We start from the raw sequence: 114953 nt of genomic DNA, 5'->3' as shown, positions 1-114953 counted from the left end.
AGGAATCCGGTCGAGGCGAACAGCGTGAAGACCGCGAAGTTCAGCCCGCTGGCGGTGGCCATGTCGGCGAAGCTCCGCCCGCCGCGCGAGTCGTCCTCGCCGAGCTCGAACGCGGCGAGCAGCAGCAGCGGCAGCATCACCAGGAACGCCAGGGTCAGCCGGGTGCGCGCCCGCCGCAGCTGGCGCGCCAGCTCCACCCGCAACGGCAGGGTGCGCTTGGCCGAGTAGCCCTCCGCGGCGCCGTCGCCCTGCGGGACTCCCAGCATCGGCGCGCGCACCAGCGCGGTCTCCGTCTCCGGTACCGCGACCTCGGTGGGGGTTTCGTCGTCGCTCACCGCTGTTCCTCTCCGACGAGCTGCAGGAAGGCGTCCTCCAGGCGGCGTCTCGGACCCACCTGATGCACCGAGACACCCGATGCGACCAGCACGTTCACCGCGACCGCCGCCTTGTGCCCGGCGAGGTCGGCGTGCACCAGGTCGTCTTCGATCTCGACCAGGCCCAGCCCCTCGATGGTGCGCAGCGCCGCGGCGGCCTCCTCCGGATCGTCGACCCGGAAGGTCGCCTCCCCGTTGACGGCCATGATGTCGGCGACGCTGCCCTCGGCGAGGAGGGACCCGTTCTGCATGACGATCACGTGCGTGCAGGTTTGCTCGACCTCGGCGAGCAGGTGGCTGGAGACCAGCACCGCGCGGCCGGTGGCGGCGTAGCGGCGCAGGATCTCGCGCATCTGGTGGATCTGCGGCGGGTCGAGCCCGTTGGTCGGTTCGTCGAGCACCAGCAGCTCCGGCAGGCCGAGCATCGCCTGGGCGATCGCCAGCCGCTGCTTCATGCCCTGGCTGTAGGTGCGCACCTTGCGCTTGGCGGAGTTCTCCAGACCCGAGATCTGCAGCACCTCGTCCAGGTGCGCGCGCAGCATCGGACGACCGGTCGCCGCCCAGTAGTGCCGCAGGTTGTCCAGGCCGGACAGGTGCGGCAGGAAGCCGGGTGACTCCACCAGCGCACCCACCCGCGACAGCACCGGAGCACCGGCCTGCAGCCGGTGGCCGAAGATCCGGACCTCGCCGTGAGTCGGCCGCAGCAGCCCCAGGAGCATCCGCAGCGTCGTGGTCTTGCCCGCCCCGTTGGGTCCCAGCAGACCGACGATCTGACCGCGCTCCACCTGGAAGCTCAGGTCGTCCACCGCGGCCTTCTTGCCCGGGTAGGACTTCGTCAGCCCGGAGATCACCAGCGGAGTCTCCGCCAGCCGCGAGTCCGGGTCGCCGTTGAACTTGCGGCGGATCGCCGAGATCACCCACAGCAGCAGGGCCAGCACGAACACCAGCCCGATGCCCACCAGCGGGCCGACCGGGACCGAACCGGCGCTGGAGGACGCCGCGCGCACCGACGGGATCGACACCGCCCGGTCGCCGGCCAGCGCCACCAGGTGCGCCGACGGTTCCCTCGGCAGCGCGTACGCCTGGTCGGTGGTGGCGACCGCGAGCTCGATGCGGTGACCGGTCTCGATCGGGTGCACGACCCCGGGCAACGCGACGTCGAACTCGACCGGGCTGCCGTCCGCAGGCACGTTGCTGATGTGCAGCGGGGACACGGCGTTGCCGAGCAGTTGCCGCTGCCCGTCGGGGCCGATGTCGTAGAGCTTGGCGAACAGCACCGCGTCGTCGGGCTGCGGTTGGCCCGGCACGGCGGCGATCGCCAGCCGCGTGCGCGGCGTGCCGGAGATGAGCGTCTGCTCCTCCAGCGGCTGGGTGCGGAACACGGCCACCTGGCCGGGCAGCTCCCGGGCCAGGGACTGGCCGAGGCTGCCCGCCGCGTCGAGCACCTGGCCGGCGCCGGGCAGCGCGCTCGTGGCCGCCGGGGACCCGCCGGGCGGGTTGATCACCGGTGTGACCGGGCCGTCCAGCGGAAGGGAGTAGCGCGGCGTCCGGGAGTCTTGCAGCCCCGGGTAGGACGGCGCGGTCATGGTGCGCACCGGGATGTCGCCGTCGCGCTGCGGCCGCCCGGCGATGTCGAACTGGAAACCGGAGCCGGGATCGGGAACCGGTGGCACGCCGCCCAGGTGGAAGGCGAACCAGTCGGCGATGCGCCCGCGCACGTCGGGGCCGGGCGGGGTGCCGTCGTGGCCGCCGGCGAACCAGATGGTCTTGACCTCGCCGCCGGCGGCGGAGATCTGCCGCGCGTTGGCGTCGGAGTGGTCGAGCCCGAACAGGGTGTCGCGCTCGCCCTGCACCAGCAGCGTCGGCTGGGTGACCCGCGAGTTGTAGGTCTTGGGGGACGACTTCGCCAGCAGGTCCAGCGTCGGTTGGCTCGCGCGTCCGTACTGGGCGACCTCGGAGTAGGCCGCGCACACCGCGGGGATGAAGTTACCGCAGGTCAGCGGCGTCCCCGGGGTGGGTCGGGGTGCGCCCCCGGCGGAGAACAGCAGCCCGGTCCACGCCTGCTTGAACACGCCCTCGGGGTTGAACGAGCCGTCTGCCGGGGTGGCTCCGCCGATGCGCACCTGGCTGGCGTTGTTGGGCAGCAGCGCCTGCCCGAGATCGTTGTAGGTCATCACCGGCGAGATGGCGTCCACGCGCGGATCGGTGCCCGCCAGCATCAGCGCCAGCGCGCCGCCGTAGGAGCCGCCGGTGACACCGACGCGGGGATCACCGTCGCGGTCGCGCTGCACCTCCGGCTGGCGGGCCATCCAGTCCAGCAGCTGCCGGGCGTCGGAGACCTCGTAGTCCGGGGAGTTCAGCGCGATCTGCCCGGTGCTGCGGCCGAACCCGCGCGCCGAGTAGGTCAGCACCGTGAAGCCGCGTCCGACGAGTTCCCGCGCCTGCTCGGCGGTGTCGGCCTTGCTGCCGCCGAAGCCGTGGGCGAGCAGGATCGCCGGCGCCGGGGTGTCCACGGGGGAGTGGAGCGTGACGTCGATCTGCACTCTCTCGGTGCCGCCGGGGCCGTCGAGCACGTCGACCATGGCCTCGCGGGGAGCCGGGGGCTGCGCCGCCGTCTGCAGCGGTTGCGCCTGGCCGGACCACAGGAACGCCCCCAACACCACTAAGAGGACGCAGGGCAGGGCGAGCAGGGCCAGGCCGGTTCGGCGACGGGGGGAGGCGGACACGCCATTGACAGTAGGTGAACGGAGCGGCACCGGTTTCATCCAGACGCGGAGGGAAGGCAAGACGCTATGAACCAGAGACCAAAGCGCAATCGGACACCTCGTCGTGCCCGTCGTCGTGTGGTCTTGGCCGCATCCCCGCGTGCGGTGCCCGAGTGATCAGGCCGACGCGATACTAGCGATCATCCGTGTGAACGCAATGCCCTCGAATCGGCGAGTGCGCGCAGCCCGCATTGCCACGTTCAGCGGTCCCACTTAGGTTCGATCCGTGACTTGCGTTGCAACTGGTCACCCCACCTGGTGCGGGGACCCCGGCATAAGTGACAATCTTGACGAGTGGTGGAGGGGAGTATTCCTTCGCGACGGTGTCGTCATCACGGAACTTGCCTGGTCAAGCCCGGTGCCGTCGACCGATAACGCAGATCGGTGGAAGAGACCTCCGGTCCCGGACGTGTACGCCCTGAACCGGAGGTGATTGATGGGTGCCGACCTGATGTTGCGCGCGGCCCCTGCGCAGCAGCCCGCAGTCGACACTATGCACGTGCACTGGTGGGTGTGGGCAGCCACGCTGGGTGGTCTCGCCCTGCTGCTGCTGCTCGACCTGGTGATCGTCGACCGCAAGCCGCACGAGGTGACCACCGCCGAGGCGGCGAAGTGGGTCACCTTCTACATCGGCTGCGCGATCCTGTTCGGCATCGGTGTGTGGATCTTCGGTGATCAGCACTTCGCCATCGAGTTCTTCACCGGTTACATCACCGAGTACTCGCTGAGCGTGGACAACCTGTTCATCTTCATGGTGATCATGTCCAGCTTCGCGGTTCCGTCGATCCACCAGCACAAGGTGCTGCTGATCGGCATCCTGCTCGCGCTGCTCATGCGCGGCATCTTCATCGCCGTCGGCGCTGCGCTGATCGCGCAGTTCGTCTGGGTGTTCTTCATCTTCGGCGCCTTCCTCATCTGGACCGCGGTCAGCATGGTCCGCAAGAAGGACGAGGAGGAGGAGTACAACGAGAACGCGGTCGTCCGCTGGGTTCGCAAGATGTTCCCGGTGACCGACGACTACCACGAGGCCAAGTCGACGGTGAAGATCGACGGCAAGCGGTACCTGACGCCGATGTTCGTGGTCATCGTGGCCATCGGCAGTGCCGACCTGCTGTTCGCGGTCGACTCGATCCCGGCGATCTTCGGCATCACCCAGGACCCGTTCCTGGTGTTCACCGCCAACGCCTTCGCGCTGATGGGCCTGCGGCAGCTGTACTTCCTGCTCGGCGGCCTGGTGGACAAGCTGGTCTACCTGTCGGTCGGTCTGGCGATCATCCTCGGCTTCATCGGCCTGAAGCTGATCCTGCACGCCTTCCACGAGTACCACCTGGTGCCGGAGTGGGCGGAGATCAACAACTGGATGTCGCTGAGCTTCATCGTGCTGACCCTCGCGATCACCACGTGGGCGAGCCTGGCCAAGTCCAAGCGGGACGCGTCGACGGCCGAGGCCAACCAGAGCTGACGCTCCGCTGCAGAACCAGGAGATCCCCTTCGGACACCGTCCGGAGGGGATCTTCTCGTGCGCGTCTTCAGTCCAGGAGGGTGTAGCTGAGCTCCTGGCAGACGCGTCCCAGCGGGACGTCGAGGCCGGGATGGCTCAGCGGGAGCAGGACGTCCGGGCTGTCCGGGAGCGCGGTGTCCGCAGGCGGGTCCCAGAGGCAGACCGAGGGCTTGCCGGAGTCCATCGCGGACCGGTACCAGAGGCCGTCGAGCTCCGGGTAGGACGCGCGGATCGCGCGGGCCCACGCCTGGGTGCGCGATTTCGGCCCGCTGCTGATGGCCTGCGAAGCTCCCGCCCTGGTGGGCCAGAGCCCGGTGAGGTCGAGCAGCCGCAGCGTCCGGCGTGGGCGGAACAGCACCAGGTGCGGGCTGCGGGTGCGTCGGTCCACGGTGGACGTCGCCTGGTACACCTCCGCGATGCAGGTCTGCACCGACAGCGAGAAGTACAGGACGCCGTGCTCGCGGGTGATCGTCGGCCCGCCTTGGGAGTTCGGCAGGTGCGGGTCGAACCGCGCGTGCGGCAGCGGTCCGGCGTAGCGGAAGCTGTTCCACTGCTGCGGGTGGTTGCCGCCGGAGGTGAACACGCGCGCGAGCCTGGTGCCCGGGGGCACCGCGATCACGTCCTCTGTTCGGCGGAGGATCGCCTGCAGCGCTGCAGGAGCAGGCGGCTGTGGTAGCCGTGCCAATGTGTGGTCCCAGGTGGTGGTCGCGGTGGGGCTGGTCAGGCGGGGGTGCCGATGGCGGCGGCGAGCTCGGCGACCCGGTGCGGATCACCGCCGGCCAGCAGCCACTCTCGCGGACTCACCGGTCTGTCGTGGATCTCCAGATCCTCCTGGGGCGTGGTCATGAAGTTCGCCAGCACGAGCGCGGGCTGGTCCGCCGGCATCCACGCGAGCACGACGTCCAGGCCGGGCAGCACGTCGGAGTCGGTGAACTGCCACGCGGGCAGGCGCCAACCGCCGCGGTCCTTCCAGCCGATCAGGCGGCGTTCGCCGATGCGGTGGCGGACCCGGCTGGTGTCGACCCCGATCCGCGCAGCGGCCTGACCGACCGACAGCGCGGTGTCGCGCAGCACCGTCTGCTCGGCGACGGTGCGGGCCCGCGGGTCGGCCTCGGTGTCGCTCAGCGGCGACAGGTCCAGCCCGGTGGCCGCGAGGGCGGTGCGCTCCGAGTCGGTGAAGTGCGCGGCTGGGTCGACCTGCGGCGAGGTGAGCTTTCTGGCTGCGTCCTCGACGAGGGTGAGGAATTCGTTGGCGGTGACCTTCAAACCGGCCCTCGCCAACACGGTCTCCAGCGCGGCTGACATATGCCGAGGATACCGCAGAGCGCACGAAATGCGTGCGCGAACGTGCGCTGCTCCACCTGAACGTCACTGCCGGTGACACCGATGTTGCGGATGGTGATGACGTGGTTGCTCTGACCGGATTTTCCGTGCTGCGGCGTCCGTGCGCTCGATCGCCGCCGGGAGGGCGTCGGCGACTGCGAACTGTCGGCGGATCGCCTCTTGACGCGAGCGCCGAAGGATCGTTGACTGGCCGTACCGACTGGTCGGTCTCACAGTGGAGGTGGCGCGTTGGGCAGCGTGTACGACGAACGACCGTGGTTGGATCTCTTCGACGATGATCTCCCCGCGGAGATCGAGCCCGAGCACGCCACGATGCTCGACCTGCTCGCCGGCACGGTCCGGGACCACCCCGACGACGTCGCGCTCACCTACTTCGACGGGCGGCTGACCTTCGCCGAGCTCGACGGGCTCAGCGACGGACTCGCCTGCCACCTCGTCGAACGCGGAGTCGCCCAGGGCGACCGGGTCGCCGTCTACCTGCAGAACGTCCCGCAGTTCGCCATCGCCGTGCTCGCCGGGTGGAAGGCCGGGGCCATCGTCGTCCCGCTCAACCCGATGTACCGGATGCACGAGCTGACCAAGATCCTCGGCGACGCCCGGCCGACGGCCGTGATCTCCTCCGAGCAGGGCTGGCACGACGTCGTCGGCGGAGTCGCGACCGCGCTGGAGATCGGCATCGCGGTCACCACCAGCGAACTGGACCTGCAGACCCGCGGCGACCAGCGGCTGTTCGCCAAGTCGCGGCGCAACCCCGCCGAGGGCTGCGCCGACCTGCTGGCCGTCGCCCGCTCCTACGCCGGGAAGCGCCCGCCGCCGGCCTCGCCGTCCGCATCGGACATCGCGCTGCTGGTCTACACCTCGGGTACCAGCGGAGTCCCCAAGGGAGCCACCAACACCCACGGCAACGTCGTGTTCAACGCCGAGGGCACGGCGATGCGGCTGGACGAGGACACCCCGGGCGGGATCTTCGCGCTCGCCCCGCTGTTCCACATCACCGGCCTGGTCGTGCAGTTCGCCGCCGCGCTGGCGGCCGGGCGGCAGCTCGACCTGGCCTACCGGTTCGAACCCGGTGTCGTGCTCGACGCGCTCGCCGAGCACGAACCCGCGTTCATGGTCGGCCCGTCCACGGCCTACATGGCGCTGATGAACCACCCCGAGGTCTCACCGGAGCACTTCGCCTCGCTGAAGATGGTGCACTCCGGCGGAGCCCCGCTCCCCTCGGCGGTCGTCGAGGCGTTCCGCGAGCGCTTCGGGCTCTACATCCGCAACGGCTACGGCCTCACCGAGACCACCGCCACCGCCACCTCCGTCCCGCTCGGCAAGGAAGCGCCGGTCGACGCCGCGTCCGGGACGCTCGCGGTCGGCGTGCCCACCTACAACACCGTGCTGCGGGTGGTCGACGAGGACGGAGCCGACCTGCCCGTCGGCGAGGTCGGTGAGATCGTCATCGAGGGCCCGATGGTGGTTCCGGCCTACTGGAACAAGCCCGAGGAGACCGCGGCGAGCATCCGGGACGGCCGGCTGCACACCGGCGACGTCGGGTTCATGGACGAGCAGGGCTGGTTCTACGTCGTGGACCGGAAGAAGGACATGATCAACGCCTCCGGCTTCAAGGTGTGGCCGCGCGAGGTCGAGGACGTCCTCTACGGACACCCGGCCGTGCGGGAAGCCGCCGTCGTCGGCGTGCCCGACGCCTACCGCGGCGAGACCGTCAAGGCGTTCATCAGCCTCTCCCACGGCAGCACCGCCACCGGCGAGGAGCTCGTCGAGCACTGCAAGCGGCAGCTGGCCGCCTACAAGTACCCCCGGAGCGTCGAAATCCTCGACGAACTCCCGAAAACCGCAACCGGGAAGATCCTGCGCCGACAACTGCGCGACACGGCGCGCGCGGGCGAGCAACACGGAAGGAACGAACAGTGAGCAAGCGTTTCGACGGTCGAGTGGCGATCGTGACCGGAGCCAGCCGCGGAATCGGGCTGGCCATCGCCGAACGCCTGGTCGCCGAGGGTGCCAAGGTCACCATCACCGCGCGCAAGCCCGAACCGCTGTCCGAAGCCGTCGAGAGCCTCGGCAAGGACAACGCGCTGGGCGTCGCGGGCAAGGCCGACGACGTGGAGCACCAGGCCGAGACCGTGGCCAAGACGGTGGAGGCCTTCGGCCGGGTGGATCTGCTGGTCAACAACACCGGCATCAACCCCGCCTTTGGCCCGATGCTCGACCTAGACCACGGCGTCGCGCAGAAGACCTTCCAGGTCAACGTGCTCGCCGCGCTGTCGTGGACCCAGCAGGTCTTCCGCGCCGGGATGGGCGAGCACGGCGGTTCGGTGCTCAACGTGTGCTCGGTGGCCGGTCTCAACCCCGCGCCCGGGATCGGCTTCTACGGCGCCACCAAGGCGATGCTGGGGCACATGACCCAGGAGCTGGCCGTGGAGCTCGCGCCGAAGGTGCGCGTCAACGCGATCGCGCCGGCCGTGGTCAAGACGAAGTTCGCCACCGCGCTCTACGCCGACAACGAGGCCGAGGTCGCCTCCGGATACCCCTTGGGGCGCTTGGGAATCCCGTCGGACATCTCCGGTGCGGCAGCGTTCCTGCTCTCCGACGAGGCGTCCTGGATCACCGGACAGATCCTCGTGCTCGACGGCGGTTCGACCCTGAAGGGCGGTATGTGACGTGCAGTTCGCCGATTCGGTCGTGATCATCACCGGTGCCGGCAACGGCATCGGTGCCGCGATGGCCCGCAAGTTCGCCGCGCTCGGCGCGAGAACCGTTCTCGGTGACCTCGATTCGGACGCCGTCCGCGAGGTCGCGGGCGAGGTCGGCGGCATCGCCGTGCCCGGTGACGCCGCGAGCGAGCAGGGCGTGGCCGAGCTCGTCGACGCCGCGATGGGGGAGCACGGCCGGATCGACGTGTTCTGCGCCAACGCCGGCATCGGCCGCAACGGTGGACCGGAGGCCGACGAGGACGCCTGGGCCGCCTCGTGGGAGGTCAACGTGATGTCCCACGTGCGCGCGGCCCGGGCGGTGCTGCCGCACTGGCTGGAGCGCGGCGAGGGCCACTTCCTCGGTACCGCCTCGGCCGCCGGGCTGCTCACGATGCTCGGGTCCGCGCCGTACTCGGTGACCAAGCACGCCGCGGTCGCCTTCGCCGAGTACCTCAACATCACCTACGCGGACAAGGGCGTCACGGCGCAGGCGCTGTGCCCGCAGGGCGTGCGCACCCGGCTGCTGGAGGCCACCGGCGAGACCGGTCGGATCCTGATGGGTGCCACCGCCGTCGAGGCCGAGGACGTCGCTGAGATGGTGGCAGAGAAGCTGGGCGGCGAGGAGTTCCTGATCTTGCCGCACCCGGAGGTCGCCGACTACTACGCGTTGCGGGCGGGCCAGCCGGAGCGCTGGCAGGCGGGCATGCGCAAGCTGCAGCGAAAGGTCGAGTAGCGGCCCGACTAGGCTTGCCCGAGGGCATCGACATGGGGAGGAACGAGATGGCGCGGTCGGCCAACGCACGCACGGGCACGGAGGCTGGCACCGAGCCTGTTCCGCAACGATTGCTGGCCGTAGCCACCCGGCTGTTCGCCGAGCAGGGCTTCGAAGCCACCTCGGTGCAGCAGATCGTCGATGCCGCGGGCGTCACCAAGGGCGCGATGTACCACTACTTCGGCTCCAAGGACGACCTGCTCTACGAGATCTACGCCCGCGTGCTGCGCGATCAGCAGGCGCGGCTGGAGAGCGCGGCCGAAAGCGACTCCCCGGTCAAGGAGCGGCTGCACGCCGCGGCTTCGGACGTCGTGGCCACCACGGCGGCCAACCTGGAAGACACGATCATCTTCTTCCGGTCGATGCACCTGCTGCACGCCGACAAGCAAGCCGAGGTGCGAGCCGAGCGCCGCCGCTACCACGAGCGCGTGCGCGGCCTGATCGAGGAGGGCCAGAAGACCGGGGTGTTCCGCACCGACAAGTCGGCGGACCTGGTGGTGGACTTCTTCTTCGGCGCGGTGCACCACCTCGGCACCTGGTTCCGCGAGGACGGCAAGCTCACCGGGCAGGAGGTCGGCGAGCACTTCGCCGATCTGCTGCTGGACTCGTTGAGACCCTAGTTTCCGTCCTGTTTCGTTCCCGCGCGTGGCCTTGTGGTGACCGGGTGCGGAGGGGTTGGCTGCCGCTGGCAACTCGTGCGGCCGACGGGAGTGACCCTTGAGCGAGATCGAAGCGGTGCGTTCGCGGCGCCTGGACCGCGTGCTCAACCTCATCGAGCGGATCGGCAACAAGCTCCCCGAACCGTTCATCCTGTTCGGAATCCTGTTCCTGGTGGTGGCCGTCGTGTCGACGGCGATCTCGGCGTTCGGCGTCACGGTCACCATCCCCGGTGCCGAGAAGGCGACGCCGGTCCGCGGTGCCTTCACCGGTGAGGGACTGGAATTCCTGTTCACCAAGATGGCGGAGAACTTCATCGGGTTCCCGCCGCTGGAAACGGTCGTGACGATCATGCTCGCGGTCGGCCTGGCCGAGCGCACCGGCATGCTGACCGCGCTGATCAGGTCGTCGTTCGGCAGCGCGCGGGGTTCGGTGCTGCCCTACGCGGTGGGCCTGGTCGGGGTCAGCGCGAGCGTGATGGCCGACTCGGCGATGATCATCATCCCGCCGCTGGCCGCGCTGGTGTTCAAGGCCGCAGGCCGGCACCCGGTGGCCGGCCTGCTCGGCGGCTTCGCCGCGACCGGTGCGGGGTACTCGACGTCGATCCTGGTCACCAGCCTGGACGCGCTGTTCTCCGGGATCAGCAACAAGGTCGCCGAGACGCTGCCGAACCCGGGCACGCTGGTCACACCGGTGTCGAACTACTACTTCAACATCGTCTCGGCCGTCCTGCTCGGACTGCTGGCCGGATTCCTCATCGACCGGCTCATCGAGCCGCGCCTGATCCGCAACGGCGTGCCCCGCGAGGCCGCGGACGGCGAGCAGGACGCCGACCTCAAGGTGGATCTCGAACCCGCCGAGCGCCGCGGCCTGCTGTGGGCCGGGGCGTCGTTCCTGGTGGCGACCGCGCTGGTGCTGCTCCTGGTGTTCTGGCCGGACTCGCCGCTGGCCAACGACGAGGGCGGTTTCCTGCCGGACTCGCCGCTGATGGACTCGGTGACGACGCTGATCTTCCTCGGCTTCGCCGTCCCGGCGATCGCCTACGGCGCCAAGGCCGGTTCCATCACCCGGGCCGCCGACGTGCCGCGGCTGATGGCGCTCGCGCTGCGCGATCTGACCGGGTTCCTGGTGCTGGCGTTCATGCTCGGGCAGTTCATCGCGCTGTTCAACTGGACGAACCTCGGTTCGCTGGTGGCGGTCTCGGGCGCGGACCTGCTGCAGTCGATGCACCTGGACGGGTATCCGGCGATCCTCGGGTTCATGCTGCTGGCCTCGCTGCTGAACCTGTTCATCATCTCCGGGTCGAGCCTGTGGACGCTGATGGCGGCGGTGTTCGTGCCGATGTTCGCGCTGCTGGGCTTCGAACCCGGCTTCGCCCAGGCGGCGTTCCGCGTCGGCGACTCGGCCACGCAGATCATGACGCCGCTGAACCCGTACATGATCATCATCCTGGGGTACCTGCGCCGCTACGAACCGAGCGCGGGCATCGGCACCCTCGTCGCCCGCATGGTGCCCTTCGTCGTCCCGTTCTGGCTGCTGTGGGCGTTGGTCATGACGGTCTTCTACTTCGCCGACATCCCGCTGGGCCCCGGCATGGGCATCCGCATCCAGCCGTGAGACGAGGTGTGGGGAGGTTTCCGCGGAAACCTCCCCACACTGAGAACCGCTGCTAGAGCAGGACGCGGGAGAGGAACTCCGCGACGCAGGCGGGCTTGCCGGCGCCCTCGATCTCCACCGTGGCCTTGACCGCCAGCTGGAGGCCACCCTCGATCTCGGTGGCGCTGATCAGCTCCGTCGTCGCGCGCACCCGCGCGCCGACCGGGACGGGGGAGGGGAACCGGACCTTGTTCAGGCCGTAGTTGATGCCCATCTTGGCGTTGTCGACCCGGAAGGTCTCCGAGTTCAGCTTCGGCAGCAGGCTCAGCGTCAGGAAGCCGTGCGCGATCGGCCCGCCGAACGGCCCCTGCTTGGCCTTCTCGATGTCGACGTGGATCCACTGGTGGTCGTGGGTCGCGTCGGCGAAGGTGTTGACCTGCTCCTGGGTGATGGTCAGCCACTCGCTGGTGCCCAGTTCCTCACCCTGGGCGGCGAGGATCTCTTCCTTGCTGGTGAAAACCTTCATGCGCTTCCTCCGGGAAGGTCGACGAGTTCGGCGATGCGGGCTCGGTGGGCCTCGGCGATGCCGAAGGTGAGCTGGGAGCTCTTCGCCCGCCCCAGGTACAGGTGCGCGGGGTGCTCCCAGGTCATCCCGATGCCGCCGTGCAGCTGGAGGTGCTCCTCCGCGGCGTGGACCACCAGGTCGGAGACGTAGGCCTGCGCCATCGCCACCGCGAGCTCCTCGTCGGCGCCCGCGGCCAGCGCGTCGGAGGCGTTGCGGGACACCGCACGCGCCATGCTGATCTTGGTCCACAGGTCGGCCAGCCGGTGCTTGATCGCCTGGAACGAACCGATCTGCCTGCCGAACTGGTAGCGGGTCTTGCCGTACTCCACGGTGGTGTCCAGGCAGTGCTGCGCGAGCCCGACCTGCTCGGCCGCCAGCATCCCCGCCGCCGTGAGCAGCGCGCGGCGCAGGACCCGCTCCGCCTCCGGGCCGGAGGCGATGCGCTCGCCCGCGGTGCCGTCGAGGACGAGCGTGCCGAAGCGGCGGGTCAGGTCCAGCGGCGTCGTCGACGTGCGCGTCGCCGCCGAGGTCTCCACCAGGTACAGCGCCGAGCCGTCGGTGTCGACGGCCGGAACCACCGCGTAGTCGGCCACTTCCAGGTCCACCACGGCCGAAACCGTGCCGGACAGCGCCGATTCCTCGGCCTTCACCGACTGCGGGAACGACGCGTGCGGAACGGTCGTCAGGCCGACCGCGAGCGTGCCCACCTTCGAACCGTCCACCAGCTGCGGCAACGCGGTCTTCTCCGCGCAGCCCGCCAGCGCCGCGGTGGCCAGCACGGTGCTCAGGAAGGGCACCGGAGCGACCGCGCGGCCGATCTCCTCGGCCACCACCGACAGCTCCCGGGCCGTGGCACCGGAACCGCCGAGCTCCTCGGGCACCAGCAGTCCCGCCAGGCCCATCTCACCGGCCAGCGACCGCCACAGGTCCAGGTCGTAGGGCTCGTCGGTCTCGACGCGGGCCAGGACGGCCGTCCAGTCGCAGCGGTCCCGCAGCACCCGGCGCACGCCGGAGCGCAGGTCCTCCTCGACCTCGGTGTAGAGCAGGTCCGTCATCGCGGCAGCTCCTTCCACGGCTTGTCCTTGTCGGTGCGGATCTCCGGCGGCAGCCCGAGGATCCGCTCGGCGATGACGTTGCGCAGGATCTCGGTCGTGCCGCCCTCGATCGTGTTGCCCTTGGCCCGCAGGTAGCGGAAACCGGGCCCGCGCTTGGTGAAGTCGGTGAACTCCGGCTGGCGGAACGTCCAGTCGTCGTACTCCAGGCCCTCCTCGCCCAGCAGCTCCAGCTGGTAGCCGGTGAGCCGCTGGTTGAGCTCGGCGAAGGCCGACTTGATCGCCGAACCCTCCGGCCCCGGCTCACCGACGGCCATCTGCTGCCGCAGGCGGATGCTCGCCAGCCGCAGGGCCTCGGCCTCCACCCACAGCTCCAGCAGCCGGTCGTGCAGGCCCGGTGTGCGCTTCTCCGGGTGGCTCCGCCACTGATCGGCGGCGGCGCCGATCAGGCCGCTCTCGCGCGGGGGCGTGCGGCCGCCGATGGCGACGCGCTCGTTCATCAGCGTGCCCAGCGCCACCGACCAGCCCTGCCCGACCTCGCCGAGCCGCTGCGAGTCGGGGATGCGCACACCGGTCAGGAAGACCTCGTTGAACTCGGCCTCGCCGGTGATCTGCCGCAGCGGGCGGACTTCCACGCCCGGCGCGGTCATGTCGCAGATGAAGTAGGTCAGGCCCTTGTGCTTGGGCTGGTCCGGATCGGAGCGGGTCACCAGGATCGCCCACCGGGCCTGGTGCGCCAGCGACGTCCACACCTTCTGCCCGTCGACGACCCACTCCTCGCCGTCGCGCACGGCCCTGGTGGACAGCGCCGCCAGGTCCGAGCCCGCACCCGGTTCGCTGAAGAGCTGGCACCAGATCTCCTCGCCGGTCCACAGCGGACGGAGGAAGCGCTTGCGCTGCTCGTCGTCGCCGAAGCGCAGGATCGTCGGAGCCGCCATGCCCAGGCCGATGACGTTCATGTGCGGCTCGTTGTCCGGCGCGCCCGCCTCGACGAACGCGGCGTCGACGTCGGCCTGCAGCTCGCGGGCCGCGCCCAGACCGCCCAGTCCCTCCGGGAAGTGCACCCACGCCAGCCCGGCGTCGAACCGGGCGCGCAGGAACTCCAGCCGGTCGGTGCTCTTCGGGTCGTGCGCGGCCAGGAACTCCTGGACCCGGCCGCGCAGCTCGGTGGCGTCCACGGTGCTCACGCCTTCGGTCCGCCGGCCACGTAGATGACCTGGCCGGAGACGAAGCCGGAGCGCTCGTCGGCGAAGAACGAGACGGTGTTGGCGATGTCCTCGGGCTTGCCGGCCCGCGCCACCGGGATCTGCGAGATCGCGGCGGTGGTGAAGTCCTCGAAGGACATGCCGACGCGCTCGGCCGTCGCCTTGGTCATGTCGGTGGCGATGAAGCCCGGGGCGATCGCGTTCGCGGTGATGCCGAACTTGCCCAGCTCGATCGCCAGCGTCTTGGTCAGGCCCTGCAGACCGGCCTTGGCCGTGGAGTAGTTGGCCTGGCCGCGGTTGCCCAGCGCCGAGGTCGACGACAGGTTCACGATCCGGCCCCACTTGGCCTCGACCATGTGCTTCTGCACCGCCCGGGCCATCAAGAACGAGCCGCGCAGGTGCACGTTCATCACGGTGTCCCAGTCGTCCTCGGACATCTTGAACAGCATGTTGTCGCGCAGCACGCCCGCGTTGTTGACCAGCACGGTCGGTGCGCCCAACTCGGCGGCGACCCGGTCGACGGCGGCCTGCACCTGCTCGGCGTCGGCGACGTTGGCCCCGATCGCCAGCGCCTTGCCGCCACCCGCCTCGATCGCCGAAACGGTTTCACCGCAGGCCTTCTCGTCGAGGTCGATGACGCCGACGGCGAACCCGTCTTCGGCCAGCCTCTTCGCGGTGGCGGCGCCGATCCCGCGAGCGGCACCGGTGACGATCGCGACACGACTCTCAACCATGGACAACTCCTCGCTGCTCTGTGCGTTTCCAACCCCGCCCCGCTCGAAGCCCGGACTTCCACTGAAGTCCGGTACCGGATTTCCACTGAAGTCCGGTACCCGACTTCCACTGAATTCCGGTCGGGACGTGGGGACGGGGTTCGTTGGGGTAACGGGGGAGAGGGGTGGTGGGTTACTTCTTCTTGTACTTGCCGAGCTCGCGGCGGGCCAGGGAGCGGCGGTGGACCTCGTCGGGACCGTCGACCAGGTGGAGGGTCCGGGCGTGGGCGTAGAGCGCCGCCAGGGGGAACTCCTGGGAGACGCCGCCTCCGCCGTGGGCCTGGATGGCGCGGTCGACGACCCAGGTCGTCACCTCGGGAACGGCGACCTTGATGGACTGGATCTCGGTGTGCGCTCCCTGGTTGCCGACGGTGTCCATCAGCCACGCGGTCTTGAGCACCAGCAGCCGGGCCTGCTCGATCTTCACCCGGGACTCGGCGATCCAGTGCTGCACCACGCCCTGCTCGGCCAGCGGCTTGCCGAACGCGACGCGCTCTGAGGTGCGCCGGCACATCAGCTCCAGCGCCCGCTCGGCCATGCCGATGGCGCGCATGCAGTGGTGGATGCGGCCGGGACCGAGCCGAGCCTGGGCGATCGCGAAGCCCTCGCCCTCACCGGAGATGACGTTGTCCACCGGCACCCGGACGTCGTTGAACACGATCTCGGCGTGACCGCCGTGGTCGGCGTCGTCGTAGCCGAAGACGTGCATGCCGCGCTTGACCTCGACGCCCGGGGTGTCCTTGGGCACCAGCACCTGGCTCTGCTGGCGGTGCCGCTCGGCGTCCGGGTCGGTCTTGCCCATCACGATCAGGATCTTGCAGCGGGGGCTCATCGCGCCGGAGGAGAACCACTTGCGCCCGTTGATGACGTAGTGGTCGCCGTCGCGGGTGATGCGGGTGCCGATGTTGGTCGCGTCGGAGGAGGCGACGTCGGGCTCGGTCATGCAGAACGCCGAGCGGATCTCGCCGTCCAGCAGCGGCTGGAGCCACTGCTTGCGCTGCGCGTCGGTGCCGAACTGCGCCAGCACCTCCATGTTCCCGGTGTCCGGTGCGGCGCAGTTGGTGGCCTCCGGTGCCAGCTGACCGGAACGGCCCATGATCTCCGCCAGCGGCGCGTACTGCAGGTTGGTCAGCCCGGCACCGTGCTCACCGGGCAGGAAGAGGTTCCACAGGCCGCGCTTGCGCGCTTCGGCCTTGAGCTCCTCCATGATCGGCGGGTGCGCCGACCAGCGATCCGGTCCCTCGTCCATCTGCTCGGCGAACACGGGCTCGGCCGGGTAGATGTGCGAGTCCATGAACTCCAGCAGCTGACCGCGCAGCTCCTCGGTCCGTGCGTCGAACGCGAAATCCATCTCTCATGCCTCCTTGAGGGTCGCCAGGCCCTGCGCGACGAGCGGAGCGACCAGGCCACCGACGTGCTCGAAGCCCTCGCCGACGGTCTGGTCGTGGATGAAGCGGTAGTGGATCCCTTCCAGGATCACCGCGATCTTGAAGTAGCCGAACGCGAGGTACCAGTCCACATCGGACAGATCCAGTTCGCTGCGCTCGGCGTAACGCGCGAAGAGCTGCTTGGCGCTGGGGAACCCGTACTCCGGCCCGACGCCCTTGGCGATCGGGTTGTTCTCCAGGCCGCTGAAGCCCTCCCAGTACACGGCCAGCAGGCCGAGGTCGGTGAGCGGATCGCCGATGGTGGCCATCTCCCAGTCCAGCACGGCCTTGATCCGCTGGTCGTCGCCGACGATGACGTTGTCCAGCCGGTAGTCGCCGTGCACGATGCCCACGCGCCCGCTGGTCGGCACCGAAGCCGCCAGCCGCTGGGAGAGCTCGTCGATGCCCTCGACCTCGCGGCTGTGGGAGGCCTTGAGCTGCTTGGTCCACCGGCGCACCTGGCGTTCCAGGAAGCCCTCCGGGCGGCCGAACTCGGCCAGGCCCACCGAGGCCGGGTCGATGGAATGCAGGTCGGCGAGCACGTCCATCAGCTGGAAGGACAGGTCCTGGCGCTGCTGCTCGTCGAGCGTCTCGGTCTGCTCGGCCGAGCGGAAGACGGTGCCGCGCACGTACTCCATGATGTAGAAGGGGGCGCCCAGCACCTCCTCGTCCTGGCACAGCAGCTCGGTGCGCGGCACCGGCACGCGGGTGGTGGCCAGGGCGGTGAGCATCCGGTGCTCGCGGCTCATGTCGTGCGCTGTGGCCAGCACGTGACCCAGCGGGGGGCGGCGCACGACCCATTCGCGGGTGCCGTCGCCGACGATGTAGGTCAGGTTCGAGCGGCCGCCCTGCACCAGCTCGCCGGTGAGCTCGCCGGTGACCATGCCGGGCATCTCGACGTCGAGGTACGCCCGCAACCTGTGCAGGTCGAGGCCGGGCAGCTCGTCGGGCTCGGGTGCGTTCACCTGGTCTCCTCGTCTTGCGGTACGGATCCGGTCGGCAGCAGTTCGGCCAGCCGGGTTCGGGTCTCCGCCGGGCCGGTGTGCAGCACGGCGTGCATGCCCAGGGCGCGGGCGGCGTCGACGTTCGGCGCGCCGTCGTCGACGAAGGCGGTCTGCTCGGCGGGCAGGCCGAGCTCGTCCAGGCTCATCCGGTAGATGCTCGGGTCGGGTTTTCGCAGCCCGACCTGGCCGGAGAGGACGGTGGACTCGAACAGGCCCGTCAGCTGCTCCCACGGGTAGGCGTCGATGTTCCCCCAGCTGTTGGACAGCAGTGCGGTGCGGATTCCGCGCTCGCGCAGTCCTCGCACCAGATCCAGCATGGCCGGTTCCGGGCGCATCCGCGCGAAGAGGCGTCCGAGCAGGTCATCGGGTGCGACGGGCTCATCGTCGAGGGTGCGCAGCCGGGCCGCCATGGCCTTGTTGAAGCCGTCGGCGTCGAGCTCACCGGTCTCCAGCAGGTGCACGGGCGTGCCCGCGGGCGCGTGGCGGGAGAGCCACTCCTTGAGCGCGGCGGAGAACAGCTCCGGGCGGATCCGCTCCTCGGTCAACCAGGCGTTGATCGAGTCGCGGGTGGGTGTGGTCAGCACACCTCCGTAGTCGAAGACGACCGCGCGGACGGTCGGGCCGGCAGCACTGGAACCCATGGACAGGACCGTACCGACTAGACGGTATGTCGCGCTAGCCCCAGTTCGGAGGGGCCGGTCGGGCCCGGGCGCGAGGGTGATGTCCGGGTCGCCCGGATGGAGGCCGTGCGATCACGGCGGGTCAGCGGGCATCCGATTGATCCCGATCGAACGGAGCTGGTCAGGCCAGTGACGCTCGTCGAGGTGGCGGTTGCGGGAACTCGTTTCGCTCAATCCGGTGACGCTGGGTCAAAGGTGGTAAGTCCGGCAAAAACGTCGTCGTTGACCTGGTATTTACTCGTCGGTAGGTTACGAATTCGCCGCGCGGACAGCACTTTTCGACTCCCACCGATCGTGCAGGAGAGGCCAATGAAGTCCGTCCTCAGTGGAAGGCGCGCCGCGATCGCGGCCGCCTTCGCCGCAACCGCAGCCCTCGCCGCCGCCCCGCAGGCGGTGGCGGCCCCCTTCGACATCAACTTCGACTGCAACGGTGATGCGCCGACGGGCGCTCAGCAGTTCACCCTGCAGCAGAGCACCGATGTCTCCGCTCCCGAGACCGTTGCTCCCGGAGCGGCTTTCGACGTCGTCGTCGATCCGGCCGTGAACACCATCCCGGGCGAGGTCAACGGCAACACCGTCAAGGAGGTCGGCGGTTTCGACCTGAGGCTCCCGATCCCGGCGAACTCCACCTACGTCTCGGCCGAACTGGCCGGTGGCTCGAACCTGGGCCCCAACCCGCCGACCATCAACGTCGAGAACGGCGTCGCCACGGTGCACCTCGACGGCCCGATCGCCGGTGGCAGCGAGTTCGAGCTCCCCACGATCACCGTGCACCTCACCGCGGGTGAGTCCGGGACGATCGAAACCAAGCTGGCCGGGACCAGCTACGAGGACCCGGGGCTGACCTTCACGGCGGTCGTGTCCTCGATCATCGGTGACGTCGACGTCCCGTCGGCGTGCTTCCCGAACCCCAACCCGACGCTGACCACGACGACGATCGGCTGATGCCGGGAGTGGCGGGGCGCGACGGCGTCCCGCCACTACTTCCGCGTGATCAGGTGCGCGCCGATCCCGGCGATCAGACCCCAGAACACCGAGGCGATGCCGAACGCCGTCACGCCCGAGGCGGTGACCAGGAAGGCGATCAGCGCGGCGGTGCGGCTGCCGGTGTCGGCGGTGGCCTTGGCCATCGACCCGCCGATCGTGTCCAGCAGGCCGATGCCGGCCAGCGCGGCGATCAACGCGCCGGGGAACGCCGCGATGAGGCTCGCCAACGTCGCACCGAACACCGCGATGACCAGGTACAGCGCACCCGAGGTGATCGCGGCCTTGTAGCGCTGTCCGGGATCGGAGTGGACCTCCTCGCCCATGGCCAGCGCAGCGGTGATCGCCGCGAGGTTGATGCCGAAGCACCCCAGCGGAGCCAGCAGCACGTTCACCGCACCGGTCCACGACAGCACCGGCGAGATCGGCGTGGTGTAGCCGTGGGTTCGCAGCGTCACGACGCCGGGCAGGTTCTGCGAGGTCATGGTGATCACGAACAGCGGGATGGCGATGCCGACCACCGAGTGCACCGAGAAGTCCGGCCACGTCCACACCGGAGTCGCCAGAGCCAGGTCGATGTCGCCAGCCCGCAGGCTGCCCCCGAACGCGGTCCCGGCCACGCCGATGACCAGCGCGATCAGCACCGCGTAGGGCGGTAGGAAGCGCTTGCCCAGCAGGTAGCCCACGAGCATCGCCGCGACCAGCGCGAACTGCTCCCGCATCGTGGTGAACAGGTCGATCCCGAACCGCAGCAGCACACCGCCCAGCAGCGCGGCTGCGATCGCCGGCGGGATCAGGTTCACCGCTCGCTCGAACAGCCCGGTCGCGCCGACCAGCAGCGACAACGTCGCGGCCAGCAGGAACGCGCCGACGGCCTCCGGCATCGACAGCCCGTGCCCGCTGGCCGCCAGCAGTGCCGCGCCCGGGGTCGACCAGGCGAGCACGATCGGCGCGCGGGTGCGCAGCGACAGCGCGATCGACGTGACGCCGATGCCGATGCCCAGTGCCAGGATCCACGAGGAGATCTCGGCCGGTGTGGCTCCCAGCGCGCGTGCGGCCTCGAAGACGATGGCGGCCGAGCTCACCACCCCGACCAAGGTGGTGATGGCCCCGGCTACCAAGGTGGAAACCGGTGCGGCGGGGATCCGCTGACGCAACTGCACGAGACCCGTCCGTTCTGTATATGGAACGATCGGGGATGTTAGGAGGTGCCCGTGGAACCGGTCAAGCTCGTCGGGGAGAACCTGCGCGCGGCCCGCACCCGCCGCGGCCTGTCGCTGTCGGAGGTGGCCAGGCAGGCCGGCATCGGCAAGGGCACGCTCTCCGAGCTCGAAGCGGGCAACCGGAACCCGACCCTGGAAACCCTCTACGCCCTCGCGACGGTGCTCGGCCTGCCCCTCGGTCGGCTCCTGGCCGCCGAACCCGAGCCGCGAGACGGGGGAGCTCTCCACGTCCACCGCGCCGCCGGGCCCGAGATCTCGGGCCGCGCCGCCGACGTCGAGCTGCTGGACAGCGTCGACGACGGCCGGACGCGCCTGGAGATCTACCGGCTGCACGTCCGCGCGGGCACCCGCTACACCTCCCCGGCGCACCACCCCAGGGTCATCGAGCAGCTGCACGTCCACACCGGAACCCTCGTCACCGGGCCGGAATCGGACCCGCGGATCCTCGGTCCCGGCGACTACATCCGCTTCGACGCCACGGTCCCCCACGTCTACGAAGCCCCGGACGACGCAACCACAGCCACTCTCGTCATGCGCTACCCGGACTGAGGCCTTCGAATTTCGCGCGAAGTTCGAGGCGGAACTTTCGGCTTCCAATTTCGCGCGAAATTCGAACGCCCCCCACGCGGTCGGGCGTGTGCTGCCTGGTCAGGAGCGTGCTGGGGGTGGGAAAGCGAAAGTCCCTCCGGGACGGGGGACCGGAGGGACTTCCAGGGGGTGAGCACCTGGCCGTGTCGGGGCGGTTCAGGGGCTCGGGTGCGGGTGCCCTCGCAGGAGGAGGGCACCCGCCTCGTGAACGCTCAGGCGTTGTCCTGCTTGAGCATGTCGGAGCACTTCTCGCCGATGGCCATGGTGGTGATGTTGGGGTTCACCGCCACCAGGAACGGCATCACCGAGGCGTCGGCGACGCGCAGGCCCTGCACGCCCTTGACGCGCAGGCGCGCGTCCAGCGGCTTCGAGTTGTCTTCCGCAGCACCCATCTTCACCGAACCGGCGGGGTGGTAGACGGTGTTGTGGGTGCGCTTGATGTAGTCGGCGATCTCGTCGTCGGTCTGCACGTCCTTGCCGGGGAAGAGCTCCTCGCCGGCCCACTCCTGCATCGCCGACTGCGCGACGATCTTGCGGGCCAGCTTGATGCCCTCGGTCATGACGCGGAGGTCGTGACCTTCCGGGTCGGTGAAGTACTTCGGGTCCACCTTGGCCTTGTCCCGGAAGTCCTTGCTGCGCAACCGAACCGTTCCGGTGGAGCGCGCGCGGGTAACGTTCGGGGTCAGGCAGAAGGAGTTCTCCGACGACGGGTAGCCCTGCCGCACGGTGTGCATGTCGAACGGCACCGAACCGTAGTGGAACATCAGGTCCGGGCGGTCCAGTCCGTCCTCGGTCCGGGTGAAGATGCCGATCTCCCACCACTGGGTGGAGTCCTCCACCATCGGCTTCTTGGCCTCCCAGCTGATCACGCCCTCGGGGTGGTCCTCCAGGGTGGAACCGACGCCGGGGGAGTCGACCAGCACGTCGATGCCGAACTCGCGCAGGTGCTCGGCCGGTCCGATGCCCGAGAGCATCAGCAGCTTCGGCGTGTCGATCGCACCGGTGGACAGCACGACCTCCTTGCGGGCGGTGATCGTCCGCGAGTGGATGAGGTCGTCGCTGAGGTACTCCACACCGGTGGCGCGGGTGCCGTCGAAGGTGACCTTCTTGGCCCAGGCGTTGGTGCGGATCTCCAGGTTCGGCCGGTCCATGATCGGGTGCAGGTAGGACACCGACGACGAGGAACGGGTGCCGTCCTGCTTGGCGTTGATCTGGAACCAGTTGGCGCCGTGGGTGACGGTCTTGCCGGAGTTGAACTCGGTGGTCGGAATGCCCTGCTGCTCGCAGGCTTCCAGCAGCGCGGCACCGGTCGGGTCCTTCGGCGGGACCGAGCGGATGGTCACCGGACCGCTGCGGCCGTGGTGGTCACCCGGTCCGTCGTTGGTCTCCAGCCGCTTGTACAGCGGGAACATGTCCGCCGAGCCCCAGCCCGGCAGGCCCATCGACTCCCACTCGTCGAGGTCCTCGGCGGGCGCCCAGAACGCGATGCAGGAGTTGTGCGAGGAGCAGCCGCCCAGCACGCGGGCACGGGCGTGCCGCATGAACGAGTTGCCGTTCTCCTGCGGCTCGATCAGGTAGTCCCAGTCGTAACCGGACTCCAGCAGCGCCATCCACTTCTTGAGCTCGAGGATGTTGCTGTCGCCGACGTCGGACGGGCCGGCTTCGAGCAGGCACACGGTGGTGCCGGGGTCCTCCGACAGCCGCGCCGCGACCGCCGCACCCGCGCTACCGCCGCCCACCACGACGTAGTCGAACTGATCGGTCATGGTCATTCCTTTCAGAACTCAGACGAGGGAGGTCTTCTCGTCGCCTTCGGAGTCCTTCTCGGACACCGCGTGGTCGGCGAGCACACCCAGCTTGTGCCGCTGGATGAACCAGTAGTAGGCGAATCCGCCCACGGCCGCGATCCCGACGAACAGCACCGAGCTGTACTGCAGGTACCAGTGGTACGGCGGTTCGGCGTTGTAGACGTCCTTGCGCGGCCACGCGAGGTTGATCGACATCCCGAGGCCCCACAGCACGGCCAGGACGTTGATCGGCAGGCCGAGCTTGCCGAGGCTGAAGCGGCCCTCCTCCTTGGTCGACTTCCACTTGCCGCGCAGGCGCGCGACCAGCATCGGGATCGTCACCAGCAGGTAGGAGATGTAGATCAGGATGATCGCCAGCGAGGTGATGGCGGTGAAGATCTGCGGCTGACCGATGTTGACCAGCAGCAGCACGACCGCGACGACACCGATGAACACCGCCGGGGCGACCGGGGTCTGGAAGCGCGGGCTCACCCGGGCCAGCAGCTTGCCCGCGGGCAGCGCGTTGTCGCGGGCCATGGCGAACATGATGCGGATCGCGGCGGTGTGCACGGCCAGCACGCACACGGTGATCGCCACGAAGATCGCCAGCAGGAACAGTCGGCCGACGAACGGGCCGAGCGCGTCGCTGAGGACGAACTGCAGACCGGATTCGGCCAGCTCCGGGGCGCTGAAGTCGCGGGTGGCCATCATGCCGAACAGCAGGATCAGACCGCCGAGGATGAACGAGGCGATCAGCGCACGCAGGATGGCGCGCGGCGCGTTCTTGTGCGGGTCGATCGACTCCTCGCCGAGCGAGGCGGCGGTGTCGAAGCCGTACATGACGTAGGACGAGGCGATACCGGCGACCAGGAAGGCGCTCAGGTAGCTGCCGCCGTAGGCGGCCTCGGTGCCGTTGGTGTCGAGGACGACCGTCGGCGGGTTCACCACGACCAGCGCCAGCGCGATGATCAGCAGCACCGCCGCCGCCAGCTCGATGAACACACCGGTGGAGTTGATCTGCGCCATCAGCTTCACGCCGTAGGCGTTGACCAGCGTGGTGAACAGGATCAGCACCAGCGCCAGCAGCACCGCGTTGACGGCGGAGTCGGTGGCGCCGGAGCCGTCACCGACCAGCTGGAAGCCGGACCAGATCTGCGGCAGGGTGTTCTGGTAGGCCAGCGCGGTGGCCGAGATCGACACGATCGAGGCCAGCAGCATCATCCAGCCGGCCAGCCAGCCGACGTGGGGACCACCGAGCTTCTTGGCCCAGTTGTAGATGGAACCGGCGATCGGATAACGCGATGCCAGCTCGGCGAAACTCAACGCCACCAGCAACTGCCCCAGGAACACGATCGGCCAGGACCACACGTAGGCGGGTCCGCCGAAACCGATGCCGAAGTACGACAGTTGGAAGGCGCCGGTGAGCACCGAGATGTAGCTGATGCCTGCGGCGAAGGTGTGGAAACTTCCCAGGCTTCTCTTCAGCTTGTTGGTGTACCCGAACTCGTTGAGCTCGGCGTCGTGATTAGTGGGCGCGCTCATGCCCCGAACTCCTTCCCCGGCCGACCTCTCCCGCCGGATGGCAGGAGCGGCGACGCGGGTTGGTTGTTTGCTTAGCGCGAAATCCCGCTTCCCGCAGTCGGTCTGCGGGCGGTGCGGTGGCGCGTCCGGCCACCGCACCGGCACAAGATTCCTTCCTTACTTCGAGGAGAACCAGTTCTGCGGACCGGGCCGCAGGTTCTGGTAGACGTGCTTGGCCTCCTGGTACTCGCCGAGACCTGCCCGGCCGAGTTCGCGTCCGATGCCGGACTGCTTGAAACCACCCCACTCGGCCTGCGGGAGGTAGGGGTGGAAGTCGTTGATCCAGACGGTGCCGTGCCGCAGCCGGTTGGCCACGCGCTGCGCCTTGGCCGGGTCGCCGGTGAACACCGCGCCCGCCAGGCCGTAGTGGGTGTCGTTGGCGATGCGGATCGCGTCGTCCTCGTCGGTGAAGCGCTCGACGGTCAGCACCGGGCCGAACGATTCCTCGTTGACCGCATGGGTTCCCTGCTTCACCTCGTCGAGAACCGTGGGCAGGTAGTAGTGCCCGTCGGCGTAGCGCTCGCCCTCGGGGCGCTTGCCGCCGGTGCGCAGCACCGCGCCCTCGGAGACCGACTGGGCGACGTAGTCGTCGACCTTCTGCAGGTGCGCGGCGGAGATCAGCGGGCCGGTCTCGGCGTCGTCGTCGAACGGGCCGCCGATGCGGATCTGCTCGGCGCGGCGCACGATCTCGTCGACCAGCGCGTCGTGCAGCTCGTCCTGCACGATCAGGCGGGCGCCCGCGGAGCAGACCTGGCCGGAGTGCAGGAAGATCGCGGTCAGCGCGAAGTCCACGGCGGTGTCGAAGTCGGCGTCGGCGAAGACCACGTTGGGGTTCTTGCCGCCGAGCTCCAGGGCGACCTTCTTGACGGTCGGCGCGGCCATCGCGGAGATCTTGCGGCCGGTGAGCAGACCACCGGTGAAGGAGATCAGGTCGACGTTGGGGTGCTCGGCGAGCACCGAACCGACCTCGGCACCGGTGCCCAGCACCAGGTTCCCGACGCCGGCGGGCAGTCCGGCTTCCTCCAGGGCGCGCATCAGCAGGATCGCGGTGGCCGGGGTCAGCTCGCTGGGCTTGAGGATGAAGGTGTCGCCCGCGGCGATGGCCGGCGCGACCTTCCAGGCGACCTGCAGCAGCGGGAAGTTCCAGGGGGTGATCATCCCGCAGACGCCGACGGGCTCGTACTGCACGCGGCTGATGGCGTCCGGGGTGCCGGTGTCGACGAGGCTGCCCGCGTCGGTGCCCGCGATCTTGCCGAAGTAGCGGAAGCACGCGGCGATGTCGTCCATGTCGTACTCGCTCTCGACCAGGCGCTTGCCGGTGTCGAGCGATTCGGCGCGGGCGAACTCGTCCTTGTCGCGGACGAGGATGTCGGCGACGCGCAGCAGCAGATCACCTCGGTCCCAGGCCGAGCTGGTCGACCAGACGCCCTCGTCGAAGACCCGGCGCGCGGCGGCGATGGCCTGCTCGGCCTCGGCGCGGCCGCCCTCGGAGACGGTGGCGACCAGCTTTCCGTCGGCGGGGCAGTGGATCTGCCGGGTGCGGCCGTCGGCGGCCGGGACCCACTTGCCGTCGATGAACAGCGTGGCTGCCGAATTGTCTGCTTGCGGCATGACTCTTCCCCGTTTGTCGCTCGTTTGTCCGCGTTCGCGGCCATCGTGAACACGCCTCGCGAGAGGCTGCTGGTTCACAATGCGGCGGACGCCGATTCATCGCCACACGAATCCGCACCGGATGATGCGGAGCAATTCGCCGAATTGCGCCCCTCATGGGCGCGATTCGTTCTCCGAATTCACCTCCTGGCGGTCCATTCGGTGGCTATCTGGCGTGTTCTCGTCCAATTCGCACGACGCATTTCCGCATCGCGCACGTCCATTGGCTGCGGTGCCGGGAGAAGACACTAACACCAGGCATGTACACCTGTACATCATCGAGTGTTCAGGATTGGTCGAACTCGTGGAAAAATGCGCGTTGAACTGGTCAAACGCCTGGTCGGTGACGTGGACCGCATCGCGATCGGGGCGGACGTGGCAAGCTGGATCTCCGGATGCGGGCCGATCACCCCACCCCCCGAATCGGTTCGCCACCCGGATGCCGAAGAACGTTCACGCGCTGTGACAGGGGAGGAACACCGAGCGCATGTCGAGCACCCAGCCCGCGCCGCCCGCTCGCCGCAAGGACCCCGATCGCCGCGAGCGCATCGCGCGCGCCGCGATCGAGGTGGTCGCCGAACGCGGCGTCGAGAAGCTCACGCACCGCAGCGTGGCGGCTGCCGCGGGTGTCCCGCTCGGATCCACCACCTACTACTTCGCGACCCTCGATGACCTGCTCGCAAGCGCCCTGCGGCAGGCGGCCGAGGACGACGTCGAGCACATGCGGAAGTGGGCCGCCGGCCTGGAGCCGGGCAGCGACCTCGCTCAGGCGCTGACCGACCTGGTGCTGCACTACCTCGGGCCCGCCCGCGCGCAGACGGCCGTGGAGCACCAGCTCTACATCGCCGCGCTGCACAAACCGGCCTTGCGCCAGGTGAGCCAGGAGTGGGACACGTGGTTGGCCGAGCTGTTCGCCTCCTACACCGACGAGGCGACCGGCCGAGCCCTGTCCGTGCTGTTCTGCGGTTGGCAGCTGCAGGGGATCGTCCGGGAATCGGTGCCGAGCCGAGACGAAATCGAGATGACTTTTCGGCGGATGCTGCAGCCGGGCGCGAAAACCTGATTTCAACAGGCATTTCAGGGCGGGTGTCCGGACGGTCAACATCGGATGTCCGTTGGATTGCACTGGAATCAGGGCAGTTGATCTCAATGCTGTTTGCGAGGAAGATGTAGGCATAGCGATCCGTGGCATCGGTGTCGGTGATGTCGTCGAAGTTGTCGGTTTTCGGCCCGGCGGGCGCATCAACGGATGAATCACCGGTGCGGGCACGGACTTGCCGCGTCGGGGCGTGGCTCGCTCCCAGCAAAATTGATCAACTCAGGTGGGGTGAGACCGTGGGGCACAACGAAGACCGCGAACTGGTACCGCTGAAGGCGGATTTCGACACCGTCTGGTACGGATACCGTCGCTCGCAGGTGAAGTTCTACATCCAGCAGACCGAGGCCGAGCTGCGCCTGGTCACCGAGGACAGGGATTCGGCGTTAAGCCAGGTCAACGAACTGTCCGCGCAGCTCGACCAGGCTCGCGCCCAGGTCGAGGAGCTCAAGCAGGAGCTCGACGCGCAGGCGCAGGAGCCGATTTCCCTGGACGCGCTGTCCGACCGGATGCGCCGCATGGTCCGGCTGGCAGAGGACGAGGCCAAGGAGATCGTGGCCAGCGCTCAGGCGGCCTCCGAGCACGAGTGGGCCCGCTCCGAGCAGGCCGCGGCCGAGCTGCGCAACCGCTACGAGAAGCTGGTCTCCGAGGCCGATGAGTGGCGCCGCCAGTCCGAGGAGCAGCGCAACGAGCTGATCGCGCGCACCCGTTCCGAGGTGCAGGCGATGGCCAAGGAGGCCGAGCAGCAGCGCAGGCAGCTCGACGCGGAGGCCGAAGAGCGCCGCGTCCAGGTGGAGCACGACTTCGAGACCTCCATGTCCGCCCGCCGCGACGAGGCCATGCGCATCCTCGCCGAGCGCGAGCAGGCCAGCCGCGAGGAAGCTCAGCGTCGCGTCCGCGAGGCCACGGCCGAGGGCGAGCGCCGGATCCTGCGCGCCGACGAGTACTCGGCGACGATGCACAAGACCCGCCAGCAGCTCGCTGAGCAGGTGCGCAACGCGCAGCGGATCCTGGGCAGCGCCGAGCCGTTCCTGGTGGCCACCGAGAGCGGTTCCGACACCGAGGCTTCGGACGCGTACGTCGCCGAGACCGTCCACAATGGAGACTCGGACGTCGAGGTGCCGAAGCAGCGCGACGAGGAGACGCTGCCGCAGGAGGCAGAAGCCACCGTCTGATCGATCGGCCTCAGCACGTGGGCCGCCCGCCTGGTGTTCGGCGGGCGGCCCGCTGCTGCGTCCGGGGGAGGTGTCGAGAACTCGCCCCGCGCTTCCCGGTGATCCGCTCGGCTGGCTAGATTGCTCCGATCGTTGTGCTCACCGGGAGGTCGGATGAACTGGCGCGGATGGGGAACCATCGCCGTGGCCTGCGCGATGTTGCTGGTCGGGATGCCTGCGGGGGCTGCTCCGCCGGAAGACCTGGCCCAGCGGCTGGAGGAGTTGCCGGGGATGACGGTGGTGGGAGAGCGGCCCACCGAACCAGGCTTCCGGTTGTTCGACCTGACCTTCACCCAGCCGGCCGATCACCGGCACCCGGACGCCGGTTCCTTCGAGCAGCGCCTCACCCTGCTGCACCGCGACCCCAGTCGGCCCACGGTCCTCTACACCACCGGCTACGGGCTTCCGACCAGCACCAACCGCACCGAGCCGACGCAGCTGGTCGACGGCAACCAGGTGAACCTGGAGCACCGCTTCTTCACCCCGTCGCGCCCGGAACCCGCCGACTGGAACGATCTCGACATCTGGCAGGCCGCCACCGATGAGCACGAGGTCATCTCGGCGCTGCGCGGCATCTACGACCGGCAGTGGATCACCACGGGTGCGAGCAAGGGCGGCATGACGGCGGTGTACCACCGCCACTTCTACCCGGACGACGTGGACGGAACCGTTGCGTACGTCGCACCGAACGATGTCGACAACGATCGCGACGCCTACGACCGGTTCCTCTCTTCAGTCGGTACCGATCCAGCCTGCCGCGAGGCGCTGACCGCCGTTCAGCGCGAGGCCCTGATCCGCAGGCCCGAGATGATCGCCAGGTTCCAGTCGTTCGCCGACTCGCAGGGCATGACCTTCGACCGGATCATCGGCGACATCGATCGGGGCCTGGAGCTGGTCGTGCTCGACGCGCCGTGGAGCTTCTGGCAGTACCGCGGTCAGCAGGAGTGCGGGCAGGTTCCGGCGCCCACCGCGAGCACCGACGAGATCTACCGGTTCCTGGACGAGACCGTCGAGTTCGCCTTCTACACCGATCAGGGCATGGAGCCCTACACGCCGTACTACTACCAGGCGGGAACCCAGCTGGGCTGGCCCGGCGTCTCCGACGAACCGCTGGCGGACCTGCTGCACCACCGCGAGCTCAGCCAGCCGCGCAACCTGGTGCCTCGGGAGATTCCCATGGAGTTCGAGCCGGGGGTGATGCGCGAGGTCGACACCTGGGTCCGCAGCCAGGGCTCGGAGCTGATGTTCGTCAACGGCCAGAACGACCCGTGGAGCGCCGAGCCCTTCGAACCTGGCCGCGGCGACTCGCACTCCTACCTGGTCCCGGGCGCCAACCACGGCGCCAAGATCGCCGGACTGCCCGCCGACCAGCGAGCCCAGGCCGAGGCCACGGTTCGCCGCTGGGCCGGGGTCGACGTCCCCGCGCTGCGCAGCACCGGCATCGACCACCAGCCGGTGGAGCGTCACCCGCGCTGATCTGCGACCGTCCGGTCGTAGAAGCGCATCAGGAAGTCGTGGGCCGGGCGTTCGACCGTCCTGGTCAGCGCCCAGCCCACGGCCGTGCCGGTGGCCAGGAACGCCAGCGTCTGCACCAGCGGCGGCACACCGTTGGTGTCCAGGTAGTGCAGCAGGACGTAGCCGATGGTCTGGTGGCTGAGGAACACGCCGTAGGAGATCCCGGCGAACCAGGTCACGCCGCGCGCCAGCGCCGGCGGCAGCTTCCAGTCCGGGCCGCACGCCACCAGGGTCAGCAGCAGCATTCCCAGCCACATGCCGAGGGAGGATCCCCAGTCGCAGTCGAGCTGCCCGTCGGGCAGCCGGATGTAGTTGTGCATGGCCTGGGCGAACATGCAGCCGCCCAGCAGCAGCGCGAAGTGCCCGCGCGAGAGGCGCCCGGTGGAGACCATCCAGATCGCCACCCCGGCCGCGAACAGGTGCCAGCGGTGCGCGCCGAAACCGTCCACGAGCATCCGGTAGGTCTCCGGCGCTCCGGAGATGCGGATGTGCCACTGCGCGAGCGGCAGCAGCACCGCCGTCCACAGAACCCAGACGATCTTGTTGCCGTGGCCCAGCTTGGTGGCGTAGAGCACTGCGGCGAAGGTGAATCCCAGCAGCTGCAGCGGGACCGTCCAATGTGAACCGTCGAGGAAGGCGTAGACCGACGGCTTCCAGTTCCACAGCATCAGCAGATGGCCGACGATGTCCCGGCCGTTCGGTTCCACCCAGCTGGGCGGGCGCAGGAAGCGCAGGACCAGCCAGATCAGCACCACCGCGCCGACGAAGGGCGGGAGGAGGCGCGCCATCCGCTTCCACCAGTAGCGCCGCAGGCTGCCGCGTCCGATGGTGGCCGCGGCGAAGTAGGCCGAGATCACCAGCAGCATGCTCGCGCCGACCTGGTACGGGAAGACGAGGGTGCGCGGGGAGAGCTCGGGATGGGTCACTCGGCTCATGTGGGTCGCGTGGTAGATCATCACCAGAACCACGCATCCGGTACGCACGGCGTCCCAGCTGACTTTCCGGGTGCTCCGCTGCGGGGCGCTTCTCGCGCGCGTAGCGGTCAGTTCTTGCACGCTCGCTACCTCAAGGTCGGTCCGTCCGCATTCTCTGCTGGTAGAAGTGTGAATCTGGGCGAACAGTCTAGATGCCTGAGCTGTTCGGGTGAGGTGGGGGCGTGGGTGCGGTGCGGGCCAGCAGCGCGAAGCTCAGCGGCTCGGGCGTGCGCAGGTCGGCGTCGCCCGGTTCGGGCCGCCAGTCGGCGACCGGCACCGCGCCGGGCTCCAGCGGTTCGGCATCGCCGAGGAAGGACAGCACGGTGGCGCGGTCGCGCATGGCGGGGGGCGGGCAGTCGGGCAGCACCGCGAGGATGTCGTGCGCCGGTTTGGGCGCGAACTCGTCGGTGAAGTGCGACAGCGCCAGCAGCGAGCCGGGGGCCAGCGCGCCGGTGTAGTGGCGGATCACCTCGGCCGGCTGGTGGTGCTCGCCGAACTGGTGCAGCACGCCGAGCATCAGCACGGCCACCGGCTGGTCGAAGTCCAGCAGCCGCCGCGTTTCCTCGGCGGCCAGGACGGATTCCGGATCGCGGACGTCGGCGTGCACCATCGCCGCGGTCGCGCTCCCGGCGAGCAGCAGCTGACCCTGGGTGGCCGCGATCTGCTCGTTGTCGACGTAGACCACGCGCGCGGCGGGGTCCGCCTCGGCGGCGATCTCGTGCGGGCTGCCTGCGATGGGGATGCCCGAGCCGAGGTCCAGGAACTGCTGGACGCCCTGGTCGAGGCAGGTGCGCATCATCCGCCGCAGGCAGTTGCGCGCGGCCAGGGCCTCCAACCTGGCGTAGGGAGCCTGCGCGAGGATGCGCCGGGCCAGCGCGCGGTCGGCGGCGAAGTTGCTGCCGCCGCCGAGCAGGTAGTCGTGCACACGAGCGTCGCTCGGACGGTCCAGGTCGAGGGTCCTGGTGATCATCGGTCGGTCCGCCAATGTGTCTGCGAGTGACTTTGCTGCTGCGTAGCGTAGTGATAGGTGCCCGCACTGATCAGGTGAAAAATCCCCAGCGTAGTGACGCAGCGTCACCTCTATGGAGTAGTGCGAAAGATCTGCGAATGGTGGCGACCGAGTTCCGGGACGGCGCGAAAAAGCATCTCCGCTTTTGTGAAAAAACCGAAAAAACTACGTGCATAACCGGCAGGGTCAGCTCCGGATGAAGATCGAATGACGAGCTGGTTGGCACAGTGAGGCGAGTATCACCCAAAAGAGAGTCATCGGCTGTATGCTCTCCGTTACTATCTGCGTCGCGTACCAACGTGCCCAAAGCGAGCCCGACCCCGCATCCGGCGATGAGGAACCGTTGATGTCGACCGAGACCCAGCTGCAACCGCGCGGAGAGTTCCCCTACCGGATTCCGGCTGTCGTCGCGTTCGTGCTCACCCTCGTCATCTCCGGCGCGATCTTCCTCTGGGCCGTCCTCCAAGCGCCCGCGGGCGCGGGGTCCGTCGCCGTGATCGGCGCGATGCTCGTCCTCGCGCTGTCGGTCGCCGTCGCCGGGGCCGTTCGCGGCGTGCAGATGACCCGGCACTACCGCCTCGCCGCGGCCAGCATGAACAGCGACATGGTGCGGCTGGCCGACGAGGCCCTGCCCGGCGTGGCTCGGCAGCTGCGCGCGGGAGTCACCTCCGAGGAAGCGGTCAAGGAGCACAAGCAGGGATTCAGCGTTCCCCACCGGCGCGTCATCAAGGCCATGACCAAAGAACTGGCCACCAGCGAGAAGATGCGCGCCGCCGCGCTGTCGACGTGCGCCAACGCCGCAGGACGGGTTCAGGCGCTGGCCACCGGGATGCTCGCCGACCTCCGCGAGATGGAGGGCAGGCACGAATCCGAAGACGTCCTCACCGACCTGCTCAAGCTCGACCACAGCACCGCGCAGGCCGGCCGTCTCGCCGACAGCATCGCGGTGCTCACCGGAGCGCGCAGCGGCAGGCGCTGGACCAAGCCGATCGTGATGGAGAGCGTCCTGCGCGGCGCGATGGGCCGGATCAGCTCGTACCAGCGAATCCGCTTGCACTCCACCAGCACCGTCGCCGTCGTCGGCTACGCGGCCGAGGGCGTGATGCACGCGCTGGCCGAGATCATGGACAACGCCACCAAGTTCTCGCCGCCCACCGAGGAGGTGCACGTCTACGTCGAAGAGGTCCACAGCGGTGTGGTCGTGACCGTTGAGGACAGCGGACTGGCGATGGGCGACGCCGCGCTGGCCCGCGCGGAGCAGGCGGTGTCCGACACCCCGCTGGACCTCGCCGAGATCTCCGGCAGCCGACTCGGCCTGGCCGTGGTCGGGTGCCTGGCCCGCAAGCACGAGCTGTCGGTGTCCTTCCGCGCTTCGGCGCGCGGCGGGACCGGCGTGGTCGTGATGATCCCGCACAAGCTGATCACCCAGCCGCGGCAGGACAGCGAGCCTCCCGCGGAGGAGCCGGCCAAGCCGACCCTCGACGCGCACGCCGACACCGAGACCGAAACGACCGAACCCGGCGAGCTCCCCAAGCGCCGCCGGGGACGAACCCTCACCTCAGCGCGCTCGGCCCCCGCCCCCAGGCAGGCCGAGAGCAAGCGGCCCGACGCGGGCTCGCGCTTCGGCGCGTTCTCCAAGTCCCGCCGCGACGACTCGTCCACTTCGGACGAGGAACCCCGATGATGCCCCCGAAGACCCCGATTGGAGGTGTGGGACAGCGGGTCACCCCGCCCGCCGTCCCGCAACCGCGATGACCATCGACACCCGCGAACTCGACTGGATGCTGGAGAACCTGCTGCAGAACACCCCCGGCAGCAGACACGCGCTGGTGCTGTCCAAGGACGGCCTCAAGCTCTGCCACACCGCCGGACTGAGCGCCGACCAGGCCGACCAGCTCTCGGCCATCGCCTCCGGGATCCAGAGCCTGTCCTACGGCGCGTCGGTGGAGTTCGGCGACGGCAGCGGGGGAGTGCGCCAGTCCATGACCGAGTTCTACGGCGGCGTGCTGTGCATCGTCGAGGCCGGGTTCGGCGCGCACCTGGCGGTCCTGGCCTCCGACGAGACCGACGTGGGCATCGTCGGCCACAACATGAACGAGCTCGTCGAGCAGATCGGCGAGCACCTGCGGAGTCCGAACCGGGTCGAGGTCTCATGACCAGGCGGCTGCTCGACGACGAGAACCCGGACCGGCTCTACATCGTCACCGGCGGCCGCACCCGTCCCGCCGACGACGCCTTCGACTCGGTGACCCTGGTGGTCGCCGAGGGCGAAGCGACCCCGGGCATGCAGTCGGAGCACGCCGCCATCCTGCGGCTCAGCCGCCAACCGATCTCGGTGGTCGAGCTCTCCGCCGAACTCCGGCTCCCGGTGAGCGTCGTGCGCATCCTGCTCGGTGATCTCCACGCGAGGGGCAAGATCACCGCACGACACCCCTCCGCCCGGCGCGACCCGTCGGAGATCCCGACTCCCGATTTCCTCAAGCAGGTGCTCGTTGGACTTCGCAACATCTGACCGAATCCCGTTGCTGCGCACCGCGTCCGACGGGTTGAAGATCGTCATCATCGGCGGCTTCGCGGTCGGCAAGACCACCATGGTGCGCTCGGTCAGCGAGATCCGGCCGCTGAACACCGAGGAGACCATGACCACCGCCAGCGTCGGCGTGGACTCCACCGCCGGCGTGGGCGCCAAGACCACCACCACGGTGGCCTTCGACTTCGGCCGCATCACCCTCAACGAGCGGATGGTGCTGTACCTGTTCGGCGCGCCGGGGCAGGAGCGGTTCTGGTTCATCTGGGACCAGCTGTTCAGCGGCTGCCTCGGCGCGGTCGTGCTGGTGGACTCCCGCCGCATCGCCGACTGCTGGTACGCCATCGACCGGCTGGAGGAGCAGGGAACGCCGTTCGTCGTGGCGCGCAACAACTTCGGCGTTCCCAAGCACGGCCTGGAGCAGGTGCGCGACGCGCTGGACCTGCCCGGCGAGGTGCCGATGCTCGACTGCGACGCCCGGGACCGGGAGTCCAGCAAGGAGGTGCTGGTGCGACTGGTGGAGCACCTGCACGAGATGTCGCTGGCCCGGGGTCTGTGATGGACCCGCACGTGAGCACGACTCCCTTCTACGGCGCGCGTTTCCAGCGCGACCCGGCCGCGGTGTACCGGCAGCTGCGGCGCGACCACGGGCCGGTGGCACCCGTGCAGCTGGAGGGCGGCGTCCCGGCCTGGTGCGTGCTCGGCTACCGCGAACTGCACTACGTGGTGGGCAATCCCGAGCTGTTCGGCCGTGACCCGCGGCGCTGGAACCGCTGGCACATCGTCCCGGAGAACTGGTCGCTGCGCGCCTACGTCGAACCCCGGCCGTCGGCGCTGCTGGCCGACGTCGACGAGCACCGCACCCGCGGCGCCGCCGTGCGCGAAGCACTGGACGCAGTGGACCAGTTCGAGCTCTCCGCTGCGGTGGAACGGATCTGCGACACGCTGATCGACCGGTTCGCCGGTCGCGGCTTCGCCGACCTCGTCGTGGAGTACACCCACCAGATCCCGCTGCTGGCGATGGCCAAGATCTACGGGCTGGCCGACGACGAGGCCCCGATGCTCACCCACGACGTCGCGCTGTCCGGGCAGGAGGGCGAGGAAGCGGTGCGCGCGCACGAGCGCACGGTCGCCCGGATGCTGCGGCTGGTCCGCGAGCGACGCGCGAGACCGGCCGGGGACCTGGTGTCCCACCTGGTGAAGCACCCGATCGGCTTCACCGAGGACGAGATCGCCGCGGACCTGTTCATCACCCTCGGCAAGGCGCATCTGACCACATCGGACTGGATGGGCAACGCGCTGCGGCTGATGCTCACCGAACCCCGCTTCGCCGTCGACTTCGCGGGTGGGCGCCGCAGCGTCGGGCACGCGCTCAACGAGGTCCTCTGGGAGGACACCCCGATCCAGAACCACGTGGGCCGCTGGGCGACCCAGGACGTCCAACTCGGCGGGAAACCCATCCGGGCGGGAGATCTGCTGGTCCTGGGCCTGGCGGCGGCCAACGCCGATCCGCAGGTCCGGCCCCACGGACACGAGGGCGCCACCGGCAACCACGCGCACCTGTCGTTCAGCCACGGCGAGCACGGCTGCCCCTACCCGGCCCAGGAGATCGCCCGCACCATCACCACCACGGGCATCGAAGTCCTCCTCGACCGCCTCCCGGACACGAACCTCGGCGTCCACCCCGAAGACCTCACCTGGCGCCCATCAGTACTGATGCGAGGCCTCACCTCCCTCCCGGTGACCTTCTCCCCGCACTAGACCAGACCCGCCCCGACCGAAGTTCCCGATTTCAGTGGAAGTCGGGTACCGGGTTTCAGTGGAAATCTGGGACCGGATTTCCACTGAAATCGGAGATCTCGGTGGGGTGTCAGAGCCAGCGGTAGCGGCGTTCTGGGCGGCCTGTTCCTCCGTAGCGGAGGCGTACTTCGGCTCTGCCGGACTCGACGAAGTGCTCCAGGTACTTTCGGGCGCTGACCCTGGAGATCTCGGTGGCGTCGGCGCACTCGGTCGCGGAGAGGTCGCCGCCTGCGGCGGAGCGGTCGCGGAGGATGTCCTCGACCACGCGCGAGGTTTCGGAGGAAAGGCCCTTCGGCGGCGTGACGCCCCGGGCGCGGGTGCCGAAGAGGCGGTCGACGTCCTGCTGGGCGGCGGGCGCGTCGCCGGGGAGGTCGGCGAGGGTGCGGTGCAGCGAGCGGAAGCTCTCGAGGCGCTCCCGCAGCGCCTCGTAGCTGAACGGTTTGATCAGGTAGTGCAGCGCCCCGCCGTGGATCGCGCCCCGGACGGTGTCCAGGTCGCGCGCAGCGGTGATCACGATGACGTCCGGGTCGGCGGACGGACGGCCGCGCAGCTGGCGCAGCACGGACATGCCGTCGATGTCGGGCAGGTAGATGTCCAGCAGCACCAGGTCCGGGCGCAGCTCGTCGGCGGCGACGACCGCGTCGGCTCCGGTGTGCGCCACGCCGACGACCTCGAAGCCGTCCACCCGCGACACGTACCCGCTGTGGACCTTGGCGACCATGAAGTCGTCGTCGACCACCAGAACTCTGATCATGCTCCCTCCCACGGCAGCCGCGCGGTGAACACCGCGCCGTCGGCGTTGTGCACCTCCACCGATCCGCCGCGCCTGCGGCAGATCTGCCTGGTCAGCGCCAGGCCCAGCCCGCGCTCACCACCGCGCGCCGCCTTGGTGGTGAAGCCGTGCCGGAACACCTCCTCGACGATCTCCGGAGCCACACCCGGACCGGAATCGCGCACCACGACGGTGATCTCGTCGTTCTGCCGCAGCTCCACCTCGATCCACGCGTCGCGCGTGGACTCCAGCGCGTCGAGGGCGTTGTCGATGAAGTTGCCGAGCACGGTCACCACGTCGGCGGAGAGCTCCTCGTCGATCTCGCCGAGGAATCCGCCCTCGTTGAGCCGCAGCCCGACCCCGCGCTCGGCGGCCAGGCTCGCCTTGGCGATCAGCAGCGCGGCCGTGGCCGGGTCCTGCACGCGGGCGGTGACCTCGGCGTGCCACTGCTCGCTGTGGTGGCTGATGCGCTGCACGTAGCGCTGCAACTCGTCGTACTCGCCGAGTTCCACCAGCCCGGAGATGGTGTGCAGGCGGTTGGAGAACTCGTGGGCCTGGGCGCGCAGCGTGTCGGTGGTGTCGCGGTGGACCGCGAGCTCGCGCTGCAGGTCGACCAGTTCGGTGCGGTCGCGCATGGTGACCACCGCGCCGACCGTGGAGATCGGCATCCGGTTGAGCACCACGACCCGACCCTTCCGCAGCACGATCTGGTCCACGCCGTCGGAGCGGCCGGTGAGCACGTCGCGCAACCGGTCGCCGAGCTCGAGGGAGTCGATGTCGCGGCCCAGGCAGTCCTCCGGCAAGGTCAGCAGCCGCATCGCCTGGTCGTTGACCAGCGTGATCCGGTTCTGCTCGTCCACTCCGACGACGCCTTCGCGGACCCCGTGCAGCAGCGCCTCGCGGTGCTCGACGAGCCGGGTGATCTCCTGCGGTTCCAGTCCCAGCGTCTGGCGCTTGACCCGCCGCGCGAGCAGCACCGACCCGGCGATGCCCAGGAACGCGGCGAAGGCCAGCAGACCGAGCGGGTACTCCGGTGCCTGGCGGACCGCTTGGAACAGGTCGGGGGTGTGCCGGCCGGCGGCGACCACACCGAGGATGCCGCCGTCGCGGGAGACCACCGGGACGTGCGCGACGAGCGAGTCGCCGCCGCCGATGGCCATCTCGCCGACCCAGGCCCGGCCGCTGAGCACACTCGATTCGCCCAGCGGGAGCGGCAGTCCGCGTTGGTCGGGGTCCGTCGCGGCGAGCACGGTGCCGCGATGGTCGGCGATGATCACGAAGTCGGCGCCCGAGAGGTTCTGCGCGCTCTGCGCGAAGATCGCCAGCAAGCGTTGCGAGGACACGTCGGTGAGGCTGACCCGGACGCCTCCGGTGGCGGCGACGTCCTCGGCCACCGAAAGCATCTTGCGGCCTTCGGTGGCCCGGAACGTCTGGTCGGTCTCCGCCACCGAGAACACCGCGACGGACGCCAGCAGCAACAAGATGATCACGAGCTGCCCGCTCAGCATCTGACGCGACAGCGAACCGCGCACCCGGAACACCAGACCCACCTCCTCTCCACCACTGGTCCCGAAACGTTAGACGCCCGGTCAACCCGTTCTCGCCGCCCCAGGCAAGCGCACCTCAGCGGGGTCGTGGCGGTGGTTCGGCGGAAACGACGGCCCGCCCGCTGGATCCGGTTACGCAAGTAACAAAAGTGCCGATACGTGCTAAAGCGAGACATTCGGGTTCAGGAGTGGCAACTATGACCAGGATCTCATGCAGCACCCACCACAACGGAGAGGCGGGTTCGAAGTGCGCGCACGCACTGTGCTGGCCGTGATCGCGGCCCTGGCACTCATCATCGGTATCCCGGTCGTGATGAAGTTCAGCTCCGGCGGGCAATCCCAGGACAGCGAAATCCAAGGACTGCGGATCATGGTCCCCACCGAGCCCGGCGGTGGCTACGACACCACCGCCCGATCCTCGGCGAAGGTCATGGAAGAGGCCAAGCTCAACAGCAACGTCGAGGTGTTCAACGTGCCGGGCGCGGGCGGCACGATCGGTCTCGGCCGCACGGCCGCTGAGAACGGCAACGGCAAGCTCGCCCTGCAGATGGGCCTGGGCGTGGTCGGCGCTTCCTACACCAACAAGTCGCCTGTCCAGCTCAAGGACACCACGCCGATCGCCAAGCTCACCGAAGAGCCCGACATCATCGTGGTGCCGAAGAGCTCCCAGTACCAGGACATCAAGCAGCTGGTCCAGGACTGGAAGGCGAACCCCGGCGGCCTCCCGGTGGGCGGCGGCTCGTCCCCCGGCGGCCCGGACCACCTGGCTCCGATGCTGACGGCCAAGGCGGCCGGTCTGGAGCCGAAATCGGTCAACTACGTGCCGTTCGACGGTGGTGGCGAGTTGCTGGCCTCGTTGCTCGGCGGCAAGGTCGCCTTCGGCGTGACCGGCATCGGTGAGGTGCGCGATCAGATCGACGCGGGTGAGCTGCGAGTGCTGGCGGTGACCAGCGCGCAGCGCGCCACCGGGGTGAACGCCCCGACGCTGAAGGAATCCGGCATCGACGTGGAGTTCACCAACTGGCGCGGCGTGGTGGCGCCTCCCGGCATCAACGACGCCGACCGCGAGAAGCTGGTTTCGCTCTACACCAAGCTCAACGAGTCTCCGCAGTGGCAGGACACGTTGAAGCGCAACGGTTGGACCAACGCCTTCCAGTCCGGGGACGAGTTCGCCAAGTTCATGCAGTCCGAGAACGACCGAGTGGCCTCGGTGCTCAAGGAGTTGGGACTGGCATGAGCGAGAGTCGCGTGCCCTCCCCCGGGCGATACCGCCCTGGGGAGGCCCCGTCCGGTCCGACGTGGTTGCGGGACCATTCCGAGCTCGGCATCTGCGTGCTGCTGGCCGCCCTCGGCGCTTTCGTCCTCGTTGACGCGTTGCTGATCTCGACGGACTTCGCCCAGCGGGGTCCGGTGGGCCCGAAGACGATGCCGATCGTCGTGGGTTCGGGGCTGCTCGTGGTGTCCGCGCTGCTGGTGGTGGACGTCCTGCGGGGCGGCCGCGGCGAGTCGGAGATCGGTGAAGACGTCGACCTGTCGGTGCCGGCGGACTGGAAGACTGTGCTGCTGCTGGCCGGGGCCTTCCTGGCGAACGCGGCGCTGATCAACGTCCTCGGGTTCCTGGTCTCCGGGGTGATCCTGTTCTGGGGCTCGGCCTACGCCCTCGGCAGCCGTGCCTTCAACCGGGACCCGCTGATCGCAGCGGTGCTGACCGTACTCACCTACGTGGTGTTCAACTACCTGCTCGGCGTTTCGCTCCCGGGCATTCCGCTGCTGGGGGTGTGACATGGATTCGCTGAGCCTGCTGCTGGACGGTTTCGCCACCGCGCTCACGCCGATGAACCTGCTGTGGGCCGCGATCGGTGTGCTACTGGGCACCGCGATCGGCGTGCTGCCGGGGATCGGCCCGGCGATGGCGGTGGCCCTGCTGCTGCCGTTGACCTACAGCTTGGAACCCACCAGCGCGTTCATCATGTTCGCCGGGATCTACTTCGGCGGAATGTTCGGCGGTTCGACGACGTCGATCCTGCTGAACACGCCGGGTGAGAGCTTCTCGGTGGTGGCCGCGCTGGAAGGAAACCCGATGGCCCGCAAGGGACGCGGGGCGCAGGCGCTTGCGGCCGCCGCGATCGGGCACTTCATCGGCGCGATCATCGGCATCACGTTGCTGGCCCTGCTGGGGCCCACGATCGCGGGTCTCGCCGTCAACATCGGTGCGCCGGACTTCCTGGCGATCATGGTGCTTGCCTTCATCGCGGTCACCTCGGTGATGGGCGCTTCGCGGCTGCGCGGCTTCGCGTCGCTGCTGATCGGTCTCACGATCGGCCTGATCGGGCTGGACCAGATGACCGGTCAGCAACGGCTGACCTTCGGGCTGCTGCACTTGGCCGACGGCATCGACGTGGTGGTCGTGGCGGTCGGGTTGTTCGCGATCGGTGAGGCACTGTGGGTCGCGGCGCACTTGCGCCGCACCAGCGGCGAGCCGATCCCGGTGGGGCGCCCCTGGCTGGGCGCTGCGGACGTGCGCCGGTCCTGGAAGCCGTGGCTGCGCGGTCCGCTGATCGGGTTCCCGTTCGGTGCGATTCCCGCGGGCGGTGCGGAGATCCCCACGTTCTTGTCCTATGTGGCCGAGCGCAAGCTGTCGAAGCACAAGGACGAGTTCGGCAACGGCGCGATCGAGGGCGTTGCCGGACCGGAGGCGACGGCGAGCGCATCGGCAGCCGGAACGATGGTCTCGATGCTGACCCTGGGCCTGCCCACGACCGCGACGGCCGCGGTGATGCTGGCGGCCTTCCAGCAGTACGGCATCCAGCCCGGCCCGCTGCTGTTCGCCCGCGAGTCCGAGCTCGTCTGGGCGCTGATCGCGAGCATGTTCATCGGCTCGGTGCTGCTGCTGGTGCTGAACCTGCCGCTGGCGCCGGTCTGGGCGAAGCTGCTGCAGATCCCGCGGCCGTACCTGTACGCGGGCATCCTGTTCTTCGCCAGCGTCGGTGCGTACGCCGTCGGCGGTGAGCCGATGGACCTGCTGCTGCTGTTCGTGATCGGCCTGATCGGCTTCGCCATGCGCCGCTACGGTCTGCCGGTCCTGCCCGCGATCATCGCGGTGATCCTCGGACCGACGTCGGAGCAGCAGATGCGCCGGGCGCTGCAGATCAGCGACGGGAGCCTCAGCGGCCTGGTCAACACGCCGTTCTCGATCGCGGTCTACTGCATCGTCGCGGTGATCCTCGTCTGGCCCTTGCTGGCTCGCCTCCTGCCCAAGCGCGAGGCGAACCTCCAGGAACCCCAAGAGGGGGAGAAGGTGGACGTCTAACCCCCGAAGACGCCACCTCCTCCGTGGCCCGGTCGAACGCACCCCGTTCGACCGGGCCACTTCGTGATTCCGCTGCTGGAACGCGCTATCGAGCCCCCGCGTCAGCGGTGCGGGAACGCTGTCGGCCCCAATTCGGCCGCAGAACCCAGGAAGGTCCGACGACACCGCCGCAGCGGAACTTTTCCGTTGTGCGGCCGGATGTGCGCTGGGCACGGCCATCGGCGCGGCTTGCGCGGAGTTACTACACTGTGCGAGGTGGTGGACTATCGGATCGACGACCTCGCCCGGACCGCGGGAACGACGGTGCGCAACGTGCGCGTCTACCAGGACCGCGAGCTCCTGCCGCCGCCTCGCAAGGAGGGGCGCACGGCGATCTACTCCGATGCGCACCTGACCCGGCTCAAGCTGATCATCAGCATGCTGGAGCGAGGGTACGCGTTCGCCCAGATCAAGGAGATGCTCGGCGCCTGGGAATCCGGCCGCAGTCTCGGCGAGGTGCTCGGTCTGGAGGAGGCCGTCGCCGACCGCACCTGGGCGATGGAGGAACCGCGATCGGTGACGCTGGGGGAGCTGCACAAGAAGTTCGGCTCGCAGATCACCCCGAGCGCGATCAAGCGCGTCATCGCCCTGGGGATCCTGGAGCGGCGCGGACGCGGCTTCGTCACCACGAGCCCGCTGCTCTACGACGCCGCCGCGGAGATGGTGGCCCTCGGCATTCCGCTCGATGAAACGCTGACGATCGCCGAGGACATGCTGAAGAAGGTCGACGAGCTCGGCGACGACCTCGCCGACCTGGTGCGCAGCCACGTCGTGACGCGCGTGTCGACCGTCGAGGAGGCGACGCCCTTCTACAGCGACGTCATCGACCGGCTTCGGCCGCTGGTGTTCAACGCGCTGCAGGCGGCGGCGATCCGCTCCGCTGAGCGGCTGATCCCCGCCGTCGTCGGCGAGCGCATGGCCGATGTGATGGCCCAGGGCAGCGTGCCGGAGGGCAGCCGGGAGGCGGCGAAGCGCTGAGCAGCCCGGATGCCGCTCGTAGTCCCCGTTTTCTGTTCGGTGTGGACGTAGTCCGCGTCACAAGATCGGTTCAGCTCACGGCGCCGAATCCCGTCCGGACGGTCCTCGACGTCGCTGGGTCGCGAGGAAGTGGCGACCTGCCGGAACGCGACGTCTACCCTTCTTGGACCGGTGATCGGTCCGTGTGAGACAACGGATTTTGGTCGCGATCCTCGATGAGCTGGAAGGCGCGAGAACATGACAGCGAACCCGGCCGGTTGGCGAGCTTCGTCGCGGTCTCAGAACGTGAGTTCCCGCGTCGAGGTCGGTACTTCGAGATGCGGTGTTGCCGTGCGGAATTCGGCGCACCGCGAGGACGACCACCTCACCGCTTCGGCCGAGCAGTGGAGATCGTTCGTGATGGCGGTCAAGGCCGGGCGTTTCGACCGGTGACGTGCGAAGGGGCCCCTCCGAAGCGATTCGGAGGGGCCCCTTCCGCTCTTCGGATTCAGTTCTTGCCGAAACCTGCCTTGCGCAGGGCATCTGCCATCGCGCCGCTGGGGGCGTCGTTGCGCTGACGGCCACCGCCACCGCGGTTCTGCTTGCCGCCGCCGTTGCGGTTGCCACCGCCACCGCCGCGGTTGCCGCCTCCGCCGTTCCCGCCGCCGTTGCGCGGGGCGTTGCCCCGGCCGCCGCCGTTGCGCGCGCCCTGCTCGGCGCGCTCGGGCTTGCCGCCCTTGCCCGGCTCGTCGTCAAGACGCAGCGTCAGCGAGATCCGCTTGCGCGGGATGTCGACGTCGAGGACCTTCACGCGGACGATGTCGCCGGACTTGACCACGTCGTGCGGGTCGTTGACGAAGTTCTTCGACATCGCCGAGACGTGCACCAGTCCGTCCTGGTGCACACCCACGTCGACGAACGCGCCGAAGGCGGCGACGTTGGTGACCACGCCCTCCAGCGTCATGCCCTGCTGGAGGTCGGCGATCTTCTCCACGCCCTCGGCGAACGTCGCGGTCTTGAACTCCGGACGCGGGTCGCGGCCCGGCTTGTCGAGCTCGGAGAGGATGTCGCTGACCGTCGGCAGACCGAACTGCTCGTCCACGAAGTCCTGCGGGCTCAGCTGCCTGAGCAGCTTCGCGTTGCCGATCAGCCCGTCGATCTCGCTCTGGGTGCGCTCCAGGATCCGGTGCACCACCGGGTACGCCTCGGGGTGCACCGCGGAGGAGTCCAGCGGGTCGTCGCCGTCGGGGATCCGCAGGAAGCCGGCGCACTGCTCGAACGCCTTCGGCCCGAGCCGGGCCACGTCCTTGAGCGCCTTGCGGTTGCGGAACGGGCCGTTGCCGTCGCGGTGACCGACGATGTTCTCCGCGAGGGTCTCGCTGATGCCGGAAACCCGGGTCAGCAGCGGCGCCGACGCGGTGTTGACGTCCACGCCGACGGCGTTCACGCAGTCCTCGACCACCGCGTCCAGCGAGCGCGACAGCTTCGACTCCGAGACGTCGTGCTGGTACTGGCCGACGCCGATCGACTTCGGGTCGATCTTGACCAGCTCGGCCAGCGGGTCCTGCAACCGGCGGGCGATCGAGACCGCGCCGCGCAGCGACACGTCCATGTCCGGCAGCTCGCGCGAGGCGTACGCGGAGGCGGAGTAGACCGACGCGCCCGCTTCGGAGACCGAGACCTTGCTGAGCCCCAGCTCCGGGTGCTTGCCGATCAGCTCACCGGCGAGCTTGTCGGTCTCGCGCGAGGCGGTTCCGTTGCCGATGGCGATCAGGTCGACGTCGTGCTGCTGGGCGAGGGCTGCCAGCTTGGCCAGCGCCTGGTCCCACTGCCGCTGCGGCTGGTGCGGGAAGATCGTGTCGGTGGCCACGACCTTGCCGGTGCCGTCGACGATCGCGACCTTGACACCGGTGCGGTAGCCCGGGTCCAGGCCCATCGTGGCGCGGGATCCGGCGGGTGCGGCCAGCAGCAGGTCGCGCAGGTTCGCCGCGAACACCCGCACCGCCTCGTCCTCGGCGTGCTGGCGCAGCCGCAGCCGCAGGTCCACGCTCAGCCGGGTCAGGATCCGGGTGCGCCAGGCCCAGCGGACCACGTCGGACAGCCACTTGTCGGCCGGGCGGCCCTGCGCGGAGATGTTGAACTGCTGGGCGATCCGCAGTTCGTAGGAGGTCGGGCCTTCGACCGGCGTGCCGTCGTCGGGCTCCAGCGAGAGCTCCAGCGCGTCCTCGTTCTCGCCGCGGAACAGCGCCAGGATGCGGTGCGAGGGCAGCGCGGTGAAGGGCTCGTCGAACTCGAAGTAGTCGGCGAACTTCGCGCCCTCTTCCTCCTTGCCCTCGCGGACCTTGGAGACGATCCGGCCGCGCGTCCACACCTGCTCGCGCAGCTCACCGATGAGGTCGGCGTCCTCGGAGAAGCGCTCCACGAGGATCGAGCGGGCGCCGTCCAGCGCGGCCTGGGTGTCGGCGACGCCCTTGTCGGCGTCCACGAAACCCTCGGCGGTGGCCTGCGGATCGTTGCTCGGATCCGCCAGCAGCTGGTCGGCGAGGGGTTCCAGACCGGCCTCGATGGCGATCTGGGCCTTGGTGCGCCGCTTCGGCTTGTAGGGGAGGTAGATGTCCTCCAGCCGCGCCTTGGAATCGGCGGCGTTGATCTGGGTTTCGAGCTCGTCGCTGAGCTTGCCCTGCGAGCGGATCGACTCCAGCACCGTGGCGCGCCGCTCTTCGAGCTCGCGCAGGTAGCGCAGCCGTTCTTCGAGCGTGCGCAGCTGGGCGTCGTCGAGTGCCCCGGTCACTTCCTTCCGGTAGCGCGCGATGAAGGGCACGGTCGACCCGCCGTCGAGCAACTCGACAGCAGAGGCCACCTGGCCTTCGCGGACCCCGAGCTCCTCGGCGATCTTCTGATGAACAGTCGTCACGTTTCCTGGTTCCGCCTTCTCTGCGATCTTCGCCAGATCCGATCGAGCATTGTGCCCGAAGGGACACCAGCGCAACCGTGCCACTCGACTCGGCGTGTCGGGTCGGCCGGGGTGCTCCGGGGATCCGGTGAGACGTGCCGATTTCGAGATCCTGTGACCCTTGTCTCAGGCGAGTGCGGGTCTGTATACAGTTGTGGACAGTCCGCTCGGCGTTGAACGAGGCGAACAATGCGGCACTCTCCGACGAAGGTGATCCCGTGGGTGGTGGCAGTGCTGCTCACCGGAGCGGTGGTCGCCACCGCCCCAGCCGAGCAGCAGCACGGCAGCCCCGTGGCGCAGGTGCTCGGCGACCGGCAGCTGCGGTTGATGGCACCGGCCGCGCCCGGCGGCGGCTGGGACCAGACAGCGCGCGAGATGCAGAGCTCGTTGCAGGACAGCGTCGGCCGCACCGAGGTCTACAACGTCACCGGCGCGGGCGGGACGATCGGGCTCAGCCAGTTCGTCCGCTACCAGGGTGATCCGGCCCAGCTGCTGGTGACCGGGCTGATCATGGTCGGCGCGGTGAAGGCCAACGACTCACCGGTCTCGCTCGACGACACCACACCGCTGATCCGGCTGACCACCGACGCCGAAGTCATCGCGGTGCCGAAGGATTCACCGATCCGGTCGCTGCAGGACCTCACCGCCCGGATGCAGGGCGACCTGCGCTCGGTGTCCATCGCGGGCGGATCGGCCGGGGGAGCCGAGCACATCCTCGCCGGCCTGCTCGCCCAGGCCGTCGGTGCCGATCCGGCGCAGCTGTCCTACGTCGCGCACTCCGGCGGCGGTGAACTGCTCAGCACCGCGCTGTCCGGGCGGGCCACCATCGCGATCTCCGGCGTCTCCGAGCTCGAACCGCAGATCACCTCCGGGCAGATGCGGGCGCTGGCGGTGTCCAGCGCGCAGCGGGCGCCGACGCTCCCCGACGTGCCGACGCTCAAGGAGCGCGGCCTGGACGTGGAGTTGGACAACTGGCGGGGAGTCGTCGCGCCGAAGGGCATTTCCGCTGAGCAGGAGCGAGCTTTGGAGCAAGCGCTGCTGGAGATGACCCGGTCGCCGAAGTGGCGCGAGACGCTGGCCGAAGAGGGCTGGGGCGACGCGACCCTCGGTGGCCCGGAGTTCGAGACCTTCCTCCGCGCCGAGCAGGACCGGGTGTCCGACGTGCTCGGCAAGATCGGGTTGGGGTGATGGCCGTGCAGGACCGTCGAACCGCGCTTTCCACCGGCCTGTTCGGGGCGCTGATGTTGCTGGGCGCGGTGGTGATCATCGTCGACGCGATGCGGCTGCCGGACCAGAACTCGGCGATGGGGCCGGCCGTGATGCCGGTGATGGTCGCGGTGCTGCTCGGCGCGGTCGGCCTCGGCCTGCTGGTGCAGGCCAAGATCCGGCTTCCCGGAGCCATGCGCGCCGAGCTGCACGGCGCCTGGTGGCGGGTGGTCGCGCTGGTCGCGGTGCTGCTCGCGTTCGCGGTGCTGCTGCCGCTGGCCGGCTACGTGCTCACCGCGACGGGGCTGTTCGTGGGTTCCGCGCTGCTGCTCGGCGCTCCGCGCCGCTGGGTCCTGCTCGCCTACGGGTGGGCGCTGGCCGCGGCCGTGTTCTTCGTCTTCGACCGGCTCATCGGATTGAGCCTGCCCAGCGGACCTTGGGGCTTCTAGTGGAACAGATCGGACTGCTTCTCGACGGATTCGCCAACGCCCTCACACCGGGACACCTGCTGTGGGCTCTGGTGGGCGTGACCATCGGCACGGCCGTGGGGGTGCTGCCCGGCATCGGTCCGGCGCTGACCGTGGCGCTGCTGCTGCCGATCACCTTCCGGCTGGAGGCCTCCAGCGCGCTCATCCTGTTCGCCGGGATCTACTACGGCGGCATGTACGGCGGGTCGACGACCTCGATCCTGCTCAACACCCCCGGTGAGAGCGCCTCGATGGTCTCCGCGCTGGAGGGCAACAAGATGGCGCGCGCCGGACGAGCCGCCTCCGCGCTGGCCACCGCTGCGCTCGGCAGCTTCGTGGCCGGGACCATCGGCACGCTCGGGCTGACGTTCCTGGCGCCGGTGGTCGCCGGGTTCGCCACCAGCTTCGGGCCACCGGAGTACGTGGCGCTGATGGCGGTGGCGTTCGTGACCGTCAGCGCGCTGCTCGGCCCTGACCTGCTCAAAGGGGTCGCGAGCCTGCTGGTCGGGGTGGCGGTCGGTCTGGTGGGCATCGACTCGCAGACCGGGCAGCCCCGGCTGACCTTCGGAGTGGACTCGCTGCTGGACGGGATCGACGTCGTCATCGTGGTGATCGCGCTGTTCGCGCTCAGCGAGTCCTTCGGGCACCTGCTCGGCGGGACGGGCTCTTCGACGGTGCAGCCGCTGCGCGACCGCGTCGTGCTGTCGCGCTCCGACCTGCGGCGGTCCTGGCCGGCGTGGCTGCGCGGGACGGCGCTCGGCTTCCCGATCGGCAGCCTGCCGGCCGGGGGAGCGGAGGTGCCGACGTTCCTGAGCTACAGCGTGGAGAAGCGGCTGACCAGGCATCCGGAGGAGTTCGGGCACGGCGCGATCGAGGGCGTGGCCGGGCCGGAGGCGGCCAACAACGCCGCCTCGGCGGGTGTGCTGGTGCCGCTGCTGACCATCGGGCTGCCGACCTCGGCGACCGCTGCGGTCATCCTCACCGCGTTCCAGTCCTACGGGCTGCAACCGGGGCCGGAGCTGTTCGAGGAATCCGGGCCGCTGGTGTGGACGCTCATCGCCAGCCTCTACATCGGGAACCTGATGCTGCTGGTGCTCAACCTCCCGCTGGTGCGGATGTGGGCGAAGCTGCTGACGATCCCGGCCTACGGCATCTACGCCGGAGTGCTGGTCTTCGCCGCGCTGGGCACCTACGCCGCGGGTGGCACGACGGTCGACCTGGTGGTGCTGTGCGCGCTGGGGCTGCTGGGGCTCCTGATGCGCCAGGCGGACGTCCCGGTCGCCCCGGCGGTGGTCGGTCTGATCCTGGGGCCGATCGCGGAGCAGCAGCTGCGCCGCGCGCTGACCATCTCGGAGGGCGACCTGTCGATCCTGGTCTCAGGTCCGATCGCCATCACGCTCTGGGGCGTCGCGCTGCTGGCGCTGCTCGTCGCGATCGGGGCTCCGCTGCGCCGCGCGGTCACGCGCAGTGCCCGGTGACGGGGCGCGCTCGGACGAGCAGGGGGTCTGCCGGGACGGCGTGGGGCTGTGGTTAGATTCGACTGGCCCTGGGCGCATCTGACGGTGCGTAACCGAATATGTGGGCATTGATACCCGATGGGGTGAAACTAGGTAGTCGTCTAGGTATAAACCTCGATGGCAGACCACTCTCCGTCGCGGAGTGTGGGGCTCGTGAAACCCGAGACCCCCGACCACAGCAGATCCCCCGAAAGCAACGACCCCGCCTCGACCCCGAAGCGCGAGGCGACCGAGCGTGGGTGGCACGCCAAGACGCCGGGCGCTGACAACGCCGCTCGCACGGCAGCGGATCGCGTCGGCCAGTGGTTCGCCCCGCTGCTCCAGCGCCTGATGCAGTGGCTGTCGCCGCTGCTGCAGCGCGTGCAGAACGCCCCCGCCGTGCGGCGCCTCCGGGAGAGGGTTGCGCCGCACGTCCCCGAGTCCGTCAAGCGCGCCCCCCGGCTGCGCTCCGTGCAGGTGGGCGCCGGAATCGCCGCAGTGGGCGTCGTCGGCCTGATCATCGGCGGCGTCGCCGGTGGCAACGACGAGCACGACGTCGAAGAGGCCGCCGTGGCCGCCCCGATGCAGCAGGCGGCCGCCCCGCAGCCCGCTGCTCCGCAGGCCGTCGAGCAGAAGAAGGCCGACCCGCCGCAGACCCGCGCGGAGACCAAGTCCGAGGCGGAGACCAAGTCCGAGGAGCCCAAGCAGGACGCTCCGGTGGGCCCGCCGATCGAAGGCATCGACGTTTCCAACCACAACGGGAGCATCGACTGGAAGAAGGTCGCCGCGGACAACAAGAAGTTCACCTTCGTGCTCGCCAGCGACGGCACCGACTTCTCCAACCCGAAGTACTCCGAGCAGTACCACGGTGCCAAGGACGCGGGCCTGATCGCGGGTGCCTACCACTTCGCGCGGCCTGACGACTCCGACGGCGCGACCCAGGCCAACCGCTTCCTGGACATCATCGACTACAAGAACGACGGCAAGACCCTCCCGCCGGTCCTCGACCTCGAGGTCGACCCCAACGGCGGCAGCTGCTACGGCAAGAGCGTCGACCAGATGCACCAGTGGACCAAGTCGTTCAACGACACGGTCAAGCAGCGCACCGGCAAGGACCCGATCATCTACGCGAACCCGTCCTTCTGGAAGCAGTGCATGGGCAGCACCGACACGTTCAAGGACCACGACCTGTGGTTGGCCGCCTACGAGGTCGACAGCCCCACGGTGCCCAAGGGCTTCCAGGACTGGGACTTCTGGCAGTACACCGACAAGGGCAAGGTCGCCGGAATCAGCGGCAACACCGACATCAACCAGTACAAGGAAGGCTTCGAGCGCCTCAAGCAGCTCGCCAGCTGACCGAGCGCGCGGTTCCTGGGAGCGGGTCGTCCATCGCATGGGCGACCCGCTCCTTTCGCGCGTGCGGGGGAAAGGTGGCCGCGGCCGGTCTGCACGCGCGCCAAGAACGATATTCTCGTCCTCGGCGATCACCCGATCGGAGGGCGCGGCGTAATGTCACGGTGGGAGCAAGAGGTCACGCGAGCGAGGCAGTTGCTGCTCGACAGTGATCACGACGCCGCTGCGCAGGCGTTACGCACCGTGCTGGAGGAAGGCGACTACGAAGCGGCCGCTCAAGCCGGCCTGATGCTCGGGGCGATCCTCACCGAGAACGACGCGCTCGCCGCCGCCCGCGACGTCTACCAACGAGTGATCGACTCCGGGCACCCCGTGCACGCACAGGCCGCCGCCCTCGCCCTCGGGCACCTGCTGCTCAACACCGGGGAACTGCCCACCGCCCAGGTGCTGCTGCGCTTCGCCACCGAAGGCGCCGAACCCGACGAGGCCGGCCGCGCCGACGTCCTGCTGGCCCAGGTGCTCCAGCAGCTCGGCGACGTCGCCGGCGCCCGCGAGGCCCGCACCCGCGCGCTGTCCTGCGGCGATCCCGCCGTGGTCGAAGCCGCCCAGCAGCTCACCCTGCCGCCCGAGCGCACCGAGGGAACCGAGTTCCTGCAGATCGCCTACCAGCGCGCGCTGGCGATGCTGGAGCAGGGGCGCGACCACGACGCCGAACCGCTGCTGCGCAAGCTGCTCGACAGCGGGCACCCGCACTACGGGTCGCTCGGCGCGGGCAAGCTCTACGCGCTGCACGTCGACGACACCGAGGTCACCCGGCGGCTCGCCGAGCAGATCATCGAGCTCGGCCACCCCGAACACCTCGCCTGGGGCCACGTGCTGCGCGGTGGTGTGCTGGTGGCGCTCGACGATCCCGACGGAGCCGTGCGGGCCTACGAGCGCGCCGCGCAGGACCCGCGACCCAGCGTGCGGCTGCGGGCGCTGATCCAGCTGAGCCTGCAACTGCGCCGCACGGACCGGATCCCGCAGGCCCGCGAGGTGCTGCAGCGGGTCATCGACAGCCGCCACCCGCGCTACGGCCTGGAGGCGCTGGGCGTGCTGGCCGAGCTGCAACGCGACACCGGCGAGGTCGAGGCCGCGATCGAGACGTTCGGCCAGGTCGTGGCCTCCGGGCACCCGGACAAGGCGCCGCGCGCCGCTTACCACGTCGGCGTGCTGCGGTACGACAGGGGAGACGAGGCAGCGGCGGCGGAGGCGTTCCGGCTGGCGGCGGAGGCCGAGGACGCCCACGTCGCGCACGAAGCGGCGTTGGCGCTGTCCATGATGGACGCCGAAGAGCCGGACGTGGAGGACACCGCGCAGCTGGTCCTCCCGCCGATCGAACCCGCGCCCGCCGAGCCTGCCGAGCTCGTCGACCCGGCGGAGCTGGAACGGCGCGCGCGGCAGGCCGCGGCCTCCGGTGACATCACCGGTGCGCGCGAGGCGTACCAGCTCCTCGTCGATGGCGACTCCGAAACCGCTTCGCGTGCGCAGGTTTCGCTGGCCATCGCCGAGGCCGCGCTGGGTGATCCCGGCCGCGCCCGGGAGCTGCTGCGCCGTCTCGCGGCCACCGGCACCGGCCCGGACGCGCGGCACGCCGCGTTCATCGACGCGCTGCTGGACGAACCCGCCGCACGAGGCGTGCTTCCCGTGCTGCTGCGCGTGGAGCGCGACGACGAGTCCGAAGTGGACGCACTGCTCGCAGGCGCGGAACCGGCCGTGCGCGAACTCGCCGAGGCCGCCCGCGCCGAACGCGGCGAGGGCACCCCGGTGGAAGACCTCACGCGGCTCGCCGAGTCCCCGAACAAGCTGTGCGCCACCGCCGCGCGCTACGCGCTGGCCGAGGACCTGCTGCTCGGCGACGACCAGGAGCATGCCCGCAGGTTACTGCAACGCGTCGTCGACGAGGGCCACCCCGCGCTGCGGCCGTGGGCTGCCAGCAGGCTGGGCGAGCTGCTCATGGAGCAGGGAGATCCGGACGGCACCATCGCCGCGTTCGAAACCGCGCTGGCCACCAGGCATCCGGCGATCCTCGGCGACGTGTTCGGCAAGCTGTCGCTGATCTACCGGACGCTGGAGCGCAACGAGGCGCTGATCGACCTCTACCAGCGCACCGCGGCCAGCGGGCACCCAGAGGTCGGGCCGCGCGCGGCGTTCCTGCTCGGCGAGCACCACGTCGACAACGACCGCCTGGACCTGGCGCTGGAGATGTTCACCCGAGCCGCGGGATCGTCGTCGACGGTGGCCCCGGCGTCGGTGTTCGCGATGCGCGCGCTGCGCCAGGAGTTCGAACCGGCGCGCGCGAGCTTCATGTGGCTCGCCGACGAGGACGAACCGCACTTCACCGTCAGCCAGCTGTGCCTCGACCTCGCGCACTGCTACCTGCGGCGCGGCGTCCCGGAGTTCACCGACTGGGCGCTGCGGCTGATCTCCGAGTCCGGGCACGTCGAACTGCGCCAGCGCGCCCTGCTGCTCCTCGGTGCGATGCGCGAGGAGAAGGGCGAGGCCGACGGCGCGCTGGACGCCTGGCGCCGTGCGGCCGGCGGCTCGGACCCGGAAGAAGCCGCCGTCGCGAAGGTCAGCATGGCGGCTCTGCTGCAGCGCGGCGGAAAGCTCGAGCACGCCTCTGAACTGCTCGCCGAGGTCGCCGCCGCCGGGGTCGGCAAGTCCGAGGAAGCCGCCGCGCGCCTCGCCGAGATCCGGGCCGCCCTCCCGGTGCCGGAAAGCCCTGCTGGGGAAGAGGAATCCGCTGACGAACGCGCGCACCGGCTGCTCCGCGAGGGCGAGGTGGACGCCGCGCGCAGCGCGGTGGCCGAGCACTACGGCTCCGAGCCGGTCGCCGACTTCTGGTGCGCGGCCTGGACCGATCTGGCCGCCGCGGCCCGAGTCCTCTCCGACGCCGCTGACGAGGACGCGCGCATCTGCTCCGAACTGGGCCTGGACTTCGGCCGCCGCTCGCAGGCGGCCGGTGGCCCGGACGCGTCCGCGTTCTTCCGCCTGGTCGCCGACCACGGTCACCGCACCGCGCTGCCCAAGGCGCACATAGCGCTGGGCAAGATCGCCGATGAGCGGGGCGAGAACGCCATCGCGCTGAGCTGGTACCGCCGAGCGATCCGCACCGGCGAACCCGCCGCCATAGCGCGCGCCGGGGTGCTCATGGCCCAGCTGCTGATCCGCGTGCACGACCTCAACGGCGCGATCGCCGTCGCCCGCCACGCCAAGACCGAAGGCGCCGGGACCGCGGCGGTGGAGGCCGGCGTTCTGCTGGGGCACTTGCAGCACCGGGTCGGCGAGGCCGCCGCGGCCAAGCAGACCTGGGACGAGACCGAGCGCGACGCCGAGTCGGCCGAGATCTTCGGCATGGCGCTGCAGCGCCGCATCCGCGCCGTCGGCGAATCCGCGCCCGAATCAGCGGAGATGCTGCTGCGCGCCGCCGAATCGGAAGACCCCTCCACCTCCGTCCTGTCGCACCTGCTGCTCGCCGACCGCGCCGAGGACCGGTCCGAGACCCTGCGCTGGCTGGAACGCGCGGTCGCGCTGGGAGTTCCGGTGCACTCCGACTCCGCCCGCAGCCGCCTCGGCGAACTGCTGCTGGAGGACGGCGACCGGGACGCCGCGCAGCGCCACTTCGAGCGCATCAGCAACTGCGAGGACCCGGAACTGGCCGCGCGAGGCGATTTCGGCATCGGGCTGATCCGGTACGAGACCGGTGACCTGCCGGGCGCGGTGCACGCGTTCGTCAGGGCCGCGATGCACGTGCCGGAGGCGGAGCTGGGGGAGGACGCGTTGAACAACGTGCGCGTCGTCCTCGACGAGCAGCGCGGTCACGGCGACCACCTGGAGGCCGCCGACACGCTGCGGCGGATGACCGCGGTGGTGCCCGAAGCGCACGTCGCGGAATGGGCGCAGGAGACGGGTTCGGCGCTGCTGGCCGACGACGACCCGGATTCGGCGCTGGTCTACCTGCGCTGCGCGGTCGAGATCGGCGCACCGGATCCGGCACCGGAGGCGGTGCTGAGCCTCGGGGAGGCGCTGCACCGGCGCGGTGATCTGGCCGGAGCGCGCCAAGCCTACGAACGGGTCCTCGGCGCGGGCGAGCACCTCGCCGCCCAGGCCAACTACCGCCTCAACGAACTGCGGGCGGCGGAAACCCCGGTGGGCAGCCGCGAAGCGCGCTAGCGATCCGGCGCTTCAGGCCCGGATCAGCGGTTCCGGCAGGGCGAGGACCTGGTCCACGACGTCGACGACGTTGCCGTTCGTGCGCCAGTAGGCCGCGTTGTCGTCGGTGCGGATCTCGCCGCGGCGCGGTACTCGCGCGGCGCGGACGTGGTCTTCGGCCAGGACCTCGACGATGTCGATGACGTCACCGTGCGGGCGCACGTAGATCAGCGCCTCCAGCTCGCCGGTGCCGTCCCGCACAGGCGGCATGAGTTGAAACCCCCGCAGCACCAACTGGCGCAACCACATGCTCGGGTCGGGTTCGCCGACCCGTTCTGACGAAGTCATCTGAAGCCCCCAGATCGTTCGTCGCGGCTCATCTGCACGTGCACGTGCAATTCGCCAGACTTTAACACAGCGGAGAGCTACCGGTCGATCACGGAAAGTGATTGCAGGGGCCGTTCGCAGGGCGAACGCAGACCGGTTCGGTGCAACCAAACGCTTGCTTGTTTTCCGCGTCTCGCCGAGACTACTCTCGAGCCGGCCACTGGTGCCGACGAAAGGGACTCCTCATGGCGGAGGCTTACATCATCGACGCGGTTCGCACGCCGGTCGGCAAGCGCGGCGGCGGACTCAGCGGGGTGCACCCGGCGGACCTGTCCGCGCACGTGCTGCAGAACCTCGTCGACCGCACCGGGATCGACCCGGCGGGGGTCGACGACGTGATCTGGGGCTGCGTCGACACCGTCGGTGCGCAGGCGGGCAACATCGGCCGCACCGGATGGCTCGCGGCCGGCTATCCCGAGCACGTCCCCGGCGTCACCGTGGACCGCCAGTGCGGTTCCTCGCAGCAGGCGGTGCACTTCGCCGCCCAAGCGGTGATGTCCGGTGTCAACGACCTGGTTGTCGCGGGCGGTGTCCAGAACATGACCGCCATCCCGATCGGCAGCTCGCTGCGCGGGTCCGACCAGCTCGGATTCCCCCGCGCCTACGGGCCGGACTGCGGATCGGAGGGCTGGGCCAAGCGCTACGGCGACGAGGTCGTCACCCAGTTCCGGGGCGCCGAGCTCATCGCCGAGCAGTGGGACATCTCCCGCGAGGCGATGGAGGAGTTCGCGCTGCGCAGCCACCTCCGCGCGATCGCCGCCATCGACGGCGGGCACTTCGACCGCGAGACCGCACCGCTGGCCGGCGTCGAGCACGACGAGGGGCCGCGTCGCGACACGAACAAGGACAAGCTCGCCGGGCTCAAGACCCTCGCCGACGGTGGCCGTCTCACCGCGGGTGTGGCCAGCCAGATCTCGGACGGTTCGGCCGCACTGCTCGTAGCTTCCGAGCAGGCAGTCCGCGAGCACGGTTTGACCCCGCGCGCCCGCATCCGGCACATGAGCGTGCGCGGCGACGACCCGGTGAAGATGCTGACCGCGCCGATCCCGGCCACGAAGCACGCGCTGGAGAAGACAGGCATCGCGGCATCGGAGATCGACGTGGTGGAGATCAACGAAGCCTTCGCCAGCGTCGTCCTGGCCTGGCAGAAGGAGATCGACATCGATCCCGCCAAGGTCAACCCCAACGGCGGCGCCATCGCGCTCGGCCACCCGCTCGGTGCCACCGGGGCGAAGCTGATGACCACCATGCTCAACGAGCTGGAGCGCACCGGCGGGAAGTACGGCCTGCAAACCATGTGCGAGGGCGGCGGAACCGCCAACGTCACCATCATCGAGCGGCTGTGAACCCCTCCCAGGGGAACGCCTTGCTCAGCGGTGCCGGTGGTGGAAGGAGAAGGTGTGGCGATCAACAGGGATTACATCGGGTTCGAGTTCAGCTCCGACGAGGCGTACGAGGTCACCCGCGGCAAGATCCGCGAGTTCGCCGATGCGATCGGTGACCCCAACCCGGCCTACCGGGATCAGGCGGCGGCTCGCGCGCTCGGGCATCCGGACGTGATCGCGCCGCCGACGTTCGGCATCGTGGCCACGGGCGCGGCGTCGGAGAAGAACCCGATCCTGCGCCCGGACTTCGGGCTGAACTACCGGATGGTGGTGCACGGCGAGCAGAAGTTCAGCTACCGGCGCCCCATCCGGGCCGGTGACGTCCTCAGCACGAAGGGCCGGATCGTGGAGATCCGCGACGCGGGCCGCAACGAGCTGGTGCGCATCGAGACCGACATCGTCGACGTCCACGGCGACGTGGTCGGAACAGCGGTCAACACGATCATCTCTCGTGGAACCGCAGAGGGAGGGCAGTGAACGTGGCTGCGAGCGTGGCTTTCGACCAGGTCGAGGTCGGTACGGAGATTCCTCCGCAGCGCTACCCCATCCAGCGGCTGACGCTGGTGCGCTACTGCGGCGCCTCGGGCGATTTCAACACCATCCACTGGAACGAGCGGATCGCCAAGTCCGCCGGGCTGCCGGACGTCATCGCCCACGGCATGCTCACGATGGCCGAGGCCGCCCGGCTGGTCACCGACTGGGTCGGTGATCCCGGTGCGGTCGAGGAGTACGGCGTCCGGTTCGCCAAGCCCGTGGTCGTGCCCGACGACGACACCGGCGTCGAGGTCGAGGTCGCCGGCCAGGTGACCGAGAAGCTCGACGACAACCGCGCGGTGGTGGAACTCTCAGCCACCTCCGCCGGAGTCGAGGTCCTGGCCAAAGCCCGAGCCGTCGTCCGCCTGGCGTAGGGGTTGTTGAAGTAGGCGGCGCGGCCGTTGCTTCAGGTGTGGGACTCAGCTCGCCCCGCCGGGGGTTCTGAGCGGTGCTGTGGCGAGCACGCCTCGACGCCGTGCATTGGCACACAAGTCGTGGCGCGCGGGATCCACAGCGCCGCTCGGGTTCCCCTACCCGCACCGCCCCGCAGAACGACGACCAGCAGTTCCTAGGCGGTGGGTCCCGAACAGCTGAGTCGCTGCGTGGGCGCGCTTGAGGTGCAGGTGCGCTTCGTGCTCCCAGGTGATCCCGATGCCACCGTGCAGCTGCACTCCTTCGGCGGCGATCGCGTAGTAGGCCTCCGCGCAGGCGGATTTCGCCATCGCCGCCAGCTCGCTCGCCCGCTCGTCCTGAGCGGACACCGACCAGGACGCGGCGTAGGACAGCGAGCGCGCGGACTCCACGGCCACGTAGCAGTCGGCCAGCCGGTGCTTGAGCGCTTGGAACGAGCCGATCGGACGGCCGAACTGGGTCCGCATCTTGGTGTACTCGACGGTTTCGCGCAGCCATCGCTGAGCGGCTCCCACCGATTCCGCGGCCAGCGCGACCGCGGCGACGTCGACGATGCGCTGGACCGGGGGAGTGCCCAGCAGTCGCGCGGGGGTGTGGTGCAGGTGGAGCTCGGCCATCCGGCGGGTCAGGTCCAGGGGAGCGGTGGCGGTGGCCTCGGGCTCGACGACCTCGAACAGCGTGGGTCGTCCGTCGGCGGTGGCCAGCACCAGGACGGTGTCGGCCTGCGCCCCGTCGAGCACGTGCACCTTGCGCCCGTCGAGCAACCACCCGTCGCCATCGCTCCGGGCCGTGGTGCGGAAACCGGCATGCGCCCAGCCGGTTTCAGTCTCAGCCCAGGCGAGGGACACCACCTGCTCGCCAGAGGCGATCCCCGGCAGCAGTCGCTCGCACGCCGCCCGATCGCCCGTGGCCAGCACCGCCTCGGCGGCCAGGACCACGCTGCCCAGGAACGGGATGTCCGACAACCGCCGACCCAGCTCCTCCACCACGATCAACGTCTCCAGCAGGCTGAACCCACCACCCCCGAACTCCTCCGGAATCCCCAGCGAGTGCGCCCCGACCTGCTCGGCGAGCTGCGCCCACACCTCCCGGTCGAACCCCTCGGCCACGACATCGGGCTCCCGAACCTCCGGCCCACCCCGCCGGTCCACCAACCGCCGCACGACCCCGCGCAACTCGTCCTGCTCCTCGGTGAAAGCAAACCGCACAACAACCTCCCGAGTTCTGGGCCCTCATCCGACTCGAATCCCTGTCCCGTCCCGACGAGGTTCGGCGATTTCAGTGGAAATCAGGACTCCGAGTTCCACTGAAATCCGGTACCTGAGTTCCACTGAAATCGCCAAACCCCGTGCGGTCAGGGGCTTCCGATGGGGGTGTCCGGGTCTGCGGTGAGGTATCGGGCGATGCGGCGGCGGTGCCAGGAGGGGGTGCCCCAGGACTGGCGCAGCGCCGCGGTCTTGGTGAGGTGGCGGTGCAGGTCGTGCTCGGCGGTGTAGCCGATGGCGCCGTGGACCTGCAGGGCGGTGCGGGCGGCGAGGTGGGCCGCCTCGCCTGCGGCGAGTTTCGCGGCGGAGGCGTCGCGGCCGGCGTGCTCGGAGCCCGCCGACAGGGCAGCGCCGCGGATGAGCGGGCGGGCGAACTCCAGCTTGAGCAGCGCGTTCGCCAGGTGGTGCTTGACCGCCTGGAACTCGCCGACCGGGCGCCCGAACTGCTGTCGCTGCTTGACGTGCTCGGTGGCCAGGTCGAGCATCCGGTGGCCGAGCCCGAGCAGGTAGGCCGCGCAGCCCAGGACCGCCAGGTCGAAGGCCCGCTCGAACTCCGCGCCGGGAACCTCCTCGCCCCAGGTCGACCCGACCTCGAACAACCGGCGAGCCGGATCGAAGGATTCCTCGCCCCGCAACGAGATCCCGGACAGCAGCCGGGTCGACTCCGGTCCGCACTCGTAGACCTCGTCGGCGAGGTCGGCGTCCAGCGCGCACGGGACGTGCGGCGCGACGACTGCCGTGCGCACCGCCGCATCGGCGGTGAGGTCCGGCAGCAGCGCGGGCAGCAGCGCCAGCGACTCGATCACGGGCCCGGGAAGCCCGGCGTAACCGCATTCCTGCAGGCAGAGAGCCAGCTCGACCGGGCCGAGACCGAGCCCGCCGCGCTCCTCGGGCAGCGTCACGCCGGTGACGCCGAGGTCGGCGAGGCTCCGCCACAGCTTGCGCCAGCTCTCGGCGTCCCCGTCGGCCCAGGAGCGGGCGATTGCCGGCACGTCGGCGGCGGTGAACATCGCGCGCAGGGTGTTGGCCATGTCCTGCTGCTCGGGTTCGAGCACGAATCTCATCGCGACCCCCTCGGCAGTCCGAGCACCCGCTCGGCGGCGATGTTGCGCTGGATCTCGTTGGTCCCGGCGTAGATCGGCCCGGCCAGCGAGAACAGGTAGCCCTCGACCCACGAGCTCGTCTCCGCCTCCGGTCCGAGCAGGTCCCAGGCGGTTTCGTGCATCGAGGTGTCCAGCTCGGACCAGAAGATCTTGTTCAGGCTCGCCTCGGCGCCCAGCCCGGCACCGTCGAGCACCTTGGTCACCGTCTCGAACGTCGCCAGCCGGTACGCCTGCGCGGACACCCACGCGTCGACCACCCGGTCGTCGTCGAGCCCGCCGGGCAGTTCGGTCAGCTTCCGGGCGGTGGCCAGGAACCGGCCCGGACTGCGCAGCGTGAGCCCGCGTTCGTTGCCGGCCGTGCTCATCGCGACCCGCCAGCCGTCCCCGACCCCGCCCAGCACGTCGGCGTCCGGGACGAAGACGTCGTCGAGGAACAGCTCGGCGAAGGCGGGTTTGCCGTCGATCCGCTGGATGGGCCGCACCGCGACCCCGGGGGCGTCCAGCGGGAACAGGAAGTAGGTCAGGCCCTTGTGGCGGGGCGCGTCCTGGTCGCTGCGGAACAGGCCGAAGGCGATGTCGGCGAACGCCGCGCGCGAGCTCCACGTCTTGTTGCCGCTGAGCAGCCAGCCGCCGTCGACGCGCCGCGCGGTCGAGCGGATCCCGGCCAGGTCGCTGCCGGCCTCGGGTTCGGACCAGGCCTGCGCCCAGATGTCCTCGCCGGCGGCCATCCGCGGCAGGTAGCGCTGCTTCTGCTGGTCGGTTCCGTGCTCGAAGAGCGTGGGGGCCAGCAGGAAGATGCCGTTCTGGCTGACGCGTCCGGGTGCCCCGGCGGCGTAGTACTCCTCCTCGAAGATCACCCACTGCAGCAGCGATGCGCCGCGACCGCCGAACTCCTCCGGCCACGACACCACCGACAGCCCGGCCGAGTGCAGCAGTTTCTCCCACTCGCGGTGCGCGGCGAACCCCTCAGCCGTTTCCAGCGACGGCAGCGGCTCGGCGGGCACGTGCTCGCGCAGCCAGGCGCGCACCTCGTCGCGGAAGGCCTGATCGGTGTCCGAGAACTCCAGATCCACGGCTCACCCACGCTCCTCGTTGGACTTCTTCATGCTGCGCGCGTCCATGCCAGCGAGGGAGTCCTCGCCGACCTCGGCGTTGTGCGCGTGGGCGAAGTGGTGCAGCCCGAAGGCGGAGTCCATGCCGCTGTGCATGCCCATCAGGTCCTCGGCCTGGTTGATCGCCTTCTTTGTCAGCGACAGCCCGAACATCGGCATCGCCGCGACGTTGCCCGCCAGGCTCATCGTCGCGTCGGCGAGCTCCTCGCGCGGCACCACCTGGTTGACCATGCCGACGTCGTAGGCCCGCTGCGCGCTCATCCGGTTGCCGGTGAACAGGAATTCCTTGGCGATCCGCGGGCCGAGCTTCCACGGGTGGGCGAAGTACTCCACGCCGGGGATGCCCATCTTCACCACCGGATCGGCGAAGAAGGCGTCGTCGCTGGCCACGATCAGGTCGCACACCCACGCCAGCATCAGGCCGCCGGCCACGCACGCCCCCTGCACGGAGGCGATGGCGGGCTTGGGCATCTCGCGCCAGCGCCGGCACATGCCCAGGTAGACCTCCTGCTCGCGGGCGAAGCGCGACTCGCCGCCGGAGTGCTTGGTGTGGTCCCACCACAGACCGGCCCGGCGGGGGTAGCTGACGTCGATGTCGCGCTCGGGGGACCCGATGTCGTGACCGGCGGAGAAGTGCTTGCCCTCGCCGGCCAGCACGATCACCTTGACCCGGTCGTCCTCGCAGGCCCGGTAGAACGCGTCGTCGAGCGCGTAGGTCATCACCGAGTTCTGCGCGTTGCGGTAGTCGGGCCGGTTCATCGTCACCACGGCGACCTGGTCGCGGACCTCGTAGTGGACGACCCCTTGTTCTGCTGCCATCGGGCGCTCCTAGCTCGGCCTTGCGATTGCGGCACGTCGAGGTTAGCCGAACAAGCAAGTGCTTGGTAGAGTGCCGACGCGGGAACGACGCCGAGGAGGCGGTTGTGGACCTCACCGACAGCGCCGAGGAAGCGGCCTTCCGCCGCGAAGTCCGGCAGTGGTTGTCCGAGCACCTGACCGGCCAGTTCGCCGAAGCACGAGGACTCGGCGGACCCGGACGCGAGCACGAGGGATTCGACGTGCGACTCGCGTGGGACCGGCTGCTCGCCGAACACGGGTGGACGTGCCTGGGATGGCCCGCGGAGTTCGGCGGGCGCGAGGCCGGCGTCGGCCGGCAGATCATCTTCCACGAGGAGTACGCCCGCGCTCAGGCGCCGGTGCGCGTCGGCCACATCGGCGAGGAACTGCTCGGGCCCACCCTGATGGCCTTCGGCAGCCCCGAGCAGCAGAAGCGGTTCCTGCCGGAGATCGTCGGCGCGCGCGAGCTGTGGTGCCAGGGCTACTCCGAGCCCGGCGCGGGCTCCGACCTCGCCAACGTCGCCACCACCGCTCGCCTGGAGGGCGACGAGTGGGTGCTCAACGGCCAGAAGGTGTGGACGTCGATGGCGCACGTCGCCGACTGGTGCTTCGTGCTCGCCCGCACCGATCCCGACCAGCGCCGCCACCAGGGCCTGTCCTACTTCCTGGTGCCCATGGACCAGCCCGGGATCCGGGTCCGGCCGATCATGCAGCTCACCGGCACCTCGGAGTTCAACGAGGTGTTCTTCGACGACGCCCGCACCGCGGCCGGGCACGTCGTGGGCGAGGTCGGGCAGGGCTGGAAGGTCGCGATGGGCACGCTCGGGTTCGAGCGCGGCATCGGAACCGTCGACCAGCAGGTCGTCTTCCGCCGCGAGCTCACCGAGATCACCGAGCAGGCCCGCGCCAACGGGGCCCTCGACGACCCGCTGCTGCGCGACCGCATCACCCGCGCCTGGACCGACCTGGAAGCCCTGCGCTGCACCGTCTTCCGGCTGCTCGGTGCCGAAGGGCCGCCCGGCCCCGAATCGTCGGTGGTCAAGCTGCTGTGGTCGAACTTCCACCGCGACCTCGGGGAACTCGCCATGGCGGTCGCCGGGCCTGACGGGCTCATCGCCCAGGGCGAGCCCTACGACCTCGACAGCCGTCAGCGGCTGTTCCTGTTCACCCGCGCCGACACGATCTACGGCGGCTCCAACGAGATCCAGCGCAACATCATCGCCGAGCGGGTGCTCGGCCTGCCGCGCGAACCCCGACCCCAGGAGGGCACCCGATGACCCAGGCCCCGCCCGCGCACGGACTGCTCAACGGCAAGACCGCGGTGGTCACCGCCGCGGCAGGCACCGGAATCGGCTCGGCGGTCGCGCGCCGGATGCTCGAAGAAGGCGCGCAGGTGCTCATCAGCGACCGGCACGAACGCCGGCTCGCCGAGACCTGCGCCGAACTCGCCGAGCTGCCCGGCGCCGAGGTCGCCTCGGTGGCCTGCGACGTCACCGACGAGGCCCAGGTGCAGCGCATGTTCGACACCGCGACCAGCACCTTCGGGCAGGTCGACGTGGTGGTCAACAACGCAGGCCTGGGCGGCACGGCATCGATCCTGGAGATGACCGACGAGCAGTGGGACAAGGTCGTCGACGTCACCCTCGGCGGCACCTTCCGCTGCACGCGTGCCGCGACCCGGCTCTTCCGCGACCAGGGCAACCCCGGCGTCGTGGTCAACAACGCCTCCGTCGTCGGCTGGCGGGCGCAGGCCGGGCAGTCCCACTACGCGGCAGCCAAGGCCGGTGTCATGGCGCTGACCCGCTGCGCCGCGATGGACGCCGCCGAGCTCGGCGTCCGGATCAACGCCGTGGCCCCGAGCCTGGTGATGCACGAGAACCTGGCCAAGGTGACCTCCGACGACCTGCTGGCCACGCTCACCGAGCGCGAGGCGTTCGGCCGCTCGGCCGAGCCGTGGGAGATCGCCAACGTTCTCGTCTTCCTCGCGTCGGACTACTCGTCCTACCTCACCGGCGAGGTCATCTCGGTCTCCAACCAGCACCCATGACCCTCCGGCGCGCAACGCCGCAGCGGCTTTGAGAGGATGGTCTCGTGGTCTCGACCAAGCGCTTGTCCGCACGCAACCGCCCGGCGCGGGAGAACGGCTCCGAACGCCGAGCCGAACTGCTCGCCATCGCCGGCGAGCTGTTCGCCACCCGTGGGTTCCTCGCGACCACGGTCCGCGACATCGCCGACGCCGCCGGCATCCTCTCCGGCAGCCTCTACCACCACTTCGACTCCAAGGAGGCGATGGTGGACGAGATCCTGCGCGAATTCCTCGACGACCAGCGGCAGGCCAACGCCAAGATCATCGAGGAGGCCGAGGACCCGCGCACCGCGCTCACCGAGCTGATCAAGCGGTCCTACGCGGCGCTGCGCCAGCACCCGGCCGCGATCGCGATCTTCCAGAACGAGGCCAACTACCTGGCCCAGTTCGAGCGCTTCGACTACCTGCCCGGTGTGGCCGACGAGTTCGAGAAGACCTGGCTCAAGGTCCTCCAGGAAGGGCAGAAGAGCGGGGTCTTCCGGGAAGACCTCAACGCCAAGCTCACCTACCGCTTCATCCGCGACACCGTGTGGACGACCGTCCACTGGTTCAACCCGAGCGGCAAGCTGAGCATCAAGTCCATCGCGGACCAGTACATCAACATCCTCTGCGACGGAATCGTATCCCGCTGACCAGCGGCAACGATCCTGGTCGCGTAGGCAATTCCAATTTCGCGCGAAATTCGAGTCCGAACTCCGGAGGTCGAATTTCGCGCGAAATTGGAATCAGGCGCTGAGCGCGCCGGTCCGGCGGAGGGTGTCGCGGGCCTCGGTGATGAGGGTGTCGATGAGCTTCTCGCAGCTGGGGAGCTCGTCGATCATGCCGACGACCTGGCCCGCCGGGAGGACTCCCGCTTCGGGGTGGCCGTCGACCAGGGCCGATTTGATCAGCATGGGGGTGTTGGCCGCCAGGAGGACCCTGTTGAGGGGGAGCTTCTGGGCCTTGCGCATGGCGAGGCCGTCGGTGACGAGCCGGCGCCAGGTCATGCCGGTGAGGGCCTTGAAGGCGACCGCCTGGCGCAGCGCGCGGGGGAGCCGTCGCAGCAGGCCCTGCGACTCGGCGGAGTCGGTGAGATCGGTGCGCAGCATCCGGTGCGGCAGACCGTCCACCTTGGACGTGACGACGGTGTCGCCGACCTGCGCTTCCAGGTAGGACCGCTTGACCTCCTCGGGAACCCGGCTGTCCGTGGTGAGCAGGAAGCGGGTCCCCATCGCCACTCCCGCCGCGCCGTAGCACAGCGCGGCGGCCAGGCCGCGGCCGTCGAAGAAACCGCCCGCGGCGATCACCGGGATGTCCACCGCGTCCACCACCTGCGGCAGCAGCAGGGTCGTGGCCACCGCGCCGGTGTGGCCGCCGCCCTCGCCGCCCTGCACCAGCACCGCGTCCGCACCCCACGCCGCGACCTTCTCGGCGTGCCTGCGGGCGCCGATGGACGGGATCACCACGACCCCGGCGTCCTTGAGCTTGCCGATGAGCCGCTGCGACGGCGCGAGCGCGAACGAGGCCACCTTCACGCCCTCGCGGATGAGCAGGTCGACGCGCTCCTCGGCGTCACCGGCGTCGGCGCGCAGGTTCACCCCGAAAGGCTCGCCGGTGCGCTCCTTGACCTCGCGGACCGCGTCGGTGAGCTGCGGCAACGTCATCGTCGCTGAGGCCAGCACGCCCAGCCCACCCGCGTTCGCGGTCGCCGAGACCAGGCTCGGGCCGGCCACCCAGCCCATGCCCGTCTGCACGACCGGGTGGCGCACACCGGTCAGGTCGCACAGCGGCGTGCGCAGCAGCTGCTCGGTCACGCCGGAACCTCCTCGTCCCGCAACCCCTTCGGGTCGATCCGGTCCCGGATCAGGGCGAGCTCGTCGTCGGTCGGCGACCGGGTCTCGGCGACCTCGTCGACGGCGAGCTCGAAGCCGGTCTTCTCCCGCACCTCGTCCACGCTCACCCCGGGATGCACCGAACGCAGCCGCATCGAGCCCTCCGGGCCCTGGAAGTCCAGCACCGCCAGGTCGGTCACCACGACCTGCACGTCGTGGTACTTCGCACCGACCTGACGCGCCCGGTCGTGCCCGACACCGGCCACCAGGTCCACGGATTCGACGAAGATCTTGGTGCTGTGGTTGGGGATCCAGTAGTTCGTGGTGTGGTTGACCGAGTTGCCCGGCGCCCCGCGCACCCCGATCAGCTGCACCTTGGGCTGGGCCCAGTCACCGATGCGGGAGATGTTCTGGTTGCCGAACCGGTCCACCTGCGAAGCGCCCATCATCACCCGGCGCTTCCCACCCGCCAGCAGGTCCAGGACCTTGCCGTAGGGCAGCCAGCCCTCGACCGCGGCGGTGGACTCCTCGCCCAGCGGCGTCGTCTCGGCGATCAGCATCGCCTCGCCGTCGGAGAGCAGCAGCTCGGGCGCGCTGGTCAGCCGGGCCAGCCGGGCGCCGATCGAGGGGATCGTGCCGAACGGCGAGGCGATGACCGACCCCGCGTCGGCGAAGCTGTCGGCGCAGGCCACCGCGCAGACCTCGGCCCTGGTGATCGTCATGCCGGCACCTCCGCGCGCGCGTGGAACCTCTCGACCGCCGCCTGGTAGTCCGCCTCGTCCCCGTCCAGGAACTCGGCGCGGAACGCCTCCCACTGGCCGGGTTTCGCGCTGGCGACGTAGTGCCGCTGGAACGCCTCGTCGCGGCCGTAGTCGGGCACGCAGCTGGTGAAGTGCGCGCCGTGGGGCGTATCCACCACGCCCTGCGGGTGGAGGCGGTTGATCAGCAGCGACTGCGGGGGAGCGGTCTCGGTGAGATCCTCGGTCGCGACGATCCGCTCGCAGCTGAGGAAGCTGGTCTCGGCCGCCGCGCACATCAGGTCGTCGAAGTACGGGTCGGGGCCGAGGTACTGGCCGTTGCCGTAGCGGTCGGCGCGGTTCATGTGCACCAGCGCGACGTCCAGGTTCAGCGCCGGCATCGCGACCAGTTCCTCGTCGTCGGCGTAGGGGGAGCGGACGGTGCGCAGCTCCGGGTTCAGCGCCATCACGTCGGAACCGAGCCCGGCGCGCGTGGGAAGGAACGGCAGTCGTGCCGCGGCCGCGCGGAGCCCCGCCAGCACCATGCCCTCGTCGTACTCGGCCACGTCGAGCTCGCCGCGCTGGCGGGCCGCCCGGAAGTGCGGGTCGAGCGGGATCGAGTCCAGCGAGACGAAACCGTAGACGACCTTGCGGAGCTTGCCCGCGGCGCACAGCAATCCGACGTCCGGACCGCCGTAGGACACCAGCGTCAGGTCCTTGAGGTCGGAGCGCAGGATCGCGCGCACCAGCGCCATCGGCTTGCGCCGGGAACCCCAGCCGCCGATGCCGATCGTCATGCCGTCGCGCAGGCGGGAGACCACCTCGTCGACGGTCAGCTGCTTGTCCTGCACCTACGCCTCCTTCTCGCGGCCGAACTCGGCGCGGATCTCGTCCGACACCCCGGTGAGGTTGAGCTCGAAGGTGAAGCCCTGCTCGAACCGGTAGCTGCGGTTGACGTCCACCGGGTCGATGCCGTTGAGCGCGGCCTTGGCCTTGCGGATCACCAGCGGGTTCTTGGCCGCGATGTCGGCGGCCACCTCCAGCGCGGCGTCCAGGAGCCCTTCGCGCGCAACGACCTTGTGCACCGAGCCGAGCTCGGCCAGCTGCTGCGCGGTGGCCGTCTGTCCGGTGTAGAACATGGCGCGCATCATGTGCTGCGGCACCAGGCGGGACAGGTGCGTGGCCGCGCCGAGCGCTCCCCGGTCCACCTCGGGCAAGCCGAAGGTCGCGTCGTCGCTGGCGACGATCACGTCGGAGTTGCCGACCAGGCCGATGCCGCCGCCGACGCAGAACCCCTGCACGGCGCTGATCACCGGCACCGGGCACTCGTAGACGGCCTTGAACGCCTCGTAGCAACCGTTGTTGACGGCGACGAGCTTGTCGTGGCCGGGATCGGCGGCCAGTTCCTTGATGTCCACACCCGCGTTGAAGCCGCGTCCCTCGGCGCGCAGCACCACGACCCGGGTCTGCGGTTCGGCACCGCTGTCGCGCAGCGCCTCGGCGAGGTCGAACCAGCCCTTGACCGGCAGTGCGTTCACCGGTGGGTGGTCGACGGTGAGGACCACGATTCCGCCGTCCCGCCGTTCGATTTGCGTGCCCATGCCACCTGCCAAACCTAGCACTTGTTTGGTTGGGTTGTTACCGTAGCAACACCGCAGGACACCCCGCCAGGGGCGAGAACGCAGGGAGCGGCGGATGGGCATCGAGATCGACCTCACCGGCCGGGTCGCGCTGGTGACAGGAGGAACGCGGGGCCTCGGCGCGGGCATCGCCGAGACGTTCCTGCGCGCCGGGGCGGAGGTCCACGTCTGCGCCCGCAAACCTGTCGACGAACTTCCCTCGCACGGCTCGGCCACCGCGCACTTCGCGCAGGTCGACGTCCGGGAGAGCGAGCAGGTCGCCGAGCTGATCACCGACATCCGGCAACGCTCCGGGCGGTTGGACGTGCTGGTCAACAACGCGGGTGGCACTCCGGTCGCCGACACCGCGAGCGCGTCGATCCGCTTGCACCGCAAGGTCGTCGAGCTGAACTTGATCGCACCGCTGCTGCTGGCCCAGCACGCGCGCGACGCGCTCGTGGAGACCGGGGGCTCGATCATCAACATCAGCAGCGTCTCCGGCCGCCGACCGTCACCGGGCACCGCGGCCTACGGCGCGGCCAAGGCGGGCCTGGACAACCTCACCGGCACGCTGGCCCAGGAACTGGCCCCGGACGTCCGCGTCAACGGCGTCGTGGTGGGGCTGGTCAGCTCCGAGGACCAGGCCGACCACTACGGCGAGACCGATCTGAGTTCGATCGTCCCCCTGGGGCGCCTCGCCGAACCGTCCGACGTCGGCAACGCCTGCCTCTTCCTCGCCTCCCCGCTGGCCGCCTACGTCACCGGCTCGACGATCACCGTCGACGGTGGAGGCGAACGAACGGCCTACCTCAACGCAATCCGCACGTGACCACAGCACCCCCAAGACCGTCACCCCTCCCCAAGACGGTCCCCGATTTCAGTGGAACTCCGGTTCCGGGTCTGGATTTCAGTGGAAGTCGGGTTTCCGATTTCAGTGGATGTTCGGGTTGTGATTTCCACTGAAATCGGGTTGGAGGTGGAGTTCGCAGATGCCGGTGTTGGTTGCCGGCAACGACTTCTAGGAGGACGAACGTGATTTGTGAAGGCAGGGTCGTCGTCGTGACCGGGGGTGCGCGCGGGTTGGGCCGTGCGCATGCCTTGGAGTTCGCTCGGCAGGGGGCCAAGGTCGTCGTGAACGACATCGGGGTGCAGTTGGACGGCAGCGGGGGCGACGGGTCCGCGGCCGCGGAGGTCGCCGACGTGATCCGGGCGCTCGGCGGCGAGGCCGAGGTGCACGGGGCCGACGTCGCGGACTGGGGACAGGCGCGGGAGCTCGTGGAGTTCGCCGTCGAGCGGTTCGGACGGTTGGACGTGCTGGTCAACAACGCCGGGTTCGTGCGCGACCGGATGTTCGTCAACATCGCCGAGGACGAGTGGGACCAGGTCATCCGCGTCCACCTCAAGGGCCACGCCGCCACGATGCGGCACGCCGCTCAGCACTGGCGCGACCGCACCAAGGCGGGCGAGGCCGTGGAGGCGCGGATCATCAACACCACGTCCGGTGCGGGACTGCTCGGCAGCATCGGCCAGACCAACTACGCCGCGGCCAAGGCCGGGATCATCGCGCTCACCCTCAACACCGCCGCCGAACTCGCCCGCTACGGCGTCACCGTCAACGCCATCGCACCGTCGGCGCGCACCCGCATGACCGAGACCGTCTTCGCCGACATGATGGCGCGGCCGGACCAGGGATTCGACGACATGGCCCCGGAAAACGTCTCGCCGCTGGTGGCCTGGCTCGGCAGCGTGGACTCCGCCGAGGTCACCGGTCGGGTCTTCGAGGTCGTCGGTGGCGACATCACCGTCGGGACCGGCTGGACCCGAGGGCCCTCGCGCGACGCCGGCCGACGCTGGGGCGCCGACGAGCTCGGACCCGTGGTGGCGGAACTGCTGGCCAAGGCCCCCGTTCCCGACCCCGTCTACGGCACCTGAGGAAGCGGGGTGGTACATCTCTTTCAGGAGATTCGTCAAAACTCGGAGGACAACGGTGAGCGATCGGCACGCGTGGATCGAGCCCGGCGTGGAACAGGTCGGGCCTGGCGTGCACCGGATTCCGCTGCCGCTGCCCAACGACGGACTGCGCGCGGTCAACGTCTACGCCATCGAGGACTCCGACGGGCTGGTGCTCATCGACTCCGGCTGGGCGCTGGAGGAAGCGCGCACGCAGCTGGAGAAGGGCCTCGGCGAGATCGGCTACGACTTCGCCGACGTGCAGCGGTTCCTGGTGACCCACGTGCACCGCGACCACTACACGCTCGCGGTGCAGCTGCGCCGCACCTTCGGTTCCAAGATCAGCCTCGGCGCCGGTGAGCAGCCCACGATGGACGCGATCCTCGAAGGCGGCACCGAACTCGCCGAGATGCGGCGGTTGCAGCGCTGGGGCGCGCAGGAACTGCTCGGCAAGCTCGCCGAGGCCTACGGCGGCGCACCGCCGGAGCGCAAGGGGGAGAACCCCTACGAGCAGCCGGACGAGTGGCTGCACGGCAAGGTCGAGATCCCGCTGGGATCGCGCACCCTGCTCGCGGTGCCGACACCCGGGCACACCCGGGGACACGTGGTGTTCCTCGACGCCGACTCCTCGACGCTGTTCTCCGGCGACCACATCCTGCCGCACATCACGCCCTCGATCGGCGTCGAATCGGCCCGGCCGGAGCTGCCGCTCGGCGACTTCCTGGACTCGCTGCGGCTGATGCAGACCTACCCGGACCTGCGGTTGCTGCCCGCGCACGGGCCCGTCGGCGGCAGCTCCCACCAGCGCATCGACGAGCTGCTGCGCCACCACGACGAGCGCCTGCAGCAGACGGCCGAGGTCGTCCGCGACGGTGCGGGAACCGCCTACGAAGCGGCCCTCAAGCTCGGCTGGACGCGGCGGAACAAGGACTTCGCCGATCTCGACCTGTTCAACCAGGTGCTGGCGGTCGGCGAGACGAGCGCGCACCTCGACCTGCTGGTCACGCGCGGCGAACTCACCGCCGCTCAGAACGGTGATGTCCTGGAGTACTCAGGCCAGCAGTAGCCGAACGGTCAGTTCGAGCCGGTTGGACACGTCGGTGGCCGAGGCGCGGCGGGTCACCCACGCGACCAGGTTGGACAGCCAGACGTCGCCGATGACCCGCGCGATCGCCCGCTGCTCCTCGGTGGGCTCGTCGGGAGTCATGGCGTGCGTGAACAGCTGCTCCATCAGCAGCGCCACGGTGTCGACCTCGTTGGCGACCGAGGTGTCGGCGAACATGAACGCCCTGGTCATCGCCTCGGTCAGCTCCGGGTTGCGCTGAAGCTGCCGGGTGGTGCGGTTGAGCACGTGCAGCACCCGGTCGTAGGGCGTGTCGCCGGGGATCTTCGACCGGTCCATCTTCTCCTGCTCGCGCGCGAACTCCCGCGCCAAGCCGACCACCAACAGGTGAATCTTGGAGGGGAAGTAGCGGTACAGGGTGCCCAGAGCGACGTCGGCCTTCTCGGCGACCGCGCGCATCTGCACCGCGTCGTAGCCGCCCTTGCTGGCCAGCGCGATGGTGGCGTCGATGATGCGCTTGCGCCGCTCGGCCTGCGCCGTGGTTCCGGTGTTGCTGCCGCCCCGGAGCGCTTCCAGCACGTTCTGCGAGCTTTCCATGGGCGGGGGCTCTCCTTGAACAGTCGACGGACATCAGGTGACGGCGAAGCGTGTTCGTCGCCACGCGGCTCATCGTGCGGGGCTACTAACGGGTTAAGGTAAGCGGGTTACCTCGACCGAAACATGTTCCAGTCTACCCAGCCCGCGGCCCCCGGGCAGTGTGAGGTGAATCGTGCGGATCGCGTTGCTTTCCTATCGAAGCAAGCCGCATTGCGGCGGACAGGGTGTCTACGTCCGCTACCTCAGCCGCGGCCTCGCCGAGCTGGGACATCACGTCGAGGTGTTCTCCGGTCAGCCCTACCCGGATCTGGACCCCGGCGTGGACCTGACACCCGTGGACAGCCTCGACCTCTACAACGACGACGACCCGTTCCGCACCCCCCACTGGCGCGAGCTGCGCGACCACATCGACCTGCTCGAGGTCGGCACCATGTGGACCGCGGGCTTCCCGGAACCGATGACCTTCAGCATGCGCGCGGCGCGGCTGCTCAAGGCCCGCTCGCACGAGTTCGACGTGGTGCACGACAACCAGTGCCTGGGTTCGGGTCTGCTCTCCCTGCAGCGCGCCGGGATTCCGCTGGTCGCAACGGTTCACCACCCGATCACCCACGACCGCCGGGTCGACCTCGCCGCCGCCAGGGGCTGGCGCAAGATCACCGTGCACCGCTGGTACGGCTTCACCCGGATGCAGGCCCGCGTCGCCCGCCAGATCCCGCAGCTGCTGACCGTGTCGCAGAACTCCGCGGACGACATCCGCGAGGACTTCGGCGTCGGCCCCGAGCAGTTGCGCGTCGTGCCGCTGGGCGTGGACGCCGAGGTGTTCAAGCCGCCGACCCGGCCGCGCGTCCCCGGTCGCATCGTGGCCATGGCCAGCGCCGACACCCCGATGAAGGGGGTCGGCACGCTGCTGGAGGCCGTCGCGAAGCTGCGCACCGAACGCGAAGTGGAGCTGGTGCTGGTCAGCAAGCTGACCCCCGGAGGCCCGACCGAGCAGCGCATCGAGGAACTCGCCATCGGCGACGTGGTGCGCACCGTCAAGGGCATCAGCGACGAGGAGCTGGCCGAGCTGCTGGGCTCCGCCGAGGTCGCCAGCGTGCCCTCGCTCTACGAGGGGTTCTCGCTGCCGACCGTGGAGGCGATGGCCTGCGGCACGCCGCTGGTCGCCAGCCGCGCGGGTGCGATCCCCGAGGTCGCCGGTCCTGACGGGGAGTGCGCCGACCTGGTGCCGCCGGGCGACGCCGAAGCGCTGGCCAAGGCGCTGGCCCGGCAGCTGGACTCGCCGGAGCACCGCGCCCGGCTCGGCGCCAACGGGCGCGAGCGGGTGCTGGCCCGCTACAGCTGGAAATCCGTGGCAGCGGCGACCGTCGACTGCTACGCCGAAGCGATCGCGCGCAGCCCGCGCGGTGGGAAGGGAGCAACGCGTTGCTGACGGTGGACTTCGACAGGCTCGGTGTGCGGCCGGGACAGCGGGTGCTGGACCTGGGTTGCGGCGGTGGCCGGCACGCCTTCGAGCTGTACCGGCGCGGCACCGACATCACCGCCTTCGACCAGGACGTCGAAGAGCTGGAGAACGTCGCCGCGATGTTCGCCGCGATGAAGGACGAGGGCGAGGTGCCGGAGGGCGCCAAGGCCCAGACGGTCTCCGGTGACGCGCTGGCCCTGCCGTTCGCCGACGGCGAGTTCGACGTCGTCATCGCCTCGGAGATCATGGAGCACATCCCCGAGGACGAGAAGGCGATGCGCGAGCTCGTCCGCGTGGTCAAGCCCGGCGGGCGCGTCGTGGTCACCGTCCCGCGCGCCTGGCCGGAGCGGATCTGCTGGGCGCTGTCCGACGAGTACCACCAGGTCGAAGGCGGCCACGTGCGGATCTACTCCGCCGACGAGCTGATCGGCAAGCTCACCGACGCCGGGCTGCGCTACGTCTTCCGCGGCCACGCGCACGCGCTGCACTCGCCGTACTGGTGGATCAAGTGCGCGGTGGGAACCGACAACAACGATCACCCGCTGGCCAAGGCGTACCACTCGTTCCTGGTGTGGGACATGATGAAGGCGCCGTGGATCTCGCGGACCGCCGAGAAGCTGCTCAACCCGATCGCGGGCAAGAGCATTGCGATCTACCTGGGCAAACCTCGTGCCGGCGCCTGAGCTGCCGGGCGTCGTCTCCGCGGAGGCGCTCGTCCAGACCGGCAAGGCCATCGCGTCCGTTCAGCTCCCCTCCGGGGAGATCCCGTGGTTCCCGGGCGGTCACACCGACCCGTGGGACCACGTGGAGTGCGCGATGGCGCTGTCGGTGATCGGGCAGCTCGCGGAGGCGGAGCGGGCGTACGAGTGGCTGCGCGCCACCCAGCGCTCCGACGGCTCCTGGCCGCTCCAGGTGCGCGACGGCGTGGTCGAGGACGCCGGCGCCGACACCAACTACTGCGCCTACCCGGCGGTGGGCGTCTGGCACCACGTGCTCATCACCGGTGACGACTCGTTCGCCGAGCGGATGTGGCCGATGGTGCGCGACGCCATCGACTTCGTGCTCACCGCGCAGCACCAGCGCGGCGAAATCGACTGGGGCATCGGCGAAGCCGGGCCGACCGGTGAGGCGCTGCTGTCGGGCAGCTCCAGCATCCACCAGAGCCTGCGGTGCGCGCTGGCGCTGGCCGACCGCGTCGGCGTGCCGCAGCCGAGCTGGGAGGTGGCCGTCGGCCGCCTCGGGCACGCGCTGCGCAGGCATCCGGAGGCGTTCACGCCGAAGACCCGTTACTCGATGGACTGGTACTACCCGATCCTCGGCGGTGCCGTGCGGGGCGAGGCCGGGCTGCGGCGCATCGACGAGCGCTGGGACGACTTCGTAGTGCCGGATCTGGGGATTCGCTGCGTCGACGACCACCCGTGGGTCACCGGGGCCGAGACCTGCGAACTCGTGCTGGCCCTGGACGCGCTCGGCGAGCACGACCGCGCCGTGCGGCAGCTGGCCGCGATGCAGCACCTCCGCGACCCCGACGGCTCGTACTGGACGGGTTTCGTCTTCGCCGACGGCAAGCGCTGGCCGGAGGAGCAGTCCTCCTGGACCGCCGCAGCGGTCGTCCTCGCCACCGACGCCCTGACTCGAACCTCGCTGGGCAACGGCATCTTCCGAGGCGAAGACCTCCCGAGCGGCCTCCCGGTCGAGAACGCCGCCTGCTGCGCCTACGAACGCACCCGCTGACGCAGCACCCCACTCGGCCGACAAAACCACCCGGCCGAGTGGGGTTTTTCGAATTTCGCGCGAAATTTGAATGGCCCGAACGGCGCCACAACTTCGCGCGAAATTCGAATCCTCCCCCGCGCTCGGGCGTGTATCGCCTGGTCAGGGGGTGGGACTCGAATTTCGCGCGAAGTTGGAGGGGGAGAAGTTGCGCTCGAATTTCGCGCGAAATTGGAAATGTCTGGGTCAGGGGAGGGTGCCGGGCTCGCCTGCGGTGCGTTCGAGGACTCGGAGGGAGCCCGTGACACGGGTTTCGGTGAAGGCGCCGGTGGCGAGGGCTCGGCGGTAGATGTTGTGGGGCGCTTGGCCGCCGTCCTCCGGGTTCGGGAAGACGTCGTGGATGACCAGGGCGCCGCCGGGAACCAGCCAGTGGGCCCATCCCTCGTAGTCGGTGATGGCGGCTTCCTCGGTGTGCCCGCCGTCGATGAACACGAAGGTCAGCGGCGTCCGCCAGAACTCGGCGATCGCGCCGGAGCGGCCGACGATGGCCGTGACCTCGTCCTCCAGGCCGGCTCGGGCGATGGTGCGGCGGAACTCGCCGAGGGTGTCGAGCTTGCCGACGGTGGGGTCCACCAGGTCCGGGTCGTGGTACTCCCAGCCGGGCTGGTGCTCCTCGGAGCCGCGGTGGTGGTCGACGGTGACGATCCGGCCGCCGGTGCGCCGGGCCGCCGCGCCCAGGAAGATCGTCGACTTCCCGCAGTAGGTGCCGATCTCCACGCCCACGCCCTCGCCCAGGTGAGCCAGGGCCGTCTCGTGAAGCGCCAGGCCCTCGTCCGTGGGCATGAACCCGGTCGCCTGCTCGGCGAGGTCGAGCAGTTCCGCAGGCATCGACGGGTGGTGCTCGCGGTCGGTGGTCGATCCCTGCGTCACGTGGTGCCTCTTTCGAATCGGTACTGATGCGCGTTGCAGCGTACCCGGTCCACCCGCTAGCTTGTTAGAACATGTTCTAATTCTCGCAGTGCGGGCGCGGACGAGGAGGCGTAGTGCCGATCGCGATCACCGAGGAGCAGCGGGCCCTGCAGGAGTCCATCCGATCGTGGGCCGAGGGGTCGGGCACCGACCCGGTGCGCAAGCTGGAGAACGCCGACGCCCCGGTCTGGCACGAGCAGGAGACCTGGACCGGCCTGACCGAGATCGGCGTGTTCTCCTTGATCACCGAGGGGCTCGGCACGCTGACCGACCTCGCCGCCGGATTGGAGCAGGCCGCCGACGCGCTGGTGCCCGGGCCGGTGTGGTCCACCGCCGTGGTCGTCGCGCTGCTGGGCGACGCCGACTTCGCCGAGGGCCGGGCCACCGCCGCGGTCGCGCTGGAGCCCGGAGAGCTCGTGGGCACCGAAACAGGTGACGGGCTGGTGGTTTCCGGTCGCGTCGCCGCTGTCGCGGGAGCCGCGGGCGTGACCCACCTGCTGCTGTGCGCCCGGGTGGACGACCGTCCCGCGTGGTTCCTGGTCGAAGCCGAGCGGGCGGAGCTCCGCGCGCGGCCGTCGCTGGACGTGTCCCGGCCGGTCGCGGAGGTCGTGCTGCACGAGGTCACCGTCCCGGCCGCGCGCGTCGTCGGCGACCGGGAGGTGCGCGATCTCGCGGTCACGCTCGCGGCTGCCGAAGCCGTCGGGATCGCCGGCTGGTGCCTGCGCACCGCCGTCGACCACGCGGGCACCCGCGAGCAGTTCGGGCAGATCATCGGATCGTTCCAAGCGGTCAAGCACCTATGCGCGCACATGCTGTGCCGGGTGGAGAAGGCCACCGCCCTGGCCTGGGACGCCGCCCGGGCCGCCGAGGACGCGCCGGAGGAGCACCCGCTCGCCGCCGCCGCGGCCGGAGCCGCCGTCTTCGATGCCGCGGTGGAGGTCGCCAAGGACTGCATCCAGGTGCTCGGCGGCATCGGCTTCACCTGGGAGCACGACGCGCACCTCTACCTCCGCCGCGCGCTGGCGCTGCGCCAGATCGTCGGCGGTTCGGCGGGCTGGCGCAGCCGCGTGGCCGAGCTGTCGGCGTCGGGCGTGCGGCGGAGGCTGAGCCTGTCCGCCGAACTCCCCGAGGACCGGCGCGGCGAGATCCGCGGCTCGGTCGAGGAGATCGCGGCGCTTTCCCCGCAGCAGCAGCGGATCCGGCTCGCCGAGACCGGCTATCTCGCCCCGCACTGGCCCCAGCCCTACGGCTGCGGCGCGAGCCCGCACGAGCAGCTGCTCATCGACGAGGAGCTGGATCGGGCGGGCGTGCGACGCCCCGACATGGTGGTGGGCAACTGGGCGGTGCCGACGATCGTCGAGCACGGCACCGACGCCCAGCGCGAGCGGTTCGTCTGGCAGACGCTGCGCGGCGAGATCACCTGGTGCCAGCTGTTCTCCGAGCCGGGAGCGGGTTCCGACCTCGCCGGCCTGCGCACCAAGGCCGAACGCGTCGAGGGCGGTTGGAAGCTGACCGGCCAGAAGGTGTGGACCTCCCTCGCGCAGGAAGCGGACTGGGGCATCTGCCTCGCCCGCACCGACCCGGACGCGCCGAAGCACCGCGGTATCAGCTACTTCCTGGTCGACATGCGCTCGGAGGGCATCACGGTCCGGCCGCTGCGGGAGATCACCGGCGTGGAGCGGTTCAACGAGGTGTTCCTCGACGACGTCTTCGTCCCCGACGAATGCCTGGTCGCCGAGCCGGGTCAGGGCTGGAAGCTCGCGCGCACCACGCTGGCCAACGAACGCGTCGCGCTCGGTGGCGGGTCGAGCCTCGGCCAGGAGGTCGAACGGCTGCTGGCCGCCTCCGGGGACACCGATCCGTCGCTGCGCGAACGCCTCGGGGGCGCGGTCGTGGACGGCCTGGCCGGTTCACTGCTGCGCCTGCGGGCGACGCTGCGCAGCCTGCACGGGCGGGGGCCGGGCGCGGAGTCCAGCGTCGAGAAGCTGCTGGGCGTGTGGCACCGCCAGAACGTCGCGGAGCTCGGCGTCGAGATGCTCGGCACCGAGGCGCTGGTGATGGAGGCCGAGCCGGTGCACGAGGTGCTGCTCACCCGCGCGCTGTCGATCGCCGGTGGCACGACTCAGGTCCTGCTCAACGTGGTCGCCGAGCGAATCCTCGGACTGCCTCGCTGATCGTTCCCGCGGTCGGCTCCCCCTGCGTGCCGAGTGGCCGCGTGCCCGTCGGGGGTCGGTCGGGTGCGGTTGAACGCGGGAAAGCGGATTCGCCGATCGCAGGCGGTTCCCGAGGCTTGCGCCGGGGCTCGCTCAGGCGGTAGAAGTAGAACAAGTTTCACAACGTGGCCAGGGTTGGTCTAGGGGGCGGGATGGAGTTCACGCTCGGAGAGACGCAGCAGGCAGTGCGGGATCTGGCGGCCGAAGTTCTGGCACGGGAGACCGAGCGGGCCGCCGCCTCAACTGGAATCGGTTTCGACGAGTCGGTGTGGAAGGCGCTCGGCGAGTCGGGCCTGCTGTCGCTGCCTGTTCCCGAGCGCCTCGGCGGTGCCGGGCTCGGCCCGCTGGAGGTCGGTCTGGTGCTCGCCGAGGTCGGCAAGACCGGGGTCGGCGTTCCGGCTCTGGCGACCCTCGCCCTGGGAGTCCTGCCCATCGCCAGGCACGCCGAGCAGGCCCAGCAGGAGCGGCTCCTCGCCGAACCGGGACGGGTGTTCAGCGCGGCGCTCAACGAGGTCTCCGATCCGCTGCCCGCGAAACCCCGCGCGGTGGCGGAGGGAACGCGCGTCACCGGGCGCAAGACCGGTGTGCTGCACGCCGACACCGCGCACCGGCTGCTCGTGTCGGCGAGCACCGAGCACGGCCCCGCGATCGTGCTGGTCGATCCGCACGCCGACGGCGTCACGCTGCACTCGGTGAAGTCCTCGGTCGGCACCGAATGGGTCGTCGACCTCGACGGCGTGGACGGTGAAATCCTCGGCGCACCAGGCGAATCGCTCCTCCACGACGTGCACGCCTGCGCGCTGGCCGGCATGTGCGCGCTCGGCGACGGCGCCGTGGCGGGAGCGCTGGAGCTCACCGCCGAGCACCTGCGCACGCGCCACCAGTTCGGCAAGCCGCTCGCGGCGTTCCAGGCCGTCGCGCAGCAGATCGCCGACGTCTACGTGGTCAACCGGACCCTGCACCTCGCGGCGCTGTCGGCGTCCTGGCGGCTGGGCACCGGGCGCGACGCCGGGGAGGACCTCGACGTAGCCGCGTTCTGGCTCACCGACCAGGCGCCGGCGGCGATGCACACCTGCCACCACCTGCACGGCGGGCTCGGCGTGGACATCACCTACCCGATGCACCGCTACTACTCGCAGGTCAAGGACCTGGCGCGGCTCGCAGGCGGGGTCGAGCACCGCGTCGACGTCCTCGCCCGACACGCCTGAGGAGAAGCCGTGTTCATCGAACTCACCGAGGAGCAGCGCGAGCTGCAGGCCGAACTGCGGGAGTACTTCGGCAACCTCGTCACCGACGAGGAGCGGGCAGCCCTCGCCGTGGACCGGCACGACGACGCGCACCGCGCTGTGGTGCGCCGGATGGGCCGCGACGGCTGGCTGGGCGTGGGCTGGCCGGAGGAGTACGGCGGGCGCGGCTTCGGGGACGTCGAGCAGTACATCTTCGCCAACGAGGCGTCCCGCGCCGACGTGCAGCTGCCGTCGGTGACGCTGCAGACGGTCGGGCCGACGTTGCAGACCTACGGGACCGAGGAGCAGAAGTCCTTCTTCCTGCCCAAGATCCTCGCCGGGGACGTGCACTTCGCGATCGGCTACACCGAGCCCGAAGCCGGCACCGACCTCGCCTCGCTGCGCACCACGGCCGTGCGCGATGGCGACTCGTACGTGGTCAACGGGCAGAAGATCTTCACCACCGGCGGGCACGACGCCGACTACATCTGGCTGGCCTGCCGCACGAACTCCGAGGCGCCCAAGCACAAGGGCATCTCGATCCTCATCGTCGACACCAGCGACCCCGGCTACTCGTGGACGCCGATCATCACCGCCGACGGTTCGCACCACGTCAACGCGACCTACTTCAACGACGTGCGGGTTCCGGCGTCGATGCTCGTGGGGGAGCAGGACCGCGGCTGGAAGCTGATCACCACGCAGCTCAACCACGAGCGCGTCATGCTCGGCCCGTCCGGTCGCACCGGCGGGCTGCGCGAGCGGGTGCACGCGTGGGCCCGCGAGCACGACCTGCTCGAACGACCCGACGTGCGACGGGTTCTCGCGCGGGTGCGAGCGTTCGAGCGGGTCAACGAACTGCTCAACTGGCAGGTCGCTGCCTCGGCGTCGCTCGGTCCGGTGGAGGTCGCCGACGCCTCGGCGACCAAGGTGTTCTCCTCCGAGACCGTGCAGATGCTCGGTCGCGAGCTGGAGGAGATCGTCGGTCGGCACGGAGATCCGTCCGATGAGGACACCGCAGAACTGATGCGATGGCTGGACGTCCAGGCCAAGCGCAACATCGTGCTGACCTTCGGAGGCGGTGTCAGCGAGGTGCAGCGAGAACTGATCGCCACCGCCGGGCTGGGGCTTCCGCGGGTACCGCGCTGAGGAGGGGAGTGTCATGACCAGCACTGAGGCCGACGAGATCCGCTTGGCGGCGAAGCGGATCGCCGAGCGCGGTTCCAGCGCGCCGCGTCCGGCGCGCGATCCGGTCAACCTGCCGATGATCAACAACTGGGTCGAGGCGATGGGCGACGCCAACCCCGTCTACACCTCGGCGGAGGCCGCGGCCGTGTCCGTCCACGGTGGACTCGTCGCGCCGCCGGCGATGGCGCAGGTGTGGACGATGGGCGGGCTCAACCCGCAGCGCGACCCCGACGACCCGCTCTACGCCATGATGGGCGAGCTCGACGCGGCCGGGTACACCTCGGTCGTCGCGACCAACTGCGACCAGACCTACCACCGCTACCTCGAGCACGACGAGCAGGTCGTGGTCACCACCAAGCTCGACTCGGTGGTCGGGCCGAAGACGACCGGGCTCGGCGAGGGCTGGTTCGTCACCACCCGCAACACCTGGTACGTCGGTGACGAGCCCGTGGCCGAGATGATGTTCCGGGTCCTGAAGTTCAAGCCGGCCGAAGCCAAGAGCGCTGAGGCCGAGCCGGAACCGGAGCCACCGGCCGAGGTCGTCCGGCCCGCGATCAACCGCGACACCGCGTACTTCTGGGAAGGCACGGCCGCGGGCGAGCTGCGCATCCAGCGCTGCGGCGGCTGCGGACTGCTGCGGCACCCGCCTGGGCCGATGTGCCCGGAGTGCGGTGCCACCAAGCGCACGCACCTGGTCTCCGAGGGGCTCGGCGAGGTCTACAGCTACGTCGTGCACCACCGGCCCGCGATCCCGGGCAAGAAGCTGCCGCTGGTGATCGCGCTGGTCGAACTCGACGAGGGCGTGCGGATCCTCGGCGAGCTGCACGACGTCGAGCCCGACGAGGTGACGATCGGGCAGCGCGTCCAGGTCGCCTACCAGCGCATCGACGACGAACTGACCTTGCCGTACTGGAAACCTTCGGAGGACGAATGAGTGACACTTTCGCTTCGCGTGCTCATTCGTCCGACCGGGTGCGGGTGTCCCGCAGAGCACTGGAGACAGCATGACTTTGGCGCACACGCGCACGGCGGGCGAGGTCGCGATCGGCGACGCGCTGCCGGAGGAGCGCATCGAGGCGACTCCGACCTTCATCGTCAGCACGGCCATCGCCACGCGCGACTTCCAGGACGTGCACCACGACCGGGATCTGGCGCAGGCCAAGGGGTCCGAGGACATCTTCCTCAACATCCTCACGACCACCGGCCTGGTGCAGCGCTACGTCACCGACTGGGCCGGCCCGGAGGCGCTGGTGCGAGGGGTGTCGATCAAGCTCGGCGTGCCCTGCTACGCCTACGACACCCTGACCATGCACGGACAGGTCCTGGAACGCGGTGACGACGTGTTCGTGGTCGAGGTGCTGGGCCGCAACCAGCTCGGCACCCACGTCACCGGCCGGGTTCGGCTGGAACTCCCGGAGGTGGCCCGATGATCTCAGGAAAGACCGCCATCGCAGGCATCGGCGCGACCGAGTTCTCCAAGGATTCCGGACGCAGCGAGCTGCAGCTGGCCGCCGAGTGCGTGCGCGGCGCGCTGGCCGACGCCGGGATCCATCCGTCCGATGTGGACGGTCTGGTGACCTTCACGATGGACACCAACACCGAGGTCGCGGTGGCCCGCGAGGTCGGCATCCCGAACCTGAGCTACTTCAGCCGCATCCACTACGGCGGCGGCGCGGCCTGCGCCACCGTGCAGCAGGCGGCGATGGCGGTGGCGACCGGGATGGCCGAGGTCGTGGTCTGCTACCGCGCCTTCAACGAGCGCTCCGGGCAGCGGTTCGGCCAGTTCAACGCCGGGCTGTCCGGGCAGGCGACCTCCACGGGCGTCGACAACAGCTGGTCCTACCCGATGGGCCTGGGCACGCCGGGCGCGCAGGTGGCCATGTTCGCCCGCCGCTACATGCATTCCTACGGCGTGGCCAGCGAGGACTTCGGCCGCATCGCGGTCGCCGACCGCAAGCACGCCGCCACCAACCCGCACGCCTGGTTCTACGAGCGGCCGATCACCCTGGAGGACCACCAGAACTCGCGGTGGATCACCGAGCCGTTGCGGTTGCTGGACTGCTGCCAGGAGAGCGACGGCGGGGTCGCGCTGGTGGTGACCAGCCTGGACCGCGCTCGCGACCTGGCCCACCCGCCAGCGGTCGTGGCGGGAGCGGCCCAGGGCAGCGGGCCGGACCAGTTCACCATGACCAGCTACTACCGCGACGACCTCACCGGCCTGCCGGAGATGGGTCTGGTGGCGCGGCAGCTGTGGGAGCAGTCCGGGATCGGTCCGCAGGACGTGCAGGTGGGCATCCTCTACGACCACTTCACGCCGTTCGTGCTGGTCCAGCTCGAAGAGCTCGGGTTCTGCGGCCGAGGCGAGGCCAAGGACTTCATCGCCGACGGCGCCATCGAGCACGGCGGGCGGCTGCCGCTGAACACCCACGGCGGTCAGCTGGGGGAGGCCTACATCCACGGGATGAACGGCATCGCCGAGGCGGTCCGCCAGATCCGGGGAACGGCGGTCAACCAGGTCGATGACGTCGACAACGTCCTCGTGACCGCGGGAACCGGCGTCCCCACCAGCGGACTGGTCCTCACGGCGAACTGAAACATGTTATAGATTTTGCCGCGTTGGGCGGTATGATGTAGCGCGTAGCAGCATGTGAGCCGGTTCCAGTGCGAGAGGGAACCTGTTCCAGTCGGTGGTCGGGAGGTCGAATGCTCAGTGCCGAGACCCGGGAAGGGCTCGCCGAGCGGTTGTGGCGGGCCGAGCGGGATCGGGCCCCGATCCCGCCGCTGGTCGAGTCGCACCCGGACATCGACGTGGTCGACGCCTACGAGATCCAGCTGATCAACATCCGCCGCCGCGACATCGCGGTCGCCGGGCACAAGGTCGGACTGTCCTCGCCGGCGATGCAGCAGATGATGGGCGTCGACGAACCCGACTACGGGCACCTGCTGGCCGACATGCGGTTGGCCGAGGACGTTCCGATCGATGCCCGCGCCTACTGCTACCCGCGGGTGGAGGTCGAGGTCGGATTCCTGCTGGCCGAGGACATCCCGCCGGACTGCGACGAGCAGGGCGTCCTCGACCGCACCGAGGCGCTGATCCCCTCGATCGAGCTGATCGACAGCCGGATCCGCGACTGGCGGATCGGCATCGCCGACACCATCGCCGACAACGCCTCCTCCGCTGGCTACGTGCTCGGAGCGCAGCGGGTGGCGCCCGCCGAGCTCGACCCGCGAGGCATCGACGCCGTCCTGCACCGCAACGGCGAGGTCGTCGCCGAGGGCCGTTCCGACGCGGTGCTGGGCAACCCCGCCACCGCCGTGGCCTGGCTGGCGAACAAGGTCGCCGGGTTCGGGGTGCGGTTGCGCGCCGGGAACGTCGTGCTGCCCGGATCCTGCACCCGCGCCATCGACCTGCGGCCCGGAGACGTGTTCCGCGCCGAGTTCTCCGGTCTCGGCACCGTCGGTCTCACCGCGAAACCCTAGGGGGGCGTCATGACCGCGAAGGCGGCCATCGTCGGGTCGGGCAACATCGGCACCGACCTGCTCTACAAGCTCAGCCGGTCCAGGGACGTCGAACCGGCCTGGATGATCGGCATCGACCCGGACAGCGACGGCCTGCGCCGCGCGGCCGACCTGGGCGTGAGCGCCAGCGCCGAGGGCGTGGACTGGCTGCTGGACAACGAGAGCCCGGACATCGTCTTCGAGGCGACCTCGGCCTACGTGCACAAGGCCAACGCACCGCGCTACGCCGAGCGCGCCATCCGCGCCATCGACCTCACCCCGGCCGCCGTCGGCCCGTACGTGGTGCCGCCGGTCAACATCGACGAGCACCTCGACGCGCCGAACATCAACCTCATCACCTGCGGCGGGCAGGCGACCATCCCGATCGTGCACGCCGTCTCGCGGGTCGTGCCGGTCGCCTACGCCGAGATCGTCGCCTCCGTGGCCTCGGTGTCGGCAGGACCTGGAACCCGGTCGAACATCGACGAGTTCACCCGCACCACCGCCAAGGGCATCGAGGTCATCGGGGGAGCCGAGCGCGGCAAGGCGATCATCGTGCTCAACCCGGCCGACCCGCCGATGATCATGCGGGACACCATCTTCTGCGCCATCCCGGCCGACGCCGACGCCGACGCCATCGGCGAGTCGATCACCCGCATGGCCGCCGACATCGCCGAGTACGTCCCCGGCTACCGGCTGCTGTCCGAGCCGCAGTTCGACCCGCCCTCGGCCGTCACCGGCGGCCAGGCCCGCGTCGCGGTGTTCGTCGAGGTCGAGGGTGCGGGCGACTTCCTGCCGAAGTACTCCGGGAATCTCGACATCATGACCGCCGCCGCCGTGCGGGTCGGCGAGGAGCTCGCCCGCACCGGGGCGCTGCAGAAGGAGGCCGCGCGGTGACCGGACTGCCCAAGACCTACAGCGACGAGCTCGACCTGCGCATCACCGACACCTCGCTGCGCGACGGCTCGCACCACAAGCGCCACCAGTTCACCGCCGACGAGGTGCGCGACATCGTCACCGCGCTCGACGGCGCCGGTGTGCCGGTGATCGAGGTGACCCACGGCGACGGGCTCGGCGGATCCTCGTTCAACTACGGCTTCTCGCGCACCCCCGAGCAGGAGCTGATCACCCTGGCGGCCGAGACCGCGCGCCACGCCAAGATCGCCGTCCTGATGCTGCCGGGCGTCGGCGTCACCGACGACATCGTCATCTCGCGCGACAACGGCGCTTCGGTGTGCCGGATCGCCACCCACTGCACCGAAGCCGATGTTTCCGTGCAGCACTTCGGGCTCGCGCGCGAGCAGGGCATGGAGACCGTCGGCTTCCTGATGATGGCCCACTCCCAGCCGCCCGAGGTGCTGGCCAAGCAGGCGCGGATCATGGTCGACGCCGGCTGCCAGTGCGTCTACGTCGTCGACTCCGCCGGTGCGCTGGTGCTGGAGCAGGTCGCCGAGCGGGTCCAGGCCCTGGACGCCGAGATCGGCGGTGACGCGCAGATCGGCTTCCACGGGCACGAGAACCTCGGCGTCGCCGTGGCCAACTCCGTGGCGGCCGCGCGCGCCGGTGCCGTTCAGATCGACGGCAGCGCCAGGCGTTTCGGTGCGGGAGCTGGCAACACGCCGGTGGAGGCGTTCGTCGCCGTGTGCGACAAGCTCGGATTCCGGACCGGGGTGGACTTCTTCGCCATCGCCGACGCCGCCGAGGACGTGGTGCGCCCGGCGATGCCCGAGGAATGCCTGCTCGACCGCTCCGCGCTGATGATGGGCTACGCCGGGGTGTACTCCAGCTTCCTCAAGCACGCCGCCAACCAGGCCGAGCGCTACGGCGTCAGCCAGGCGCAGCTGCTGGTCCGGGCCGGTGAGCGCAAGCTCGTCGGCGGCCAGGAGGACCAGCTGATCGACATCGCGTTGGAGCTCACACGCGAAAAAGCCGAGTGACAAGACCCGAACTCTCGAACGGAGCGCTGCATGAGTGAGCGGGACAGCACAGAAGTTCTCGAAGCGGTGCGCAAGCTGCTTCCCTCGCTGCGCGATCGAGCGCAGCAGGCCGAGGACGGCCGCAAGATCCCGGCGGAATCCATCGCCGAACTGCAGGAAGCGGGCTTCTTCTCGCTGCTGCAGCCCCAGCGCTACGGCGGCTACGAGGCCGACCCGGTGGAGTTCTACACCGCGGTGAAGCTCATCGCCGGCGCCTGCGGCTCCACCGGCTGGGTCGCCTCCATCCTCGGCGTGCACCCCTGGCACCTCGCGCTGTTCCCGCAGCAGGCGCAGGACGACGTCTGGGGCGAGGACACCAACACGCGAATCTCGTCCTCCTACGCGCCGATGGGCAAGGCCACGGTCGTCGACGGCGGCTACCGGTTGTCCGGCAAGTGGAGCTTCTCGTCCGGATGCGACCACGCGAGCTGGGTGTTCGTCGGCGGGCCCGCCCTCGACGGCGACGGCAAGATGGTCGACTTCTGCACCTACCTGCTGCCGCTGGGCGACTACGCCATCAACGACGTGTGGGACACCGTCGGCCTGCGCGGCACCGGCAGCAACGACATCGTCGTGGACGACGTGTTCATCCCCTCCCACCGGGCGTTGAGCTTCATGGCGATGTCGAAGACCCAGTGCCCCGGCCACGAGATCAACACCGCGCCGCTGTACCGGCTGCCGTGGGGAACGGTGCACCCCTCGACGATCACCGCCCCGATCATCGGCATGGCGCAGGGCGCCTACGACGCGCACGTGGAGCACCAGGCCAAGCGGGTCCGGGCCGCCTACGCCGGTGAGCAGGCCAAGGACGACCCGTTCGCCAAGGTCCGCATCGCCGAGGCCGCCAGCGAGATCGACGCCGCGTGGCTGCAGCTGTCCACCAACATCGCCGAGGAGCTCGCCCTGCTCCGAGCGGGCGAGGAGGTGCCGATGTCGCTGCGGCTCAAGGCCCGGCGCGACCAGGTGCGCGGCACCGCGCGGGCGATCTCCGCGGTGGACCGGCTCTTCGAGAACTCCGGCGGCCGGGCGCTGCAGTCCGGCACGCCGATCCAGCGGTTCTGGCGGGACGCGCACGCAGGCAGGGTGCACGCGGCCAACGACGCCGAGCGCGCCTACACGATGTTCGGCAGCGGGGAATTCGGTCTACCGGTGAAGGATTCGATGGTCTGATGGTGGAGATCAAGAGCCAGGACGCGACGCTGCCCTCCGGGCTGACGCTGCACTACCACGAGGCCGGGGTCGGCAACGAGTCCACCGTGGTCATGCTGCACGGCGGCGGTCCCGGGGCGTCGGCGTGGAGCAACTTCAGCCGCAACATCGACGCCTTCGCCGAGGAGTTCCACGTCATCGCCGTGGACCAGCCCGGATTCGGCAAGTCGTCGAAACCGACCGAGCACGGCCAGTACTTCACCCACAGCGCGAACGCCCTCAAGGAGTTGTTCGACGCGCTGGGCGTCGACAAGGCGCACCTGCTGGGCAACTCGCTCGGCGGCGGCACCGCGGTGCGCTTCGCGCTGAACTTCCCGGACCGAGCGGGCCGGCTGGTGCTGATGGGGCCGGGCGGGCTGAGCATCAACGTGTTCGCACCCGACCCCACCGAAGGCGTGCAGAAGCTCGGCCAGTTCGCGGCGCCGCCCGGACCGACCAAGGAGAAGCTCGAGGCGTTCCTGCGGACTATGGTCTACGACCAGTCGCTGATCACTGAGGAGCTGCTCGACGAGCGCTTCGCCGCTGCGAGCGCGCCGGAATCGCTGGCCGCGATGAAGGCGATGGGGAAGTCCTTCTCCCAACCGGAATCCTTCGAAGAGGGCCTGCTGTGGCGGGAGGCCTACAAGCTGCGGCAGCGGGTCCTGCTGATCTGGGGCCGCGAGGACAGGGTCAACCCGCTGGACGGGGCGCTGGTGGCGCTCAAGCTCATCCCGCGCGCCCAGCTGCACGTCTTCGGACGCTGCGGTCACTGGGCACAGCTGGAGAAGTTCGACGAGTTCAACCGCATCACCCGAGATTTCCTGACCGACTGACTTGGTGTTTGAAGTGGCGGAGCCGCTTTCGCTTCCGGCGAGCGCCCTCGACGCTTGCACTGCCGGGGGTTCTCAGCGGCTTCGTGGTGAGCACGCCTCGACGCCGTGCATTGGCATACATCAGTCGTGGCGCGCGGAGTCCACGGAGCCGCTGAGGTTCCCCTACCCGCACCGCGAAACAAGCAGACCAGCGCTTCTGAGAAAGCAAGGGAGGGTCCCCCATGGGCATTCGCTCGCTCGGGTACCTGCGCATCGAGGCCACCGACATCGAGGCGTGGCGGGTGTACGGCCTGAAGGTCCTCGGCATGGTCGAGGGCAGCGGGACCGACCCGGACGCGTTGTACCTGCGCATGGACGACTTCCCGGCGCGGCTGGTGATCGTGCCCGGTTCGCAGGACCGGCTGCTGCACGCCGGCTGGGAGGCCGAGCACGCGGCCGGTCTGCAGGAGGTGCGGGACTCGTTGAACGCCAACGGGGTTCCGTTCAAGGAGGGGACCACCGACGAGCTCGCGGACCGGCGGGTGATGGAGCTGATCCGCTTCAGCGACCCCTCGGGCAACGAGCTGGAGGTCTTCCACGGCGCCGCGTTGCAGCACCGGCGGGTCGTCAGCCCCTACGGGCACACGTTCGTCACCGACGAGCAGGGCTTGGGGCACGTGGTGCTGTCCACCCACGACGACGAGGCGGCGCTGCGGTTCTACCGCGACGTCCTCGGGTTCAAGCTGCGCGACTCGATGCGGATGCCGCCGGAACTGGTCGGCAGGCCCGCCGACGGCGAGCCCGCGTGGCTGCGGTTCTTCGGCTGCAACCCGCGGCACCACAGCCTGGCGTTCCTGCCGATGCCCACGCCCAGCGGCATCGTGCACCTGATGGTCGAGGTCGCCGACGTCGACGACGTCGGGCTCACCCTCGACCGCGCCTACCGGCGCGAGGTGCCGATGTCGGCGACGCTGGGCAGGCACGTCAACGACCTGATGCTGTCGTTCTACATGAAGACCCCGGGCGGGTTCGACGTCGAATTCGGCTGCGAGGGAAGGCAAGTCGACGACGATGACTGGATCGCCCGCGAGAGCACGGCGGTCAGCCTGTGGGGTCACGACTTCTCGGTCGGCAACCGGCCGCCCGGGCAGTGAGGGGAGGGGCGATGGAAGCCGTGGTCCCGGAGGTCGACGGCGCCGCGTTCCGGCGCACGCTCGGCCACTTCTGCACCGGCGTCACGGTGGTGACCGCCACCTGCGACGGAGAGCCGGTGGGCTTCGCCTGCCAGTCCTTCTCGGCGCTGTCCCTGGACCCGCCGCTGGTCCTGTTCTGCCCGGGCAAGGCCTCCCGCACGTGGCCGCTCATCGAGCGCGCCGGCCACTTCTGCGTCAACGTGCTGTCTGCCGGGCAGCAGGAGGTGTCCGCGGTGTTCGGGCGCCGAGGCGAGGACAAGTTCGCCGACCTGGACTGGACCCCGGCACCCTCGGGTGCCCCCGTCCTCGACGGCGCCCTCACCTGGCTCGACTGCGAGGTCGAGTCGGTCCTCGACGGCGGCGACCACCACATCGTCCTCGGCCGCGTCCGCACTCTGGGCGACACCACGGCCGAGGACCCCCTCCTCTTCTACAAGGGCGCCTACACGGGCATCACCCGCCCCACAACACCAGCCCGCTACTGGCCCGAGGACTTCCTCACCGGAACCCCAGAAGACTGGCTCTGACACCAGAACCCCGAACACCGCCGTAATCCGGTACCGGAATACGGCGGTGTTTCAGGCACCTGATTACGGCGGTATTCCGGCGTCCCGCACGGTTGTGCCTGGTGGGGGAGCCGTTTCGGGAGCGGGTGCGCGGGTGCCGCCGCGGGGTGAGGGGCGAGGCGGCACCCGCACCCCGGGATCAGAGGCGTTCGATGATGGTGCCGGTGGAGAGGGCTCCTCCGGCGCACATGGTGACCAGTGCCGTGGTGCCGTCGCTGCGTTCGAGCTCGTGGAGGGCCGAGGTGAGCAGGCGGGCGCCGGTGCTGCCGACCGGGTGGCCCAGCGCGATGGCGCCGCCGTTGACGTTGACGCGGTCCAGGTCCGGTCCGTGGACGCCGGCCCAGGACAGCACGACCGAGGCGAACGCCTCGTTGACCTCGAAGACGTCGATGTCGCCGATCTTCATGCCGCTGCGGCTGAGCACCCGCTCGGTGGCCTGCACCGGGCCGTCCAGGTGGTAGTAGGGCTCGGCGCCCACCAGGCACTGCGAGACGATCCGGGCGCGGGGACGCAGCCCCAGGGCCCGGGCGCGGTCGGAGTCCATCAGCAGCAGGGCCGCCGCGCCGTCGGAGATCTGCGAGGAGCTGCCCGCGGTGTGCAGCCCGTCGTCGAGGACGGGCTTGAGCCCGCCGAGGGCGTCGAGGCTGGTCTCGCGCAGCCCCTGATCGCGGGTGACCTCGTCGTCGCCGACGCGGACCGGGACGATCTCCCGGTCGAACCGCCCTTCCCGCCACGCCAGCTGAGCCCGTTCCTGCGATCGGGCGCCGAACCGGTCCAAATCGTCGCGTGTGAGGCCGCGACGTGCCGCGATGCGGTCGGCGGCCAGGAACTGGTTGGGCAGGTCGATGTCCCACGAGTCGGGCTTCGGACGTCCCACGTCGGTGCCGATGTTGCTGCCCAGCGGCACTCGCGTCATCGCCTCCACGCCGCAGGAGATGCCGATCTCGATGGCGCCGGTGGCGATGAGCCCGGCGATGAGGTGGGTGGCCTGCTGCGCCGATCCGCACTGCGCGTCGATCGAGGTCGCGCCGGTTCCCTGCGGGAGTCCGGCGTGCAGCCAGGCGGTCCGGGTGACGTTGCCCGCCTGCTCTCCCGCCTGGGTGACGCAGCCGCCGATGACCTGTTCCACCGACGCCGGGTCGACGCCCGCGCGGTCGAGCAGGCCGCGCTGTGCGGCGCCGAGGATCTCCGAGGCGTGCAGCCCGGACAGCCAGCCCTTGCGCTTGCCGATCGGCGTGCGCACCGCCTCCACGATCACCGGAGTGCCCACCTGAATCTCCTCTCACCGCGATCACTGCCCACTCAAATCTAGAACATGTTATCTCCATCCGCCATGGTGCTGTCGCGCGCCAAACGATCTTTCCCTTTGGTTGTAGGATTCATGTGCGGTGAAAGGGGTTTACCGAACCCGTATCTTGTGGTTCGCTTCACATAGAACTCGTTTCAGTTCGTGCAGCGCAGGAGGTAGCCGTGGTAGCACCGAGCCTTCCGGAAGGCTTCGACTTCACCGACCCCGACCTCTACTCCGAGCGGGTGCCGCTGGAGGAATTCGCGGAGCTCCGGCGTACCGCGCCCATCTGGTGGAACAAGCAACCGTTCCGGAAATCGGGATTCGACGACGAGGGGTACTGGGTCGTCACCCGGCACGCCGACGTCAAGGAGATCTCCCGGCGCAGCGACGTGTTCTCGACGTACGAGAACACCGCGATCATCCGGTTCAACGAGGAGATGAGCCGCGAGCAGATCGAGATGCAGCGGTTCGTCATGCTCAACATCGACCCGCCGGAGCACACCAAGGTGCGGCGCCTGGTGGCGCGCGGCTTCACGCCGCGCGCCGTCAACAGCCTCAAGGAGGTGCTGCACCAGCGGGCGGAGGCGATCGCCTCCGGCGCCCTGGAGTCCGGCACGGGTGACTTCGTCACCGACATCGCCTGCGAACTGCCGCTTCAGGCCATCGCGGAGCTGCTGGGCGTGCCGCAGGACCACCGCAAGGACATCTTCGACTGGTCCAACCAGATGGTCGCCTACGACGACCCCGAGTACGACATCGATCCGGAGACCGCCGCGGCGGAGATGCTCGGCTACTTCATGGGCGTGGCCGACCAGAAGCGCAAGTGCCCGATGGACGACATCGTCACCAAGCTGGTGGAAGCCGACGTCGACGGCAGCGCGCTCAGCGACGACGAGTTCGGCTTCTTCACGATCCTGCTGGCGGTGGCGGGCAACGAGACCACGCGCAACGCGATCAGCCACGGCATGCACGCCTTCATGCAGAACCCGGACCAGTGGGAGCTGTACAAGCGCGAGCGCCCGGAGACCACCGCCGACGAGATCGTCCGCTGGGCCACCCCGGTGGTGTCCTTCCAGCGCACCGCGATGGCCGACACCGAGCTGTCGGGGGTGCAGATCAAGAAGGGCGAGCGGGTCGGGATGTTCTACAGCTCGGCCAACTTCGACCCCGAGGTCTTCGACCAGCCCGAGAAGTTCGACATCACCCGCGATCCGAACCCGCACGTCGGCTTCGGCGGCACCGGCGCGCACTACTGCCTGGGCGCGAGCCTGGCGCGGCTGGAGATGGACCTGATCTTCAACGCCATCGCCGACCACATGCCCGACATCCGGCAGCTCGAAGAGCCCCGCCGGCTCCGCTCCGGCTGGCTCAACGGCATCAAGGAGTACCGGGTCCAGTACCGGTGACCCGATGGCGCTCCCGGGAGGTCTCGGGGGCGCCACCGGGCGGTTCTGGTCCGAACCGACCGGGCGAATCAGACATCGATCACGGACGGTTCGGACCAAGACCACCCCCGCGCACGACGACGGCGCCGCTCCCCGCGGGGAACGGCGCCGTCATCGCGCGGGTGCTAGTGCAGCGTGGCCACCGCGCGGTCGAACTCCCAGAACGCCCTGAGCGCCTGGATGCGGCCCTCGTCGTCGACGCGGTAGGAGAAGACGCCTTCGGCGTCCATCGCCGAGCCGTCCGGCAGGTGGGTGGTGATCTTGCCGGTGTTGGCGACCTCGTTGCCGCAGGCGAAGGAGTCGTCGATGTGGAACTCGATGCGCTCGGCTTGGGCGATCGCGGTCTCCCAGAACGCCGAAATCCCCTCGCGCCCGTGATGCCCCTTTCCGTCGGGGTCGAACACCGACGGTCCCACCGGGTCCTCCACCACCGCGTCGGAGGCGAACAGCGCCAGCCAGTCGTCCTTGGCGCCCCGCGCCACCGCCTCCATCGACGCCAGGGCGGCGTCGCGGGCGGGATGGGCCTCGCGGGTCGCCTTCCAGTGCACTCCGCTCATCTCCGGGCTCCTCAGACGTTCTCGATGACTTCGGCGGCGAACTTGCGGATGGAGTCCTTCTTGGCCTCCAGGGGAGCGTCGAAGCCGTGCCCGTCGAAGATCCACGGCACCACGATCGCGTCCGTGACGCCCACCTCGGCCTGCTCGCGGTAGCCGTCGACGCCGAACCGGTCGATGCACACCGCCTGGACCTCGAAGGGCGCGTCGGCCCGGTCGTAGGAGGCGCGCAACTCGCCGAGCTTGTCGATGGTCTCGCGCAGCTCGGACAGCTTCATCATCGCCGAGGCCCAGCCGTCGCCCACCCGCGCGGCGCGCTTGAGCGCCGGCTCGGTGTGCCCGCCGACGTAGATCGGCATCGGCTCGGACGGGGCGGGGGAGATCTGCAGCTTGTCGAAGTCGAAGAACTTCCCGTGGTGCTCGACCATTCCGCCGCCGAGGATCAGCCGGATGATCTCGATCATCTCGTCGACCCGCGCTCCGCGCTTGGCGTACGGCGCGCCGCACCACTCGAACTCCTCCGGTGCCCAGCCGAGTCCGAGCCCGAGGCCGAAGCGATCACCGGTCATCGACGCGACGGAGGCCAGCTGCCGGGCCAGCAGCACGGGATTGCGCGGGCCGAGCTTGAGCACCGAGGTGTAGAACCGCAGTCGCGAGGTCGCCGCGCCCATCGCCGCGGTGGCGATCAGCGGATCCACCCACGGCGTCTCGGCGTCCCACATCCGGGACCCGTCGGGCGTGTAGGGGTACTCGGCGGAGACCTGCTCGGAGTAGAACAGCGAGTCCGGCAGCGCGATCGAGGTGAACCCGCACTCCTCGGCGGTGCGCGCGAGCTCGGTCAGCTGGTCCAGCGGCGTCATCGCCACCGACATCGTGAACTTCACTTCAGGCTCCCGGCTTGTTCGATCCGACGACCCACATGGAGAAGTACTGCGAGCCGCCGCCGTAGGCGTGGCCCAGCGCGACCCGGGCACCGTCGACCTGGTTCTCCCCGGAATCACCGGTGACCTGCCGCGCTGCCTCGGCGAAGCGCAGCAGCCCGGAGGCGCCGATCGGGTTCGACGAGAGCACGCCGCCGGAGGGGTTGACCGGCAACCGTCCGCCGATCGCGGTCTCCCCGGCCTCGGTGAGCTTCCATCCCTGGCCCTCGGCGGCGAAACCGAGGTTCTCCAGCCACATCGGCTCGAACCAGGAGAACGGCACGTAGATCTCGGCGGCGTCCACTTCGGACAGAGGGTCGGTGATCCCGGCCTGCTTCCACAACGCCGCCGCCGCGTCCCTGCCCGCCTGCGGGTTGACCTGGTCGCGGCCGGCGTAGGTGGTCGGCTCGGTGCGCATCGCGGTGGCGTGGATCCACGCCGCTTTGCGGCCGTTCGCGCTGGCCTCGTCGCCGATGACCACCGCGCACGCCCCGTCGGAGGACGGGCAGGTCTCGTCGTAGCGGATCGGGTCCCACAGCATCTGCGAGGACATCACCGAATCCACCGTGATGTCGGGCTGCTTCAAGTGCGCGTACGGGTTCCGGGCACCGTTGCGCCGGTCCTTGGCCGCCACCATCGCCCCGGTGTGCGTCGGCGCCCCGGAGCGGCGGATGTAGGAGCGCACGTGCGGCGCGAAGTACCCGCCCGCGCCCGCGCCCACCGGCATGTTGAACGGAGGAACGATCGACAGCGCCCACATCGCGTTGGACTCGGACTGCTTCTCGAACGCCACCGCCAGCACGCGCTTGTGCACGCCGCCCTGCACCAGGCTCGCCGCCACGTTGCCGGTGGATCCGCCCACCGATCCCGCGGTGTGCACCCGCAGCATCGGTTTCCCGGTCGCGCCCAGCGCGTCGGCCAGGTGCAGCTCGGGCATCATCACGCCCTCGAACAGGTCCGGTGCCTTGCCGACCACCACCGCGTCGATGTCCGTCCAGTCCACTCCCGCGTCGGCCATCGCGCGGTCCACCGCCTCGCGGCACATCCCGGCCATCGAGACGTCCAGCCGCTTGCTGGTGTGGTGGGTCTGGCCGGTCCCCAGCACGGCCGCCAACTGCTTGCCCATCAGCCTCGTCCCTCCATCACGCACACCAGGTTCTGCTGCAGCGCGGGGCCGCTGGTGGCGTGCGCCAGCACCTTTCCGGCCCTGCCCTCGAAGACCTGCGTGGCCGCTTCACCGATGCGCGACAGCCCGGCCGCGAACATCGGGTTCCCGCACAGCGCCCCGCCCGAGGGGTTGACCGCGACCGACTCGCCCAGCCCGAGCGCCCTGCGCAGCACGATCTCCTGGTGGGTGAAGGGCGCGTGCAGCTCGGCGATCTCGACCCCGTCGGTGCCCAGCGCGGTGCCCGCGGCCTCGGTGGACACCGAACGCCGCAGGTCGCGGGCGCCGAGGCTGCCGGACTCGATGCGGTGCTGGATCCCGCCGATGTAGGCGGGCCGCTCGCGGATCTCCCTGGCGCGCTCGGCGGAGGCCAGCACGACCACCGACGCGCCGTCGGTGATCGGCGCGCAGTCGTGCGCGCGCAGCGGATCGGCGAGGTAGGGCTCGGTCAGCAGCTCCTGCGGGTCGAACGCCCCGGAGATCTGCGCGCTCGGGTTCCCCTTGGCGGAAGCGCGGTTTCGCGCCGCCACCTCGGCCATGTCCTGCTCGGTGTAGTCCCCGGCGTCGAGGCCCATCCGGGCCTGCAGACCGGCGATGCTCACCGAGTCCGGCCACAGCGGAGCGACCGAGTAGGGGTCGAGCTGCAGGGCCAGCGTGCGGCGCAGGTTCCCGGACGAGGACTTGCCGAAGCCGTAGACCAGCGCGGTGTCCACCTCGCCGGTCTGGATCTTCACCCACGCCTCGAAAAGCGCCCAGGCGGCGTCCATCTCGACGTGCGACTCGTTGATCGGCGGAACCGCGCCGATCGCGTCGATCGCGGCGATGAACGAGAAGGCTCGTCCGGCGAGGTAGTCCGACGACCCCGAGCACCAGAAACCGATGTCGGACTTCGACAGCCCGGTCTGGGCGAAGATCTCCTGGAAGATGGGGACCAGCATCTCGACACCGTTCGTGGTGCCGTTGGTGGCGCGCACGTTCGGTGCCTGTGCGAAGCCGACGACGGCGACGTCAGTCATTCCAGCTCCTTCACAGGTGGTGGGCGTAGGTTTCGAACGCCGCGTCCGGTTCCCCGGTCGGTTCGAAGTGGTCGATGTTCTCCAGCGTGTGGGCCCACTGGTCGCGGGATTTCCACGACGCCTTGACCCGCATGCCCATCCGCACCTGATCGGCCTCGCAGCCCAGCACCAGGTGGAGGAAGGCGATGTCGGCGCCGTCCAGCAGGATGTAGGCGCCGACGTACGGGGGTTTGATGCGCTGGCCCAGGAAGGGGACGTTGACGATGCAGAACGTCGTCACGATCCCGGTGTCGGGCAGCTCCACCTCCTCGACCGTGGGCACGCCGTCGGTGGGGCAGGCGCCGCGCGGCGGGATGTAGACCTTCGCGCAGGCGGGGCAGCGCTGACCCAGCAGCCGTCCCTCGACGAGCCCTTCCAGGTAGCGGCTCTCCTCGGGGGAGGCGGAGTGCATGTAGTCGAGGTTCACCGGCGAGGTCATCATCGTCACCGGATCACCGCCGACCGGTTCCGGCTGCTCGGTGGAGCCCGCGGGCTCGAAGCAGGCGATGTCGCGAATCCCGTTGCCGCGCTCGGCCGCCCAGCGGACCTGCACGCGCATCCCGGTCGAGATCGCCTCGGGGCCGGGCACGTCCACGGCGTGCAGCAGCGGGGTGTCCGCGCCGTCGAGGCGCACCAACGCCCAGGCGAACGCGCGCTCCAGCGGCTGGCCGGGCAGCGGTTCGGGCATCCAGGTCCAGCTCACCACCGTGCCCTGGCTGCCGACTTCGACGAAGTCGTCCAGCGGGGCGGCGGTGTCCGGGTCGTGTTCGATGGGTGGCACGTGCACCCTGCCGTCGCTGCCGCGCACGCCGACGATGCCGCCATCGCGCAGCGACGTGGCGAATCGGCCGTGCACGGTCCCGAGCGAACGGGTGTAGTCGAAGCCGATGTTGAGCGGGGCGCTGAGCGGTTCGGAGATCCCAGTCACAACCCGAAGTGAAACATGTTCTCGCCATCCCGGCAATATCCGGTGCAGTATGGGCAGGGTCCGCGGGCGGCCGGGAAAGGGAGGTTCACAAGTGAAAGTAGGACTGCAACTCGGGTACTGGGGTGCCGCTCCACCGCAGAACGCCCAAGAACTCGTTCTCGAAGCCGATCGGGTCGGATTCGACGCCGTCTTCGCCGCCGAGTCGTGGGGTTCGGACGCCTTCACACCGCTGGCCTGGTGGGGCTCGGACACGCGCGAGGTCCGGCTGGGCACGTCGGTCGCCCAGATGTCGGCGCGCTCGCCGGCCTCCTGTGCGATGCACGCGCTGACCCTCGACCACCTCTCCGGCGGTCGCGCGATCCTCGGCCTGGGCGTTTCGGGGCCGCAGGTGGTGGAGGGGTGGTACGGCCAGCCCTTCGCCAAGCCGCTGGCCCGGACCAGGGAGTACGTCTCGATCGTGCGGCAGGTTCTGGCGCGCGAGGCGCCCATTCGCAACGACGGACCGCACCACCGGCTGCCCTACGACGGCCCCGGTTCGCTGGGGCTGGGCAAGCCGCTCAAGCCGATCACCCACCCGCTGCGCGCGGACCTCCCGATCTGGCTGGGCGCCGAGGGGCCGAAGAACGTCGCGCAGACCGCCGAGATCGCCGATGGCTGGATCGCGGTCTACTACTCGCCCCGCGTCGGCGCGATGTACGAGGAGTGGCTCGCCGAGGGCTTCGCGCGCGAGGGTGCTCGCCGCACCCGCGAGGAGTTCGAGGTCGCCGCGACCTGCCAGGTCGTGGTCACCGACGACCCGGAGGCCGAGCGCGCCAAGCTCAAACCGTCGGTGGCGCTCTACCTCGGCGGGATGGGCGCACCGGGGATGAACTTCCACGCCGAGCTTTTCCGCCGGATGGGTTACGACGAGGCGGTTTCCGACATCGAGCGGCTCTTCGCCGCAGGTCGCCGCGAGGAGGCGGTGGCGGCGGTGCCGGACGAGGCGGTCGACGACGTGGCCATCATCGGCGACCGCGAGCACGTCCGGGGCCGGATCGCGGTGTGGGAGAAGGCCGGCGTGGACGTGCTGCTGGTCGGCTGCCGCGACGTCGAGCACGTCCGGTCGGTCGCCGACGTGGTCCGGAACTGAAATCTGTTCTCGGTTGAAGTGGGGTGCGGGCCGGATTGTTCTCAGTCGGTTCGGTCCGCGACCTTGCTCGATAACTGCAACACGTTCTAGGTTTGTTCGGCTGGGGAAAGCTCTCGCCGTCGACAGGAGTCCGCCGTGGCCGACATAGGACTGTGGAACATCGCCGACCAGCAGCCGAACCGCACGGCCGTGGTCTCGCCGGACGGTGGCTCGGTGACCTACGCCGAGCTCGCCGCCGCCGCCGACCGGTACGGCCGCGGTCTGCAGAGCATGGGTCTGGAACCGGGCGACAGCATCGTGCTGATGCTGCCCAACGGCGCGGATCTGCTGGCCGCGTACTTCGCCGCGATCCAGACCGGCTTGTACGTGGTGACCGTGAACTGGCACCTGGTCGGTGCCGAGGTCGCCTACATCGTCGAGGACAGCGGTGCCAAGGCGTTCATCGCGCACGAGCGATTCGCCGACGCGGCCTCCGACGCCGCCGCGCGCAGCGGTCTGCCCAGCGCGGCGCGCTTCGCCGTCGGTGAGGTGCCGGGGTTCCAGCCGCTGGCGAACCTCGGTGCGGAGGAGCCCGCCAGGCGGCCCGACGTGCGCACCACGGGTTCGCCGATGCTCTACACCTCCGGAACCACCGGCCGCCCCAAGGGCGTGCGCAGGCCGCTGAGCGGCGCCGACCCGGACGACGTCCCGGCCGCCAACGCGTGGTTCTTCGGGGTGTTCGGGCTCAAGCCCTTCGACGACCACGTGCACCTGTGCGGATCGCCGCTGTACCACACGGCGGTGCTCAACTTCGTGAGCATCTCCATCCAGTTCGGGCACACGGCGGTGCTGATGGACCGCTGGGGTGCGGAGGAGATGCTGCGGCTGATCGAGGAGCACCGCGTCACGCACAGCCACATGGTTCCCACCCAGTTCCACCGGCTGCTGGCGCTGCCGGAGGACACCCGCGAGCGCTACGACGTGTCCTCGCTGCGCACCATGATCCACGGGGCCGCTCCGTGCCCTCAGGAGGTCAAGCGCGCGATGCTGGACTGGTGGGGTCCGGTGGTCGTGGAGTACTACGCGGCCACCGAGGGCGGCGGCACGACGATCATGGCCGACGAGTGGCTGCGCAAGCCCGGCTCGGTGGGCAAGCCGTGGCCGGGTTCGGTGGTCAGCGTGCTCGGCGACGACGGCGAGCAGCTGCCGGCCGGTGAGATCGGCACCGTCTACATGCAGATGGGCGGCTCGACCTTCGAGTACCACAACGACAAGAAGAAGACCCAGGAAGCTCGGGTGGGCGACCTGTTCACACTGGGCGACGTCGGCTACCTCGACGCCGACGGCTACCTCTACCTGTGCGACCGGCGCAACGACATGATCATCTCGGGTGGCGTGAACATCTACCCGGCGGAGATCGAGAACGCGCTGTCGGTGCACGACAAGGTCGCCGACGTGGCGGTGTTCGGCGTGCCGCACGACGACTGGGGCGAGGAGGTCAAGGCCGTCGTCCAGCCCGCGGAGGGCGTCGCCGCGGGCGATGAGCTGTCCGCGGAGCTGCTGGCCTACGCGAAGGAGCGGCTGGCCAAGTTCAAGGTCCCGCGCAGCATCGACTACATCGATGAGCTGCCGCGCGACCCCAACGGCAAGCTCTACAAGCGCAAGCTGCGCGATCCGTACTGGGAAGGCCGCGAGAAGGCCATCTGACCTGCGGTGATCGGTGGGCGACCGCGTGCGGTGGCAGGAGTGTTCCGCCGCACGCGGTTTCGTGCTGCCCATCGGGGACGTTCATGACGGACCGCCCGTTTCGCGGTAGCACTTCCGCCCCCTTGTCATCGGCGATAACACGTTCTACTTTTTTCGAGTGGCACTCAACATCGCAGATCTCTTCGAGCACGCAGTCGACATGGTCCCTGAGCGCGTCGCAGTGGTCTGCGGCGAGCGCCAGGTGACGTTCGCGGAACTGGAGCAGCGGTCCAACCAGCTGGCGCACCACCTCGCCGCCAAGGGCGTCGGGCCGGGCGCGCACATCGGCGTGTACTCCAGGAACTCGATCGAAGCGCTGGAGGCGATGCTCGCGGCGTACAAGCTGCGGGCGGTCGCGATCAACGTGAACTACCGCTACGTGCCCGCCGAGCTGCAGTACATCTTCGACAACGCGGACATGGTCGCGCTGATCCACGAACGGCGCTACAGCGACCACGTCACCGAGGTGCTTCCGCAGGTACCGGCGTTGAATCACGTTCTAGTGATCGAGGACGGTTCGGACGCCGACCACACCCGCTACGGCGGCGTGGAGTACGAGGCGGCGCTCGCCGCCCAGCGCGCCGACCGCGACTTCGCCGAGCGCAGCTCCGACGACCTCTACCTGCTCTACACCGGTGGCACCACCGGCATGCCCAAGGGGGTCATGTGGCGCCAGGAGGACGTCTGGCGCGTCCTCGGCGGCGGCATCGACTTCATGACCGGCGAATACGTCAAGGACGAGTGGGAACTCGCCCGCACCGGCGCGGAAACCGGTGGCCTGGTGCGGCTCCCGGCCGCCCCGTTCATCCACGGCGCGGCGCAGTGGGCCACCTTCGGCAACCTCTTCGCCTGCGCCACCACGGTTTTCGTCCCCGAGTTCGATCCGCACGAGGTGTGGCGGGCCGTGGAGCGGAACAAGGTCAACGTGCTGGCCATCGTCGGAGACGCGATGGCGCGGCCGATGATCGAGGCGCTCAACGAGGGCGACTACGACGCATCCTCGGTGGTCGCGATCTCGTCCACGGCCGCGCTGTTCTCCACCTCGGTCAAGCACCAGTACCTCGACGCGCTGCCCAACGTCGTGATCACCGACGCGATCGGCTCCTCGGAGACCGGCTTCGGCGGCATCGGCATCGTCACCAAGGACGGCGTGCAGTCCGAAGGCCCTCGTGTCACCGCCGACCGGAAGCTCATCGTCATCGACGACGACAACCGGCCGCTGGAACCGGGAACGGGGCAGATCGGCTGGCTGGCCAAGACCGGCCACGTGCCGCTGGGCTACTACAAGGACCCGGAGAAGTCCGCCTCGGTGTTCGTCGAGGTCGACGGCACGCGCTACGTCGTCCCGGGGGACCACGCGCGGCTGGAGGCCGACGGCACGGTCACGTTGCTGGGTCGCGGCAACATGTCCATCAACACCGGTGGCGAGAAGGTCTTCCCCGAAGAGGTCGAGAGCGCGCTGAAGTCGCACCCCGACGTCTTCGACGTGCTGGTGGTCGGTGTACCCGACGAGCGCATGGGCCAGCGGGTCGCCGCGCTCGTGCAGCCGCGCGCCGGTGCCGCGCCCGGCCTGGCGGAACTCGACGCCCACGCGCGCCAGGTCATCGCCGGCTACAAGGTGCCGCGCAGCCTGTGGCTGGTCGAGCAGATCACCCGTTCGCCCAGCGGGAAACCCGACTACCCGTGGGCGCGCAAGCACACCGAGACCCACGAACCCACGGAAGTCAACCAGCCCTCGCGGAAATCCGCCGCGCGCTGAGAGGAACGTAGATGCGCACATCGCTTTGCGACACGCTCGGGATCGAGCATCCCATCGTCGCGTTCACCCCGTCCGAGCACGTCGCGGCCGCCGTCAGCAAGGCCGGTGGACTCGGCGTGCTGGGGTGCGTGCGGTTCAACGACCCCGACGAGCTCGACCGCGTCCTGGACTGGATGGACCAGAACACCGGCGGCAAGCCCTACGGCGTCGACGTCGTCATGCCGGCCAAGGTGCCCACCGAGGGCACCCAGGTCGACCTGGACTCGCTGATCCCGCCCGAGCACCGCGAGTTCGTCAACCGGACCCTCGATGAGCTCGGCGTCCCGGAACTGCCCGAGGACGAGAAGGAACGCGGCGGGGTGCTGGGCTGGCTGCACTCGGTGGCCCGCTCGCACGTCGACGTCGCGCTGCGGCACCCGATCTCGCTGATCGCCAACGCGCTGGGTTCGCCGCCGGTGGACATCATCGAGCAGGCCCACTCCCACGACGTCCTGGTGGCGGCGCTGGCGGGCAAGGCCGAGCACGCCCAGCGGCACGTCGACAACGGGGTGGACATCGTCGTCGCCCAAGGCCACGAGGCCGGCGGGCACACCGGTGAGATCGCCACGATGGTGCTGGTGCCGGAGATCGTCGACGCGATCGGCGGCCGCGCCCCGGTGCTGGCCGCGGGCGGCATCGGCACCGGGCGCCAGATCGCCGCGGCGCTCGCGCTGGGTGCCTCCGGGGCGTGGATGGGGTCCTACTGGCTCACCACGGCCGAGTACGGCATGACCATGGGCGACTCGGTGACCCAGGAGGCGCTGCTGGCGGCGGACTCCAGCGACACCGTCCGCTCCCGCATCTACACCGGCAAGCCCGCCCGGCTGCTCAAGACCAAGTGGACCGAGGCGTGGGCGGCCCCGGACGCCCCGCAGCCGTTGCCGATGCCGCTGCAGAACATCCTCGTCAGCGACGCCCACCAGCGCATGATGCGAGCCAGCGACCCGCAGGCGGTCTCCATGCCGGTCGGCCAGATCGTCGGCCGCATGAACGAGATCCGCCCGGTCGCCGACGTCTTCAACGACCTCCTCCGCGAAGTGGAGGAGACCTTCACCCGCCTCGACAAACTCCGCTGACCCCAACCACGCTGACGCACCACGACGAGGCCCTCTCCCCCAGGGGAGAGGGCCTCGCCGAACGTCCACCCTCACCCGGATGATCCCCGAACGCCGTTGATCCCAACTTCACCCGAACTCCGAGCCCAAACCCCCGATTCAAATTTCGCGCGAAATTCAAATAGGGCACCCTGACCAGGGCATAACACGCCCGCGCGTGGTGGCGATTCGAATTTCGCGCGAAATTGGAGTCCCGAAGCTCGCGTTCGAATTTCGCGCGAAGTTCGAATGGGTCGCCCGGTCGGGTGGTCAGGAAGTGGGAGCCACGGTGGTGGCTTGTTGGCGGGCCCAGCGGTAGTCGGCTTTGCCGCTGGGGGAGCGTTGGATCTGCGGGACTCGAATGATGGCCTTGGGCAGCTTGTAGCGGGCCACGTGGTGGGCGGCCTCGGTGAGCAGGTCCTCGTCCGAGGCCTCGTGGTCGTCCAGGAGTTCCACGACGGCCACGACCTCGCTGCCCCAGCGTTCCGAGGGGCGTCCGGTGACGACGACGTCGGCGATGGCCGGGTGGGCGGCGATGGCGCGTTCGACCTCCTCGACGAAGATCTTCTCCCCGCCGGAGTTGATGGTGATGCTCTGCCGCCCGAGCAGCTCGATCCGGCCGTCCTCCAGGCGGATCGCGCGATCCCCGGGGACGCTGAAGCGCCGGCCGTCGATGACCGGGAACGTGCGGGCGGTCTTGTCGGCGTCGCCGAGGTAGCCCAGCGGCACCAGGCCCTGACGGGCGAGCCAGCCCTGGCCCTCGCCGGGGGAGAGCTCGCGGGTGAGGTCGTCGTCGAGGACCGTGGTGTCGCCGTCCGGGGTGAAAACCCCCGTCTCGGTGCCGTTCCCGTCGGCGACCTGGCTCATCTGGATGCCGGTCTCCGACGATCCGACGGTGTCGACGAACAGCACGTTCGGCAGCTGCGCCTGCAACCGCGCGCGCACCGTCGGGGTCAGCGGAGCTCCGCCGTTCTGCACCGCGAACACGCCGGAGAGGTCGTAGTCGCCGCGTTCCAGCTCGGTGACCATCGGCCGGGCCATCGCATCGCCGACGACCGGGACGCTGACCACCCGCTCCCGCTGCACGGTGCGCAGGACGTCCGGCCAGTCCAGGGTTCTCGCGTCGGTGGGCAGCACGATCGCACCGCCCTGGGTGATCATGTGGAAGGTCGACCACTGCGCGGCACCGTGCATGAACGGCGCGGTCATGATCAGCCGCATCCCGCCGCCGCCCTGCCTGGCGGTCTCGGCGATCTGCTCGTAGGAGCGGTAGGGCTCGGAGCTGCCGAACGGCGTGCCGCCCATCGCACCGACGTAGGCGTCGTGCTGCCGCCACATCACGCCCTTGGGCATCCCGGTGGTGCCACCGGTGTAGAGCAGGTACAGGTCGTCGCCGCAGGGCTGCGGCAGCACATCGGGAGCCGGGGTGTCCACGATGGACTCGTACGGCACGGCGCCCGGCAGCAGCGGGTGGCCGCTGTCGTCGTCGACCTGGATCAGCAGCCGCACGCCAGGTAACCGGTCCCGGATCTCGGCGACCTGCGGCGCGAACGCGGAGTGGAACACCAACGCCTCGGCGCCTGCGTCCTGGAACAGGTAAAGCAGTTCCTCGGCCACGTACCGGTAGTTGACGTTGAACGGCACCGCGCGGGCGCGCAGCGCGCCGATGAGCGCCTCCAGGTACTCGTTGCCGTTGTGCAGGTAGAGACCGACGTGGTGCTGCCCGGACTCGTGCCCGGGCAGCCGTTCGCGCGGGGTGTGGCAGCCGAAGCCCTGCCGGGTCAGGTAGTGCGCGACCCCGTCGACGCGCGCGTTGAGACCGGCGTAGCTGAACCGCTGCTCGCCCCGGACCAGGACCTCCTGGTCCGGGACCGCCTCGGCGACGGTCTGGAAGACCGCGGACAGGGTGAAGCTCGTTGCCGTCATCTGGAGCTCCTCACCGAACAGGCATGATCGGAATGGACTTTCGTGGCTGGAAGGTGAAGTTCGACCCGGTGCTGATCCGGGTCACGGCCACCTCGTCGAACTCCCCGGCGGGTTCTTCGCCGGAGATGACGCGCGCCGTCCAGGAGTCCTCGGTGCCCTCGACCACCACGTCCAGCCGGGGGTCGACCGCGCGCACCACGGCCTGCAGCGGGGCGGTGGAACCGGGCCCGCACAACGAGATCCACGCGCCGTCGGCGTGCGCCGGGCCGGGCCGCACGGTGATCGACTCGGAGTCCGGGGACGCCACGACGTAGGTCGCCGGGTTGAGCAGCGGGTGCAGCTCCAGCACCCGCAACGCGCCCTCGACACCACCGGGCAGGTCCAGCGCTCGGTGGATCCGTTCGGCGGCGAGCCCGGCGATGCCCACCAGCTGCTTGGTGCAGATCTCCCGCGGATCGGCGGTCCGTCTCGCCACGGCGCGGACGAAACCGAGGTTGAGCAGGTGCATCTGCAGGCACACCTCGTCGGCCATGCGCACCAGCGCCGAGGTGCTGAAATCGGCGAAGTCCAGGTCGCTGAGCAGCGGCCCGGTGTAGTCACCGCGCCCGTCCTCGGCCGGGTCGATGGCGGACAGCTCCAGGTTCGCGGCCCGGGATTCCCGCAGTGCCAGGCAGTCCTGGCTGGGGGAGACCGGCGGGTGCGCGTCGTCGATGATCACCGTCCACGCGCAGTGCGGTTGCCGGTCGGCGGGTTTCCGGGGCGGCCGGTGCAGCGGCCGGACCTGCGCTTTCGGGTTGGTGGCCACGGCCGTGGCGTCGAAGGTGGGGTCTTCGATGTCGTGGCACATCGCGCGCACGTAGCGCTCGCCCATCGGCTCGACGTCCATCAGCGCACCGCAGTGGTCGAGCTGGAACTCGCCGTGCCACGGGTCGTGCACGGTGTAGCGGAAGTCCATGAACTGGGGCGGAGCACCGATGTCGAGCTGCAGCCCCTTGAAGATGGTGACCACGTCGTCGCCGGAGTAGTCCAGGGCCCGCTGCATCCGGCGGGTGTAGATCGGGCTGGCCGCCATCCACTCCTCGATGGCGATCCGGGTCATCTCCTCGCGGCCGAACGACGAGATGCACCAGGCCATGGCAGAACGGTCGATCAACTGCCCGGCCAGCAGCAGTTCCGGCAGCAGCGCGGCCAGCCGGGGTCGGGTCAGCGTTGCGTAGCGACTCTGCATACGTGCACCTCGCGCCAGTGCGGGGACGTTTGACTCTGCAACGACGGATGTCGTCATGCCGGTGCTGCTGAACCGATCACGAGGGGCGCTCGGACGAGACGCCCCTCGTGATCGGTTCACTTGCCCTGGAAGTCGGGCTTGCGCTTCTCCGCGAAGGCCTTCGGGCCCTCCTTGGCGTCCTCGCTCATGAAGACGCCGATGCCGTGCTGGGCCTCGATGGCGAAGGCTTCCTCCTCGGGGATCGCCTCGGTCTCCCGGATGGTGCGCAGGATCGCCTGCACGGCCAGCGGACCGTTGGCGGCGATCATCTCGCCCAGTTCGAGCGCCTTGTCCAACGCCGTTCCGTCCGGCACGACGTGGCCGATCAGGCCGAGCTCCTTGGCCTCGGGCGCCTTGATGTGGCGTCCGGTCAGCAGCAGGTCGGCGGCCACCGTGTAGGGGATCTGGCGCGTCAGCCGCACGGCCGAGCCGCCCAGGGGGAACAGGCCCCAGCGCGGTTCGGAGACGCCGAAGCGCGCGCTCTCGCCGGCCACGCGGATGTCGGTGGCCTGCAGGATCTCGGTGCCGCCCGCGATGGCGGGGCCCTCCACCGCGGCGATCAGCGGTTTCGTCAGCCGTCGGCCCTTGAGCAGGCCTTCGATCTTGGCCGGGTTGAACGAGCCCTGCGCGTGCTGGTCACCGGGGTGGTTGTTGCTCATGCTCTTGAGGTCCGCACCGGCGCAGAAGGCGCCGCCCGCACCGGTGAGCACGCAGGCCCGGATCGACGGGTCGTGGTCGACCCGGTCCCACGCCTCGATCATGATCTTGATCATCTCGCCGGACAGCGCGTTCTTGGCGCTCGGGCGGTTCATGGTCACCACCAGAACGCCCCCGCGCTGTTCCACGAGGCAATGCGGCTGCTCGGTCTCCGTCGCGGTCATCCCGCCTCCTTACGGGGCGGTCCTCGCCGGAACCGCCCGTGATCAACAACCCTTGTGTCCGGTCAGTTCTCGGCCTTGGCCACGAGGTCCAAGGCGGCCACGTAGCCGAAGGTCATGGCCGGGCCGATCGTCGCTCCGGCTCCCGCGTAGGTGGAGCCCATCACCGCCGCGCTCGCGTTCCCCGCCGCGTAGAGACCGGGAACGGTCGAGCCGTCCTCCCGCAGCACCCGGGCGCGGGCGTCGGTGCGCAACCCGCCCTTCGTGCCCAGGTCCCCGGGCACGATCTTGATCGCGTGGAACGGCGCGACCTCCAGCGGAGCCAGGCTCGGGTTGGGCAACCGCGGGTCGCCGTAGTACCGGTCGTAGGCGCTCTCGCCGCGGCGGAAGTCCTCGTCGGTGCCCTTCTCGGCGAAGCCGTTGAACCGCCGCACGGTCGCGCGCAGCTGGTCGGCAGGCACCTCGATCTTGGCCGCCAGCTCGTCGAGGGTGGGGGCGGTGTGCACGATCCCGGCCTTGTACCAGCGCCCGGGGAAGCGCTGGCGCGGCGGCAGTCCGGCGAAGGTGTAGTTGTTGCGGTAGCGCTGGTCGGCGACCAGCCACGACGGGATGTGCGCCACCCCCGTCTCGTGCCCGCGGTACATCGCGTGCACCGCGTCGACGTACGGCGTCGCCTCGTTGACGTACCGCTGACCTGCGGCGTTGACCAGGATGCAGCCGGGCAGGTTGCGCTCGGACAGGCAGAAGTACGGGCCGCGGGGGAGCGGGATCGACGGGCCCCACCACGCGTCGTCCATCAGGTCCACGTCCGCCCCGAGTCGTTGGCCGGCCTCGATGCCGTCGCCGGTGTTGGACTCGGCGCCGACGGTCCAGTCGGTGCCGATCGGCTCGCGCTGGAACTGCTTGCGCATCCGCTCGTTCTTCTCGAAACCGCCCGCCGCCATGATCACGCCGTACCGGGCGCGGACGAGCACCTCCTCGTCACCGCGCTGCACGCGCACACCGGTGACCGCGCCCTCTTCGACGTGCAGTTCTGTCAGCGGGCTGTTGAGCCACACCGGCACGCCCGCGCGCAGCAGTCCGGCGCGCAGGCCGGCGGCCAGGGCCTGGCCCAGCGCGAGCAGCGGGCGCTTGGTGGCCAGCGAGACCACCCGGCGCAGACCGACCTTGGCCGAGGTGAACATGCCGCGCGGGTGGCGGGCGATGAGGTTCATCCACTTGTACTCGGCCGCGGTGACCGTGATCCCGGCCGGTGCGGGCAGGTACGGGGGTTGCAGGTTGGCCAGCTCGTCGCCGAGCAGCTTGCCGTTGAACGGCTTGGGTTCCAGCGTGCGGCCCTGGGGGACGCCGCCGGGGGTCTCCGGGTAGTAGTCGGAGTAGCCGGGAATCCACTTCAGCTTCAACGGGGTTCGGCGCAGCACCAGCGAGACCATGTCGGGTCCGTGCGACAGCAGCGCTTCGCGCCGGTCAGCGGCGATCTCGTCGCCGATCAGGTGCCGCAGGTAGGTCGCGGCCTTCTCCGGGCCGTCCTCGGGGTTCGCGCGCCGCAGCACCTCGTTGTGCGGGGCCCAGACGGCGCCGCCGGAACGCGCGGTGGAGCCGCCGAAGTAGCGGTCCTTCTCCACGACCAGCACCGACAGCCCCCGGTCGGCCGCCGTGAGCGCGGCGGTCATCCCGGCGGCGCCGGAGCCGACCACGACGACATCGAAGGTCGCTTCTGTCATGGCACCTCCATGTGGGCCTCGCGATACTGAAACAGGTTATAGTTTTGCGAGCTCCGATGCCACGGTTCGACCAAAACTTGGCTACTTCGCCACCGAGTTACACGAAAGAACGCGTTCTGGCGGCTTCCAATTTCGCGCGAAATTCGAGTCCGAAGTCTCGGCGTCGAATTTCGCGCGAAATTCGAAGCCGCCTGGGGCGGGTCAGTCGTAGTCGATCTTGACCTTGGGGGTCCTGGGCAGCGACTGGCAGGCCAGGCGGTAGCCGTCGTCGAGGTCCTCCTGCTCCAAGACCTGGTTGTTGACCATCGTGACCTCGCCCTCGGTCACCCGGCACTCGCAGGCCGCGCAGATGCCTTCTGAGCAGGAGGACGGGGCCTGGATGCCGTTCTCCTTGAGGAGGTCCAGGAGCCGTTTGTCGGCGGGCCAGGTGAAGGTGTGGGCCTCGCCGTCGATCGTCACCTCGACCACCGAGTCCTCCGGCCGGGACTCCTCGGCCGCCGTCTCGGCGGGTGTCGCGTTGTCGAACGGGTTGCCCGCCAGCGAGGCGAAGCGCTCCAGGTGGATCGACTTCTTCGGGAATCCCGCTTCGCGCAGCGCCTTCCGGGTGGCGTCCATGAACGGCTTCGGCCCGCAGATGAACGCGTCGTGCTCCGGGAACGCTCCGGCCAGCGACTGCAACGCGTCCTGGTGCGGTAGCCCCTGCACGGATTCCAGCCAGTGCAGCACGAGCAGGCGTCCGGGGTGCGCGGCGGTGAGCTCGGTGAGCTCGCGGGCGAAGATGACCGACTTCTCGTCGCGGTTGGCGTAGACGAGCACGACCCGGCCGGTCCCGGTGGCCAGAGCCGACTTCAGGATCGACATGATCGGCGTGACGCCGCTGCCCGCCGCGAACAGCAGCAGGTCGTCCTCCAGCGACTTCGGGGTGAACACCCCGGCCGGTTCCAGCACGTCGAGTTCGGTTCCCGCGGCGACGTTGTCGCAGATCCAGTTCGACGCGTACCCGTCTTCGGTGCGCTTGACCGTGACGGCGAGCCGTCCGTCGGTGACCGGTGAGCTCGACAAGGAGTAGGCGCGGGCCACCGAACCGCAGCGGTCGCTGGGGATTCGCAACGTCAGGAACTGGCCCGGCCGGTAGGGCAGCCGGGCGGTGTCGACGTCGAAGACCACTGAGCGGGCGTCGGCCGTCTCCTCGACGACCTCGGCCACCCGAAGCCGGTGGAACTCAGGCATCGCAAGTCTCCTCGCTGGTCAGTAGGTCACCAGGATCGCGCTGGCCTCGGCGGTGGTCTCGCCGTCGGCGACGATCTCGCCGGTGGCGAAGACCTTGCGGCCTTCCTTGCCGGTGAACCGCGCGTTGATGGTCAGCGGCACGCCGTGCGGGGTGCCGCGCCGGTAGTCCACGGTCAGCGACACCGTCATCGCCGGATGGCCGGCCACCGCCACGGCCCGGCCCACGGCGTGGTCGAGCAGCGAGGCCACCCAGCCGCCGTGCACGCGCCCGGGAGGTCCCTCGTAGGCCGCGCCGAGCAGCGCGGACGAGGAGGTCGCTCCGGAATCGTCGATCTCCAGGCCCACCACGGGTGGCGCGAGCGGGTTGCCGGGGCCCTCGACCGGGTTGTGCACGCTGACCTGGTGGCCGTCCAGGTAGGACAGCAGCAGCGGTTTCTCGCGGGTGCGCTCGCGCAGCAGCTCGGTGGCGGCGGCGACGTGCTCGCTGGCGGCGCGCAGGTCCTCGGCTGCGACATCGGTGAACACGCCGGCCTCGACGAGCTCGCGGATCCGCGCGGCCAGCAGGGTCGTCTCGGCCGGGATCTCCGGGAGGACCGGGGCGGGTAACGCCGCCGGTGGGGAGGTCGTGCCTGGTCTCTCGTCGGTCATCCGGTGGTCCCCTCGTGCGCCGAATATCTAGAACATGTTCTATGCCTCGATTATGCTGTGTCAACGGGAGCTTCGCAGGGAGGAGGAAACCGGTTCTATTGGGTGCGGACCTTGTGGGCCGGAAACGTGGACCTTAGTCTTGACACGTGTCTAGAAACCGGATGTGTTGCCGATGAGCGTCTGGACCGACAAGGAGTCGACCCTGCTGGTCGACGGTGAACTCGCCCCCGGATCAGGGCGGCGGTTCGACACCACCAACCCCGCCACCGAAGAGGTGCTCGGCACCGCGGCCAACGCCACCGCCGCCGACATGGACCGCGCGATCCGCGCGGCGCGGCGGGCCTTCGACGAAACCGACTGGTCGCGTGACCTCGACCTGCGCGTGCACTGCCTCGAACAGCTCAGCCGAGCCCTGCGGGAACACGCCGACGAGCTGCGCGAACTCACCATCGCCGAGGCCGGAGCACCGCGCTTCCTCACGCACGGCGCGCAGCTGGACGCGCCGATCGCCGACGTCGCCCACTTCGCCGGTGTCGCGGCCGGGTACGAGTGGACCCGCGACCTCGGCGTCGCCGAACCGATGGGAATGCCCAGCAGGCGCTGGACCCGTCGCGAAGCCGTCGGCGTCGTCGGGGCGATCACGCCGTGGAACTTCCCGCACCAGATCAACCTCGCCAAGCTCGGACCGGCGCTGGCCGCCGGCAACACAGCGGTCCTCAAACCCGCGCCCGACACCCCGTGGTGCGCGGCCGCGGTCGGCGAGATCCTGCTGAACGAGACCGACATCCCGCCCGGCGTGGTCAACATCGTCACCTCCGACGACCACGCCCTGGGCGCGCAGCTGTCCTCCGACGACCGGGTGGACCTGGTGTCGTTCACCGGATCGACCGCCACCGGACGTGCCGTGATGGCGGCCGGTGCTCCCGGGATCAAGCGGACCTTCCTCGAACTGGGCGGGAAATCGGCGTTCGTCGTGCTCGACGACGCCGACCTGGGTGCGGCCTGCGGACTCGCCGCCTTCACCGTCTGCACCCACGCCGGGCAGGGCTGCGCGCTGACCACGCGGTTGCTGGTGCCCCGCGCCCACTACGACGAGGCGGTGCAGCTGACCGCCAAGGCGCTGCGCGGCATCGGGGTCGGGGACCCCGACGATCCCGGAACCGTGTGCGGACCGCTGATCTCCGCGCGCCAGCGCGACCGGGTGGAGAGCTACCTGGCCCTGGCCGCGGACGAAGGCGGCGAGTTCGCCTGCGGCGGTGGTCGTGCCGAGCGCGACCGCGGCTTCTTCGTCGAACCCACGCTGATCACCGGGCTGAGCAACGAATCCAGGGTGGCGCGCGAGGAGATCTTCGGTCCGGTGCTGGTGATCCTGCCGCACGACGGCGACGACGACGCCGTGCGCATCGCCAACGACTCGCCCTACGGGCTCTCCGGCGCGGTGCACGGCCAGGACCTGGAACGGGCGCGCGGAGTGGCCGCGCGCATCCGCACCGGGACGGTCAGCGTCAACGGCGGCGTCTGGTACGGCGCGGACGCCCCGTTCGGCGGCTACAAGCAGTCGGGCATCGGCCGCGAGATGGGCGTTGCCGGGTTCGAGGAGTACCTGGAGACGAAGCTGGTCGCCGAACCGGCCTAGGCGAGGAGTTGTTCGGCGTCGAAAGGTCCCGCTACCCGCACCGCCGAGCAACTCGATTCCTGAACAACGACCAGGAGGACGCGATGGGGCGTTTCGAAGGCAAGGTCGCGGTGGTCACCGGGGCCGCGCAGGGCATCGGTGAGGCGTACGCGCGAGCGCTGGCGGCGGAGGGGGCGAGCGTCGTGGTCGCCGACCTCAACACGGCTTCCGGTGAGAAGGTCGCCGCGGAGATCAACGCCGACGGGGGCACCGCCGCGTTCGTGGAGGTCGACGTCTCCTCGCCGGAGTCCACCGCCGCGATGGCGGCCTTCGCCGTCGAGCGGTTCGGCGGCATCGACCACCTGGTGAACAACGCCGCCATCTACGGCGGCATGAGGCTGGACCTGTTGTGCACGGTGGACTGGGACTACTACAAGAAGTTCCTCAGCGTGAACATGGACGGCGCGCTGCTGTGCACCAGGGCGTGCGTGCCGCACATGCAGGAACGCGGCGGAGGTTCCATCGTCAACCAGTCCTCCACGGCCGCCTGGGTCTACTCCGGCTTCTACGGGCTGGCCAAGGTCGCGGTCAACGGGCTCACCCAGCAGCTCGCGCACGAGATCGGCGGCATGGGAGTGCGGATCAACGCCATCGCGCCCGGCCCGATCGACACCGAGGCCACCCGGGGGACCACCCCGCCGGAGATGGTCAAGGCGATCGTCAAGGGCATGGCGCTCAAGCGCATGGGGCACCCCGAGGACCTGGTGGGGATGTGCCTGTTCCTGCTGTCGGAGGAAGCGGGCTGGGTCACCGGGCAGATCTTCAACGTCGACGGCGGGCAGGTGATCCGCTCGTGAGCGCGGTCGGATTCATCGGGCTCGGGCAGATCGGTGCTCCGATGGCCCGCAAGCTGCTGACCTGGCCGGACGGGCTCGTCGTCCACGACGTCCGCCCGGAGGTCGTCGCGAAGTTCGTCGAAGGCGGTGCGCGAGCGGCGACCTCCCCGAAGGAGGTGGCCCGCCAGGCCGACGTCATCTCGGTGATGGTGCGCGACGACGCGCAGGTCGAGGAGGTGGTGTGCGGCCCGGACGGGCTGCTCGCCGGGGCCGCCGAGGGGACGGTCCTGGCCATCCACTCCACGATCGGCGAGGACACCGCGCCCCGGCTCGCGGAACTGGCCGCGCTGCACCGGGTGTCGGTGGTGGACGCGCCGGTGAGCGGCGGTGCGGTCGGTGCCGACCGGGCGGACCTCGCCGTCATGGTCGGCGGCTCGGAGGACGCGTTCAACCGCTGCGCAGACGTTTTCGAGCACTGGGCCGGACTCGTCGTGCACGCCGGCGAGGTCGGCGCGGGAACCCGCTGCAAGCTGGCCCGCAACCTGCTGCACTTCGTGGCGTTCACCGCCGCCGCGGAGGCCCAGCGGCTCGCCGAGGCATCCGGCATCGACCTGCGCGAGCTCGGCGAGATCGTGCGGCACACCGACGCCATCACCGGCGGGCCCGGGGCGATCATGCTGCGCGATGACACCGCGCAGCTGGACCCGTCGGACAACTGGTACCCGATCTTGCGCAACGTCAGCGAACTCGGCGAGAAGGACCTCGCGCTGGCCCTGCGACTCGGTGAGCGGCTCGGCGTCGAGCTGCCGCTGGGGCAGCGGGCGCTGCGCGACCTGGCGGTCGGTCTCGGCGTGGCGAAGGAGGACGCATGAGCGACGAGCAGCGACAACGCGGCCTGGCCAAGATGGGCGAGGTCTACGGCTGGGAGGTCTCCGACGGGCCCGGCGACTTCTTCGCCGTCACCGTCGACCACCTCTTCGCCGAGATCTGGTCCCGGCCCGGGCTGAGCCTGCGCGATCGGCGGTTGCTGCTGCTGGGGGCGCTGGCCGCTCAGGGGCTCGACGACGTCGCCGACATCCAGGTGCGGGCGGCGCTGGGCAACGAGGAGCTGGACGCCGAGCAGCTGCGCGAGATCGGGTTGTTCATGACGCACTACGTCGGCTGGCCGCTGGGCACGAAGTTCACCATGCGCATCGAGAAGATCCTCGGCGAAAAGGACCACTGATGAAGTACGGCATCGTGCAGTTCACCAGCGACCGCGGTCTCGCACCCGCCGTGGCCGCGAAAGCCGCTGAAGAGGCGGGTTTCGACTCCTTCTGGGTGCCCGAGCACACCCACATCCCGGTCAAGCGCGAAGCCGCGCACCCGGGTACCGGCACCGGGGAGCTCCCCGACGACCGCTACCTGCGGACGCTGGACCCGTGGGTGGCGCTGTCGATGGTCGCGGCGGTGACCTCGCGGATCCGGCTCGCCACCGCCGTGGCGCTGCCGGTGGAGCACGACCCGATCACCCTCGCCAAGACCATCGCGACGCTGGATCACCTCTCCGGCGGGCGGGTGAGCCTGGGGGCGGGGTTCGGCTGGAACATCGACGAGTTGACCCACCACGGCGTGCCCAAGGCCAAGCGCCGCACCGTGCTGCGCGAGTACCTGGAGGCGATGGAGCAGCTGTGGTCCCGGCAGGAAGCCGAATACCACGGTGAGCACGTCGATTTCGGTCCCAGCTGGGCTTGGCCCAAGCCGGTCCAGCAGCCGCGGCCGCCTGTCCTCATCGGTGCCGGCGGCACGGAGAAGACCTTCGGCTGGATCGCCCGCTCCGCCGACGGCTGGATCACTACTCCGACCGAGGGCGAGATCGACGACAAGGTCGCCCTCCTCCGGCGCACCTGGAAGGAAGCCGGTCGCGAGGGCGAGCCCCAGATCGTGGCGCTGTCGGGCAAGCCCGACTTCGACGCGCTGGCCCGCTGGGAGCAGCTCGGCGTCACGGAAGTCCTCTTCGGGTTCCCGGAGAAGGGCGAGCAGTGGGTCGCGGAGTACTTCCAGCGCCTCGCAGGCAAGCTCGGAATCACCCGGTAGGACTAGTTTTTTCGAATTTCGCGCACGGCCTGCTGCGCAGCGGCGAGCGAGGCCGTGGCCGGTAAGGCGGTGGTGGCGAGCAAACCCGTGGC

104 protein-coding genes (1 of these 104 running past the window's edge) are annotated in these 114953 nt (G+C 69.8%); 61 read left to right on the top strand and 43 right to left on the bottom strand.

Annotation, left to right across the window (positions count from 1 at the left end; all coding sequences use genetic code 11):
• Both AB0J91_RS11320 and AB0J91_RS11315 read right to left on the bottom strand, forming a co-directional pair.
• Positions 1–266 carry the beginning of an ABC transporter permease subunit gene (locus AB0J91_RS11320; protein ID WP_363793220.1) on the bottom strand. 592 nt of this gene lie to the left of the window's left edge, so only the first 266 of its 858 coding nucleotides appear in the window; the start codon lies at positions 264–266; its stop codon lies off the left edge, out of view.
• Positions 267–331: 65 nt separating this feature from the next.
• Complete coding sequence (locus tag AB0J91_RS11315; protein WP_363866756.1) at positions 332–3100, bottom strand: alpha/beta fold hydrolase; 2769 nt, start codon at positions 3098–3100, stop codon at positions 332–334.
• A 532-nt stretch (positions 3101–3632) separates the two neighbouring features.
• Here AB0J91_RS11315 and AB0J91_RS11310 point away from each other — a divergent pair.
• Entirely contained in the window at positions 3633–4601 is a 969-nt protein-coding gene (locus tag AB0J91_RS11310) for a TerC family protein (protein ID WP_363793222.1), read from the top strand.
• A gap of 67 nt (positions 4602–4668) precedes the next feature.
• On the opposite strand, the gene AB0J91_RS11305 is transcribed toward AB0J91_RS11310, so the two are convergent.
• Together AB0J91_RS11305 and AB0J91_RS11300 are read right to left on the bottom strand one after the other, a co-directional pair.
• Complete coding sequence (locus tag AB0J91_RS11305) at positions 4669–5325, bottom strand: RES family NAD+ phosphorylase (protein ID WP_363792899.1); 657 nt, start codon at positions 5323–5325, stop codon at positions 4669–4671.
• A 35-nt stretch (positions 5326–5360) separates the two neighbouring features.
• Positions 5361–5945, bottom strand: coding sequence for a DNA-binding protein (locus AB0J91_RS11300; protein ID WP_363792901.1), 585 nt, complete (start codon positions 5943–5945; stop codon positions 5361–5363).
• Between the two features lie 267 nt (positions 5946–6212).
• Between AB0J91_RS11300 and AB0J91_RS11295 the strand changes: the two genes are divergently transcribed.
• From AB0J91_RS11295 to AB0J91_RS11275, 5 genes are all read left to right on the top strand, one after another.
• The gene (locus tag AB0J91_RS11295) at positions 6213–7904 is read left to right on the top strand and encodes an AMP-binding protein (protein WP_363866753.1); all 1692 of its coding nucleotides are present in this window, start codon (positions 6213–6215) and stop codon (positions 7902–7904) included.
• Positions 7901–8653: an SDR family oxidoreductase gene (locus AB0J91_RS11290; protein WP_363866750.1), complete on the top strand. Its 753-nt coding sequence runs from the start codon at positions 7901–7903 to the stop codon at positions 8651–8653. Before AB0J91_RS11295 ends, AB0J91_RS11290 begins: the two co-directional genes overlap by 4 nt.
• A gap of 1 nt (position 8654) precedes the next feature.
• On the top strand, positions 8655–9419 hold the full coding sequence (locus AB0J91_RS11285; RefSeq protein ID WP_363866747.1) for an SDR family oxidoreductase: 765 nt from the start codon (positions 8655–8657) through the stop codon (positions 9417–9419).
• Positions 9420–9466: 47 nt separating this feature from the next.
• A complete protein-coding gene (locus AB0J91_RS11280) occupies positions 9467–10078 on the top strand; it encodes a TetR/AcrR family transcriptional regulator (protein WP_363792909.1) in 612 nt (203 codons plus the stop codon).
• A gap of 97 nt (positions 10079–10175) precedes the next feature.
• A complete protein-coding gene (locus AB0J91_RS11275) occupies positions 10176–11732 on the top strand; it encodes an AbgT family transporter (RefSeq protein ID WP_363866744.1) in 1557 nt (518 codons plus the stop codon).
• A 52-nt stretch (positions 11733–11784) separates the two neighbouring features.
• Here the strand turns inward: AB0J91_RS11275 and AB0J91_RS11270 are convergent, their stop codons facing one another.
• The 7 genes from AB0J91_RS11270 to AB0J91_RS11240 form a co-directional block, all read right to left on the bottom strand.
• On the bottom strand, positions 11785–12237 hold the full coding sequence (locus AB0J91_RS11270) for a MaoC family dehydratase (RefSeq protein ID WP_363866741.1): 453 nt from the start codon (positions 12235–12237) through the stop codon (positions 11785–11787).
• Entirely contained in the window at positions 12234–13331 is a 1098-nt protein-coding gene (locus AB0J91_RS11265) for an acyl-CoA dehydrogenase family protein (RefSeq protein WP_363866739.1), read from the bottom strand. The genes AB0J91_RS11270 and AB0J91_RS11265 overlap by 4 nt, the downstream gene beginning before the upstream one ends.
• Positions 13328–14515, bottom strand: a complete 1188-nt coding sequence (locus AB0J91_RS11260; protein WP_363792917.1) for an acyl-CoA dehydrogenase family protein — start codon at positions 14513–14515, stop codon at positions 13328–13330. Before AB0J91_RS11260 ends, AB0J91_RS11265 begins: the two co-directional genes overlap by 4 nt.
• A complete protein-coding gene (fabG, locus tag AB0J91_RS11255) occupies positions 14512–15267 on the bottom strand; it encodes a 3-oxoacyl-ACP reductase FabG (protein ID WP_363866736.1) in 756 nt (251 codons plus the stop codon). The genes AB0J91_RS11260 and fabG overlap by 4 nt, the downstream gene beginning before the upstream one ends.
• Before the next feature lie 172 nt (positions 15268–15439).
• On the bottom strand, positions 15440–16657 hold the full coding sequence (locus tag AB0J91_RS11250) for an acyl-CoA dehydrogenase family protein (protein ID WP_363866733.1): 1218 nt from the start codon (positions 16655–16657) through the stop codon (positions 15440–15442).
• Positions 16658–16660: 3 nt separating this feature from the next.
• A complete protein-coding gene (locus AB0J91_RS11245; protein ID WP_363866730.1) occupies positions 16661–17698 on the bottom strand; it encodes a phosphotransferase family protein in 1038 nt (345 codons plus the stop codon).
• Complete coding sequence (locus AB0J91_RS11240; protein WP_363792925.1) at positions 17695–18378, bottom strand: HAD family phosphatase; 684 nt, start codon at positions 18376–18378, stop codon at positions 17695–17697. The genes AB0J91_RS11245 and AB0J91_RS11240 overlap by 4 nt, the downstream gene beginning before the upstream one ends.
• A 348-nt stretch (positions 18379–18726) precedes the next feature.
• Between AB0J91_RS11240 and AB0J91_RS11235 the strand changes: the two genes are divergently transcribed.
• On the top strand, positions 18727–19362 hold the full coding sequence (locus AB0J91_RS11235; RefSeq protein WP_363866728.1) for a cyclase: 636 nt from the start codon (positions 18727–18729) through the stop codon (positions 19360–19362).
• Positions 19363–19397: 35 nt separating this feature from the next.
• Here AB0J91_RS11235 and AB0J91_RS11230 read toward each other — a convergent pair whose 3' ends face one another.
• A complete protein-coding gene (locus AB0J91_RS11230) occupies positions 19398–20564 on the bottom strand; it encodes a benzoate/H(+) symporter BenE family transporter (RefSeq protein ID WP_363866725.1) in 1167 nt (388 codons plus the stop codon).
• A gap of 51 nt (positions 20565–20615) precedes the next feature.
• On the opposite strand from AB0J91_RS11230, the gene AB0J91_RS11225 reads away from it, so the two are divergent.
• The gene (locus AB0J91_RS11225; RefSeq protein WP_363866722.1) at positions 20616–21173 is read left to right on the top strand and encodes an XRE family transcriptional regulator; all 558 of its coding nucleotides are present in this window, start codon (positions 20616–20618) and stop codon (positions 21171–21173) included.
• Positions 21174–21424: 251 nt separating this feature from the next.
• On the opposite strand, the gene AB0J91_RS11220 is transcribed toward AB0J91_RS11225, so the two are convergent.
• From AB0J91_RS11220 to AB0J91_RS11210, 3 genes are all read right to left on the bottom strand, one after another.
• Positions 21425–22978, bottom strand: coding sequence for a GMC family oxidoreductase N-terminal domain-containing protein (locus AB0J91_RS11220; RefSeq protein ID WP_363866719.1), 1554 nt, complete (start codon positions 22976–22978; stop codon positions 21425–21427).
• A gap of 18 nt (positions 22979–22996) precedes the next feature.
• Positions 22997–24541 (bottom strand): amino acid permease, encoded by a 1545-nt coding sequence (locus AB0J91_RS11215; protein ID WP_363866717.1) that lies wholly within the window; start codon positions 24539–24541, stop codon positions 22997–22999.
• Between the two features lie 156 nt (positions 24542–24697).
• On the bottom strand, positions 24698–26191 hold the full coding sequence (locus tag AB0J91_RS11210) for an aldehyde dehydrogenase family protein (protein WP_363866714.1): 1494 nt from the start codon (positions 26189–26191) through the stop codon (positions 24698–24700).
• A 526-nt stretch (positions 26192–26717) separates the two neighbouring features.
• Between AB0J91_RS11210 and AB0J91_RS11205 the strand changes: the two genes are divergently transcribed.
• The 3 genes from AB0J91_RS11205 to AB0J91_RS11195 all read left to right on the top strand — a co-directional run bounded on the left by AB0J91_RS11205 (position 26718) and on the right by AB0J91_RS11195 (position 30016).
• Positions 26718–27293, top strand: a complete 576-nt coding sequence (locus AB0J91_RS11205) for a TetR family transcriptional regulator (RefSeq protein WP_363866711.1) — start codon at positions 26718–26720, stop codon at positions 27291–27293.
• Positions 27294–27565: 272 nt separating this feature from the next.
• Positions 27566–28501 (top strand): cellulose-binding protein, encoded by a 936-nt coding sequence (locus tag AB0J91_RS11200; RefSeq protein ID WP_363866708.1) that lies wholly within the window; start codon positions 27566–27568, stop codon positions 28499–28501.
• Between the two features lie 153 nt (positions 28502–28654).
• Entirely contained in the window at positions 28655–30016 is a 1362-nt protein-coding gene (locus AB0J91_RS11195; protein ID WP_363866706.1) for a S28 family serine protease, read from the top strand.
• On the opposite strand, the gene AB0J91_RS11190 is transcribed toward AB0J91_RS11195, so the two are convergent.
• Together AB0J91_RS11190 and AB0J91_RS11185 are read right to left on the bottom strand one after the other, a co-directional pair.
• The gene (locus AB0J91_RS11190) at positions 30004–31038 is read right to left on the bottom strand and encodes an acyltransferase (protein WP_363866934.1); all 1035 of its coding nucleotides are present in this window, start codon (positions 31036–31038) and stop codon (positions 30004–30006) included. The genes AB0J91_RS11195 and AB0J91_RS11190 overlap by 13 nt on opposite strands.
• Before the next feature lie 139 nt (positions 31039–31177).
• Positions 31178–31999 carry an SAM-dependent methyltransferase gene (locus tag AB0J91_RS11185; RefSeq protein ID WP_363866703.1) on the bottom strand — a complete coding sequence of 274 codons (822 nt, stop codon included), beginning with the start codon at positions 31997–31999 and terminating at the stop codon, positions 31178–31180.
• 385 nt (positions 32000–32384) lie between these two features.
• Between AB0J91_RS11185 and AB0J91_RS11180 the strand changes: the two genes are divergently transcribed.
• The 5 genes from AB0J91_RS11180 to AB0J91_RS11160 all read left to right on the top strand — a co-directional run bounded on the left by AB0J91_RS11180 (position 32385) and on the right by AB0J91_RS11160 (position 36326).
• Positions 32385–33722 (top strand): ATP-binding protein, encoded by a 1338-nt coding sequence (locus AB0J91_RS11180; protein ID WP_363866700.1) that lies wholly within the window; start codon positions 32385–32387, stop codon positions 33720–33722.
• A 67-nt stretch (positions 33723–33789) separates the two neighbouring features.
• Positions 33790–34194: a roadblock/LC7 domain-containing protein gene (locus AB0J91_RS11175; RefSeq protein ID WP_132679291.1), complete on the top strand. Its 405-nt coding sequence runs from the start codon at positions 33790–33792 to the stop codon at positions 34192–34194.
• Positions 34191–34550 (top strand): DUF742 domain-containing protein, encoded by a 360-nt coding sequence (locus tag AB0J91_RS11170; protein ID WP_363866698.1) that lies wholly within the window; start codon positions 34191–34193, stop codon positions 34548–34550. Before AB0J91_RS11175 ends, AB0J91_RS11170 begins: the two co-directional genes overlap by 4 nt.
• 13 nt (positions 34551–34563) lie before the next feature.
• Positions 34564–35124, top strand: coding sequence for an ATP/GTP-binding protein (locus AB0J91_RS11165; RefSeq protein ID WP_363866931.1), 561 nt, complete (start codon positions 34564–34566; stop codon positions 35122–35124).
• 11 nt (positions 35125–35135) lie between these two features.
• Positions 35136–36326, top strand: a complete 1191-nt coding sequence (locus AB0J91_RS11160; RefSeq protein ID WP_363866695.1) for a cytochrome P450 — start codon at positions 35136–35138, stop codon at positions 36324–36326.
• Between the two features lie 109 nt (positions 36327–36435).
• Here the strand turns inward: AB0J91_RS11160 and AB0J91_RS11155 are convergent, their stop codons facing one another.
• Together AB0J91_RS11155 and AB0J91_RS11150 are read right to left on the bottom strand one after the other, a co-directional pair.
• Positions 36436–37119, bottom strand: a complete 684-nt coding sequence (locus AB0J91_RS11155; protein ID WP_363866692.1) for a response regulator — start codon at positions 37117–37119, stop codon at positions 36436–36438.
• Positions 37116–38645: a sensor histidine kinase gene (locus AB0J91_RS11150; RefSeq protein WP_363866928.1), complete on the bottom strand. Its 1530-nt coding sequence runs from the start codon at positions 38643–38645 to the stop codon at positions 37116–37118. The genes AB0J91_RS11155 and AB0J91_RS11150 overlap by 4 nt, the downstream gene beginning before the upstream one ends.
• Before the next feature lie 286 nt (positions 38646–38931).
• Here AB0J91_RS11150 and AB0J91_RS11145 point away from each other — a divergent pair, with 286 nt between their 5' ends.
• The 5 genes from AB0J91_RS11145 to AB0J91_RS11125 all read left to right on the top strand — a co-directional run bounded on the left by AB0J91_RS11145 (position 38932) and on the right by AB0J91_RS11125 (position 43443).
• Positions 38932–39921, top strand: coding sequence for a tripartite tricarboxylate transporter substrate-binding protein (locus AB0J91_RS11145; RefSeq protein ID WP_363866689.1), 990 nt, complete (start codon positions 38932–38934; stop codon positions 39919–39921).
• Positions 39918–40466 (top strand): tripartite tricarboxylate transporter TctB family protein, encoded by a 549-nt coding sequence (locus AB0J91_RS11140; RefSeq protein ID WP_363866686.1) that lies wholly within the window; start codon positions 39918–39920, stop codon positions 40464–40466. Before AB0J91_RS11145 ends, AB0J91_RS11140 begins: the two co-directional genes overlap by 4 nt.
• Position 40467: 1 nt before the next feature.
• Entirely contained in the window at positions 40468–41994 is a 1527-nt protein-coding gene (locus AB0J91_RS11135; RefSeq protein WP_363866683.1) for a tripartite tricarboxylate transporter permease, read from the top strand.
• A gap of 255 nt (positions 41995–42249) precedes the next feature.
• Positions 42250–43011 carry a MerR family transcriptional regulator gene (locus AB0J91_RS11130; RefSeq protein WP_363792964.1) on the top strand — a complete coding sequence of 254 codons (762 nt, stop codon included), beginning with the start codon at positions 42250–42252 and terminating at the stop codon, positions 43009–43011.
• Between the two features lie 237 nt (positions 43012–43248).
• A complete protein-coding gene (locus tag AB0J91_RS11125) occupies positions 43249–43443 on the top strand; it encodes a DUF397 domain-containing protein (RefSeq protein ID WP_363792966.1) in 195 nt (64 codons plus the stop codon).
• A 55-nt stretch (positions 43444–43498) separates the two neighbouring features.
• Here the strand turns inward: AB0J91_RS11125 and AB0J91_RS11120 are convergent, their stop codons facing one another.
• Positions 43499–45904, bottom strand: coding sequence for a Tex family protein (locus AB0J91_RS11120; protein ID WP_363866680.1), 2406 nt, complete (start codon positions 45902–45904; stop codon positions 43499–43501).
• Between the two features lie 261 nt (positions 45905–46165).
• Here AB0J91_RS11120 and AB0J91_RS11115 point away from each other — a divergent pair, with 261 nt between their 5' ends.
• From AB0J91_RS11115 to AB0J91_RS11095, 5 genes are all read left to right on the top strand, one after another.
• On the top strand, positions 46166–47131 hold the full coding sequence (locus tag AB0J91_RS11115) for a tripartite tricarboxylate transporter substrate binding protein (RefSeq protein WP_363866677.1): 966 nt from the start codon (positions 46166–46168) through the stop codon (positions 47129–47131).
• A 5-nt stretch (positions 47132–47136) separates the two neighbouring features.
• Complete coding sequence (locus AB0J91_RS11110) at positions 47137–47598, top strand: tripartite tricarboxylate transporter TctB family protein (RefSeq protein WP_363866674.1); 462 nt, start codon at positions 47137–47139, stop codon at positions 47596–47598.
• Positions 47598–49094 (top strand): tripartite tricarboxylate transporter permease, encoded by a 1497-nt coding sequence (locus tag AB0J91_RS11105; RefSeq protein WP_363866671.1) that lies wholly within the window; start codon positions 47598–47600, stop codon positions 49092–49094. The genes AB0J91_RS11110 and AB0J91_RS11105 overlap by 1 nt, the downstream gene beginning before the upstream one ends.
• Before the next feature lie 192 nt (positions 49095–49286).
• Positions 49287–50468 (top strand): lysozyme, encoded by a 1182-nt coding sequence (locus tag AB0J91_RS11100; protein WP_363866668.1) that lies wholly within the window; start codon positions 49287–49289, stop codon positions 50466–50468.
• Between the two features lie 153 nt (positions 50469–50621).
• The gene (locus tag AB0J91_RS11095) at positions 50622–54680 is read left to right on the top strand and encodes a tetratricopeptide repeat protein (RefSeq protein ID WP_363866665.1); all 4059 of its coding nucleotides are present in this window, start codon (positions 50622–50624) and stop codon (positions 54678–54680) included.
• 12 nt (positions 54681–54692) lie between these two features.
• On the opposite strand, the gene AB0J91_RS11090 is transcribed toward AB0J91_RS11095, so the two are convergent.
• Positions 54693–55007, bottom strand: a complete 315-nt coding sequence (locus AB0J91_RS11090) for a hypothetical protein (protein ID WP_363866662.1) — start codon at positions 55005–55007, stop codon at positions 54693–54695.
• A 224-nt stretch (positions 55008–55231) separates the two neighbouring features.
• On the opposite strand from AB0J91_RS11090, the gene AB0J91_RS11085 reads away from it, so the two are divergent.
• Genes AB0J91_RS11085 through AB0J91_RS11075 form a run of 3 tightly spaced genes read left to right on the top strand, consistent with a single transcriptional unit; the run spans position 55232 to position 57339 of the window.
• Positions 55232–56392: an acetyl-CoA C-acetyltransferase gene (locus tag AB0J91_RS11085; RefSeq protein ID WP_363866659.1), complete on the top strand. Its 1161-nt coding sequence runs from the start codon at positions 55232–55234 to the stop codon at positions 56390–56392.
• Positions 56393–56446: 54 nt separating this feature from the next.
• Entirely contained in the window at positions 56447–56908 is a 462-nt protein-coding gene (locus AB0J91_RS11080) for a MaoC family dehydratase N-terminal domain-containing protein (RefSeq protein WP_363866656.1), read from the top strand.
• 2 nt (positions 56909–56910) lie between these two features.
• Positions 56911–57339, top strand: a complete 429-nt coding sequence (locus tag AB0J91_RS11075) for a MaoC family dehydratase (protein ID WP_363792986.1) — start codon at positions 56911–56913, stop codon at positions 57337–57339.
• Between the two features lie 156 nt (positions 57340–57495).
• Here the strand turns inward: AB0J91_RS11075 and AB0J91_RS11070 are convergent, their stop codons facing one another.
• The 4 genes from AB0J91_RS11070 to AB0J91_RS11055 all read right to left on the bottom strand — a co-directional run bounded on the left by AB0J91_RS11070 (position 57496) and on the right by AB0J91_RS11055 (position 61675).
• Positions 57496–58584, bottom strand: a complete 1089-nt coding sequence (locus tag AB0J91_RS11070; protein WP_363866653.1) for an acyl-CoA dehydrogenase family protein — start codon at positions 58582–58584, stop codon at positions 57496–57498.
• 146 nt (positions 58585–58730) lie between these two features.
• Positions 58731–59705 carry an acyl-CoA dehydrogenase gene (locus tag AB0J91_RS11065; RefSeq protein WP_363866650.1) on the bottom strand — a complete coding sequence of 325 codons (975 nt, stop codon included), beginning with the start codon at positions 59703–59705 and terminating at the stop codon, positions 58731–58733.
• On the bottom strand, positions 59702–60817 hold the full coding sequence (locus AB0J91_RS11060; protein ID WP_363866648.1) for an acyl-CoA dehydrogenase family protein: 1116 nt from the start codon (positions 60815–60817) through the stop codon (positions 59702–59704). Before AB0J91_RS11060 ends, AB0J91_RS11065 begins: the two co-directional genes overlap by 4 nt.
• A gap of 3 nt (positions 60818–60820) precedes the next feature.
• The gene (locus AB0J91_RS11055) at positions 60821–61675 is read right to left on the bottom strand and encodes an enoyl-CoA hydratase (protein ID WP_363866645.1); all 855 of its coding nucleotides are present in this window, start codon (positions 61673–61675) and stop codon (positions 60821–60823) included.
• A gap of 104 nt (positions 61676–61779) precedes the next feature.
• Here AB0J91_RS11055 and AB0J91_RS11050 point away from each other — a divergent pair, with 104 nt between their 5' ends.
• The 3 genes from AB0J91_RS11050 to AB0J91_RS11040 are packed head-to-tail and all read left to right on the top strand — an operon-like array spanning position 61780 to position 64411.
• Positions 61780–62970, top strand: a complete 1191-nt coding sequence (locus AB0J91_RS11050) for an acyl-CoA dehydrogenase family protein (RefSeq protein WP_363866642.1) — start codon at positions 61780–61782, stop codon at positions 62968–62970.
• Complete coding sequence (locus AB0J91_RS11045; protein WP_363866639.1) at positions 62967–63740, top strand: SDR family oxidoreductase; 774 nt, start codon at positions 62967–62969, stop codon at positions 63738–63740. Before AB0J91_RS11050 ends, AB0J91_RS11045 begins: the two co-directional genes overlap by 4 nt.
• 44 nt (positions 63741–63784) lie before the next feature.
• Positions 63785–64411, top strand: coding sequence for a TetR/AcrR family transcriptional regulator (locus tag AB0J91_RS11040; RefSeq protein ID WP_363866636.1), 627 nt, complete (start codon positions 63785–63787; stop codon positions 64409–64411).
• Positions 64412–64504: 93 nt separating this feature from the next.
• Here the strand turns inward: AB0J91_RS11040 and AB0J91_RS11035 are convergent, their stop codons facing one another.
• The 4 genes from AB0J91_RS11035 to AB0J91_RS11020 are packed head-to-tail and all read right to left on the bottom strand — an operon-like array spanning position 64505 to position 67928.
• Entirely contained in the window at positions 64505–65557 is a 1053-nt protein-coding gene (locus AB0J91_RS11035) for a nitronate monooxygenase (RefSeq protein WP_363866925.1), read from the bottom strand.
• Positions 65558–65568: 11 nt separating this feature from the next.
• Entirely contained in the window at positions 65569–66312 is a 744-nt protein-coding gene (locus AB0J91_RS11030; RefSeq protein WP_363866633.1) for a CoA-transferase, read from the bottom strand.
• Positions 66309–67178, bottom strand: coding sequence for a CoA-transferase (locus AB0J91_RS11025; RefSeq protein WP_363866630.1), 870 nt, complete (start codon positions 67176–67178; stop codon positions 66309–66311). The genes AB0J91_RS11030 and AB0J91_RS11025 overlap by 4 nt, the downstream gene beginning before the upstream one ends.
• Positions 67179–67928, bottom strand: coding sequence for an enoyl-CoA hydratase family protein (locus AB0J91_RS11020; protein ID WP_363866627.1), 750 nt, complete (start codon positions 67926–67928; stop codon positions 67179–67181).
• A 94-nt stretch (positions 67929–68022) separates the two neighbouring features.
• On the opposite strand from AB0J91_RS11020, the gene AB0J91_RS11015 reads away from it, so the two are divergent.
• From AB0J91_RS11015 to AB0J91_RS11005, 3 genes are all read left to right on the top strand, one after another.
• A complete protein-coding gene (locus AB0J91_RS11015; RefSeq protein WP_363866624.1) occupies positions 68023–68775 on the top strand; it encodes an SDR family oxidoreductase in 753 nt (250 codons plus the stop codon).
• 206 nt (positions 68776–68981) lie between these two features.
• A complete protein-coding gene (locus AB0J91_RS11010) occupies positions 68982–69878 on the top strand; it encodes an SDR family oxidoreductase (protein ID WP_363866922.1) in 897 nt (298 codons plus the stop codon).
• A gap of 55 nt (positions 69879–69933) precedes the next feature.
• Positions 69934–70962 (top strand): MBL fold metallo-hydrolase, encoded by a 1029-nt coding sequence (locus AB0J91_RS11005; protein ID WP_363866621.1) that lies wholly within the window; start codon positions 69934–69936, stop codon positions 70960–70962.
• On the opposite strand, the gene kstR is transcribed toward AB0J91_RS11005, so the two are convergent.
• Positions 70948–71556 (bottom strand): cholesterol catabolism transcriptional regulator KstR, encoded by a 609-nt coding sequence (gene kstR, locus AB0J91_RS11000; RefSeq protein WP_363793011.1) that lies wholly within the window; start codon positions 71554–71556, stop codon positions 70948–70950. The genes AB0J91_RS11005 and kstR overlap by 15 nt on opposite strands.
• A 172-nt stretch (positions 71557–71728) precedes the next feature.
• On the opposite strand from kstR, the gene AB0J91_RS10995 reads away from it, so the two are divergent.
• Genes AB0J91_RS10995 through AB0J91_RS10985 form a run of 3 tightly spaced genes read left to right on the top strand, consistent with a single transcriptional unit; the run spans position 71729 to position 74752 of the window.
• Positions 71729–72985 carry a glycosyltransferase family 4 protein gene (locus AB0J91_RS10995; RefSeq protein WP_363866618.1) on the top strand — a complete coding sequence of 419 codons (1257 nt, stop codon included), beginning with the start codon at positions 71729–71731 and terminating at the stop codon, positions 72983–72985.
• A gap of 2 nt (positions 72986–72987) precedes the next feature.
• Entirely contained in the window at positions 72988–73701 is a 714-nt protein-coding gene (locus AB0J91_RS10990) for a methyltransferase domain-containing protein (RefSeq protein WP_363866919.1), read from the top strand.
• A complete protein-coding gene (locus AB0J91_RS10985; protein ID WP_363866615.1) occupies positions 73688–74752 on the top strand; it encodes a prenyltransferase in 1065 nt (354 codons plus the stop codon). The genes AB0J91_RS10990 and AB0J91_RS10985 overlap by 14 nt, the downstream gene beginning before the upstream one ends.
• A gap of 225 nt (positions 74753–74977) precedes the next feature.
• On the opposite strand, the gene AB0J91_RS10980 is transcribed toward AB0J91_RS10985, so the two are convergent.
• Positions 74978–75661: a class I SAM-dependent methyltransferase gene (locus tag AB0J91_RS10980; RefSeq protein WP_363866612.1), complete on the bottom strand. Its 684-nt coding sequence runs from the start codon at positions 75659–75661 to the stop codon at positions 74978–74980.
• Between the two features lie 113 nt (positions 75662–75774).
• On the opposite strand from AB0J91_RS10980, the gene AB0J91_RS10975 reads away from it, so the two are divergent.
• The 13 genes from AB0J91_RS10975 (at position 75775) to hsaB (ending at position 89518) form a co-directional block, all read left to right on the top strand.
• Positions 75775–77874 (top strand): acyl-CoA dehydrogenase, encoded by a 2100-nt coding sequence (locus tag AB0J91_RS10975; protein WP_363866609.1) that lies wholly within the window; start codon positions 75775–75777, stop codon positions 77872–77874.
• 191 nt (positions 77875–78065) lie between these two features.
• The gene (locus tag AB0J91_RS10970; RefSeq protein WP_363866606.1) at positions 78066–79121 is read left to right on the top strand and encodes an acyl-CoA dehydrogenase family protein; all 1056 of its coding nucleotides are present in this window, start codon (positions 78066–78068) and stop codon (positions 79119–79121) included.
• 9 nt (positions 79122–79130) lie between these two features.
• Entirely contained in the window at positions 79131–80285 is a 1155-nt protein-coding gene (locus tag AB0J91_RS10965) for an acyl-CoA dehydrogenase family protein (RefSeq protein ID WP_363793023.1), read from the top strand.
• Between the two features lie 13 nt (positions 80286–80298).
• Positions 80299–81258, top strand: a complete 960-nt coding sequence (locus AB0J91_RS10960; protein WP_363866603.1) for an OB-fold domain-containing protein — start codon at positions 80299–80301, stop codon at positions 81256–81258.
• A 70-nt stretch (positions 81259–81328) separates the two neighbouring features.
• The gene (locus AB0J91_RS10955; protein ID WP_363866600.1) at positions 81329–81754 is read left to right on the top strand and encodes a MaoC family dehydratase; all 426 of its coding nucleotides are present in this window, start codon (positions 81329–81331) and stop codon (positions 81752–81754) included.
• On the top strand, positions 81751–82917 hold the full coding sequence (locus AB0J91_RS10950; protein WP_363866597.1) for a lipid-transfer protein: 1167 nt from the start codon (positions 81751–81753) through the stop codon (positions 82915–82917). The genes AB0J91_RS10955 and AB0J91_RS10950 overlap by 4 nt, the downstream gene beginning before the upstream one ends.
• Positions 82918–83027: 110 nt before the next feature.
• The gene (locus tag AB0J91_RS10945; protein WP_363866594.1) at positions 83028–83804 is read left to right on the top strand and encodes a 2-keto-4-pentenoate hydratase; all 777 of its coding nucleotides are present in this window, start codon (positions 83028–83030) and stop codon (positions 83802–83804) included.
• Positions 83805–83813: 9 nt separating this feature from the next.
• Positions 83814–84719 (top strand): acetaldehyde dehydrogenase (acetylating), encoded by a 906-nt coding sequence (locus AB0J91_RS10940; protein WP_363866591.1) that lies wholly within the window; start codon positions 83814–83816, stop codon positions 84717–84719.
• Complete coding sequence (dmpG, locus tag AB0J91_RS10935) at positions 84716–85759, top strand: 4-hydroxy-2-oxovalerate aldolase (RefSeq protein ID WP_363866588.1); 1044 nt, start codon at positions 84716–84718, stop codon at positions 85757–85759. Before AB0J91_RS10940 ends, dmpG begins: the two co-directional genes overlap by 4 nt.
• 30 nt (positions 85760–85789) lie before the next feature.
• A complete protein-coding gene (hsaA, locus tag AB0J91_RS10930) occupies positions 85790–86968 on the top strand; it encodes a 3-hydroxy-9,10-secoandrosta-1,3,5(10)-triene-9,17-dione monooxygenase oxygenase subunit (protein ID WP_363866585.1) in 1179 nt (392 codons plus the stop codon).
• Positions 86968–87819 (top strand): 4,5:9,10-diseco-3-hydroxy-5,9,17-trioxoandrosta-1(10),2-diene-4-oate hydrolase, encoded by an 852-nt coding sequence (gene hsaD / locus AB0J91_RS10925; RefSeq protein ID WP_363866582.1) that lies wholly within the window; start codon positions 86968–86970, stop codon positions 87817–87819. The genes hsaA and hsaD overlap by 1 nt, the downstream gene beginning before the upstream one ends.
• A 221-nt stretch (positions 87820–88040) precedes the next feature.
• Positions 88041–88952 carry an iron-dependent extradiol dioxygenase HsaC gene (hsaC, locus tag AB0J91_RS10920; RefSeq protein ID WP_363793041.1) on the top strand — a complete coding sequence of 304 codons (912 nt, stop codon included), beginning with the start codon at positions 88041–88043 and terminating at the stop codon, positions 88950–88952.
• 11 nt (positions 88953–88963) lie between these two features.
• On the top strand, positions 88964–89518 hold the full coding sequence (gene hsaB, locus AB0J91_RS10915; RefSeq protein WP_363866579.1) for a 3-hydroxy-9,10-secoandrosta-1,3,5(10)-triene-9,17-dione monooxygenase reductase subunit: 555 nt from the start codon (positions 88964–88966) through the stop codon (positions 89516–89518).
• A 178-nt stretch (positions 89519–89696) separates the two neighbouring features.
• Here hsaB and AB0J91_RS10910 read toward each other — a convergent pair whose 3' ends face one another.
• The gene (locus AB0J91_RS10910; protein WP_363866576.1) at positions 89697–90827 is read right to left on the bottom strand and encodes a steroid 3-ketoacyl-CoA thiolase; all 1131 of its coding nucleotides are present in this window, start codon (positions 90825–90827) and stop codon (positions 89697–89699) included.
• Between the two features lie 200 nt (positions 90828–91027).
• On the opposite strand from AB0J91_RS10910, the gene AB0J91_RS10905 reads away from it, so the two are divergent.
• A complete protein-coding gene (locus tag AB0J91_RS10905) occupies positions 91028–92254 on the top strand; it encodes a cytochrome P450 (protein WP_363866573.1) in 1227 nt (408 codons plus the stop codon).
• Positions 92255–92418: 164 nt separating this feature from the next.
• Here AB0J91_RS10905 and AB0J91_RS10900 read toward each other — a convergent pair whose 3' ends face one another.
• Genes AB0J91_RS10900 through AB0J91_RS10880 form a run of 5 tightly spaced genes read right to left on the bottom strand, consistent with a single transcriptional unit; the run spans position 92419 to position 96906 of the window.
• Complete coding sequence (locus AB0J91_RS10900; RefSeq protein WP_363866570.1) at positions 92419–92850, bottom strand: nuclear transport factor 2 family protein; 432 nt, start codon at positions 92848–92850, stop codon at positions 92419–92421.
• 11 nt (positions 92851–92861) lie between these two features.
• Positions 92862–93731 carry a TIGR03619 family F420-dependent LLM class oxidoreductase gene (locus tag AB0J91_RS10895; RefSeq protein WP_363866568.1) on the bottom strand — a complete coding sequence of 290 codons (870 nt, stop codon included), beginning with the start codon at positions 93729–93731 and terminating at the stop codon, positions 92862–92864.
• A gap of 1 nt (position 93732) precedes the next feature.
• The gene (locus AB0J91_RS10890; RefSeq protein ID WP_363793056.1) at positions 93733–94893 is read right to left on the bottom strand and encodes a thiolase domain-containing protein; all 1161 of its coding nucleotides are present in this window, start codon (positions 94891–94893) and stop codon (positions 93733–93735) included.
• Positions 94893–95948: a thiolase domain-containing protein gene (locus AB0J91_RS10885; RefSeq protein ID WP_363866565.1), complete on the bottom strand. Its 1056-nt coding sequence runs from the start codon at positions 95946–95948 to the stop codon at positions 94893–94895. The genes AB0J91_RS10890 and AB0J91_RS10885 overlap by 1 nt, the downstream gene beginning before the upstream one ends.
• A 10-nt stretch (positions 95949–95958) precedes the next feature.
• On the bottom strand, positions 95959–96906 hold the full coding sequence (locus AB0J91_RS10880) for an OB-fold domain-containing protein (RefSeq protein ID WP_363866916.1): 948 nt from the start codon (positions 96904–96906) through the stop codon (positions 95959–95961).
• Positions 96907–97006: 100 nt separating this feature from the next.
• On the opposite strand from AB0J91_RS10880, the gene AB0J91_RS10875 reads away from it, so the two are divergent.
• The 4 genes from AB0J91_RS10875 (at position 97007) to AB0J91_RS10860 (ending at position 102643) form a co-directional block, all read left to right on the top strand.
• Positions 97007–98044, top strand: a complete 1038-nt coding sequence (locus AB0J91_RS10875; protein WP_363866562.1) for an LLM class F420-dependent oxidoreductase — start codon at positions 97007–97009, stop codon at positions 98042–98044.
• 135 nt (positions 98045–98179) lie between these two features.
• Positions 98180–99730 carry an acyl-CoA synthetase gene (locus AB0J91_RS10870; RefSeq protein ID WP_363866559.1) on the top strand — a complete coding sequence of 517 codons (1551 nt, stop codon included), beginning with the start codon at positions 98180–98182 and terminating at the stop codon, positions 99728–99730.
• Positions 99731–99887: 157 nt separating this feature from the next.
• On the top strand, positions 99888–101528 hold the full coding sequence (locus tag AB0J91_RS10865; protein ID WP_363866556.1) for an acyl-CoA synthetase: 1641 nt from the start codon (positions 99888–99890) through the stop codon (positions 101526–101528).
• Positions 101529–101539: 11 nt separating this feature from the next.
• On the top strand, positions 101540–102643 hold the full coding sequence (locus AB0J91_RS10860; RefSeq protein ID WP_363793066.1) for a nitronate monooxygenase family protein: 1104 nt from the start codon (positions 101540–101542) through the stop codon (positions 102641–102643).
• A gap of 288 nt (positions 102644–102931) precedes the next feature.
• Here the strand turns inward: AB0J91_RS10860 and AB0J91_RS10855 are convergent, their stop codons facing one another.
• The 6 genes from AB0J91_RS10855 to AB0J91_RS10830 all read right to left on the bottom strand — a co-directional run bounded on the left by AB0J91_RS10855 (position 102932) and on the right by AB0J91_RS10830 (position 110334).
• Positions 102932–104587 carry an acyl-CoA synthetase gene (locus tag AB0J91_RS10855; RefSeq protein WP_363866553.1) on the bottom strand — a complete coding sequence of 552 codons (1656 nt, stop codon included), beginning with the start codon at positions 104585–104587 and terminating at the stop codon, positions 102932–102934.
• Positions 104588–104597: 10 nt separating this feature from the next.
• The gene (locus AB0J91_RS10850; protein WP_363866550.1) at positions 104598–105815 is read right to left on the bottom strand and encodes a hypothetical protein; all 1218 of its coding nucleotides are present in this window, start codon (positions 105813–105815) and stop codon (positions 104598–104600) included.
• Between the two features lie 116 nt (positions 105816–105931).
• A complete protein-coding gene (locus tag AB0J91_RS10845) occupies positions 105932–106735 on the bottom strand; it encodes a crotonase/enoyl-CoA hydratase family protein (protein ID WP_363793072.1) in 804 nt (267 codons plus the stop codon).
• Between the two features lie 62 nt (positions 106736–106797).
• Positions 106798–108456 carry a 3-oxosteroid 1-dehydrogenase gene (gene kstD / locus AB0J91_RS10840; RefSeq protein ID WP_363866547.1) on the bottom strand — a complete coding sequence of 553 codons (1659 nt, stop codon included), beginning with the start codon at positions 108454–108456 and terminating at the stop codon, positions 106798–106800.
• Positions 108457–108657: 201 nt separating this feature from the next.
• On the bottom strand, positions 108658–109686 hold the full coding sequence (locus tag AB0J91_RS10835) for a ferredoxin--NADP reductase (protein ID WP_363866544.1): 1029 nt from the start codon (positions 109684–109686) through the stop codon (positions 108658–108660).
• A gap of 18 nt (positions 109687–109704) precedes the next feature.
• On the bottom strand, positions 109705–110334 hold the full coding sequence (locus tag AB0J91_RS10830) for a PaaI family thioesterase (RefSeq protein ID WP_363866541.1): 630 nt from the start codon (positions 110332–110334) through the stop codon (positions 109705–109707).
• A 172-nt stretch (positions 110335–110506) separates the two neighbouring features.
• Here AB0J91_RS10830 and AB0J91_RS10825 point away from each other — a divergent pair, with 172 nt between their 5' ends.
• The 5 genes from AB0J91_RS10825 to AB0J91_RS10805 all read left to right on the top strand — a co-directional run bounded on the left by AB0J91_RS10825 (position 110507) and on the right by AB0J91_RS10805 (position 114861).
• Positions 110507–111970 (top strand): aldehyde dehydrogenase, encoded by a 1464-nt coding sequence (locus AB0J91_RS10825; protein WP_363866538.1) that lies wholly within the window; start codon positions 110507–110509, stop codon positions 111968–111970.
• A gap of 83 nt (positions 111971–112053) precedes the next feature.
• Positions 112054–112806 carry an SDR family oxidoreductase gene (locus AB0J91_RS10820; protein ID WP_363866535.1) on the top strand — a complete coding sequence of 251 codons (753 nt, stop codon included), beginning with the start codon at positions 112054–112056 and terminating at the stop codon, positions 112804–112806.
• A complete protein-coding gene (locus AB0J91_RS10815) occupies positions 112803–113657 on the top strand; it encodes an NAD(P)-dependent oxidoreductase (RefSeq protein ID WP_363866533.1) in 855 nt (284 codons plus the stop codon). Before AB0J91_RS10820 ends, AB0J91_RS10815 begins: the two co-directional genes overlap by 4 nt.
• The gene (locus tag AB0J91_RS10810; RefSeq protein ID WP_363793086.1) at positions 113654–114010 is read left to right on the top strand and encodes a carboxymuconolactone decarboxylase family protein; all 357 of its coding nucleotides are present in this window, start codon (positions 113654–113656) and stop codon (positions 114008–114010) included. The genes AB0J91_RS10815 and AB0J91_RS10810 overlap by 4 nt, the downstream gene beginning before the upstream one ends.
• Positions 114010–114861 carry an LLM class F420-dependent oxidoreductase gene (locus AB0J91_RS10805; protein ID WP_363866530.1) on the top strand — a complete coding sequence of 284 codons (852 nt, stop codon included), beginning with the start codon at positions 114010–114012 and terminating at the stop codon, positions 114859–114861. Before AB0J91_RS10810 ends, AB0J91_RS10805 begins: the two co-directional genes overlap by 1 nt.
• Positions 114862–114953: the final 92 nt, after the last annotated feature.

Source organism: Saccharopolyspora sp. NPDC049357, from assembly GCF_040677225.1.
Classification (GTDB): Bacteria; Actinomycetota; Actinomycetes; order Mycobacteriales; family Pseudonocardiaceae; genus Saccharopolyspora.
The sequence above is the reverse complement of the archived record's forward strand: the minus strand, read 5'-3'. Positions and strand labels throughout refer to the sequence as shown.

Excerpts from the sequence above, each read along its gene's own strand:
- AB0J91_RS11310 (WP_363793222.1), top strand. The coding sequence starts at position 3,633 with ATGCACGTGCACTGGTGGGTGTGGGCAGCCACGCTGGGTGGTCTCGCC.
- AB0J91_RS11300 (WP_363792901.1), bottom strand. The coding sequence starts at position 5,945 with ATGTCAGCCGCGCTGGAGACCGTGTTGGCGAGGGCCGGTTTGAAGGTC.
- AB0J91_RS11280 (WP_363792909.1), top strand. The coding sequence starts at position 9,467 with ATGGCGCGGTCGGCCAACGCACGCACGGGCACGGAGGCTGGCACCGAG.
- AB0J91_RS11270 (WP_363866741.1), bottom strand. The coding sequence starts at position 12,237 with ATGAAGGTTTTCACCAGCAAGGAAGAGATCCTCGCCGCCCAGGGTGAG.
- AB0J91_RS11265 (WP_363866739.1), bottom strand. The coding sequence starts at position 13,331 with ATGACGGACCTGCTCTACACCGAGGTCGAGGAGGACCTGCGCTCCGGC.
- fabG (WP_363866736.1), bottom strand. The coding sequence starts at position 15,267 with ATGGTTGAGAGTCGTGTCGCGATCGTCACCGGTGCCGCTCGCGGGATC.
- AB0J91_RS11250 (WP_363866733.1), bottom strand. The coding sequence starts at position 16,657 with ATGGATTTCGCGTTCGACGCACGGACCGAGGAGCTGCGCGGTCAGCTG.
- AB0J91_RS11240 (WP_363792925.1), bottom strand. The coding sequence starts at position 18,378 with ATGGGTTCCAGTGCTGCCGGCCCGACCGTCCGCGCGGTCGTCTTCGAC.
- AB0J91_RS11235 (WP_363866728.1), top strand. The coding sequence starts at position 18,727 with ATGAAGTCCGTCCTCAGTGGAAGGCGCGCCGCGATCGCGGCCGCCTTC.
- AB0J91_RS11220 (WP_363866719.1), bottom strand. The coding sequence starts at position 22,978 with ATGACCGATCAGTTCGACTACGTCGTGGTGGGCGGCGGTAGCGCGGGT.
- AB0J91_RS11215 (WP_363866717.1), bottom strand. The coding sequence starts at position 24,541 with ATGAGCGCGCCCACTAATCACGACGCCGAGCTCAACGAGTTCGGGTAC.
- AB0J91_RS11210 (WP_363866714.1), bottom strand. The coding sequence starts at position 26,191 with ATGCCGCAAGCAGACAATTCGGCAGCCACGCTGTTCATCGACGGCAAG.
- AB0J91_RS11205 (WP_363866711.1), top strand. The coding sequence starts at position 26,718 with ATGTCGAGCACCCAGCCCGCGCCGCCCGCTCGCCGCAAGGACCCCGAT.
- AB0J91_RS11195 (WP_363866706.1), top strand. The coding sequence starts at position 28,655 with ATGAACTGGCGCGGATGGGGAACCATCGCCGTGGCCTGCGCGATGTTG.
- AB0J91_RS11185 (WP_363866703.1), bottom strand. The coding sequence starts at position 31,999 with ATGATCACCAGGACCCTCGACCTGGACCGTCCGAGCGACGCTCGTGTG.
- AB0J91_RS11180 (WP_363866700.1), top strand. The coding sequence starts at position 32,385 with ATGTCGACCGAGACCCAGCTGCAACCGCGCGGAGAGTTCCCCTACCGG.
- AB0J91_RS11175 (WP_132679291.1), top strand. The coding sequence starts at position 33,790 with ATGACCATCGACACCCGCGAACTCGACTGGATGCTGGAGAACCTGCTG.
- AB0J91_RS11170 (WP_363866698.1), top strand. The coding sequence starts at position 34,191 with ATGACCAGGCGGCTGCTCGACGACGAGAACCCGGACCGGCTCTACATC.
- AB0J91_RS11155 (WP_363866692.1), bottom strand. The coding sequence starts at position 37,119 with ATGATCAGAGTTCTGGTGGTCGACGACGACTTCATGGTCGCCAAGGTC.
- AB0J91_RS11150 (WP_363866928.1), bottom strand. The coding sequence starts at position 38,645 with ATGCTGAGCGGGCAGCTCGTGATCATCTTGTTGCTGCTGGCGTCCGTC.
- AB0J91_RS11140 (WP_363866686.1), top strand. The coding sequence starts at position 39,918 with ATGAGCGAGAGTCGCGTGCCCTCCCCCGGGCGATACCGCCCTGGGGAG.
- AB0J91_RS11135 (WP_363866683.1), top strand. The coding sequence starts at position 40,468 with ATGGATTCGCTGAGCCTGCTGCTGGACGGTTTCGCCACCGCGCTCACG.
- AB0J91_RS11125 (WP_363792966.1), top strand. The coding sequence starts at position 43,249 with ATGACAGCGAACCCGGCCGGTTGGCGAGCTTCGTCGCGGTCTCAGAAC.
- AB0J91_RS11095 (WP_363866665.1), top strand. The coding sequence starts at position 50,622 with ATGTCACGGTGGGAGCAAGAGGTCACGCGAGCGAGGCAGTTGCTGCTC.
- AB0J91_RS11090 (WP_363866662.1), bottom strand. The coding sequence starts at position 55,007 with ATGACTTCGTCAGAACGGGTCGGCGAACCCGACCCGAGCATGTGGTTG.
- AB0J91_RS11085 (WP_363866659.1), top strand. The coding sequence starts at position 55,232 with ATGGCGGAGGCTTACATCATCGACGCGGTTCGCACGCCGGTCGGCAAG.
- AB0J91_RS11065 (WP_363866650.1), bottom strand. The coding sequence starts at position 59,705 with ATGAGATTCGTGCTCGAACCCGAGCAGCAGGACATGGCCAACACCCTG.
- AB0J91_RS11055 (WP_363866645.1), bottom strand. The coding sequence starts at position 61,675 with ATGGCAGCAGAACAAGGGGTCGTCCACTACGAGGTCCGCGACCAGGTC.
- AB0J91_RS11045 (WP_363866639.1), top strand. The coding sequence starts at position 62,967 with ATGACCCAGGCCCCGCCCGCGCACGGACTGCTCAACGGCAAGACCGCG.
- AB0J91_RS11030 (WP_363866633.1), bottom strand. The coding sequence starts at position 66,312 with ATGACGATCACCAGGGCCGAGGTCTGCGCGGTGGCCTGCGCCGACAGC.
- AB0J91_RS11020 (WP_363866627.1), bottom strand. The coding sequence starts at position 67,928 with ATGGGCACGCAAATCGAACGGCGGGACGGCGGAATCGTGGTCCTCACC.
- AB0J91_RS11015 (WP_363866624.1), top strand. The coding sequence starts at position 68,023 with ATGGGCATCGAGATCGACCTCACCGGCCGGGTCGCGCTGGTGACAGGA.
- kstR (WP_363793011.1), bottom strand. The coding sequence starts at position 71,556 with ATGGAAAGCTCGCAGAACGTGCTGGAAGCGCTCCGGGGCGGCAGCAAC.
- AB0J91_RS10970 (WP_363866606.1), top strand. The coding sequence starts at position 78,066 with ATGGAGTTCACGCTCGGAGAGACGCAGCAGGCAGTGCGGGATCTGGCG.
- AB0J91_RS10960 (WP_363866603.1), top strand. The coding sequence starts at position 80,299 with ATGACCAGCACTGAGGCCGACGAGATCCGCTTGGCGGCGAAGCGGATC.
- AB0J91_RS10955 (WP_363866600.1), top strand. The coding sequence starts at position 81,329 with ATGACTTTGGCGCACACGCGCACGGCGGGCGAGGTCGCGATCGGCGAC.
- AB0J91_RS10950 (WP_363866597.1), top strand. The coding sequence starts at position 81,751 with ATGATCTCAGGAAAGACCGCCATCGCAGGCATCGGCGCGACCGAGTTC.
- AB0J91_RS10945 (WP_363866594.1), top strand. The coding sequence starts at position 83,028 with ATGCTCAGTGCCGAGACCCGGGAAGGGCTCGCCGAGCGGTTGTGGCGG.
- AB0J91_RS10940 (WP_363866591.1), top strand. The coding sequence starts at position 83,814 with ATGACCGCGAAGGCGGCCATCGTCGGGTCGGGCAACATCGGCACCGAC.
- hsaA (WP_363866585.1), top strand. The coding sequence starts at position 85,790 with ATGAGTGAGCGGGACAGCACAGAAGTTCTCGAAGCGGTGCGCAAGCTG.
- hsaD (WP_363866582.1), top strand. The coding sequence starts at position 86,968 with ATGGTGGAGATCAAGAGCCAGGACGCGACGCTGCCCTCCGGGCTGACG.
- hsaC (WP_363793041.1), top strand. The coding sequence starts at position 88,041 with ATGGGCATTCGCTCGCTCGGGTACCTGCGCATCGAGGCCACCGACATC.
- hsaB (WP_363866579.1), top strand. The coding sequence starts at position 88,964 with ATGGAAGCCGTGGTCCCGGAGGTCGACGGCGCCGCGTTCCGGCGCACG.
- AB0J91_RS10900 (WP_363866570.1), bottom strand. The coding sequence starts at position 92,850 with ATGAGCGGAGTGCACTGGAAGGCGACCCGCGAGGCCCATCCCGCCCGC.
- AB0J91_RS10890 (WP_363793056.1), bottom strand. The coding sequence starts at position 94,893 with ATGGGCAAGCAGTTGGCGGCCGTGCTGGGGACCGGCCAGACCCACCAC.
- AB0J91_RS10885 (WP_363866565.1), bottom strand. The coding sequence starts at position 95,948 with ATGACTGACGTCGCCGTCGTCGGCTTCGCACAGGCACCGAACGTGCGC.
- AB0J91_RS10860 (WP_363793066.1), top strand. The coding sequence starts at position 101,540 with ATGCGCACATCGCTTTGCGACACGCTCGGGATCGAGCATCCCATCGTC.
- AB0J91_RS10855 (WP_363866553.1), bottom strand. The coding sequence starts at position 104,587 with ATGACGGCAACGAGCTTCACCCTGTCCGCGGTCTTCCAGACCGTCGCC.
- AB0J91_RS10850 (WP_363866550.1), bottom strand. The coding sequence starts at position 105,815 with ATGCAGAGTCGCTACGCAACGCTGACCCGACCCCGGCTGGCCGCGCTG.
- AB0J91_RS10845 (WP_363793072.1), bottom strand. The coding sequence starts at position 106,735 with ATGACCGCGACGGAGACCGAGCAGCCGCATTGCCTCGTGGAACAGCGC.
- kstD (WP_363866547.1), bottom strand. The coding sequence starts at position 108,456 with ATGACAGAAGCGACCTTCGATGTCGTCGTGGTCGGCTCCGGCGCCGCC.
- AB0J91_RS10835 (WP_363866544.1), bottom strand. The coding sequence starts at position 109,686 with ATGCCTGAGTTCCACCGGCTTCGGGTGGCCGAGGTCGTCGAGGAGACG.
- AB0J91_RS10830 (WP_363866541.1), bottom strand. The coding sequence starts at position 110,334 with ATGACCGACGAGAGACCAGGCACGACCTCCCCACCGGCGGCGTTACCC.
- AB0J91_RS10825 (WP_363866538.1), top strand. The coding sequence starts at position 110,507 with ATGAGCGTCTGGACCGACAAGGAGTCGACCCTGCTGGTCGACGGTGAA.
- AB0J91_RS10820 (WP_363866535.1), top strand. The coding sequence starts at position 112,054 with ATGGGGCGTTTCGAAGGCAAGGTCGCGGTGGTCACCGGGGCCGCGCAG.
- AB0J91_RS10810 (WP_363793086.1), top strand. The coding sequence starts at position 113,654 with ATGAGCGACGAGCAGCGACAACGCGGCCTGGCCAAGATGGGCGAGGTC.
- AB0J91_RS10805 (WP_363866530.1), top strand. The coding sequence starts at position 114,010 with ATGAAGTACGGCATCGTGCAGTTCACCAGCGACCGCGGTCTCGCACCC.